The organism is Janthinobacterium sp. LPB2021202312-11-4, from assembly GCF_037049705.1.
GTDB lineage: Bacteria > Pseudomonadota > Gammaproteobacteria > Pseudomonadales > Pseudomonadaceae > Aquipseudomonas.
Genome location: NZ_JBAGKV010000010.1, coordinates 56,695 through 172,037, shown reverse-complemented (window position 1 = coordinate 172,037; position 115,343 = coordinate 56,695). Strand labels below are relative to the sequence as shown.

Here is a 115,343-nt window from a genome sequence, read left to right as displayed (position 1 = left end):
GTTATGGATCAGCTCCGACAGCTCTTTCATGCTCAGCCCCAGGCCTGCAACGCCCACGACTTTGCCGGCCTGCTCGACCTTGAGGTCGATAAACAGCGCCAATTCTCCGGTCGCGGTGTCGTTGTCGATATTGAGGGTGCGCGGCTGATTGCTGTCGAGGAAGGCGTAGAACCAGGCGTCTTTGGGGTTGGAACGGCTGAGGGTGCGGTCCAGGCCTTTTTCGGTGAAGTAGTGGCTGGAAGCGGTGCCGACGATCAACGCGGTAAAGGCTTTGTGCTCGGCGCGGATGCCTTCCAGGTACTTCACGAAGGTGTCGGTCTGGGCACTGCTTTCACCCGCGGCCAACCAGTCGCGCACCATGCTGTTGCTGGCGATGTCCTTGGCGGCGGTGAGGGGCTGGACGAGGATGCGCTCGATGTCGTTGCGCATCGCTTCGATGCTCGACGGCAGCGCTTGTTCGACCAGATAACGCTGGGCGAGGCGGTTGACCACCAGGGTATAAACGCCAACCACGATCAGAATACTGACCAGCAGGGCGGTGCCCATACTCAGGATCAACTGCCATTGAATACTGCGTCGCCAGAACTGCATGGAGCACCCCCAAAGAATAAGAGGCTGAAACACTGCAACAGCCGTGCCGATTGTATACAACGCAAACGACAATTTATTCTTTGGTTGTGCGCAAAGCCGATCAGGCCTGATTGATCGTCTTGGAGATCACTTCAACCGTGGCGCTGACTTGCTCTTGGTAACGGTCGAGTTCGAGCGTGTGCTGCTTTTTCATTTCGATCTGCTGGGAGCACAGATTCATCGCGGCCAGCACCAACAAGCGGTCGCCGATCAGCGTCGGGTACTTGCGTTTGGTGTCGGCCAGGGCCGCTTTCAACATTAATGCAGCGTCCAGCAGGGTTTGCTCTTCCCCGGCCGGCGCCTTGATCGAATAGTCCTCGCCCAGGATGGAGACGACTTTTACCCCTGCGGCGCCCTGATTCATGCGCTGACTGGGCCGGCGCTGACGCGCTCAACCAAGGCCTGGATGCGGGCGGCGGTGGCGCCTTGCTTCTCTTCCTGCTCCATCAGGCTCAGTTGCAGGCTTTCGTTTTCGTCCTTGGCCTGGGCCAGTTCGGCGCTCAGGGTCTGGTTGGTGCCGAGCAGGTTCTGGTTCTGTTGCACCAGGTCGCTGACCAGTTGTTCCAATTGGCTGAGGGATGCTTCCAACATTTTGATTTTCCAGGCATTTTCAAAGGGCGCGTACGATAAAGAAAAGTCACCACGGATGCCAGGGATATTGGGGCGCAAGGCCTTGATTTTCCTGGCGGGCGACCTTTCTCGCGAGCTTTAAAGACTGTGATTGGCGGATCTGGTTCCTGCACTTCGTCGCCGGGGCCTTGCTGCGACAAATTCGCGCAGCGCCTCAAGACTTTAGTCGTATGACCGATAAGTCATCCATACAGCAGTTTCAGCCCCGCACGGATGCGCTTTTCCCGGTAAACACCATGTCCCTTCGTAATATGAATATCGCGCCGCGCGCGTTCCTCGGTTTTGCCCTGATTGGCGGTTTGATGCTGGTTCTGGGGGTGTTTGCGCTGAATCAGATGAGCAAGATTCGCGCGGCCGCCGAAGACATCACCTCCAACAGCGTGCCAAGCATCAAGAGCCTGGATGAGTTCACTCAACTGACCCTGCGCCTGCGGGTGTTGTCGTATCGGCTGATGGTCAACCGCGAGCCAGATGTTCAGCAGAAAACCATGGAACTGCTGGAAAGCCGTAACCAGCAAATCCGCGCCGCTCAGGCGGTTTATGAAAAGCTGATCAGCAGCCCTCAAGAACGTGCGGCCTATGACCAATACGTACAGTTGCTGGGTCAGTATCGCCAGATTGAAGACCGGATGAAGTCGCTGTCGCGCAACAATCAGGTCGATGAATTGCGCACCCTGCTCAATACCGATTTGCTGACCAACTCCGAAGCGGTCAACACCGTGTTGAGCCGTTTGCTGGAGATCAACACACAGCAGAGCCTCGAAACGAACCAGCAAGCCGCCGACCAATACGCTTCGGCGTTCGACCTGGTCGTCACCTTGCTGGTGATCGCCACCGGCCTGACGTTCCTGTTCGCCTGGTTGCTGACCAACAGCATCACCAAGCCAATCGCCAACGCCTTGAGCGCGGCTGAAGCAATCGCTGAGGGCAACCTGACCCGCCCGATTACCGTCGATGGCGAGGATGAAGCCGGCCGTTTGCTGCTGGCCATGTCGAAGATGCAGGACAAACTGCGCGACACCCTGCAACGGATCTCCGGTTCGGCGACGCAACTGGCGTCCGCCGCCGAAGAGTTGAACAGCGTCACCGACGAAAGCGCCCGAGGCCTGACCCAGCAAAACAACGAAATCGAACAGGCCGCCACCGCTGTCAACGAGATGACCAGCGCCGTGGAAGAAGTCGCGCGCAATGCTGTAAGCACGTCCGAAGCCTCGAAAAACGCCACCACTTCTGCAGGTGATGGCCGTGATCTGGTGCAGGAAACCGTCAGCGCCATCGAACGCATGAGCGCCGACGTGCAGAGCACCGCGACCCTGATCGGTGATCTGGCCAACGAATCCCGGGACATCGGCAAAGTGCTGGACGTGATTCGCGGCCTCGCTGACCAGACCAACCTGCTGGCCCTGAACGCGGCGATCGAAGCGGCCCGCGCCGGTGAAGCCGGACGTGGTTTTGCGGTGGTGGCCGATGAGGTTCGTGCCCTGGCGCACCGGACCCAACAGTCCACCAGCGAAATCGAACGCATGATCGGCAGCATCCAGAGCGGCACCGAGCACGCGGTGGATTCGATGCGTAACAGCACCGAGCGCGCCGAGTCGACGCTGAACATCGCACGGGGTGCCGGCATGTCGCTGGACACGATCAACAGCGCCATCGTCGAAATCAACGAACGCAACCTGGTGATCGCCAGCGCGGCGGAAGAACAGGCCCAAGTGGCTCGCGAGGTTGATCGCAACCTGGTGAACATTCGTGATCTGTCGGTGCAATCGGCGACCGGAGCGAATCAGACCAGTGCGGCGAGCAATGAACTGTCGCGCCTGGCGCTGGACCTGAACAACATGGTTGGGCGGTTTAGCCTCTAAACGAAGATCGCGTCACTGCTGGAAAGATCGCAGCCTCGTTTCACTCGACAGCTCCTACGGGTTTGCACAGCTCCTTTGTAGGAGCTGTCGAGTGAAACGAGGCTGCGATCTTTCGATCTGCAAAAGCTTTTTGACAGCATCACATTTCAACAGGTTAGAATCGCTGGCACGCAGACTGCATGGTCAGTTTGTGCCCGCCTTTCAGCTTTCTGGAGTACTGCCTTTGAATGCGACGACCATCAACAGCCTGTTCTTGATCGGCGCGTTGCTGGTAGGTGCGAGCATTCTGGTGAGTTCCCTTTCGTCCCGCCTCGGTATCCCGATTCTGGTGATTATCCTGGCCGTGGGCATGGCCGCTGGCGTCGACGGCGGCGGCATTATTTTTGATAACTACCCCACGGCTTATCTGGTCGGCAACCTCGCCTTGGCGGTGATTTTGCTCGACGGCGGTTTACGCACACGGGTGGCGAGTTTCCGCGTGGCGTTGTGGCCGGCGCTGTCGCTGGCCACGGTCGGCGTATTGATCACCACCGGGCTGACCGGCATGGCCGCAGCGTGGTTGTTCAACCTGAACATCATTCAAGGCCTGCTGATCGGCGCCATCGTCGGCTCGACAGACGCCGCAGCGGTGTTCTCGCTGCTCGGCGGCAAAGGCCTGAACGAGCGGGTAACCGCCAGCCTCGAAATCGAATCCGGCAGCAACGACCCAATGGCGGTGTTCCTCACCGTCACCCTGATCGACATGCTCGCCAGCGGCCAGACCGGCCTGCACTGGAGCCTGCTCGGGCATTTGGTGCGCGAGTTCGGCATCGGCGGCGTGATCGGTCTGGGCGGCGGCTGGGTCATGCTGCAACTGGTCAACCGTATCAACCTCGCCAACGGCCTCTATCCGATCCTGGTGATTGCCGGCGGCCTGCTGGTGTTCGCCCTGACCAACGCCTTGCACGGCAGCGGCTTCCTCGCCGTTTACCTGTGCGGCCTGGTGATCGGCAACCGCCCGGTGCGCAGCCGTCACGGCATTCTGCACATGCTCGATGGCATGGCGTGGCTGGCGCAGATCGGCATGTTCCTGGTGCTGGGTTTACTGGTCACCCCTCACGATTTACTGCCGATCGCCCTGCCCGCCCTGGGCCTGGCGCTGTGGATGATTCTGTTTGCGCGACCGCTGTCGGTGCTGGTTGGCCTGCTGCCGTTCAAGGCGTTCCACGGTCGCGAGAAGGCGTTTATTTCCTGGGTCGGCTTGCGCGGCGCGGTGCCGATCATCCTGGCGGTGTTCCCGCTGATGGCCGGGCTGCCGCACGCGCAGCTGTATTTCAACCTCGCGTTCTTTATCGTGCTGGTGTCGCTGCTGGTGCAGGGCACGAGCCTGCCGTGGGTCGCCAAACTGTTGAAGGTCACGGTGCCGCCAGAACCTGCGCCGATCTCCCGCTCGGCGCTGGAAGTCCACGTCACCAGCGAGTGGGAGCTGTTCGTTTACCGCCTCGGCGCCGAAAAATGGTGCATCGGCTCGCCCCTTCGCGAACTGAAAATGCCCGAAGGCACGCGGATCGCCGCCCTGTTTCGTGGCCAGCAACTGCTCCATCCGTCGGGTAGTACGGTGCTCGAAGTCGATGATTTGCTCTGCGTGATCGGCCACGAACACAACCTCGCAGCCCTCGGCAAACTCTTCAGCCAGGCGCCGCAACGGGGCCTGGATTTGCGCTTCTTCGGCGACTTCGTACTCGAAGGAGACGCCCAACTGGCTGCGGTTGCTGCCCTGTACGGGTTGAAAGTCGAAGGCATCGATCCGGACATGTCCCTGGCCCGCTTCATTGCCCAGAAGGTCGGCGGCGCGCCGGTCGTGGGCGACCAGGTGGAGTGGAACAACACCATCTGGACGGTTGCGGTCATGGAAGGGAACAAGATCGGCAAAGTGGGCGTCAGATTCCCCGAAGGAAGTCGCCCGGGTCCGGGACTCTTCCTCTAAACTGCCATTCTTTTCACCTAGCTTGATCGGTCTCTATGCCAACCCTGCGCAACTTTTTAATCATGGCCCTGCTGGGCCTGAGCCTCTCCGTCGGCACCCTGCAAGCCGCCGAACCGCCGTCCAGCGAAGCCGTGCAAGCGAGCCTGGACAAGATCGCCGACCGCAAATTGCCGGAGGCCGATCAAAAAGCCCTGCAAACACTGCTACAGAACACGCTGACCCAGCTCAATAACAAGCGTGACTACGATCAGAAACTGATCGATCTGAAGCAGCAACTGGCCACCGCGCCCAAGCAGAACATCGAAAACCAGCGTGAACTGGCGAGGCTCAAGGCCACCAAAGTGGTGCCGATCGAGCAGCGCTACGCCAACCTGTCGATCCCGCAACTCGAACAGATGCTGACCGAGCGCTCGACCCAGCAAAGCGATCTGCAAAAAGCCCTGGCCGACGCCAACAGCCTGATCATCACCGCCCAGACCCGTCCCGAGCGCGCCCAGGCCGAGATCGCCGGCAGCCAGACGCGCATCCAGCAGATCAACAACATCCTCAAGGCCGGCAAAGACAACGGGAAGACGTTGAGCGGCGAGCAGCGTGACCTGCTCAATGCTGAACTCGCGGCACTGAACGCCTTGATCCCGCTGCGACGCCAGGAACTGGCCGGCAACAGCCAGTTGCAGGATCTGGGCAACAGCCAGCATGACGTGCTATCGGAAAAGACCACGCGCCTGGACCAGGAAATCCAGGAGCTGCAAACCCTGATCAACCAGAAACGCCTGGCCCAGTCCCAGGAAACGGTGACCCAACAATCCATCGAAGCGCAGAAGTCCGGCGGCAGCAGCTTGCTCGCCACCGAAAGCGCGGCGAACCTGAAGCTCTCGGACTACCTGCTCAAAAGCACCGACCGCCTCAACGAAGTCACCCAGCAGAACCTGCAAACCAAGCAACAACTGGACAGCGTGACCCAGAGCGATGCAGCCCTGGACGAGCAGATCAACGTGCTCAAGGGCAGCCTGCTGCTTTCGAAGATTCTCTACAAACAGAAACAGGCCCTGCCGCGCCTCAAGCTCGACCGCGATTTGGCGGACCAGATCGCCGACATTCGCCTGTATCAGTTTGAAGTCAGCCAGCAACGGGAACTGCTGAGCAACCCGGCCACGTACGTCGATAACTTGCTGGCGACCCAACCGCCGGAGCAAGTCACCCCGCAGTTGCGCAAAAACCTGCTGGAGCTGGCCAACACCCGTGCCGACCTGCTGGAGCGGCTCAACCGCGAACTGAGCGCGGTGCTTAATGAATCCATCACCCTGCAACTCAACCAGAAACAACTGCTCAGCACCGCGCAAAGCCTGCGGGCGACCCTCGACGAGCAGATGTTCTGGATTCCCAGCAACAAGCCGCTGGACCCGGAATGGATGCGCGGAGTGCCGGAGCGCCTGCAACGCCAGGTCACTACCTTGCCGTGGACTTCAAGCCTGAGCGAGCTGAGCGACGGCTTGATTCAGCGACCACTGCTGTTCCTGCCGTTGGTGCTGCTGATCGGCGCCCTGCTGTGGCGGCGCAAGAGTCTGTATGCCCGCCTGAACAAGGTTCACCAGGACATCGGCCACTTCAAACGTGACAGCCAGTGGCACACGCCTCAGGCGATCCTGATCAATATTCTGTTGGCGATGCCGGTGTCTCTGGGCCTGGCTTTGTGTGGCCTGGCGTTGCAGATCGACGCCCGTGGGCAGAACGCCAATATGGGTGCGGCGCTGATACAAATGGGCCAGGCCTGGCTGGTGTTCTACACCGCCTACCGGATTCTCGCGCCGGGTGGCGTGGCCGAACTGCATTTCCGTTGGGAAAAGCCTCAGGTCGAGTTCCTCCAGGGCTGGGTCCGACGCCTCGGGCTGGTGGTCATGGCGTTGGTCGCGGTAGTGGCGGTAGCAGAACTGCAACCGGCCGCACTGGCCGACGACGTGCTTGGCATGCCCGTGGTGCTGACCTGTTACGCGCTGATGGCCTGGCTCCTTAGCCGACTGCTGATCAGCAGCCCGACCCACGAAAGCGCCTCGCTGTTCCGCAAGGCCGTGGGGGTCATGTTCACCGCCCTGCCGATCGCCTTGTTCGTGGCGGTGTGCTTCGGCTACTACTACACCGCGCTGAAACTCAGCGACCGCTTGATCAACACCTTGTACCTGCTGATGTTCTGGCTGGTGATCGAAGCCACATTCGTCCGTGGCCTGAGCGTTGCCGCACGACGCCTGGCCTATCAACGTGCCCTGGCCAAACGCCAGGCCGCGAAAGAGGCCGGCGACGGCGAAGCGGTGATCGAAGAGCCGACCCTGGACATCGAGAAGGTCAACGAACAATCCCTGCGCCTGATCCGCCTGGCCCTGCTCGGCGGTTTCATCGCGGCGCTGTACTGGGTCTGGTCGGACGTGATTTCGGTGTTCTCGTACCTGGACAACATCACGCTCTACGAATACACCAGCGGCACCGGCGCCAACATGAGCATGGTGCCGATCAGCATCGGCGACATGCTGGGGGCGCTGATTATCATCGGCATCACCTTCGCCCTGGCGCGCAACTTGCCCGGTTTGCTGGAAGTGTTGGTGCTGTCCAAGCTCAATCTGGCCCAGGGCAGCGCCTACGCCACCACCACGTTGCTGTCCTACGTGATTGCCGGCGTCGGTTTCGTCTCGACCCTATCCACCCTCGGCGTGAGCTGGGACAAGTTGCAATGGCTGGTGGCGGCGCTGTCGGTAGGGCTCGGGTTCGGGATGCAGGAGATCTTCGCCAACTTCATCTCCGGCATCATGATCCTGTTCGAACGCCCGGTGCGGATCGGTGACACCATCACCATCGGCAATCTGTCGGGCACGGTGAGCAAGATTCGCATCCGCGCCACGACCATCACCGACTTCGACCGCAAGGACATCATTGTCCCGAACAAGACGTTCATCACCGGACAACTGATCAACTGGTCGCTGACCGACACCATCACCCGGGTGACCCTCAAACTCGGCGTCGATTACGGCTCGGACCTGGACCTGGTCAAAGCCCTGTTGCTGCAAGCCGCCCGGGAAAACCCGCGAGTGCTCAAAGAACCCGAGCCCCACGTGTACTTCCTGAACTTCGGCGAAAGCACCCTCGACCACGAATTGCGCATGCACGTGCGCGACCTCGGCGACCGCAACCCGGTGATCGATGAGGTCAACCGCTTCATCAATCGCGAGTTCAAGAAACAGCACATCAACATCTCGTTCCGGCAGATGGAGGTTTACCTGAAGAACCTGCATGGCCAGGAATACAAGTTGGTGCCGGTTGAGGAAGAGAACAAAACCATCATCAGCCGCGATGAGCCGACCCAAGAGCCGCCCATCCCGGAGCCGCCGATCAGCAAACTCGACTAACCGCCTTATCCCCAGCAGAATGCTCGGACATTCTGCTGGAGATGGCCGTTGAAAGCCCTCGACGAACTGACCTTCGATAATCGCTTCGCTCGCCTGGGCGATGCGTTCTCAACCCATGTGCTGCCGGAACCCATTGCGAATCCGCGACTGGTGGTCGCCAGCCCTGCGGCCATGGCGCTGCTGGACCTGAACCCGGCCGTGGCCGAGACGCCGGTGTTCGCCGAACTGTTCGGCGGCCACAAACTGTGGGCTGAAGCCGAACCACGGGCGATGATCTATTCCGGGCATCAGTTCGGTTCCTACAACCCACAACTCGGTGACGGTCGCGGCTTGTTGCTGGGCGAGGTCTATAACGCGGCCGGCGAGCATTGGGACTTGCACCTCAAGGGTGCCGGCCAGACGCCATACTCACGGATGGGCGATGGACGGGCGGTGCTGCGGTCATCGATTCGCGAGTTTCTGGCTTCCGAAGCGCTGAATGCGCTGAACATCCCGACCACTCGTGCCCTGTGCGTAATCGGCTCCGATACGCCGGTCTGGCGCGAGAAGCAGGAACGCGCGGCCATGGTCCTGCGTCTGTCGCCGAGCCATGTGCGTTTCGGGCATTTCGAATATTTCTACTACACCAAGCGCCCCGAACAGCAAAAAGCCCTCGGCGAACACGTGCTGGCCATGCACTTCCCCGAATGCCTGGAACAGCCGGAACCGTACCTGGCGATGTTCCGCGAAATCGTCGAGCGCAACGCCGAACTGATCGCCAAATGGCAGGCTTATGGCTTCTGCCACGGGGTGATGAACACCGACAACATGTCGATCCTCGGTATCACCTTCGACTTCGGCCCATTCGCCTTCCTCGACGACTTCGACGCCAATTTCATCTGCAATCACTCCGACGACCAGGGCCGCTACTCCTTTAGCAATCAAGTGCCGATTGGCCAATGGAACCTCAGCGCCCTGGCCCAGGCCCTGACACCGTTCATCAGCGTCGACGCCCTGCGCGAAACCCTCGGCTTGTATCTGCCGCTGTACCAGGCTCATTACCTGGACCTGATGCGCCGGCGCCTCGGCCTGACCACTGCTGAAGACGACGACCAGAAACTGCTGGAACGTCTGCTGCAACTGATGCAGAACAGTGGCGTGGATTACACGTTGTTCTTCCGCCGTTTGGGCGACGAATCTCCGGAACTGGCCGTTGCCCGGTTGCGCAATGACTTCGTCGATATCAAAGGTTTTGATGCATGGGGTGAGCTCTATGTCGCCCGGGTTGCGCGTGAAGGCTCGCTGGATCAACAGCAACACCAGGTTCGAATGCATGCGGTCAATCCGCTGTACATCCTGCGCAACTATTTGGCACAGAAAGCCATCGATGCGGCGGAGAGTGGCGACTATGCCGAGGTTCGACGCCTGCATGCAGTGCTGAGCAATCCATTCGAAGAGCAGCCGGGGATGGAGAGCTACGCCGAGCGGCCACCGGAGTGGGGCAAGCATTTGGAGATTAGTTGTTCGTCGTGAGACGACTCAATCCAGAGGGTCAATGGCACTGACGACGCGGGCAATGATGTCTGCCATCGTCACGTCATCAAGGCGTTCAATAAACTTGGCTGAACCCTCTCGAACACGCTGCTCAATGTCGAAACTGCGTACCTGGTTGCACACCGCGACACCGTTAGTTTCGTGACCCGTAACGACCACTGCCAATCCTGAGTTTCGGCTGAAACTCCCGCCGCTGGTCACGGGCACGGTCATGCTCACGCCCAGCGCATTGATTTCCCTCGGTGTAATCACAACAAAACGATGGCGGTTCATTATTTCTCTCCCTGCCACCGGGTTCGGGTCAATCCAAAACACATCGCCCCGCTGCGGGGCCTGCCGACGAACCATTAACCCAACTCCCGACCAACAGGATCGCCTTCACGAGCCCAGGCTGTCTGCTCGTTCAACTCAGCCAATTCTTCTGACCCCTGAAGCAATTCATCAAGGCTGTAACGCTTGCGGGATGCTTGCACAACCGGGCGAGCAATCAATTCGCCATCCACCACATTGAGCTCCAACTGAGAGCCGACCTCAAGATGCAGCAATTTCAACAGGGTAGGCGGGAGCGTAATCACGGCGGCGCCGCCCTGGCGGCGTATTTTGGAAGTCACGGACATGAGATCACTCCGACCCGAAAGATGTGGGATGTCGATGACACGACAAGTGCAACAAAAGTAGCACGCAGATGAAAGCAACGCGAATTCCTCAAATCAAGAACGACGAAGGTTAGAGTTGCTTCCAGCGTAGCCATGGATTGCCCGTCAATAATCAGGAAAATGTGAGCATTTGCGACACGCCGCGTTCCTGCCTCAGCTCTATAGCCTTGATAAATACGCACCGCAACTCCAAATCAACTGCATTGATTGCCCACTCTTTTGGAGCCCGCCATGACCGACCCACTGCTCATCCCCTGCCCCCACTGCAACGGCCTCAACCGCATCCCCGCCGAGCGTCTAAGCGATCATCCGAAATGCGGGCGCTGCAAAGCCGAAGTATTGTTGAACAAACCCTTCGAATTGAAACAAGGCGATTACGCCAGTCAGATCAAGGGCGATCTGCCGTTGCTGGTGGACGTGTGGGCGGACTGGTGCGGGCCGTGCAAGTCGTTTGCGCCGGTGTTCGAGCAGGCAGCGGCGCAGTTGGCGGGCAAGTGCCGGTTGGCCAAGCTCGACAGCGAGGCGAACCAGCAGTTGTCGGCGCAGTTGGGGATTCGTTCGATTCCGAGTTTGATTCTGTTCAAGAACGGCCGGGAAGTGGCGCGCCAGAGCGGGGCGTTTCCGTTGCCGCAATTGATGAGCTGGTTGCGCAGCCAGGGGATTTGATTACAGCTTTAAAAGATCGCAGCCTTCGGCAGCTCCTACAGAGGCATCGGTGTTTCACCGGTCCTGTAGGAGCTGCCGCAGGCTGCGATCTTTTGACCCTCAGGCGTTTTCCAGCAAGTTATGCAGGTCGACGAACTGCTGGGTCAGCTTGTGTCGCGGATCGAGGTGGATCAGCGGCGTATTGGCCTGGTGCGACTCACGCATGCGCACCGAACTGCCCAGGTACACCGGCAACACTGGCAAGCCTTCAGCGATCAGTTCATCGAGAATTTGCTGAGGCAGGCTCGCGCGAGCCTGGAACTGGTTGACCACGATGCCTTCGACCTCCAGCCCTTCGTTGTGGTCTTCCTTCAATTCTTCGATTTCCGCCAGCAGGCCATAGAGGGCCTGACGCGAGAAGCTGTCGCAATCGAAGGGGATAAGCACACGATCAGCAGCGATCAGCGCCGACACCGCATAGAAATTCAGCGCCGGCGGGGTATCGAGGTAGATCCGGTCGTAGTCTTCGCTCAGCTCATCGAGCAGTTTTCGCAGCTTATTGATCTTGTGTTTGGCCTCAAGCTTGGGCTGCAAATCGGCCAGCTCGGCGGTGGCGGTGATGACATGGAGGTTGTCGAACGGGGTTTCGTAGATATCGACCTGGTTTTTCTTCGAAAACGGCCCGGAAGACAGGGTTTGCTTGAAAAAATCGGCGATCCCCATGGGGATGTCATTACCGGTGAGGCCGGTCAGGTACTGAGTGGAGTTGGCCTGGGCATCGAGATCCACCAACAGGGTGCGATAACCCTCGCTGGCACTGACCGCTGCCAGATTGCAGGCAATGCTGGACTTGCCCACACCACCTTTTTGATTGAACACCACGCGCCGCATGTCAAAACCTCCGTGTATCAAAGAATGACCGAGTGTAGTAGTCCACGGCCTCGCTTAGCTACCTCGCGGTCACAGGGACTACAGAGTCAGGCGCAATCTCTTCAAGAAAACCGCGCAAACTCGCGCATTGATTGCAGACAGAGCCGACAGACCCGCTCGGCGCAATGTGGATAATGGCCATACGACAGCTTTTTCGCGGACCAACCGGTACATTTGATTGCGCAAAATGTAACCAGCATTTGCTACACGCCCACCGCACCGGGATAATGCGCACCACTCGGCGCCAAGCGCCACGTAAGGTCGGCCGCAGATTGTGCGACTGACTGCGTCAAGGAAAGCCCGCAGGGGCGGGATGAATCTTTGTGATCAACTTCAACATCGCCCAATGGCGCGCGTGGGCCCCTGGGCTCGAAAGCGTGGACGATTGGCAGGCCTGGAGCCGACAACCGGTCGTGCTCCAGAGCAGCGATGCCGCCCCCGATGTGTCGTTTCTGCCGGCCATGCAGCGCCGTCGACTCAGCCGCCTGGCGCGGATGGCGTTCAGTGTCGGCTGGCCGTTGGCCGATGGTCGGCAAGACCTACCGCTGGTCTTTATTTCCCGCCACGGCGAGACCCCGCGCACCTTTGAAATCCTCAGTGACCTGGCCGCCGATCAGCCGCTGTCGCCGACCCAATTCAGCCTGTCGGTGCACAACGCGGTCATCGGCCTGTGGTCGATCATGCGCGGTGAAACCAGCGAAATGACCGCGCTGGCCGCCGCTGGCGACGGCCTCGAACACGGCATGCTTGAGGCGGCGGCGCTGCTTTCGGAAGGGGCGCCCGCCGTGCTGCTGGTGGTCACCGAAGAGCAGCCGCCCGAGGCCTATTCGGCCTGGATCGACGATGTGCCGTTCCCGTATGCGGTCGCCCTGTTGATCACCCCCGGCACCGACTGGCAGTTGTCCCTGAACAGCCACCCGGATGAGCTGTCCAACGCTCACTGGCCCCATGCCCTGAATCTCTTGCGTACCCTGCTCGGCCAGCAGTCAACCTGCCAACATGCCTGGAAAAATCGTGTATGGACCTGGCAACGCAACCCGTAGCCGATAAAAACCGCGACGCCTACTACTGGCGCCTGCTGGCCACCGCCGCAAGCTTCACCCTGTTCGGGTTGGGCGGGCTGTGCCTGCGCCTGCTGGTTTTCCCGCTGCTCGCCTGCCTGCCCGGCGATGCCCAGGCTCATCGGGTGCGGGCGCGAAAAACCGTCAGTCGCTGCTTCTGGTTTTTTGTCCGGTTCATGGCCCGCACCGGTGTGCTGACCTACGACATCCAGGGCGCAGAAAAACTCGGCCGCCCCGGGCAGATGATCATCGCCAATCACCCGTCGCTGATCGACGTGGTGTTTTTGATTGGTCTGGTGCCGCACGCCAACTGCGTGGTCAAAAAGAGTCTCTGGGACAACCCCTTCACACGCGGGCCGTTGCGCCGCACCGAATACATCAGCAACGACGGCAGCATGGACATGCTCGACGCCGCTGCCGACGCGCTGAAAAGCGGCCAGACCCTGATCATTTTTCCCGAAGGCACCCGCACCCAGCCCGGCCAGCCGCCGGCCTTTCATCGGGGGGCTGCGGCCATTGCCTTGCGCGGTGCGAGAATCCTCACCCCGGTGACTATCAAGGTCAGCCCCACCACATTGACCAAGGCCGAACCCTGGTATCGGATACCGAAACGCCGTGTGCACTTCAGTTTCCGTGTGGGGGCCGATATAGACCCACAGACCTTCGCCGCGCAGGGGCCACCGCCACAGGCCTCGCGCAAGCTCAACGACTATTTGCACCACTACTTTATTAAGGAGCTCGCCGAAGATGAGCGATCTGCACCGTGAGATAAAACAACTGATCATCGACGCCCTCGGCCTCGAAGACATCAGCGCGCAAGACATCGGCGACGACCAGACCCTGTTCGGCGAAGGCCTGGGCCTGGACTCGGTCGACGCCCTGGAGCTGGGCCTGGCCATCCAGAAAAAGTACGGCATCAAGATCGACGCCGACGCCAAGGACACCCGTAATCACTTCAGCAACGTGGCGAGCCTTGCGGCGTTCGTCACTGCAAAACAGGCAGCTTGAGACCGGACCATGCAAACTCGTGATGACATTTTCAACACCCTGCGCGATGCCCTGGTCGAACTCTTCGAGCTGGACCCCGAGCGCGTCAGCCTGGAATCCAACCTGTATCAGGACCTGGAAATCGACAGCATCGACGCCGTCGACCTGATCGACCACATCAAACGCCAGACCGGCAAGAAAATCGCCGCCGAAGAATTCAAATCGGTGCGTACCGTCAGCGACGTGGTCGAGGCGGTCTACCGTCTGGTTCAACCGGCCGCATGAGCCGAGTGATCGGCCTTGGCCTGCTGCTGGCGGGCCTGCTGTACCCCTTTGCGGTGTATTTCGGCATGGAGCATTTCGCCCCGTGGCAGTTCGGCCTGCTGCTGGGCAGCCTGTGGCTGGCGCGGGCGCTGACCGGCACACGCCGGCCCGGCAACCGCTGGATGGCCAGCGTCGCCATCGTGTTTTGCCTGTTGCTGGCACTGTTCGACAGCCCGGCGCTGTTGCGTTGGTACCCGGTGCTGATCAGCGCTTTCATGTTGGCGCTGTTCGGGCTGAGCCTGAAATACGGCCCGCCGATGGCCGAACGCCTGGCCCGTCTGCGGGAACCGCACCTGCCGGCCAAGGCCATCGTTTACACCCGTCAGGTCACGGTGGCCTGGAGTGTGTTTTTTCTCTGCAACGGATTGTGCGCCGCCGCGCTGACCCTGTGGGCGCCGCTGAGTTGGTGGATGTTGTACACCGGCCTGATCTCCTACGGGTTGATCGGCCTGATGTTTGCCATTGAATGGCTTATACGACAACGGGTACGAGGCCACCCATGACTTGGATAACGCTTGAGCAATTGCTGCTCAAGGCTCAACCGGAACGTGCCGTGACGGCCGAACCGGCGCTGAATCACGCGCAAGTGTGCGAGCAGGCCCTGAGCCTCGCCGCCGGCCTGCAAGCCCAGGGTGTGCGGCGCATTGCCGTGCACCTGGAAGACGCCGCTGACCTGGCGATTGCCCTGCTCGGTGCCTGGCGGGCGGACGTCAGCGTGCTGCTGCCCGCCGATCTGCAACCTCAGACGCGCCAGCGCTGGTCGAGCGAAGTCGATCTGTGGCTGACCGATCAGCCCGACGACGCGCACCTGGCCGATTATCGTCAACCGCCATTGTCCGCCGCCGCGCTGGATCTGGACCTCTGCCAACTGAGCCTGTGCACCTCCGGCTCCAGCGGCGAACCCAAGCGCATCGACAAAACCCTGCGGCAACTGGCCAATGAAGTTCAAGCCCTGGAACAGCTCTGGGGCGCGGATCTGGGCCAGGCTTGCATCATCGGCAGCGTCGCCACCCAACACATTTACGGTTTGCTGTTCCGGGTGCTCTGGCCGCTGTGCGCCGGACGACCGTTCGTGCGCAAGCAACTGGCCTTCCCGGAAGACTTGCAGCGCGCCAGCCGCGAACACCCGGCGTTCGCCTGGGTCGCCAGCCCGGCGCTGCTCAAGCGCATGGGCGACAACCTTGACTGGCCAGCCCTGAGCGCCGTGCGCCGGGTGTTTTCCTCCGGTGGTGCCCTGCCTGCCGAAGCGGCGCAAAGTCTGTTCGAACGCCTGGAACAATGGCCGACGGAAATCCTCGGCAGCTCGGAAACCGGTGGCATCGCCTGGCGTCAGGGGCAAGACCTCTGGCAGCCGTTCGCGGATGTCGTGCTGAGCCAGGACACCGACGGCGCGCTGCTGATCGCCTCGCCGTACCTGCCGGCCGGGCACATTGAACACACGGCCGATGCCGCGCGAATCAGCGCCGACGGCCGCTTCGAATTGCTCGGACGGCTGGACCGCATCGTCAAACTGGAAGAAAAACGTATCTCGCTCCCGATGCTGGAACAGGCACTGATGGCCCACGACTGGGTCGCCGAAGCGCGTCTGGGTGTGGTCCAGGAAAACCGCGCCTCCCTGGGTGCGCTGCTGGTGCTCAGCGCCCAAGGCCTGCATGCCTTGCGCAATCAGGGTCGGCGCAGCCTCACCCAAGAACTGCGTCAGCACTTGAGCCAGCATTGCGAAGCCCTGGCCTTGCCTCGGCGCTGGCGCCTGTTGCGACAACTGCCGCTGAACGCCCAAGGCAAACTGCCCCAGGCTGACGTCGAAGCCCTGCTGCTGGCGCCGCGCCCGAAAGCGCCGCAGGTGCTGGAACAGCTCCAGACCGACGGCGAATGGAGCCTGCAACTGGCGATCCCGCCGGACCTGGCCTACTTCAGCGGCCACTTCCCGCAAACCCCGGTTTTACCCGGCGTGGTGCAGGTGGATTGGGCGTTGCTGCTGGGTCAGCAATTGATGGACTTGCCGGCTAAATTCGCCGGCATGGAAGTGCTGAAATTTCAGCAACTGGTGCGTCCTGGCGACGAAATCCAGTTGCACCTGCGGTTCGACCCGGTGCGCAGCAAGTTGTATTTCACCTTTCGCAACGACACCGCCACCTGCTCCAGCGGGCGGATCGTGCTGGAGGCGGCCGATGCTTAAGTTTGGTGAGTGTTGCTCGCGAAGCCGTCGGTTCGGTGCATCAGGTGTACGCAACCATGCATAACCCCTGCGCCATCATCCCGGTCTACAACCACGAAACTGCGATCACCACCGTGGTCGAAGCGCTGCTCGCCCAAGGTTTGCCCTGCATCCTGGTGGACGACGCCAGCACTCCGGCCTGCGCGAAAGTGCTCGATCAACTGGCCCATCGCGACAACACCTACCTGATCCGCCTCACCGTCAATCAGGGCAAGGGCGGCGCGGTCATGACCGGTTTTCGCGAAGCCTCGCGCCTGGGTTTCAGCCACGCGTTGCAAGTGGACGCCGACGGCCAGCACGACCTCGCCGACGTCGCGACGTTTATCGAGCAGTCCCGCGCCCACCCCGAGTCGGTGATCTGCGGCTATCCGCTCTACGACGCCAGCGTGCCCAAGGGCCGTTTGTATGCGCGTTACCTCACCCACGTCATGGTGTGGATCAACACCCTGTCGTTGCAGATCCGCGATTCGATGTGCGGCTTTCGCGTCTATCCATTGCCACCGACCCTGGCGCTGATCAGTTCGGCGAAGATCGGCAAACGCATGGATTTCGACTCCGACATCCTGGTGCGGCTGGCCTGGCGCAATCTGCCGATGCAATGGCTGCAAACCAAGGTTCATTACCCGCTGGACGGCGTCTCGCACTTTCGCCTGTTCCACGACAACGTGCTGATTTCGAGCATGCACACCCGGTTGTTCTTCGGCATGTTGCTGCGCGCTCCGGTGATCCTCTGGCAACGGTGGCGAGCATGAGCACTGAGACGGATAAAAAGCATTGGGCTGACCGCGAGGAACGCGGCAGTTTCTGGCTGATGAAATTCACCGCCCTCTGCGCCAAAGTCCTGGGTCGGCGGCTGTTGAGCCCGTTGCTGTACGGCATCGTTCTGTACTTTTTCCTGTTCGGCCGCAGCGCGCGCAAAAGCGCCTGGCAATACCAGCAACGCCTCGCCGACTGGAGCGGTCGCGTCGAATTGCGCCCGACCCATTGGCGCGTCTTCGGCCAGTTCATGGCCTTCGCCGATTCGATGCTCGACAAGCTCGACGTGTGGAACGGCAAATTGCGCATCGAGCAGATCGAAATCATCGACCCGGCGCTGTTGCGCACCCAACTGCGCGGCGCCCGTGGGCAACTGCTGGTGGGCGCGCACCTGGGCAATCTGGAAGTCTGCCGCGCCCTGGCGGAGATTGGCGAAAAGGTCACGATGAACGTGCTGGTGCACACCAAGCACGCCGAGCAGTTCAACCGTTTGCTCGGCGAGGCCGGGGCGACCAATCTGCGGCTGATCCAGGTCAGCGAACTGGACCCGGTGATCATGCTGCAACTGCACGAACGCCTGGAGCGCGGCGAGTGGCTGGCGATTGCCGGCGACCGCGTGCCGCTGCATGGCGGGCGCAGCGTGACCGTGGACTTCCTCGGCCACCCGGCGCCATTCCCCCAGGGCCCGTGGCTGCTGGCCGGTTTGCTCAAGTGCCCGGTCAATCTGTTGCTGTGTTTGAAGAAGCCAAGTGGCGACTATCGACTGACCCTCGAACCCTTCGCCGACGCCGTGGTGTGGAAGCGCAGCGACCGCGAACAGGTCATTCATCAGTGGGCTTCCCGCTACGCCGAACGCTTGGGTCACTATTGCCTTGAAACGCCTCAACAATGGTTCAACTTTTACCCTTTCTGGAAGACCGATGACGACGCCAACGCTTGAGCCGGTAACCTTCGGCGAACTCCCTTTGCGCATCGAAGACGTGCTGGCGCTGGCCAACCGTCAGGCGCCAACGCAGTTGCAGGGCGACCCTGACTACCGCGAGCGCATCGCCAAAGGCGCGCGATTCCTAGATTCGCTGCTGGACAAGGAAGGCGTGATCTACGGCGTGACCACCGGTTACGGCGATTCCTGCGTGGTCGCCGTGCCGCTGCATCACGTCGAAGCGCTGCCGCGTCATCTCTATACCTTTCACGGCTGCGGCTTGGGTAAATTGCTCGATGCCCAGGCCACCCGTGCGGTGCTGGCGGCGCGTTTGCAGTCGTTGTGCCATGGCGTTTCCGGGGTTCGTGTGGAGCTGCTGGAACGCCTGCAAGCGTTCCTTGAACACGACATCCTGCCGCTGATCCCGGAAGAGGGTTCGGTGGGCGCCAGCGGTGATTTGACGCCGCTGTCCTACGTCGCCGCGACCTTGTCCGGCGAGCGCGAAGTGCTGTTCCGTGGCGAACGCCGCCAAGCCGCCGATGTGCATCGCGAACTCGGTTGGCAGCCGCTGGTGCTGCGCCCCAAAGAAGCCCTGGCGCTGATGAACGGCACCGCCGTGATGACCGGCCTCGCCTGCCTCGCGTTTGCCCGCGCCGATTACCTGCTGCAACTGGCCACGCGCATCACCGCGTTGAACGTGGTGGCGCTGCAAGGCAATCCTGAGCATTTCGACGAACGCCTGTTCGCCGCCAAACCACACCCGGGGCAGATGCAAGTCGCTGCGTGGCTGCGCAAGGATCTGGCTATCGACGCGCCGACCGCGCCGCTGCATCGCCTGCAAGACCGTTACTCGCTGCGTTGCGCGCCGCACGTGCTCGGTGTGCTGGCCGACAGCCTGAACTGGCTGCGTTCGTTCATCGAGATCGAGCTCAACAGCGCCAACGACAACCCGATCATCGACGCCGAAGCCGAACGCGTGCTGCACGGCGGGCACTTCTACGGCGGCCACATCGCGTTCGCCATGGACAGCTTGAAAAACCTCGTCGCCAACGTCGCTGACTTGCTGGATCGGCAACTCGCGTTGCTGGTGGACGAGCGTTACAACCATGGCTTGCCGAGCAACCTGTCCGGCGCCAGCGCTGACCGGGCGATGCTCAATCATGGCTTCAAAGCCGTGCAGATCGGCACCAGTGCCTGGACCGCCGAAGCCCTGAAAAATACGATGCCGGCCAGCGTGTTCTCGCGCTCCACCGAGTGCCACAACCAGGACAAGGTGAGCATGGGCACCATCGCCGCCCGGGATGCGATCCGTGTGCTGGAACTGACCGAACAAGTCGCCGCCGCGACCCTGTTGGCCGCCAACCAAGGGGTCTGGCTGCGGAGTCGGGCCGAAGACGCCCGGCCATTGCCGCCGTCCCTGGCGGCGATGCACGAAGAGCTGGCCAAGGATTTCCCGCCGGTCATCGAGGACCGCGCCCTGGAAGGCGAACTGCGCCTGTGCCTCAAACGTATCGCCGAGCAACACTGGAGGCTGCATGCGTAGCAAGGGAGTGCTTCACGCCGATACGGAAATCCTCGTGCCGTTCTTTGACGTCGACACCATGCATGTGGTCTGGCACGGCCATTACGTCAAATACCTGGAAGTCGCCCGCTGTGCCCTGCTGGACAAGCTCGGCCACAACTACACCGCGATGGTCGAGTCGGGTTTCGCCTGGCCGGTGATCGACCTGCAACTGCGCTACGTGCGCGGCGCGGTGTTCGGTCAGAAGCTCAATGTGCGCGCCAGTCTGGTGGAGTGGGAAAACCGTTTGAAGATCAACTACCTGATCAGCGATTTGGCAACCGGTGAACGCCTGACCCGCGCCAGCTCGGTGCAAGTCGCGGTCGACATGAGCAGCCGCGAGATGCAACTGGCCTCGCCGAAAGTCTTCACCGACGCTGTTGAAAGGATGCTGCCATGAACACCGTTTTCAAATGCCTCGGCGCGCTGGCGCTGCTGGGCCTGGCCTCGATGGCCCATGCCTTCGACCTGCAACAACTCAGCGATCAACTGGCCAAGCCCGACGTGATCCACGGCCACTTCATCCAGGAAAAACACCTGCGCGCCCTGCCGCAACCGCTGACCAGCAAGGGCACCTTCGTCCTGGCGAAAAACCACGGCCTGCTCTGGCTGCTGAAAACCCCGCTGCAACAGGATTACCGAATCAACGCCAAAGGCATCGCCCGACGTGATGCCAACGGCTGGCAATTGCTGCCGGGCAAGAGCGCCGGGGCCGAGCAGAACCGTTTGTTCCTCGCCGTGCTGCAAGGCGACAGCAGCGGTTTGCAACGGGATTTCGAGCTGGCACTGAGCGGCGATGCGCAGAAATGGAAACTGACCCTGACCCCGCGTTCGATGTTGCTCAAGCAAGTGTTCAACCAGATCAACATCGATGGCGGTGAGTTGGTGAACAGCATCGAACTGCTGGAAACCCAAGGTGACAGCACCGTCATGCGCATGCAGGACACCACCAGCGCCCAACCGTTGAGCGACGCGGAGCAACATGACTTTGCCGAGTGAACGGATGCTGCCACGGCTGTTCCTGATCCTGCTGCTGGCGGTGCTCGCGCTCGCAGGTTGGCAATGGCGTGACGGCGCGCCGCTGTCGGCCAACCTGATGGAACTGGTGCCCGGCACGACGCCGGACGCGCTGGAACTGCGGGCCGAACAACGCATGCAGGAACCGCTGAACCGCGAAATGCTGGTGCTGGTCGGCCACACCGACCGCCAGCATGCCGTGGCCATGGCGCAGAAAATCGGCGAACAGTGGCAAGCCAGTGGTCTGTTCGAAAAAGTCCAGTGGAACTTGCAAGCCGACTTGCCCGCCCTGCGCGCCCAGTTACTGCAAGGTCGGCTGGCGATGCTCGCGGACGCGGATCGGCAACAACTGATCGAACATCCCGACGCATTTATCCAGCAACGGGTGCAAGCGCTGTTCGACCCGTTCACCGGTTTCAGCCTGGTGCCAAGCCAGGACGACTGGCTGGGCCTGACCGGGCGCATCCAGAACAGCCAGCCGCAACACGGCGCGGTGCAACTGGACATCGGCAGCGGCGCGTTGATCGCCGAGGCCGACGGCAAGAGTTGGGTGCTGCTGCGCGCGCGCACCACCGGCAATGCGTTCGATATGAACCTGCCGCTGCAAGTGGCCGAATTGCTCAAACACAGTCGCGAAGAAGCCGCCCGGAGCGATGTGCAATTGCTCGCCGCCAGTGGCTTGCTCTACGCGGCTAACGGTCAGCAGCAAGCGACCCGGGAAATGACCTGGGTCGGTGGCGGCGCCACGTTGGGCATCCTGTTGTTGCTGTTGCTGGCGTTCCGGCGCTTGCGCGTGTTGCTCGCGTTCGTCCCGGTGCTGGTGGGGATGTTGTTCGGCATGGTGGCTTGCGTGGCGTTGTTCGGCCATATGCATGTGATGACGCTGGTGCTCGGTTCCAGCCTGATTGGCGTCGCGGTCGATTACCCGCTGCATTACCTGTCCAAGAGCTGGAGCCTGAAACCCTGGCACAGTTGGCCCGCCCTGCGCCTGACCCTGCCGGGGCTGACCCTGAGCCTGATCACCAGTTGCATCGGCTACCTCGCGCTGGCCTGGACACCGTTCCCGGCGCTGACGCAAATCGCCGCGTTCTCCGCCGCCGGGCTGGTCGGTGCCTACCTGTCGGCGGTGTGCCTGCTGCCCGCGCTGCTCAAGGGCGCCGACCTGCGCCCGGCGCAATGGCCGCTGCGGGTCGCCGAGTTTTTGGTCAACCTGCGTGAAGCAATGCTCCAACGTGCCCGCACACCGGTGTTGCTGGCGCTGTTGATCGCCTTCTGTGTCGGCGGTCTGTTGCAACTCAGCACGAAGAACGACATCCGCCAGTGGGTCGGCATGCCCCAGCACCTGACCGACGAAGCCCAAGCCATTGCGCGCATCACCGGTTACCAACCGACCAGTCAGTTCTTCCTGATCCGCGCGGCCAATCAACAGGAGCTGCTCGAACGCCAGAGCGCCCTGAGCGATCGGCTGGAGCAACTGGTCAACCTCGATAAGCTCCAGGGTTTTCTGTCCCTCAATCAATTGGTCAGCCAACCGAGCGAGCAGAAACAGGTCCGCGAGGCGCTGAGCAAGCTTCCGCAATTCTGGCAGCCGTTGCTCGACGTCGGCGTGCCGGCCGAGGCGCTGCACGCCGAGTTGGCCAAGTTGCAGGCGCTGCCCATCGAAGACATCGACGCCGCACTGGTCGGGCCATTGGCCGAACCTTATCGCCCTCTGTGGCTGGGGCCGACCGCTGACGGCGGCGTGGCGGCGATGGTCAGCCTGCAAGGCTTGAACAACCCGTCGCTGTTGCGGGTCCAGGCCCTGGACTTGCCGGGTGTGGAACTGGTGGATCGGCTCGGTGAATTGAACACTGTCTTCGCCCAGACGCAAATCAGCGCCGCTGAACTGAAACTCGCTTCCTGCGCGCTGATCGTGCTGGTGCTGATCCTGCCGTTCGGCCTCAGCGGCGCCTTGCGCATCGTCGCCCTGCCGTTGCTGGCGGCGCTGTGCAGCCTGGCCAGCCTCGGTTGGCTCGGCCAGCCACTGACGCTGTTCAGCCTGTTCGGCCTGCTACTGATCACGGCGATCAGCGTCGATTACGCGATCCTCATGCGCGAACAGGTCGGCGGCGCCGCTGTGAGCCTGCTGGGCACCTTGCTGGCGGCGTTGACCACGTGGCTGTCGTTCGGTTTGCTGGCGGTGTCGAGTACGTCGGCGGTGAGTAACTTCGGCCTGTCGGTGAGCCTGGGTCTGGCGTTCAGCTTCATCCTCGCGCCATGGGCTGGGCGCCATGTTCACACCGTTCCGGTTGCGGAGCAGACGGCATGATGATCCTGCTGTTTTGGGCGATGACCCTGGGGATGTTCGCCGTCGCCACCCGCGTTGGTCGGCATTTCGGACTAATCCCGATTGTCAGCCAGTTGCTGCTGGCGATGCTGGCGGCGTTGACCACGTGGCTGTCGTTCGGTTTGTTGGCGGTGTCGAGTACGCCGGCGGTGAGCAACTTCGGCCTGTCGGTGAGCCTGGGTCTGGCGTTCAGCTTCATCCTCGCGCCGTGGGCTGGGCGCCATGTTCACACCGTTCCGGTTGCGGAGCAGACGGCATGATGATCCTGCTGTTTTGGGCGATGACCCTGGGGATGTTCGCCGTCGCCACCCGCGTTGGTCGGCATTTCGGACTAATCCCGATTGTCAGCCAGTTGCTGCTGGCGACTTTCGGTTTGCCGCTGTTGATGTACGTCTGGATCGAACCGGGCTGGCAGCTCAGCGGCGCCGAACTGATTTCCCCGGTGTGGCTGAAAAACCTCTACAGCCTGAGTTTCGCCCTACTGCTGGGGCACATTCTCAGCGACGTGATCGACCTGCGGCTAGATCGCCAGAGCCTGAAAATCGCCCTCCCAAGTTTCTGCCTGCCGTTCGCCTGTGGCCTGGCGACGGCGGTGTGGCTGTTGCCGACGCAAGCGTGGATCAGTTCGTTGGCGGTCGGTTTGGTGTTCGCGATTACCGCGATCCCGGTGTTGTATTTGTACCTGCGCCACATCAGCTATCCGCCCGCCGCCACCCGGCGTCTGGTGCAAACCGCGATCCTCATCGACCTCACGTGCTGGACGCTGTTCGGCTTCGCCCAGGGCAGCCTGCACCTGAGCAGTTTGTTGCTGCCGCTGGCGGGCGCTTGCCTGCCGTTGCTGTTGCGCTTGCTCGGCTTGCGCCAACCGCTGCTGCACAGTGGCTGCTTCTTCGCGCTGCTGGTGGTGGCCGAGCACTTCAAGCTCAATGCGCTGATTTTCGGCATCGGCTATTTGCTGTGCATGGCCGCGCTGAAAGTGCCGCTGGTGTTGCCGTTGCCGGCGCGGTGGATGAATCGTTTGCAGACCTGGATCGCCATCCCGCTGATCCTCACCTTCGGCATCGTACAAATCGATGTGCACAGCGCCATGGCCAGCCTCGGCTGGATGCAACTGGCGGCGCTGCTGTTGTTGCCGATCCTCAGCAAACTGCTGGGCAACTGGCTCGGCCTCGGCTGGGCCGGCGCGTCGTTTGACGGCGCCAGCCGCTGGCGCGAAAGCCTGCTGCTGAACATTCGCGGCTTGAGTGAAATCGTCTTTCTCAACCTGCTGCTGCAACAACAGCTCATCAGCCCGGCGCTGTACTTTGCGCTGATGTTGATGGGCCTGATCGCCACACTGCTGCCGGCACTGGCCGGCATGCATCAAACCCCGCTGAATATCGCCGCCCCGGCAAGGAGCTCCCGTGCCAACAATTGAAATGGAATGTCGTCAGGTGGTGGTCATCGGTGCTGGCCCTTCGGGCGCCATCGCCGCCGCGCTGCTCAAGCGCAAGGGTCACGATGTACTGGTGATCGAGCGTCAACACTTTCCAAGGTTTTCCATCGGCGAAAGCCTGCTGTCCCACTGCCTGGACTTCGTTGAAGAAGCCGGCATGCTCGACGCGGTGAACGCCGCTGGGTTTCAAATAAAAACCGGCGCCGCGTTCGCCTGGGGCGAGCATTACAGCGCGTTCGATTTTAGTGACACGTTCAGCGACGGCAAGCCGACCACGTTCCAGGTACAACGCGCCGATTTCGACAAACTGCTGGCTGATCAAGCGGCGTTGCAAGGCGTGGAATTGCGCTACGGCGAAGCCATCGTCAGCGCCGATTTCAACTTGCCGAAACCGCAGCTGAACGTGCTGCGCGAGGACGGTACTGAGTACTGCGTCGAAGCCGACTTTGTGCTCGACGCCAGCGGCTACGGCCGGGTGTTGCCTCGTTTGCTAGACCTGGAGGCGCCGTCGAATTTCCCGGTGCGCCAAGCGGTGTTCACCCACGTCGAAGACCACATTGATAACCCGGCCTTCGACCGCACCAAGATTCTCGTCACCACCCACCCGCTCCATCGCGATATCTGGTTCTGGAGCATTCCGTTCAGCAACGGTCGTTGCTCGGTGGGCGTGGTGGCGGCCGCCGAGCATTTCGAAGGGCGCACCGATGATCTCGACGAGTGCCTGCGCGGCTTTATCGCCGAAACCCCAAGCCTGTCCGGCGTCCTGAACAACGCGGTGTGGGACACCCCGGCGCGGACCATCGGTGGCTACTCGGCCAATGTTAAAACCCTGCACGGCCCGGGCTTCGCGCTGCTGGGCAACGCAGCGGAATTCCTCGACCCAGTGTTCTCCTCCGGCGTGACCATTGCCATGCGCTCGGCGAGCATGGCCGCCGCCGTGTTGCATCGCCAATTGCAGGGCGAAAGCGTGGACTGGCAAACCGAGTTCGCCGACCCGTTGAAACGCGGCGTGGACACCTTCCGCTGCTACGTCGAAGGCTGGTACGCCGGGACCTTCCAGGACGTGATTTTCCACGACGGCAGTTCCACGGACATCCGCCGCATGATCGCCTCGATCCTCGCCGGTTACGCCTGGGATGAACGCAACCCGTTCGTCAGCGAAGCGAAGCGCCGGTTGAAGGTGATTTCGGAGATCTGCGCAAGGGAAACGACATGAGTTACCTGAGCGACAACTACGTCGAAGAAACCAAGTTCGGTTTCTGGTTCCTGCGCAGCCACACCTGGCAGCACCACGTGCTGCGGGTGGCGATCAATGACCTGCGCGGTTTGTTCAGTGACGCGCTGCCTGGCAGCCCGGTGTTGCTGGATGCCGGTTGCGGTCAGGGCAAGTCGTTCCAGTACCTGCGCCAGACCTTCGCGCCCCAGCGCTTGATCGGCGTCGATGCCGACCCGCACAGCCTGAACCTCAGCGCTGAAGAAGCGGCGCGTCAGGGCATGACCGTGGAGCTGATCGGCAGCGATTGCGCGACGCTCAACGTGCCGGACGCCAGCGTCGATCTGCTGTTCTGCCACCAGACCTTTCATCACCTCGTCGAGCAGGATCTGGCCCTGGCCGAGTTCTACCGCGTGCTCAAGCCCGGCGGCTATCTGCTGTTCGCCGAGTCCACCGAGGCTTACATTGATACGTGGGTGATTCGCTGGTTGTTCCGCCATCCGATGCATGTGCAGAAGAGCGCAGCCGGGTATCTGGAAATGATTCGCCAGCAGGGTTTTGAATTCGGGCCGCAGAACGTGTCTTACCCGTACTTGTGGTGGAGCCGTGCCAAGGATTTCGGGTTGCTTGAACGGTGGGGTTTACGCAAGCCCAAGCCCTTTGGCCAACGGGAAGAAACCCTGGTCAACGTCGTGGCGCGCAAGCCGCTTGAAGGTGCTGTTTGATGTCTAGCGCAATTCAAAACTGTGGGAGCGGGCTTGCTCGCGAAAGCGGAGTGTCAGTCGACGAAAGTGTTGAATGTGCCGACGCATTCGCGAGCAAGCCCGCTCCCACAGGGTTTGTGGTGTTGTTGCGATTTGTACTGGTGGCCTGTGCTCTGCTGCTGAGCGCTTGCGCCAGCCGCGCCCCGCTGCCCGAGCACAGCCCGACCCTCGCGCTGCCACTGCAACTGCACATCCAGCGCCTGATGGCTGACCAGCGTCAGGACTGGGTATTGGTGATCCAGCAGGAAGGCCCGGCGCTGCGTTGGTCGATGATGGATTTGCTCGGCATTCCTCAGGCTCGGCAGAAGCTGATCGGCGATGATTGGCAGGCCGATGGTCTGTTGCCACCCAACCCGGAGGCCCGCGAGTTGTTCGCCGCGCTGCTATTTGCCCTGACCCCTGAAGCCGAGTTGCGCAGTAACTATCCCGACGCCTGGCAGCATGGCGGGCAACGTTCCCTGCCCGAGCGCTGGGAGGTTCGTTATTCACGCCCCATGAGCTTTGAATTGAACCTGCCCAAAGGCCCGAAATACCAAGTCACGCCGCTGAGCGGGGACACGCCATGACTGTCTGGTTGAACGCACTGGGGGTGATTTGCGCCCTGGGTCGCGACAAGCAGGAAGTCGCGCGCAACCTGTTTGCCGGCGACTGTTCAGGCATGCAAAGCGAGGCCGGTTGGGTGGCGGAGCGTGCGTTGCCGGTGGCCGCCGTGCGCGGTGAATTGGCGCCGATTCCACCGGAACTGGCCGAGCAACGCAGCCGCAACAATCAACTGCTGCTGGAAGCCGCGCTGCAAATTCGCCCCGAGATCGATCAAGCGATCCAGACCTACGGCCGCGAACGCATCGGCATCGTGCTCGGCACCAGCACCTCGGGCATCGACGAAGCCAGTCGCGGCTTGGCCCATTACATCCGCGAGCATGAATTCCCCGCCGACTACGACTATCAGCAGCAGGAGCTCGGCGCGCCGGCCAACTTTCTCGCCGACTGGCTGCAAGTGAGCGGCCCCGCCTACGTGATTTCCACCGCGTGCACCTCCAGCGCCCGGGCGTTGATGAGTGCCCAGCGCTTGCTCGATCTGGGCATGTGCGACGCGGTGCTGTGCGGCGGCGTCGACAGTTTGTGCAAGCTGACCCTCAACGGTTTTTCGGCCCTGGAAGCGGTGTCCGAGCAACGCTGCAATCCGTTTTCCGCCAACCGCAACGGCATCAACATCGGCGAAGCGGCCGTGCTGTTTCTGATGAGCAAAAGTGTCGGCGACGGCCCGGCGATTGCCCTGCTCGGCAGCGGCGCCAGCTCTGACGCACACCACATTTCCGCGCCGGAACCGACGGGCCGTGGCGCCCAACAAGCGATGCGCAAAGCCTTGAGCCGCGCCGCGTTGCAAGCCTCGCAAATCAGCTACCTGAACCTGCACGGCACCGCGACCCAACACAACGACGCCATGGAAAGCCTGGCCGTTTCGGCGGTGTTCCCGGACGGCGTGCCGTGCTCGTCGACCAAACCGATGACCGGTCACACCCTCGGCGCCGCCGGGGCCCTGGAAGCGGCGTTCTGCTGGTTGAGCCTGAGCGCCGACAATCCCCAGCACACCCTGCCGCCGCACATCTGGGACGGCCAGCCCGACCCGGACCTGCCGCCATTGAATTGGGTGACCCCGGCCCATCGCCTGGCGTCCATTGCACCCCGCTACCTGATGAGCAATTCGTTTGCCTTCGGTGGCAATAACGTCAGCCTGATTATCGGAGACGCCCCATGATTGACTGGCCGCTCGCCGAACTGCTGCCTCACGCTGGCGACATGATCCTCATCGAGCAGATCCTGTCGTTCGATGACGAGCAGATTCACACCCGCCTCACCGTCAAGCCCGGTGGCCTGTTCAACCGTGCCGACGGCAGTCTGCCGGCGTGGGTTGGCATCGAGTTGATGGCGCAAAGCGTCGCCGCTTACGCCGGTTGCCATGCCCGTGCGCGCGGCGATGCGGTGGAGTTGGGCTTTCTGCTCGGCACCCGCAAATTCGAATGCAACGTCGAACACTTTCCCGTCGGCACCGAACTGACCATCCACGGGGTGCGCTCCCTGGAAGACGACAGCGGCATGGGCGTGTTCGAATGCCACATCAACGCCCCCGGCATCCACGCCACCGCCCGGCTGAACGTGTATCGCCCGCCGCAAGCGGCGCACTATCTTCAAGAAACCCAAGGAGTCGAGTGATGACTGAATCCGTACTGGTCACCGGCTCCAGCCGTGGCATTGGCCGCGCCATCGCGTTGCGTCTGGCCCAGGCCGGGCACGACATCGTGCTGCATTGCCGCAGCGGTGTGGCCGAAGCCGAAGCCGTGAAGGCCGAAGTCGAAGCGCTGGGCCGCAACGCCCGCGTGCTGCAATTCGACGTGTCCGACCGCGCCAGTTGCAAAGCCATTCTCGAAGCAGACGTTGAAGCCCACGGCGCCTATTACGGCGTGGTGCTCAACGCCGGCCTGACCCGCGACGGTGCTTTTCCGGCGCTGAGCGAGGATGATTGGGACGTGGTGATGCGCACCAACCTCGACGGTTTCTACAACGTGTTGCACCCGGTGATGATGCCGATGATTCGTCGTCGCGCCGCCGGGCGGATTGTGTGCATCACGTCGGTTTCCGGGTTGATCGGCAATCGCGGGCAGGTCAACTACAGCGCCTCCAAGGCCGGGTTGATCGGCGCGGCGAAAGCGTTGGCGATCGAACTGGGCAAGCGCAAGATCACCGTCAACTGTGTCGCACCCGGCCTGATCGACACAGCCATGCTCGACGAAAACGTGCCGGTGGAAGAACTGATGAAAATGATCCCCGCACAACGCATGGGCACTCCTGAAGAGGTGGCCGGCGCGGTGAATTTCCTGATGTCGGCGGAAGCCTCGTACATCACCCGCCAGGTTCTGGCCGTCAACGGAGGCTTGTGCTGATGAAGCGCGTCGTCGTCACCGGCATGGCCGGCATCACCTCATTGGGCAGCGACTGGGAGACCATCGCCGCCAACTTCAAAGCCAACCGCAGCGGCATCCGGCGGATGGACGAGTGGGATCGGTTTACCGAGCTCAACACGCGCCTGGCCGGGCCAATCGATGACTTCAAAGTGCCGAGCCACTGGACCCGCAAACAACTGCGCAGCATGGGCCGCGTGTCGCGGCTCGCTGTGGGCGCGGCGGAACAAGCGCTGGCCGACGCCGGGCTGCTGGGCGACGCATCGATCAAGGACGGGCGCATGGGCGTCGCTTGCGGTTCATCCACTGGCAGCACCGACGAGATCAAAGCCTTCGGCAACATGCTGCTCAACTCGGTGGCCGAAGGCCTGAACGCCAACTCCTACGTGCGGATGATGCCGCACACCACGGCGGCGAATATCAGCATTTTCTTCGGCCTCACCGGCCGTTTGATCCCGACCTCCAGCGCCTGCACCAGCGGCAGCCAGGGCATCGGCTACGCCTACGAATCGATCAAGTTCGGACGTCTGCCGTTGATGCTGGCCGGCGGCGCCGAAGAACTGTGCCCGACCGAAGCCATGGTCTTCGATGCGCTCTACGCCACCAGCCTGAAAAACGATGCGCCGCAAACCTCCCCCCGCCCGTACGACAAGGGTCGCGACGGTTTGGTGATCGGTGAAGGCGGCGGCATGCTGGTGCTCGAAGAACTCGAACACGCCCTGGCCCGTGGCGCGCACATCCACGCCGAACTCGTCGGCTTCGGCAGCAACGCCGACGGCCAGCACACCACCCGCCCCGAACAGGCAACCATGCGCCGGGCCATGGAACTGGCCCTGGAAGACGCCGGTTTGCAGCCGTCGGACATCGGTTATGTGAACGGTCACGGCACCGCCACCGAACAGGGCGACATCGCCGAAACCCTGGCCACCAGTGCATTGTTCGGCGAACACATGCCGATCAGTTCACAAAAAAGTTTCCTCGGCCACACCCTCGGGGCCTGCGGTGCGCTGGAGTCCTGGTTCAGCATCGAGATGATGAACCGCGACCTGTACGTGCACACCTTCAACCTCGACGAGGTTGACCCGCACTGCGGCAAGCTCGATTACCTGCGCGGCGAGTTCCGGCAGATGAGCAACCAATACGTGATGAACAACAACTTCGCCTTCGGCGGCGTCAACACTTCGCTGATCTTCCGCCGCTGGTCGTAACCGTATTAATCAAGGTCAAGGAGACCCCATGCACTTCAAAAAACTCGCCGCTGCCGCCACCCTACTGATCTGCGCCGTCCCGGCCGTCAGCCAGGCCCGTGACACCCCGGTATACCTGCCGTTCGACAAAGCCGTCGCCGAAGCTGTCCGCACCGGCAAAATCGATGGCAGCGTGAAGTTCTACCTGGCCGGTAACAACCCGGCCGGCACCGTCACCGTCGTCAGCCCGGGCGCCGTGACCAACAAGAAAACCAACGCCTTCAACAAGACCGACGCCGTGGCCTGCGAATGGGTCGCACAATCGGCAATCATCAGCCTGTTCCAGGCAGCCAAGAGCGCGAATGCGAATGCGGTGACCAACATTGTCAGTTTCTACAAGAGCAATGAGCGCAAAGACGCCACGAACTACGAATGCCACGCCGGGGCAATCATGGCGGGCGTCGCGTTGAAAGGGGATCTGGCAAAGGTCCAGTAACAACCGCCTGCCGTACACCGGACGGAATGCGCAACGCATTCCCCCGTAGGAGCTGCCGAAGGCTGCGATCTTTTGATCCTGTTTTTCTAAAGGCAAGATCAAAAGATCGCAGCCTTCGGCAGCTCCTACAGGGCCGGGTGTAGGGGCGCCTTCCAGACACAAGATGAAATAGGAAATTTCAGCGCCTCATTTGGGAAACGTCCTAACGCCAACACCTGATCCTGCCGAGTAGGTTCGAGGCTCCTCAGCCTCAAACAGAACAGCATCAATGGCGCGCGACAAGGACATCCCCCAAGTCTGGGAAGTTGGAACTGCTGGCGGCGGTAGTGGAATCGGAATTCGCTACCTGCGAGACATGACCCCGACCGAACTGGCCGAACGTGACGCCAGACAAAAATCCTACGAAGCCATGCTCGCCCGACAACAGGCCTATGAAGAACGCCTGCTCGGGCAATCCGAAAAGCGCAAACAAGCCGCGACTAAAGGCTGCGTGTTCGCCAAAAGCTGCGACCTCCCCGACGGGGTCATCAACTACAACAATCCTGCCGGCTTCGTCCCCCTCGAAAGACTCGCCAACTACGGCTCATGGGCGGTACTGGGCACCGGTGCAGCGATCACCGCAGAAGGTCAGCCGCTCAAATGGGTGGCCGGCTCGGCAACAGGCAGCGCCGTCGCCCAACGCCTTGGCGGTTCTCTGGCACTCAGTCTGGTGAAGGGCTCCGCAGCGATTGCAACGGGCGGGGTGGTCGGGACCGTTGCACTGCTGATGCCCAATACCAGCCTCTCCCCCGACAGCGCCTTTTATAAACACGAGCAATACGCCGAACTGGAGATGGGGCGAACCCGCGTTCGCATCAACGCGAAAACACTGCCTGATGGTTCGGTCAACGCTTACGGTTTCTATACAGGCGGGAAAAAAGAGTGGGAATTTGTCCGGGTCATTGGAGCCGACAAGAAAGGCGAAAAATTTGTTGCCCACATCGGCAAAGGGATTGACCTGACCTGGACGCCTGCGGCCAACCCTGATGAGGTCCTGGGCATTCCCGCGCTGGAAGGCGCCCCTTCATTGCCGACGGTGTGGGTGTATCCGCCCACTGAGCAAGCCAACCAGATACTGGCGAACCCGGAACATCCACCCGAGTATCAGGATGCAATTATCTGGTTTCCGGGTACGCCGATTGAGCCGATTTATATTGCGCTCAGTGCTCGGCATGATGCCGGTGTCGTTACGGGGGTTGGTGAGGATGTGCTGGGGATTTGGCTTGCCGGGGCCAACGTCGGGCTCGGTGCACCCATCCCAAAACGAATAGCCGATGAACTGCGAGGGCGTGAATTTAAAAACTTCAAAACATTCCGAACCGCATTCTGGACAGCCGTAAAAAATGATCCTGAGCTCTTTAGCCAGTTCAATGAGGACGCTCAGGACCGTCTGATGTCAGGCAACGCCCCTGCTGTTCAAGAGCGAGAAGCAGTAGGCAACCGAACTACTTTCGAGATACACCACATCGAGCGAATTGCCGATGGTGGAGCGGTCTACGACATAGATAATCTTCGTGTGAACACCCCCAAAAACCATATCAATCAACATAAAAAAATGTAGGCACACAATGGCAGCCATTAGCGATTACACCGAAAAAGAGTTCATCAAGTTCATTCAACAGATACGTGCCATCAATAAAGGGGGATCTGACGAAGAACTCGGCGAGGTACTGGTTCAATTCAGGCAGCTAACCGGCCACCCGGGGGGTTCCGACCTGATTTTTTATCCAGAGCCTGGTGCAGATAATTCCGCCGAAGGCGTCACACGAACGGTAAAGGAATGGCGCGCTGCTCAGGGGTTACCGGGGTTCAAAGACAAGTAACCCCTCGGCAAAAATGGAAACACAGCAAAACCCGGAAGATTGTTTTATAAGGAGCAGGACGCATGTTGAAACCCCTCATTCCCTTGATATTGGCTACCGCCGTCTGTGACGCGAAGGCAGATGTTCAAGTCCTGGTAATGCCGATACCCGAGCAGTTGAAACCCTTGAAGCCCGTCGAGGTTGCGGAGAGCGACTTAGAGAAGCGAAAGCGGCTCGACCGAATAGACTCGGTAGTCCAGCGTTTCAAACTAAAGAAGGACGAGAAGTTCATTTACACGAGTGAAAAAAGCCCCAGCCTGTTCCTGAGGAATTTGAGTGTCGTCTACAAGGTTTATCCAGAAGAAGCGCAGTTGCAGGTGATTAAATTCAATATGCGAAACGGGGAAGCCTACCTTTTTTCTGTTAATCCCGAAGACATCCAACCCTATAGGCGTTTCACAACGAGCGCCCTTGACGCCCGAGTTGCCATTGATGTTCTGAGCCCAGGCGCATCAGCGGCCCGTTCCAAAGCCGAGTACAAAGACTGGTACAGCACTTATCAGTCGTCTCGGGTAAAACTCGCGCGAAAAATGGTGGCTAGCGATGCTTGTGAGACCGTTACGAATGTCGACTTCTACAGTCTCAACGGCGGGCAATTTACTGCGTTCTGTGGAAATGGCATGGAATTCAGTCAAACCCAAGTAGAGATTGAATCCGAGCAGCCAATAGATCCGGCTATAAAAAAATGGGTGGTTATGCGGCCCCAGTGATTTCAGGCCACCGTCAGTTCTTAAATGTTTTGGGGGACGTGTCGGTGAATGCCAGAATCGAAAAAGGGCGCCTTTCGGCACCCTTTTACAAACAGGTCGGCTTGTCATCGCCCTAAACCGGCCTGGCTCTGCGATGGCTGGTTGCCCAGGACCCTCAGAGTCTCACAAGCCCCTAATGGGAACATCCTGCGCAACTTGACTTGTATTGATCGTTGCAGGTTTCAAGGTGAGTCGAAGTTGTCCAATAACCGGTTCACGGCCATCTCTCCCAGCATGATCGACTGCTGAATCCCCAGCAGTGTGTTGCACTGCGATCCTTCCAGAAACCTCACGAAATCACTCGCCATGACATTTGCTGATGCCAGGGATTCACAGGCGTATTCGAGCAAGGCCCGGTCGTCGATGTCGGGGGCGATGAGAAAGATGTTGCTGGGTTTGCGTTTGTTGATAGGCGCGACGTTGTCGATGGACTCTTTTATGCCATGGGATGCCGGATCGGTATCCGGTGGGTTTGGCGTGTCTTTGAACATGATTCGGTCTCCAAAAAGGTGGAGCCGTCACCGAGTCGCTACTAAACAAAAGGGTGGCAGCTGAACGCAGGTTAGTAGACCGGGGAGACACGAAACCGGCGCGCTCAAGAGCGCCCTGCGCGCAGCTACCATCAAGCACAGACACGGAAATGCCTGACTGTCTGGAACGCAAATGCGCTTCGTGAAACCACGAGCTACTAAACCCGATCACCGTTGAGCAGTGACACGAATCAAGTTACCGACGGCCCCCAAGGCGCACAAGCCAGCGGATTCTGGGCCTGTCGTAGGCTCTGCCGCAAGGTGCTGTAGGCTCCCGGAATACAGCTTCGGAAATGTCCGACAAAAGACATCACGATTTCAGAGGCTCAACCTTGCGCGTCAACAACTCCACAAACGCCTTGGCCATCGGCGACTTCTGATCCTTGCGCTGCACCAGCCACACCGCCGACACCGCTTCCGGATCAAGCAGCGGCCGATAGACCACGCCATCAATCCGCATCCGCTGATACGACGCCGGCAGCACCGACACGCCCAGCCCCGCCGCGACCAATCCGATGATCGTCATCGCTTCGCCGGCCTCTTGGGCGAAGTGCGGGCTGAAGCCGGCGTCTCGGGCCAGGGTGAGTAATTGGGCGTACAGACCGCTGCCATAACTGCGTGGGAAAAAGACGAAAGGTTCGAGGGCAAGGGCTGACAGAAACAGGCCTTCTTCGCTGTCGGTGACCAGCGGATGCTTGGAGCTGAGCACGGCCACCAACGGCTCGCGCATCAGTTCCACGACGTTGAGGGAATCCGGCAAACCGAGCGGGCGCATGATGCCGACTTCAATCGATTCATCCACCAGCGCATCGGCCACTTGGGTGCTGCTCATTTCCCGCAGGTTCAGGTGCACTGCCGGGAAGCGTTGTCGAAACGAAAAAATGGCTTGGGGAATGGTCGAGTTGAACGGCGCAGACGAGGTGAAGCCGATTTTCAGTTCGCCTAGTTCACCGAGTTGCGCCCGGCGGGCGACGTCGGCCGCTTTGTCGACTTGGGCCAGCACCAGCCGCGCCTCCTCCAGGAACAACCGACCGGCCTCGCTGAGTTCGACCCGACGATTGGTCCGTTCGAAAAGCCGCGCCCCGACCTCGACTTCCAGTGCCTGAATCTGCTGGCTCAGCGGCGGCTGCGAGATGCCGAGCACCTGAGCGGCGCGGCCGAAATGCAGTTCTTCGGCGACGGCGATGAAGTAGCGCAGATGGCGCAATTCCATGAAAACTCCATTAGGTCGTGAAACGTCTTAAACAGGTCGAATAATATATTGGATTGAATCGTTAGGCAGCTATATGCTTTTTTCATTGCCTGACCGGCTGCGCCCCTCCGAGGTCCGACGTGAAAACTGCTGTTGCCCCGCTCGCCCATGAAGTTCCGCCCACTGTGCTGGACGATGTCGTCGCCGAGCTGAACGAGATCTACATCGAGAAAGGCACGCCGATGTTTATGCGCACGGTGCTGGCCTTGTTCTCTGGCGGCTTCGCGACCTTCGCCCTGTTGTATTGCGTGCAGCCGATGATGCCGCTGCTGTCCCACGAGTATTCGATCAACGCGGCGCAAAGCAGCCTGATCCTCTCGGTGGCCACCGGCATGCTCGCCATTGGCCTGCTGATCACCGGGCCGATTTCCGACCGTGTCGGGCGTAAACCGGTGATGGTGACCGCGTTGTTCGCCGCCGCGCTGTGCACCATGGCCAGCGCGATGATGCCGAGTTGGGAAGGCGTGTTGATCATGCGGGCGTTGATCGGCTTGTCGCTGAGCGGCTTGGCGGCGGTGGCCATGACTTACCTGAGCGAAGAGATTCATCCTCAGCACATCGGCCTGGCGATGGGGTTGTACATCGGTGGCAACGCGATTGGCGGGATGAGCGGGCGCTTGATCACCGGCGTACTGATCGACTTCGTCAGTTGGCACACCGCGATGCTGGTGATCGGTGGCCTGGCGCTGATTGCGGCGACGGTGTTCTGGAAAATCCTCCCGGAATCACGCAACTTCCGCTCCCGTTCGATGCATCCGCGCAGCTTGCTCGACGGCTTCACCATGCACTTTCGCGATGCCGGCCTGCCGCTGCTGTTTCTCGAAGCTTTTGTGCTGATGGGCGCGTTCGTCACGCTGTTCAACTACATCGGCTACCGCCTGCTGGCGGCGCCGTACAACATGGACCAGGCGTTTGTCGGGTTGCTGTCGGTGGTGTACCTGTCGGGGATTTACAGCTCGGCGAAGATTGGTTCGCTGGCGGACAAACTGGGGCGTCGCAAGGTGCTGTGGGCAACCATCGTGTTGATGCTCGCGGGTTTGGCGCTGACGATGTTCACGCCGCTGCCGGTGGTGATCATCGGCATGCTGATCTTCACGTTCGGCTTCTTCGGCGCGCATTCGGTGGCCAGTAGCTGGATCGGGCGGCGGGCGATCAAGGCCAAGGGGCAGGCGTCTTCGTTGTATCTGTTCAGCTACTACGCCGGGTCGAGCATTGCCGGTACGGCGGGCGGGGTGTTCTGGCACTTGGGCGGGTGGAACGGGATCGGGTTGTTTATTGGCGGGTTGTTGGTGATTGCGCTGTTGGTGGCGTTGAAGCTGGCGAAGTTGCCGCCGTTGGGTGGTGTGAACGCTTAAAAGCAAAAGATCGCAGCCTTCGGCAGCTCCTACGCCAGCGATGTGAATCGACGGATGGCCGGTTCACTCAACCCCGTAGGAGCTGCCGAAGGCTGCGATCTTTTGATCTTGCGCAAACAAAACGCCCGGCAAATGCCGGGCGTTTTGCTTATCGGGCGACGATCACTCGTGATACTGCGCCGACAACTCATGCACCGCGCGCAGGAACGCACCTGCATGCTCCGGATCAACTTCCGGGGTGATGCCATGACCGAGGTTGAACACGTGACCGCTGCCCTTGCCGTAGCTGGCGAGGATGCGGCCGACTTCGGTGCGGATGGCTTCTGGCTTGGCGTACAGCACGGTCGGGTCCATGTTGCCTTGCAGGGCGACTTTGTTGCCGACACGCTGGCGGGCTTCGCCGATGTCGCAGGTCCAGTCCAGGCCCAATGCATCAGCGCCAGCGTCGGCGATGCTTTCCAGCCACAGCCCCCCGCCCTTGGTGAACAGGATGACCGGCACCTTGCGGCCTTCGTGTTCGCGGATCAAGCCACTGACGATCTTGCGCATGTAGGCCAGGGAGAATTCCTGGTACGCCGCCGCCGAGAGGTTACCGCCCCAGCTATCGAAGATCTGCACCGCTTGCGCGCCAGCCATGATCTGGCCGTTGAGGTAGCTGGTGACCGACTGAGCCAGCTTGTCCAGCAACAAGTGCAAGGCTTGCGGGTTGTCGTAGAGCATGGTTTTGGTCTTGCGGTAGTCCTTCGACGAACCGCCTTCGACCATGTAAGTCGCCAGGGTCCACGGGCTGCCGGAGAAACCGATCAGCGGCACGCGGCCGTTCAGTTCGCGGCGGATGGTGCTGACCGCGTCCATGACGTAGCCGAGGTCTTTGTGCGGATCAGGGATCGGCAGGGCCTCGATGTCGGCCATCGTGCTGACGACTTTCTTGAAGCGCGGACCTTCACCGGTTTCGAAGTACAGGCCTTGGCCCATGGCGTCCGGGATGGTCAGGATGTCGGAGAAGAGGATCGCCGCGTCCAGTTGCGGATAACGGTCGAGCGGTTGCATCGTGACTTCGCAAGCGAACTCCGGGTTCATGCACAGGCTCATGAAGTCACCGGCCTTGGCGCGGCTGGCGCGGTATTCCGGCAGGTAGCGACCGGCCTGACGCATCATCCACACGGGGGTGACGTCTACGGGTTGCTTGAGCAGGGCGCGAAGGAAACGGTCGTTCTTCAGGGCAGTCATGTCGGCATCCGGAAAAAAAGTGCGGGCATTTTCTCAGAGCGCGACGCAAAAGGCACGGTTGCAGGTCAGCCTTTTGTCTATCGGGTCAATTTGTCGCGGTGAAAACCCCTCGCAAACCCGCCTTACCCCCGTAGGAGCAAAGCTTGCTCGCGACGCAGACACCTCGGTCGACCTGATGACTGGGGTGATGCTATCGCGAGCAAGCTTTGCTCCTACAGGAGAGAGGCTTGCTCGCGATTGGGTTAGACGCCCAGGTAATCCAGAATCCCTTCAGCCGCATTGCGGCCTTCGAAGATCGCGGTCACTACCAGGTCAGAACCGCGAACCATGTCGCCACCGGCGAAGATTTTCGGGTTGCTGGTCTGGTGCTTGTATTGACCTTGTTCCGGGGCCACGACGCGGCCCTGGCTGTCGGTCTGGATGTCGAACTGTTCGAACCACGACGCCGGGCTTGGACGGAAACCGAAGGCGATGACCACGGCGTCCGCCGGGATGATCTCTTCGGAGCCCGGGATCGGCTCGGGGCTTCGACGGCCGCGAGCATCCGGTTCGCCGAGACGGGTCTCGACCACTTTCACGCCTTCGACGCGGTCTTCACCGACAATGGCAATCGGCTGGCGGTTGTAGAGGAATTTCACGCCTTCTTCCTTGGCGTTCTTCACTTCTTTGCGCGAGCCCGGCATGTTCGCTTCATCGCGACGATAGGCGCAGGTCACCGACTTGGCGCCCTGGCGAATCGACGTACGGTTGCAGTCCATCGCCGTGTCGCCGCCGCCCAGCACCACAACCTTCTTGCCTTTCATGTCGACGAAATCTTCCGGCGACTTTTCAAAGCCCAGGTTGCGGTTGACGTTGGCGATCAGGAAGTCGAGCGCGTCATGCACGCCCGGCAGGTCCTCACCGGCAAAGCCGCCCTTCATGTAGGTGTAGGTGCCCATGCCCATGAACACGGCATCGTATTCTTCGAGCAGTTGCTCGATGGTCACGTCCTTGCCCACTTCGGTGTTCAGGCGGAACTCGATCCCCATGCCGGTGAAGACTTCGCGGCGATTGCTCAGCACGGTCTTTTCCAGCTTGAACTCGGGGATACCGAAGGTCAGCAGACCGCCGATTTCCGGGTTCTTGTCGAACACCACCGGGGCCACGCCGCCGCGTACCAGCACGTCGGCACAACCGAGGCCCGCCGGGCCGGCACCGATGATCGCCACACGCTTGCCGGTCGGCTTGACCTTGGACATGTCCGGGCGCCAGCCCATGGCGAACGCGGTGTCGGTGATGTACTTCTCGACCGAACCAATGGTCACAGCGCCGAAGCCGTCGTTAAGGGTGCACGCACCCTCGCACAGACGATCCTGCGGGCACACCCGGCCGCAGACTTCCGGCAGGGTGTTGGTCTGGTGCGACAGCTCGGCGGCCTGGAGGATGTTGCCCTCGGCCACCAGTTTCAGCCAGTTGGGAATGAAGTTGTGCACCGGGCACTTCCATTCGCAGTACGGGTTACCGCAACCCAGGCAGCGGTGGGCCTGATCGGCCGAATGCTGGGGTTTGAAGGGTTCGTAGATCTCCACGAACTCTTTCTTGCGTTGACGCAACAGTTTCTTCTTCGGATCTTTGCGCCCGACATCGATGAACTGGAAGTCGTTATTCAGACGTTCAGCCATTGTTAAAACCTCATCAAACTCTTCAGGCGCATATCACTGCGGATTGGCACGGGTGCTGGAAAGCAACGATTTCAGATTGGCGGCCTTAGGCTTGACCAACCAGAAACGACGCAGATAGTCATCGAGGTTCTCAGCGAGGTTACGACCCCATTCGCTGTCGGTTTCCGCGACGTATTCGTCCAGCACGCGTTGCAGGTGGCTGCGATAGGCTTCCATCGCTTCGCCGCTGATCCGCTGGATTTCCACCAGTTCGTGGTTGACCCGGTCAACGAAGGTGTTGTCCTGGTCGAGCACGTAGGCGAAACCGCCGGTCATGCCTGAGCCGAAGTTGTAACCGGTTTTGCCCAGGACGCAGACGAAACCACCGGTCATGTACTCGCAGCAGTGATCGCCCGTGCCTTCAACCACGGTGTGAGCACCGGAGTTACGCACAGCGAATCGCTCGCCTGCGGTGCCAGCGGCGAACAGCTTGCCGCCGGTGGCGCCGTACAGGCAGGTGTTGCCGATAATGGCGCTGTCCTGAGTCTTGTAGACGCTGCCCTTCGGCGGAACGATGACCAGTTTGCCGCCGGTCATGCCTTTGCCGACGTAGTCGTTGGCGTCGCCTTCCAGGTACATGTGCAGGCCGCCGGCGTTCCACACACCGAAGCTCTGACCGGCCGTCCCTTTGAAGCGGAAGGTGATCGGCGCGTTCGCCATGCCTTGGTTGCCGTGTTTACGAGCGATTTCACCGGAGATCCGCGCACCGATCGAACGGTCGCAGTTGCAGATATCCAGGGCGAAATCGGCGCCGCTCAGGTCGTTGATTGCCGAGGTGGCCATGTCGACCATTTTCTCGGCCAGCAGGCCTTTGTCGAACGGCGGGTTGCGGTCAACCTGGCAGAACTGAGGCTTGTCTGCCGGGATGTGATCGCTGCCCAGCAACGGCGTCAGGTCCAAGTGTTGCTGCTTGGCGGTCTGGCCTTCGAGGATTTCCAGCAGATCGGTACGGCCGATCAGTTCTTCGAGGGAACGCACGCCCAGCTTGGCCAGCCACTCACGGGTTTCTTCAGCCACGTAGGTGAAGAAGTTGATCACCATGTCGACGGTGCCGATGTAGTGGTCTTTACGCAGCTTCTCGTTCTGCGTCGCGACGCCGGTGGCGCAGTTGTTCAGGTGGCAGATGCGCAGGTATTTGCAGCCCAGGGCGATCATTGGTGCGGTGCCGAAGCCGAAGCTTTCAGCGCCGAGGATCGCAGCCTTGATCACGTCGAGGCCGGTTTTCAGGCCACCGTCGGTTTGCACCCGGACTTTGCCGCGCAGGTCGTTGCCGCGCAGGGTCTGGTGGGTTTCGGCCAGGCCGAGTTCCCACGGGGCGCCCGCGTATTTGATCGAGGTCAGCGGCGATGCGCCGGTGCCGCCGTCGTAGCCGGAGATGGTGATCAAGTCCGCGTAGGCCTTGGCCACACCGGCGGCGATGGTGCCGACGCCCGCCTCTGCAACGAGTTTCACCGAGACCAGGGCCTTCGGGTTGACTTGTTTCAGGTCGAAAATCAGCTGCGACAAGTCTTCAATCGAATAGATGTCGTGGTGCGGCGGCGGCGAAATCAGGGTCACGCCCGGCACTGCGTAACGCAGCTTGGCGATCAGACCGTTGACCTTGCCACCCGGCAACTGACCACCTTCGCCGGGCTTGGCGCCCTGGGCGACTTTGATCTGCAGCACTTCAGCGTTGACCAGGTATTCCGGGGTCACGCCGAAACGGCCAGTCGCCACTTGCTTGATTTTCGAGCTCTTGATGGTGCCGTAGCGCGCCGGGTCTTCGCCGCCTTCGCCGGAGTTGGAACGCGCACCGAGGCGGTTCATGGCTTCGGCCAGGGCTTCGTGAGCTTCCGGCGACAGTGCACCGAGGGAGATGCCGGCGGAGTCGAAGCGCTTGAGCACCGATTCCAGCGGTTCGATCTCACTGATGTCCAGCGGCGTGTCCAGGGTTTTGACCTTGAACATGTCGCGGATCATCGACACCGGACGGTTGTCCACCAGCGCCGTGTATTCCTTGAACTTGCTGTAGTCGCCCTGCTGCACAGCGGCTTGCAGGGTGCTGACCACGTCCGGGTTGTAAGCGTGATATTCGCCACCGTGGACGAACTTCAGCAAACCGCCCTGCTGGATCGGCTTGCGCGGGCTCCAGGCTTCGGCGGCGAGGGCTTTCTGCTCGGCTTCGATGTCGACGAAACGCGCACCCTTGATGCGGCTCGGCACGCCACGGAAGCTCAGTTCGCAGACTTCTTCGGACAGGCCGATGGCTTCGAACAGTTGCGCACCGCGGTACGAAGTGATGGTCGAAATGCCCATCTTCGACAGGATCTTCAGCAGACCTTTGGTGATGCCTTTGCGGTAGTTCTTGAATACCTCATAGAGGTCGCCCAGCACTTCACCGGTCCGGATCAGGTCGCCCAGTACTTCGTAGGCCAGGAACGGATAAACCGCCGAGGCACCGAAACCGATCAACACCGCGAAGTGATGCGGGTCGCGGGCAGTCGCGGTTTCCACGAGGATGTTGGAGTCGCAACGCAGGCCTTTTTCGGTCAGGCGGTGATGCACCGCGCCGGTAGCCAGCGAAGCGTGGATCGGCAACTTGCCCGGGGCAATGTGACGGTCGCTCAAAACCACTTGGGTACGACCGGAACGCACGGCTTCTTCAGCCTGATCGGCAACGTTGCGGATCGCCGCTTCGAGGCCGACGCTTTCGTCGTAGTTGAGATCGATGATCGCGCGCTCGAAGCCCGGGCGATCGAGGTTCATCAGCGAACGCCACTTGGCCGGGGAAATGACCGGCGAGCTGAGGATTACGCGCGAGGCGTGTTCCGGCGACTCCTGGAAGATGTTGCGCTCGGCACCGAGGCAGATCTCCAGCGACATGACGATGGCTTCACGCAGCGGGTCGATCGGCGGGTTGGTAACCTGCGCGAACTGCTGGCGGAAATAGTCGTACGGCGTGCGCACGCGCTGGGACAGCACGGCCATCGGCGTATCGTCGCCCATCGAGCCAACGGCTTCGTAGCCTTGTTCGCCGAGCGGACGCAGCACCTGGTCACGCTCTTCGAAAGTGACCTGGTACATCTTCATGTATTGCTTGAGCTGATCGACGTCGTAGAACGCCGAACCGTGGTCGTTGTCTTCCATGGTCGCCTGGATGCGCAGGGCATTCTTGCGCAGCCATTGCTTGTACGGATGACGAGACTTCAAGCGGTTGTCGATGGCGTCGGTGTCGAGGATCTGACCGGTTTCGGTGTCCACGGCAAAGATCTGGCCCGGACCCACGCGGCCCTTGGCGATCACGTCTTCAGGCTGGTAGTTCCAGACACCGATTTCCGAGGCCAGGGTGATGAAACCGTTTTTGGTGGTGACCCAACGCGCCGGACGCAGACCGTTACGGTCGAGCAGGCACACCGCGTAGCGACCGTCGGTCATGACCACGCCGGCCGGGCCGTCCCACGGTTCCATGTGCATCGAGTTGTATTCGTAGAACGCCCGCAGATCCGGGTCCATGGTTTCGACGTTCTGCCACGCAGGCGGAATGATCATCCGCACGCCACGGAACAGGTCGATGCCACCGGTGACCATCAACTCGAGCATGTTGTCCATGCTGGAGGAGTCGGAGCCGACACGGTTCACCAATGGGCCGAGTTCTTCCAGGTCCATCAAATCGTTGGTGAACTTGGTGCGACGGGCCACGGCCCAGTTACGGTTGCCAGTGATGGTGTTGATCTCGCCGTTGTGGGCGAGGAAGCGGAACGGCTGCGCCAACGGCCATTTCGGCAGGGTGTTGGTCGAGAAGCGCTGGTGGAACACGCAAATCGAGGTTTGCAGGCGCTGGTCGCTGAGGTCTGGATAGAAGGCGGTCAAATCCGCCGGCATCATCAGGCCTTTATAAATGATGGTCTTGTGCGAAAAGCTGCAGATGTAGTGATCGGCGTCGGCGGCGTTGGCCACGGACGAGCGACGACGGGAGGTGAACAGCTTGATCGCCATGTCCTGATCGCTCAGGCCTTCACCGCCGATGTAGACCTGCTCGATCTGTGGCAGGCGCTCAAGGGCCAGGCGGCCGAGGACGCTAGTGTCGATCGGCACTTTGCGCCAGCCAACGAGGGTCAGGCCGGCAGCGAGGATCTCGCGGTTCATGTTCTCGCGAGCGGCTTCGGCTTTGACCGGGTCCTGGTTGAAGAAGACCATGCCCACGGCGTATTGCTTGGGCAGCTCGACGCCGAAGGTTTCCTGGGCGATGGCTCGCAGGAATACGTCCGGCTTTTGAATCAGCAAGCCGCAACCGTCACCGGTCTTGCCGTCGGCGTTGATCCCACCGCGGTGGGTCATGCAGGTCAGGGCCTCAATGGCCGTTTGCAAAAGGGTATGACTGGGCTCGCCCTGCATATGGGCTATCAGGCCGAAACCGCAGTTATCCTTGAATTCATCTGGTTGGTACAGACCTGCTTTCATAGACACTTTCTCACCAGGCTGCCTCTTTTCGAGGCAAATTTCTTTTCAATTCAACCACTTGCCATCCACGCCGAACGTACGCCGGCTTTGCGGGGGCAAAAGGGAGGTCATTGTACACACCGACACAGGGGCTCACAAATTTGACGACGAACTGTCGCAAATCTATGTCGCATTTGTGAAAGGTTTAAAGCGATATGCTGTGCTAGTCAAAACTTTTTTAATTTTGACCGCAACGACTCAAAGACTACTGTGACGCAGACACCACAAGGCACGCGGCCTCTAGGGCAGCATGCTACTCGCGGAAAATTTTGAGGTGCCGAGAGAGGCGGCCTGGGTAAGGCCGCCGAATCTTCAGCGAGCTGTTGCCAGTTCCTGTTGGACGCTGGCGACGGAGCGAGGCCAAGGTTTACCAGCCTGAACCTTCGCTGGCAAGGCCTTGATGGCGCTAACGGCCGCATCGCGGTTGGCGAAGCTGCCGTAGGTGATGACGTAAAGCGGTTTACCGTTCAGGACTTTCTTGAAGTAACGGTACTCGCCGCCCTGCTCCTTGACGAAGGTTTGCGCAGTGGCTTCAGAGCTGGTGCCGAGGATCTGCACCACGTAGTTACCCGGTGCTTGCCCGGCGTACCAGCTACCTCCGGCAGCCTTGGCCACGGTCACCGGCTTCTCGGCTGGCTTGGCCGCCACCACAGGCTTGGCGGGCGCTGGAGCCGGTTTGGCCACTGGAGCAGGCGCTGGCTTGGCGGTAGCGACCTGAGTCGGCGCAGGCGTCGGCTTGGCGGCTGGCGTCGGTGCAGGACCTGGCTGAATGCCTGTAGGCGGCGCGATGGTGGTTACGGTCGGCGGTGTAGCGCTGGAGCCTTCGACCGGCACGCCGTCGTCGCCCTCGGTGATACCACCGGCCGCTTCGGCCAGCGGGCTGCGCATGACCGGTTGCGATTGGCCGACCAGCGGCAACGGCATCGGCTGCGTGTTACCGGCAAATTCCACGGCGGGCGCACCGCCGGCGGCGTTCGGTTTTGGCGTACCCAATGGCAACTGGGCCTGTTCGTTGGCCGGTGCGCCGGTGGTCGGTGTCTTGCTGCGGCCCGGCATCAACCAGGCGGCAGCTACCGCGACCACGACTACGGCAGAAATCGCCAATACGTGTTTCTTCGGCATGTTGAACCCCATACTTGGACGCTTCACCGCTGTGCGGCTGGCAATCATGGCTTCGATCATCGCATCGCGGGCGACCTGGTTGATGTTGCCAGGCCAACCGTCGGAGCTTTCGTGAATATCAGAGATCTGATCTGCGGTGAAAAGTTCGATACCCCGGCCGGCGCCTTCAAGACGTTGATCCAGGTATTCGCGGGTTTCTTCTTCGGTGTACGGCTGCAATTCGATGACGTGGAAGCGCTCTTCCTCGAGGCTCAGGGCCTCCAGTTGAGCGATCAGCGACGATTCACCGAACAGGAACACATGCGGGCGGCCTTCCGGTGCGCCGGCGGCCAACGCCATCAGGGCGTCCAGCGCGGACTCGTCGAGTTGCTCGGCGTCGTCCACCAGCAAGTAGACTTCCTGCCCGGTCAGGGCAAGCTGAACCACTTGCGCCAGAATCGCGCCGATCTCGGCCTGGGCCACGTTCAGCGCCTGGGCGACCTGGCGCAGTACGCCGGCAGAATCACCCGCGCCACGGGCGGAAACCACCACGCTTTGCACGGATTGTTTGTTGGTGCTGGCCACCAGCGCCTGACGCAACAGGGTCTTGCCGCTGCCTTGCGGGCCGGTGACCACCAGCAGCAACTGGCTGTAACGGGCCAGGTGATGCAGTTGTCCCAGCACCGGTTTGCGCTGGGCCGGGAAAAATTTGAAGCCAGGCACCCGTGGAGCAAAAGGGTCATGACTTAACTGGTAATGGCCGAGGAAAGCCTCGTCGGCATGCAAACTAGTCATCGGGATCTTATTAACCTTTAAGCTGAGCCAGGGCGCGGTAATCCGCTCCCAGCGTGGCCTGTAGAACCTCTTTCGGATAATCGTCGGTCACCACCGCTTCGCCCATGTGGCGCAGCAGCACCAGGCGCAAACGACCGTCGATCACTTTCTTGTCAATTGCCATGTGTTCGAGAAAATCGGCTTCTGTCATCTCTTCCGGCGGAATGACCGGCAGACCGGCCCGCTGGAACAGGCGAATACCGCGATCTCGCTCCTGCTCGCTGATCCAGCCCAGGCGCGCGGACATCTCCAACGCCATCACGGTGCCAGCAGCGACCGCTTCGCCGTGTAGCCACACACCATAGCCCATGTGGGTTTCGATGGCGTGGCCGAAGGTGTGCCCCAGGTTGAGCGTGGCGCGCACGCCGGTTTCTTTTTCGTCGGCGCCAACCACTTCAGCCTTGGCCTCGCAGGAGCGCTTGATAGCGTACGTCAGGGCGACCTGGTCCAGGGCGCGCAAGCGATCAACGTTTTCTTCGAGCCAAGTGAGGAACGGCTCGTCGCAGATCAGCCCGTACTTGATGACTTCCGCCAGGCCCGCAGACAGTTCGCGAGCCGGCAGCGTATTGAGGGTGGCGGTATCGATCAGCACCACATTGGGCTGATAGAAGGCGCCGACCATGTTTTTGCCCAGCGGATGGTTGATCCCGGTCTTGCCGCCTACCGACGAGTCGACTTGCGACAGCAACGTGGTGGGCACCTGGATGAAATCGACACCGCGCTGGTAGCACGCCGCCGCAAAACCGGCCATGTCACCAATCACGCCGCCACCGAGGGCGATGACAGTGGTACGGCGGTCGTGCCTGGCGGTCAGCAGGCCGTCGAAAATCAGTTGCAGGGTTTCCCAGGTCTTGAAGGCTTCGCCGTCGGGCAGCACCACCGAGACCACTGAAAACTGCGCGAGGCTTTTGGTCAGACGTTCGAGATAGAGCGGCGCCACGGTCTCGTTGGAGATGATTGCCACTTGCCGTCCGCGAACATGCGGGGCCAGCAACTCGGGCTGATCCAACAAACCTTCGCCAATATGAATCGGGTAGCTGCGCTCGCCTAGGTCGACCTTGAGTGTCTGCATGTGTCCCCACAGTGAAGATGGAATCAGGCGTCCTGCCTTGAGTTAACAAATGTGCGCGGCGCCTGCTGTGTGACGCCGTTTGATAGCCATCCGCCACAACCTTGAGCGGCCATGACAGGACGCCGAGGATAGCGCATTTCGCGCCACGCTTTAACGGGGAGGTAGCTGCTGCAAGCGTTCAAGGATGTCGAGCACGACCATTCGCGGCGGCCGCTCATCGGTTTCCACCACCAGATCGGCGATTTCCCGATAAAGCGGATCGCGGATCGCCAGCAAGTCCCGAAGGGTCTTGGCCGGATCAGCGGTGCGCAACAATGGACGATTGCGATCACGGGCGGTGCGGCCGACTTGCTGCTCGACGGAGGCGTGCAGATAAACCACGCGCCCCCCGGCATGCAGGGCCCGACGATTGGCTTCGCGCATCACTGCACCGCCACCGGTCGCCAGCACCACGCCGTCGCAGCCGCACAGCTCTTCGATCATCGCTTGCTCGCGATCACGGAAGCCGGGCTCGCCTTCCTTATCGAAGATCCACGGGATATTGGCGCCCGTGCGCAATTCAATTTCCTTGTCGGAATCTTTGAATGGCAGGCGCAGCTCTTTGGCCAGCAAACGGCCGATGGTGCTTTTGCCAGCACCCATCGGTCCTACAAGAATCAAATTTCGCACAGAATCAACGACTCACAGCAATCGCCTGGTTATTCATGATACGCGGAGTGAGAAATACCAGCAGCTCGGATTTTTTCTCCGAAACCACGTCACGCCGGAAAAGGCGGCCAAGATACGGCACATCGCCGAGAAATGGCACCTTATCTACAACCTTGCTCTGAGTATTTGAGAAAACCCCACCGATGACGATGGTCTCGCCGTCGTTGACCAGCACTTTGGCGTTGACCTCGTTTTTCTTGATCGGCGGTACGTCCTGCACTTTGTTGAGGTAATCCGGTTCGTCCTTGGTGACCTTGACCTCCATGATGATGCGGTTGTCCGGGGTGATTTGCGGTGTCACTTCCAGGGACAGCGAGGCCTCCTTGAACGACACGGACGTCGCGCCGCTGGAGCTCGCCTCCTGATAGGGAATCTCGGTGCCCTTGAGGATTTTTGCAGTTTCCTTGTCGGACGTGACCACTTTGGGTTGCGAGACGATTTCGCCGTTGCCGGTCTTCTCCATGGCCGTCAGCTCAAGGTCGAGCAACACGTTGTCGGTGATGAAGGCGATGCCGATCCCCGACGTGTTCCCCGCCGTGCCCATATCGACGAACGGCGAGTTGGTGCTGGTACTGCCCGGCGTACCAATGGTGGTGGAAGAACCGTTGCTGACGCCCGAGGTGTTCCAGTTGCCCTTGTTCTGCACCGAGCCGCCCCAGCGCACGCCCAGACTCTTGTCGTAATCGACGTTGGCTTCGACGATCCGCGCCTCGATCATCACCTGGCGCACCGGGATGTCCAGTTGCGCGACGATGCGCCGAAGCTCGTCGAGGCGGTCCTGGGTCTGGTAGGCAATGATGTTGTTGGTTCGCTCATCGACCGTGATCGAACCGCGCTCGTCGACTTTCGTCTCGGCGCTGGTCACCGAGGTGAACAGCTTGGCGATATCGGCCGCCTTGGCGTAGTTGACCTGCAACAACTCACGGCGCAGCGGTGCCAGTTCGGCGATCTGTTTTTGCGACTCCAGCTCCTGACGCTCACGGGCGGCGATTTCATCGGCTGGCGCGACCAGCAACACATTGCCGATCTTGCGCTTATCCAGGCCCTTGGTTTTCAACACCAGGTCCAGCGCCTGATCCCACGGTACGTTCTGCAGACGCAACGTGATGCCGCCCTGCACGGTGTCACTGGCGACCAGGTTGAGGTTGGTGAAGTCGGCGATTAGTTGCAGCACCGAGCGCACATCGATGTCCTGGAAATTCAGCGAGAGCTTTTCGCCGGTGTAGGCGAATCGTTCGGCGTTGCGCTTCTGCAAGTCGTCGGGGGTTACCGCGCGGATGCTGACGGTCAGCTTATTGTCCGTCTGGTAGGTCGAATACTCGTAGGCGCCAACAGGTTCGATGCTGATCGTAGCGCGGTCGCCGGTGGCGGCAGCGTTAACGAATTGCACCGGGGTGGCGAAATCCTTGACGTCCAGGCGCACGCGCAATGGCTCGGGCAATTGCGTCCTGGCGAAGCCGAGGATGATCTTGCCGTCGTGCTCCTGAATGTCCGGAGCGATGGTTGGGTCTGACAGATCAATCACCACATTACCTTCGCCCTGGGTACCACGCTGGAAGTCCACGCCCCGGATCGCCTTGCTCACGGGCGCATAGGTTTTCACCGGGGCCGGTTTGGCGGTCGCGACACGCGGCGCGCTGGCAACAGGTTTGGACGTCGCAGCCTTGGCGCCTTGCCCAACGACCACGAACAGGTTGTTACCTTCAACTCTTGAGCTGTAGGGCGTCAGTTGGGTCAGGTTGATGATCAGTCGCGTACGGTCCTTGGCCTCCACCACCGTGGCGCTGCGCGCGTTACCGCCGCCCAGGTCACGATTTTTGCTGGCCAGTTTGCTGACCACGCCCGGCAGATCCAGCGCAATTCGCGCCGGGGATTCGGTGGTGTAGCCGTGGGGCGCTGGCGGCGGGCCGTCGAAGGTCAACTTCAGCTCAATGCGATCACCCGGCAGCGTGGCGACATCCAGTGCATCAAGGGTGGCCGCTTGTACCATCGGCGACATCAGCGCTATCCATAGCGAAAGACCGAGGGTTGAGAAAATCCTGTTCATTATTCGAGTTCCACTATGAGTGCTCTTTCAAAGGGATGGTCCGTGGACGTTCCAGCCAGGCGCCCTCGCCGTCGGGAACGATTTCGACCACATCGACTTGCGAGCCGCTGATGGCGACGATCCGCCCATCGTTACGCCCCAGGTAATCGCCGACTTTCAACCGATGCACCCCGCCCGCCCCGCGCAGCAGCGCAAAGGAGCCGGTAGCGTTGGAGATCGTGCCGACCATTTCAAACTGCTCGATGTTGAAACCTTCGAGGTACTGCTTGACCCGATTGAGGTCGGGTTTGACGTTGCGCGAACCGTGCTTCTGTCCAGCGAGATCGACTCTGACCTGCCGGGAAAACGGGCTGCGCAGATTGGCGGCGCTGTAGGTGAATGTCGGGTAAGACCGGAAGGTCGGCGTTGGTTCAATCTTGCCCGATGGACGCAGGCGCACTTCGTTCATGTACGCGTCCAGATCACCGAAGCCATTGTCACCGCCGCATCCGGCCAGGGCGGCGAACAACACAACCATTGATAAGCAACGAAACGGGGTCATTTTTGCAGCCCCTTGTCGTTGTAGCGGTAGGTCTTGGCGAGGATGCTCATGCGCAGCTTCGTACCACCGTCGGGATTGGCCGGCGCAAGGTCGAAGTCATGCAAAGTGACGATTCGCGGCAACCCGGCGACGCCACTGACGAACGTGGCCAGGTCGTGATAGGCCCCGGTGACGGTGATCTGGATCGGCAACTCGATGTAGAACGGCTGGGTGACTTCCGGCAACAACTTGATCTCTTCGAATTCCAGGCCGCTGCCCAGGCCGGTGCGGGTGATGTCCTCCAGCAAGCCAGGCACTTCGGTGTCGCTGGGCAGTTGCCGCAGCAACACGCCGAAGGAGTTTTCCATCTCCTTCATCTGCTGGGTGTAGAGCTCCAGATTCGCCGCCATGCCGGCCTTGCTGGCAAATTGCTCCTTGAGCGTCGACTCTTCCGAGCGCTTGAGGTCGAGTTCGCTTTCGAGGTCACTGATGTAAAAGTTGTAGCCCAGCCCCAACACCACAAGCATCAGCAGGATGCCCGCCACAGCCTTGATTGCCGGTGGCCAGGAACCCAGGTTGCTGGTGTCCAGGTCGTTGATATCGATCTTGCGCAGCCCTTCAAACCATTCGGACGGTCTCACTTGGCGACCTCCATGGCGGCGGGCTGAGTCTGGCGGACGGTCAATTGGAAAACGTTCGCCTGATCCAGTTGACCGGCGGTCATCGCCTTGACTTCGGTCAGGCTGGGCGCATCGAACCAGTCGGAGGCGTCGAGGTTGCGCATCAGCTCCGAGACTTTGTTGTTCGACTCGGCCGCGCCGGTGATGGACAGGGTTTTGCCGACCATTTTCACTTCAGTGAAATACACGCCGTCCGGCAGGGTCCGCGCCAACTGATCGAAGATTCGTCCGCTGATCTGCCGGTTGCCTTGCAGGTCCTGGATGATGCGCATGCGCTCCACCAGTTGCTGGCGACGGGCCTTGAGGTCGCCGATCTGCTTGATCCGCTCATCGACCACGGCAATCTGCTTGCCCAGGTATTCATTGCGCGCCACTTGCCGATTGATGTCGCTGCTGATGATCTGATCGGCAATCAGAATCAAGCCCACCGAGCCCACCAGCACACCCACCAACGCCAACAGGAAACGCTTGCGGCGCTCTTCGCGCAGCTCTTCACGCCAGGGTAAAAGGTTGATCCGTGCCATCAGTCGAAACTCCTGAGGGCCAGACCGCAGGCGATCATCAAGGCTGGTGCGTCGCTGGCCAGGGCGCCGGCGTTGACCTTGCTGCTCAGCGCCATGTCGGCGAAGGGATTGGCGACCTGGGTCGGCACACCCAGCCGTTGTTCGATCAGCCGATCGAGCCCGGGTACCGAGGCGGTGCCGCCCGCCAGCAGGATGTGGTCGACCGCGTTGTACTGGCCGGACGCAAAGAAAAACTGCAATGAACGCGATACCTGTTGCACCAGGGCATCGCGAAACGGCTGCAACACCTCGCTGACGTAGTCGTCCGGCAAGCCGCCCTGTTTTTTCGCCAGCCCGGCCTGCTCGACGGTCAGGCCATAACGGCGCTGGATCTCTTCGGTGAGCTGACGGCCGCCGAACAGTTGCTCGCGGGTATAGATGATCCGCCCGTTGTGCAGCACGCTCAGGGTGGTCATGGTCGCGCCGATGTCCACCACCGCAACGGTCGGGCGTTCATGGCTGGACGCCAATTGAGTCACGAGCAAGCCAAAGGATCGCTCAAGGGCGTAGGCCTCGACGTCGACCACTTTTGCCGTCAGCCCCGCCAGGGCCAGCGCCGCCTCGCGCACCTCGACGTTTTCTTTTCGACAGGCGGCCAGCAACACATTGACCCGCTCGGGGTTGCGCACCGATGCGCCCTGGACTTCGAAATCGATGGCGACTTCGTCCAGTGGATAAGGAATGTATTGATCGGCCTCGATCTTGAGCTGGTTTTCCATCTCGTCGTCGGACAGCCCGGCGTCCATCTCGATGGTTTTGGTGATCACCGCCGACCCGGCCACGGCCACGGCCACGTTGCGGACATTGGTCCGGGCCTTGAGCAGCACGCGTGACAGTGCCTGACCCACGCCTTCGAGCTCGGCGATATTTTTCTCGACCACCGCGTTGGCGGGCAGCGGTTCAACCGCATAGGCCTCGACCCGATAGCGGTCGCCCTGACGGCTCAGCTCCAAAAGCTTCACTGACGTGGAGCTGATATCGATCCCCAGAACCGTTCTGGTCTTTTTATTGAAGAGTCCTAGCACTACCAATTCCCTATGACTATCCGTGAGTTACGGACTCTGTAATGTGCGTTGCGTTCAATCACCCCGTCTTGACAGAAGCGCAAATAACGCTCCCGGCGGAAAAATGCTTATAATGCCCAGCGTTTTTTTCCGCTTTTACTGCCAGCGCAGGTCGTTCTCTGTGTACCCGAGACCCTGACGCCAAATTCATTCTTTGCCCTGGATGTCCAAAAGCCTTGATTCGTCTGCTGAAATTTTTCGGTTGGTCCATCGTCGCCGTTTTCTGCGGACTGCTTTTAGGTCTCAGTGGCGCTTATCTTTACCTTAGTCCGGGATTGCCGTCCGTGGAGGCGCTGAGAAGCATTCAGTTGCAGATTCCTCTACGGGTATACAGCAGCGACAACAAGTTGATCGCAGAATTTGGCGAAATGCGCCGCACGCCAATCCGTTTCGCCGACATTCCCCCCAATTTCATCAATGCGTTACTAAGTGCTGAAGACGACAATTTCGCCAACCACTATGGCGTCGATCCCAGCAGCCTGATGCGTGCCGCGACCCAACTGGTCAAGAGCGGGCACATTCAGTCCGGCGGCAGCACGATCACCATGCAGGTGGCGAAGAACTTCTTCCTGACCAGCGAACGCAGCTTTTCGCGCAAAACCACCGAAATCCTCCTGGCCTTGCAGATCGAACGACAGCTGACCAAGGACGAGATCCTTGAGCTGTACGTCAACAAGATCTACCTGGGCAATCGCGCCTACGGCATCGAAGCCGCCGCGCAGGTCTACTACGGCAAATCGATTCGGGATGTGAGCCTGGCGCAAATGGCGATGATCGCCGGCCTGCCAAAAGCCCCGTCGCGCTTCAACCCGCTGGCCAACCCGGCCCGCAGCAAAGAGCGTCGTGACTGGATTCTGGGGCGGATGTACAAACTCGGAAAAATCACCGAAGCCGACTACACCACCGCGATCAACGAACCGTTGAACGCCAGCTATCACGTGCCGACCCCGGAAGTGAACGCGCCGTACATCGCTGAAATGGCCCGGGCCGAAATGGTCGGCCGTTATGGCAGTGACGCCTACACCGAAGGTTTCCGCGTCACGACCACCGTGCCAAGCAACTTGCAGGAAATGGCCAACACCGCCGTCCACGAAGGCTTGATGAGCTACGACCAGCGTCACGGCTATCGCGGTCCCGAGTCGCGCCTGCCAGGCAAGACCCGTGAAGCCTGGGCCACCGAACTGACCAAGCAGCGCACTATCAGCAGCCTTGAGCCGGCCATCGTTACGCAAGTCGACAAGAACGGCGTGCAAGTGATGACCCGCACCGGTGACGAACACGTCAACTGGGACAGCATGAAATGGGCGCGGCCATTCCTGAACACCAACAGCATGGGCGCCAACCCGAAACAGCCTTCGGATGTGGCGCAGGTCGGTGATCTGATTCGCGTACAACGCCAGCCGGACAACTCGCTCAAGTTCAGCCAGATTCCCCAGGCCCAGGGTGCGCTGGTGTCCCTTGATCCGCAGAACGGCGCAATTCGTTCGCTGGTCGGCGGCTTCGCGTTCGAGCAGAGCAACTACAACCGTGCCTTGCAGGCCAAGCGTCAGCCGGGTTCGAGCTTCAAGCCGTTCGTCTATAGCGCGGCACTGGATAACGGCTACACCGCCGCCACCCTGGTGAACGACGCGCCGATCGTGTTTGTCGACGAGTACCTGGACAAGGTCTGGCGTCCGAAGAACGACACCAACACCTTCCTCGGTCCGATCCGCTTGCGTGAAGGTTTGTACAAGTCGCGTAACCTGGTGTCGATCCGCTTGGTGCAGGCGCTGGGTGTTGACCGCACCATCGATTACATCAGCAAGTTCGGCTTCAACAAGCAGGACCTGCCGCGCAACCTGTCCCTGGCCCTCGGCACCGCAACCCTGACGCCAATGGAAATCGCCACTGGCTGGAGCACCTTCGCCAACGGCGGTTACAAGATCAGCCCGTACATCATCGACAAGATCGAAAGCCGCAACGGTGACACGCTGTTCGTCGCCAACCCGCCGAGCGTTCCTCAGGGCGACGCGGCAACCAGCGGCATTGCCGCGCCGGCGGCCCAGACGTTCACAGTCAACCCGACGCCGGGCGAGGCGCCAGCCGCACCTGGCACGTTGCCGCAAACCCCGGCCCTGGCCGAGCGGATTGTCGATGGCCGCACCACGTTCATCCTCAACAGCATGCTCGAAGACGTGATCAAACTCGGGACCGGCCGCCGCGCCCTGGCCTTGGGTCGTCCGGACATCGCGGGCAAGACCGGTACGACCAACGAATCCAAGGATGCCTGGTTCTCCGGCTACAACGCCGATTACGTGACCACGGTCTGGACCGGTTTCGATCAGCCAGAGAGTCTGGGTCGCAAGGAATTCGGTGGCACCGTCGCGCTGCCCATCTGGATGAACTACATGGGCGCCGCGCTTAAAGGCAAGCCGCCACACACCCAACCGGAGCCGGAAGGCATCCTCAGCCTGCGGGTTGACCCGGTCAGTGGCCGTGCAGCCACGCCAAGCACGCCTGGGGCGTACTTCGAGCTGTTCAAGGCCGAGGACACGCCACCGTCGGTGAACGAGCTGGGCAACGGCACTGCGCCGGGCAGCCCGCTGCCAGCGGACGAAGCGGCGCCGATCGATTTGTTCTGATCCGGTAGCGCAACGCAAAAGCCCCGCCTTCGAGAGAAGTGCGGGGCTTTTTGTTGCTGGCAAGATCAAAGGATCGCAGCCTTCGGCAGCTCCTGCAGAGGGAACGCATTCTCATGCAGGAGCTGCCGAAGGCTGCGATCCTTTGACTTTCTACGCCATAAAAAAAACCGGCCATTGGCCGGTTTTTTTATGAGCTGCGGCTTAGCCGTTGAACACGTCATCCACGCTTTTCAGCGGGTAGTTCTTCGGATACGGCAGGGTCGCTACGCCGGTCTCGATAGCGGCTTTGGCCACAGCATCGGAGATCACGGTGATCAGGCGGGCATCCATTGGTTTCGGGATGATGTACTCACGACCGAATTCCAGTTTGATGCCGCCGTAGGCGTCGCACACTTCCTGAGGAACCGGCAGCTTGGCCAGTTCACGCAGGGCGTTGGCCGCAGCCACTTTCATTTCTTCGTTGATGCGCTTGGCGCGAACGTCCAGGGCGCCACGGAAGATGAACGGGAAGCCCAGTACGTTGTTGACCTGGTTCGGGTAGTCCGAACGGCCGGTGGCCATGATTACGTCGTCACGGGTGGCGTGAGCCAGTTCCGGGGCGATTTCCGGGTCCGGGTTCGAGCACGCGAACACGATCGGGTTGGCCGCCATGGATTTCAGGCCTTCAGCGCTCAGCAGGTTCGGGCCGGACAGGCCGACGAACACGTCTGCACCGGTCAGGGCGTCAGCCAGGGTGCGCTTCTCGGTCGCGTGAGCGAACACAGCCTTGTACTGGTTCAGGTCGTCACGGCCGGAGTGGATCACGCCGGTACGGTCAACCATGAAGATGTTTTCGATGTTGGCGCCCATGCTCACCAGCAATTTCATGCAGGAGATGGCGGCCGCACCGGCGCCCAGGCAGACGATCTTGGCGTCGGCGAGGGTTTTGCCAGCGATTTCCAGGGCGTTGATCATGCCGGCGGCGGTAACGATCGCGGTGCCGTGCTGGTCATCGTGGAAGACCGGAATGTCGCACTGCTCGATCAGAGCACGTTCGATCTCAAAGCACTCAGGCGCCTTGATGTCTTCCAGGTTGATGCCACCGAAGGTGATGGAGATACGCTTGACGGTGTCGATGAAGGCTTGCGGGCTTTCGGAGTCGACTTCGATGTCGAAAACGTCGATGCCGGCGAAGCGCTTGAACAACACGCCTTTACCTTCCATCACTGGCTTGGAAGCCAATGGGCCGAGGTTACCCAGGCCGAGAATTGCGGTGCCATCGGAAATGACTGCAACCAGGTTGCCTTTGCCGGTGTATTTGTAGGCCAGTTCAGGATCGCGGGCGATTTCGCGTACTGGTTCGGCTACGCCGGGGCTGTAGGCCAGCGACAGGTCGCGGGCGGTAGCGGTGGCCTTGGTGAGCTCGACACTCAGCTTCCCTGGACGAGGATGGGCGTGATATTCGAGAGCGGCAGTTTTCAAATCAGACATGTGGGCATTCCGCTTTTTACTGTTGGACAGACGGACCGCCGAGGATACGCGTGTCGCAAAGTCCCCACAAGACTGACCAGTCACCCCTGTCAAGCGCCCTGCCCTACGACTTTGGGCCAAGAGCCACGGAACACAAGGGCTTGACTGTTCACAATCCAACTAAAAAATGTCTACAATTTTTTATCGCGACGAAGTCTGAAGCATCGAAGGATCGCTCAACGGGAGCAACCACCGCGCCTGGCCGTGATCGAGCCCGCCACGTCGCGTACGGTCCAGCACCCAGCCACGAGCCTCGATTGGCTTGCCCTTCAGCCGCTCAAGCGCGGCGACATCAAACCGCCCGAGCAGATTGGGTGCAACACGCAATACAACCGAATCCTGCAACTCGATCCAAACTCCGCCGCGATTGCGCTGGACCTTGCTCACACGACCACTGAGCACAGCGAAACCGGACGCGCGAATCTGATCCGCTTTCAGCACAGGCGACTGGCGCCACAGCCCAAGACCAGCCCGACGGGCCGTGCGCTCCGCCGTTTGCTGGCAGGCGACTAAATCGACATTGGGTGCCACCGCCACCTGAAAACCGAGGCCTTCGGCGAGCATCTGCGCTTCGAGGTTGGCGCCATCGGCACCGTAGACGTGGGCCAACGTGCGACCGTAACGATCCCTGGCCTCTTTACCCGGTAACAAACCCACCTGGCCATTGCTGGCCGCCACCAATGCTTCGAGGCGTTTACGCGCCGCCACGGCGAACGGTTCGTCGGTACGACCTTGCTTGCCCAGTTCCGGAGTGTTCAGGCCGATCATGCGCACACTGCGGCCATCGCTCAGGCGCAGGGTGTCGCCGTCCACTACCCTTTGCACGGCGACCGGAGTCAAACCGCTGGGCGCCGGGCAGAAGGCCTGCGCGCCGGAAAGCCAAATCACGGACACAAAAAAGGCGCCCGCAAGGGACGCCTTTTTCAACAGCAGGGAAAAGCCCATAGGGCTCTTCAGCCTTACTCTGCAGCAGCAGGAGCTTTCTTGCCGAAAGCACCGAAACGGTCTGCGAAGCGCTGTACACGGCCGCCAGTATCCAGAGTCTTCTGCTTACCGGTGTAGAACGGGTGGCACTCGTTGCATACGTCGATCGCCAGAGGCTTGGCCAGGTTCGAACGAGTTTCGAACTTGTTGCCACAGCTGCAGGTAACTGCGGTGACTTCGTATGTTGGATGGATATCGGCTTTCATGGTGTATTCCTCAGGCTAGCGTGCCGCCACTCAACACTATTGTTGAATACCGCACGTAATTAGGCCGCGGATTCTACCAGACAATCCTGATCGCGCAAGCTGTCCCTTCTACCGACCGTCTGCTAGGCTCCCGGCACTCAGCACGATCACTGTAGGAGCGGGCTTGCTCGCGAAAGCGTTGTGTCAGGCGACATAGATGCTGACTGACACGCCCTCTTCGCGAGCAAGCCCGCTCCCACAGGTATGCGCGCAGCCTTTCATTTATTGCCCGCCCAAAGAGAATCCCCCGCGTGCCCGACGCCATTTTGCGCCTCGCCTTGCCTTCGCCACTGCGCCGCCTGTTCGATTACCGTGCCCCGGCCGGGGTCCTGCGCGCCCAGTTGCAGCCGGGGATGCGCCTGCGGGTGCCGTTCGGCCGGCGGGAGATGATCGGGATTCTGGTGGAGGTCACCGACACCAGCGAAGTGCCGGTCGAGAAACTCAAACCGGCCCTGGCCCTGCTCGACGCCACGCCGCCGCTGCCGCCGGCGCTGTTCAAACTGTGCCTGTGGACGTCGCAGTATTACCAGCACAGCCTCGGCGACACCTTGAGCTGGGCGCTGCCGGTACTGCTGCGTCAGGGCGAACTGGCCGAACCGCGCCAGGAACGCTTCTGGTCCGCTGCCCCCGGCGCCAGCCTGGATGACCCGCGCATCGCCCGCGCCCCGCGCCAGCGTGAAGCCCTGGCGACGCTGGCCCAGCACCCCCACGGCGTAGCCCATCAATTGCTGAGCAAACTGATGCTGAGCAAGGACAGCCTCGACCTGCTGCTGGCCAAAGACCTGGTGCACGTGGAAATCCGCAAGCACGCCCCCGAAGCCCGCCACGAACATTGGCTGGCCCAACCGGAATTGCCGCTCAACCCGGAACAACGGGCCGCCTACGAGGCGATCCGCGCCGGGTTCGACAGTTATCACGCGTTCCTGCTGGCCGGCGTCACCGGCAGCGGCAAGACCGAAGTCTATTTGCAACTGATCCGCGAAACCCTGGAGGCCGGCAAGCAAGCCCTGGTACTGATCCCGGAGATCAACCTCGGCCCGCAAACCCTGGCGCGCTTCGAGCAGCGCTTCAATGCCCGGATCGCGTTGATCCACTCCGCAGTCAACGATCGTGAGCGCCTCGAAGCCTGGCTCGCCGCCCGGGATGGCGACGCCGACATCATTATCGGCACCCGTTCGGCGCTGTTCACACCGATGAAAAATCCCGGTCTGATCATCATCGACGAAGAGCACGACGGCTCCTATAAACAGCAGGAAGGCTTGCGCTACCACGCCCGGGACCTGGCCCTGGTCCGCGCCCGGCAGGAAAACATCCCGATCGTCCTCGGTTCCGCCACACCTTCGCTGGAAAGCCTGCACAACGCCTACACCGGCCGTTACGGTCTTCTACGCCTGAATGAGCGCGCCGGTGGCGCGAAGCAGCCACGTTTCCTGCGTCTGGATGTGAAAAGTCGTCCACTGGACAGCGGCATTTCCGGACCGATGCAGCAAGCCATCGGCCAGACCTTGGCCGCCGGCCAGCAAGTTCTGGTCTTCCTCAACCGCCGTGGCTTCGCGCCGACCTTGCTCTGTCACGATTGCGGCTGGATGTCCGAGTGCCAGCGCTGCGATGCGCGGATGACCGTGCACCAGCGCTCCGGCGAACTGCGTTGCCACCACTGCGGCTACGTCGAACGCGTGCCCCGGCATTGCCCGAAATGCGGCAAGGTGGATTTACGGCCCGTGGGTGCGGGCACCGAGCGCGCCGAAGAACGCCTGGCGATTCTGTTCCCGGACGTCCCGGTGCTGCGGGTCGATCGCGACAGTACGTCGCGTAAGGACGCGATGAATCAGTTGTTCGCGACCATTCAGAAGGGGCAGCCGTGCATTCTGGTTGGCACCCAGATGCTTGCCAAAGGGCATCACTTTCCACGGGTAACGCTGGTGTCGATTCTGGATGCCGACGGCGGGCTGTTTTCCGGCGACTTCCGCGCCAGCGAGCGCATGGCGCAGTTGATCGTCCAGGTCGCCGGCCGTGCGGGCCGGGCCGAAGAACCGGGTCGAGTGATCATCCAGACGCACCTGGCCGACCATCCGCTGCTGGTGCAACTGACCGAACAGGGCTATTTCGCCTTTGCCGAACAAGCCTTGAGCGAGCGCCGCGCCGCTGGTTTGCCGCCATTTGCGCACCTGGCGCTACTGCGGGCCGAAGCGCACAAACCGGGGCAAGCCGAAGGGTTTCTCGATGAGGCGTGCAGCGAGGCGGAACGCTTGCTGGCTGAGCAGAATCTGACCGGCATCGAGTTGCTCGGGCCGGTGCCGGCGCCGATGGAGCGGCGGGCCGGGCGCTATCGGGCGCAGTTGTTGTTGCAGGCCACGGCGCGGGCGCCATTGCATCGGTTGCTCAGCAGTTGGTTGCTGGCGCTGGAGCAGATGCCGAGTGGGCGGGCGGTGCGTTGGTCTTTGGATGTTGATCCGGTCGATTTGTATTAAAGATCAAAAGATCGCAGCCTTCGGCAGCTCCTACAGGGGAATGCAATTAATGTAGGAGCTGCCGCAGGCTGCGATCTTTGCCGCTTTTGTCACCACATATCCATAACCTGCCCGCTATAGTTGGCAAGCACGTCCGGGCCACGGATAATGCCCAGTTTTTCCACTAGCGCATCGAAGCGCCGCCGCGCTTGCGGTCGAAAGAGAACACCATGAAAGACACCATTCGCCAGCTGATCCAACAAGCCATCACCCAACTCGTCAACGAAGGTGTGTTGCCTGAAGGCCTGTCGCCGGCGATCCAGGTGGAAAACTCCCGCGACAAGAAAAACGGCGACTTCGCCAGCAACATCGCGATGATGCTGGCCAAACCGGCGGGCATGAAGCCCCGTGACCTCGCGGAAAAAATCATCGCCGCGCTGCCGGCTGACGAAAACGTCACCAAAACCGAAATCGCCGGCCCGGGCTTCCTGAATTTCTTCCAGAACACCCAGGCCCTGGCTGCACGCCTGGACGCGGCCCTGGCTGACCAGAACGTCGGCGTGCGCAAGGCCGGCCCGGTGCAACGCACGGTGGTAGACCTTTCCGCGCCGAACCTGGCCAAAGAGATGCACGTCGGCCACTTGCGCTCGACCATCATCGGCGACGGCGTGGCCCGGGTGCTGGAGTTCCTCGGCGACACCGTGATCCGTCAGAACCACGTCGGCGACTGGGGCACCCAGTTCGGCATGCTGATGGCGTACCTGCAAGAAAATCCGATCACCAGCGACGAACTGTCGGACCTGGAAAACTTCTACCGCGCCGCCAAGCAACGCTTCGACGAATCCGAAGAGTTCGCTGATCGCGCCCGTGGGCTGGTGGTGAAATTGCAGGCCGGCGATGCCGAGTGCCTGGCGCTGTGGTCGCATTTTCGCGACATCTCGCTGTCCCACTGCCAGGCGATCTACGAACAACTGAACGTCAAACTGACCATGGCCGACGTGATGGGCGAAAGTGCCTACAACGACGACCTGATCAACGTGGTCAACGACCTCAAGGCTGCCGGCCTGCTGGTCGAGAGCAACGGCGCCCAGTGCGTGTTCCTCGACGAATTCAAGAACGCCGATGGCGACCCGCTGCCAGTGATCATCGTCAAGGCTGACGGCGGCTACCTCTACGCCACCACCGACCTGGCGGCCGTGCGTTATCGCAGCGGCGTGCTGAAGGCCGATCGCGCGCTGTACTTCGTCGACCAACGCCAAGCCCTGCACTTCCAGCAAGTGTTCCAGGTCGCACGCCTGGCCGGCTTCGTGACGCACCCGATGGACATGGAACACATGGGCTTCGGCACCATGAACGGCGCCGATGGCCGTCCGTTCAAGACCCGTGATGGCGGCACCGTGAAACTGGTGGACCTGCTGACCGAAGCCAAGGACCGCGCCTACACCCTGGTGAAAGAGAAAAACCCGGAGCTGGCCGAAGACGATTTGCGCAATATCGCCAAGGTCGTGGGCATTGGCGCGGTGAAATACGCCGACCTGTCCAAGCACCGCACCAGCGACTACAGCTTCAACTTCGACCTGATGCTGAACTTCGAAGGCAACACCGCGCCGTACCTGCTGTACGCCTACACCCGCGTGGCCGGCGTGTTCCGCAAACTCGGCAAGGACTTCAGCGAAGTCGAAGGCCAGATCGTCCTCGAAGCCGCGCACGAACATGAACTGGCGGCCAAACTGGCGCAGTTCGGCGAAGTGCTGAACAACGTTTCCGACAAAGGGACGCCGCACATCCTGTGCACCTACCTGTACGATGTCGCCGGCCTGTTCTCCAGCTTCTACGAGAACTGCCCGATCCTCGGCGCCGACACCCCGGCGCAAATGCAAAGCCGTCTGCGCCTCGCCGCGCTGACCGGTCGCACACTCAAGCAAGGCCTGGAACTCTTGGGTCTGGAAACTCTGGAGCGTATGTAAGTTGGCTGCCAAGAAAAAACCTGCACCCAAGCGTGGCGCCAGTCGTTACACCGCTCCTGCAAAGAAACCGATCCCGGGCTGGTTGTGGATGGCCATCGGCCTGACGGTCGGCGCGTTTATCGTGTTCCTGATGAAACTGGAGCCGGGCAAGGGCAGCGACAGCGTCAAGCGCGAGAAGATCGAGCAGCAGAAAGCCACCAAGATCGCCGAGGCCAACAAGACCCCGCCGAGCCCGACGCAACCGGTGAAGCCCAAGTACGACTTCTACACCTTGCTGCCGGAATCGGAAGTGATCGTGCCGCCGGACGCAGTCCCGGAAAAAACCCTGCCGACGCCACAAGTGCCGGTGGTGCCGACCACGCCGGTGACGCCAGAGCAGGCGGCGAAGATCGACACCGCGCGGGCTCAGGCTGCATTGGCCGGGATTACCCCACCTCCGCCGCCACCCGTTTCCAAAGCGGCGCCAGTGACCAAGTTCTTCCTGCAGGCCGGTTCGTTCCGCAAAGAGGCTGACGCCGACAAGGTTCGCGCGCAGATCATTTTGCTCGGCCAGGCGGTGGCGGTTGAGTCCGGCACCGTGAAGGACGAAACCTGGTATCGGGTGCTGGTCGGACCGTTCAGCAACCGCGAACAGCTGACCACGGCACAGAAACAACTGGCGGGCAGCGGGTTTAGCAATCTGTTGTTACAACAACGCCAAAGCCGCTGACCTTCCGCAGCCGCAGCTCCCGCAGGAGACACAAATCCCTGTAGGAGCTGCCGCAGGCTGCGATCTTTTCTGGGATTGCAGGTTTTTTGCCTGGAAAAGATCAATAGCAAGATCAAAAGATCGCAGCCTTCGGCAGCTCCTACGCGCCTCGCACCGCTCGTCCCCTCTCCCGCCCTACAGTTGAAAAAATCTCCACCACCCCCATATGAGTTGGCATAAGGCATTTTCGCCCCGCTGCGTGGAGACTCTCCCTTGACCACCATCGTTTCAGTTCGCCGCCACGGCAAAGTCGTCATGGGCGGCGACGGCCAGGTTTCTCTCGGCAATACCGTGATGAAAGGCAATGCGAAGAAAGTTCGCCGCCTGTACCACGGTCAGGTCATTGCCGGTTTTGCCGGGGCCACCGCTGACGCCTTCACCCTGTTCGAGCGTTTTGAAGGCCAGCTCGAGAAACATCAGGGTCACCTGGTTCGCGCCGCCGTCGAACTCGCCAAAGAATGGCGCACCGACCGTTCCCTCAGCCGCCTCGAAGCCATGCTCGCGGTCGCCAACAAAGACGCCTCGCTGATCATCACCGGCAACGGTGACGTCGTTGAACCCGAAGAAGGCCTGATCGCCATGGGTTCCGGTGGTGGCTACGCGCAAGCGGCAGCCAGCGCCCTGCTGAAGAAAACCGATCTGTCAGCCCGGGAAATCGTTGAAACCGCGCTCGGCATCGCCGGCGACATCTGTGTATTCACCAACCACACCTTCACCATTGAGGAGCAGGACCTCGCCGAGTAAGCCTGTTTCGGCCACGCGCCACGGCTCACTTTTGCCAGAGGACCGCCAATTACTATGTCCATGACTCCCCGTGAAATCGTCCACGAACTCAATCGCCATATCATCGGCCAGGACGATGCCAAACGCGCCGTCGCCATCGCGCTGCGTAACCGCTGGCGCCGGATGCAGCTGCCGGAAGAGCTGCGCGTTGAAGTCACGCCAAAGAACATCCTGATGATCGGCCCGACCGGTGTCGGTAAAACCGAGATCGCCCGTCGCCTGGCCAAACTGGCCAACGCGCCATTCATCAAGGTCGAAGCGACCAAGTTCACCGAAGTCGGCTATGTCGGCCGTGACGTTGAATCGATCATTCGCGACCTCGCCGACGCCGCCATCAAGTTGCTGCGCGAACAGGAAATGACCAAGGTTCGCCACCGCGCCGAAGACGCCGCCGAAGATCGCATCCTCGACGCGCTGCTGCCGCCGGCCCGCATGGGTTTCAGCAACGAAGAATCGACGGCGTCCGCCGATTCCAACACCCGTCAGCTATTCCGCAAGCGCCTGCGCGAAGGTCAGTTGGATGACAAGGAAATCGAAATCGAAGTCGCCGAAGTGGCTGGCGTCGATATCTCCGCGCCACCGGGCATGGAAGAGATGACCAACCAGTTGCAGAGCCTGTTCGCCAACATGGGCAAGGGCAAGCGCAAGAGCCGCAAGCTCAAGGTCAAGGAAGCGCTGAAACTGGTGCGCGACGAAGAAGCCAGTCGTCTGGTCAACGATGAAGAGTTGAAGGCCAAGGCCCTGGAAGCGGTCGAGCAGCACGGCATCGTGTTCATCGACGAAATCGACAAGGTCGCCAAGCGCGGCAATTCCGGCGGCGTCGACGTGTCCCGCGAAGGCGTGCAGCGCGACTTGCTGCCGCTGATCGAAGGCTGCACCGTCAACACCAAACTGGGCATGGTCAAGACCGACCACATCCTGTTCATCGCGTCCGGCGCGTTCCACCTGAGCAAGCCGAGCGACCTGGTACCTGAGCTGCAAGGTCGTTTGCCGATTCGTGTCGAGCTGAAGGCGCTGACGCCGGAAGACTTCGAACGCATTATCAGCGAACCCCATGCATCGCTCACCGAGCAGTATTGCGCATTGCTGAAAACCGAAGGCCTGACCATCGAGTTCCAGGCGGACGGGATCAAGCGCATCGCTGAGATTGCCTGGCAGGTCAACGAGAAAACCGAGAACATCGGCGCCCGTCGTCTGCACACGCTGCTTGAGCGCTTGCTGGAAGAGGTGTCGTTCAGCGCCGGCGATCTGGCCAGCGCCCATGACGGCAAGGTGATCCTGATCGACGCCGACTACGTCAACAGCCACCTCGGCGAATTGGCGCAGAACGAAGACCTGTCCCGTTATATCCTGTAGGTCACCTGTTCCCCTGCAGGAGCTGCCGCAGGCTGCGATCTTTTGATCTTGCCCTTAGAAAATCAAGATCAAAAGATCGCAGCCTGCGGCAGCTCCTACAGGGTGCTCCACCAACACGGACGACCTGCCATGACCCAGTTGCCCACCGACATCAAACTGCACAAAGCCTCGAAAACCCTGTCGCTGAAATACGCGTCCGGCGAGGAGTTTCACCTGCCCGCCGAGTTCTTGCGCGTGCACTCTCCCTCCGCCGAGGTCCAGGGCCACGGCAAACCTATCCTGCAATTTGGCAAGATCGCCGTAGGCCTGAGCAAGGTAGAACCGGCCGGTCAGTACGCACTGAAATTGACCTTCGATGACGGCCACGACAGCGGCCTGTTCACTTGGGAATATCTCTACCAGTTGGGCGTGCGCCAAGAGGACCTCTGGAACGATTATCTTGCCGAGCTCAAAGCGGCCGGCAAAACCCGCGATCCGAGCCAGTCCATCGTCAAGCTGATGCTCTAGGTCAGGCCTCTTGCTCTTTAGAGGGCATTTTCTAATTTCATCTGTTTGAATGCTCCGCTGTGTGGCCGAGGATCGGCCCGCTTGCGAAAAAAATTAAACTCGGGTAACCAATGGAACTGGCAAGTTCCCTGCAGTGCTCGTTGTGTTGAAAAAGCAGCGATGCAGAATTAACGGTCACCCGAGCAGCAGTACCTGGTATTGGTTGTGTGACTACACGGCTGGGCCCGGGTACTCGTCTCAGGACAATGGAGCGTCGTAGATGAGTAACAAGAACAACGATGACCTGAAGTATCAAGCCTCGGAAAACACCCTGGGGCTTAATCCTGTTGTTGGGCTGCGTGGAAAGGATCTACTGGCTTCTGCTCGAATGGTGCTCAGGCAGGCCATTAAACAACCGATTCACAGTGTCAAACATGTCGCTCATTTCAGCCTCGAACTCAAGAACGTGTTGTTCGGCAAATCCGAGCTGCAACCGCCGGGCGATGACCGTCGCTTTGCCGATCCGGCCTGGAGCCAGAACCCGCTCTACAAACGCTATTTGCAAACCTACCTGGCGTGGCGCAAGGAACTCCATGCCTGGATCGACGACAGCAGCCTGTCGCCCAAAGACGTCGCTCGCGGGCACTTCGTGATCAACCTCATGACCGAAGCCATGGCCCCGACCAACAGCGCGGCCAACCCCGCAGCGGTCAAACGCTTCTTCGAAACCGGCGGCAAAAGCCTGCTCGACGGCCTCTCCCATTTGGCCAAAGACATCGTGCACAACGGCGGCATGCCGAGCCAGGTCAACATGGGCGCCTTCGAAGTCGGCAAGAGCCTGGGCGTGACCGAAGGCGCGGTGGTTTTTCGCAACGACGTGCTGGAGCTGATCCAGTACCGGCCCATCACCGAGCAGGTGCACGAGCGCCCGTTGCTGGTGGTGCCGCCGCAGATCAACAAGTTCTACGTCTTTGACTTGAGTCCGGACAAGAGCCTGGCGCGCTTCTGCCTGCGCAACAATGTGCAGACCTTTATCGTCAGTTGGCGCAACCCGACCAAGGAACAGCGCGAGTGGGGCCTGTCCACTTACATTGAAGCGCTCAAGGAAGCGGTCGATGTGGTCACGGCGATCACCGGCAGCAAAGACGTGAACATGCTCGGCGCCTGCTCCGGCGGTATCACCTGCACCGCGTTGCTGGGCCACTACGCGGCGATCGGCGAGAAGAAGGTCAACGCCCTGACCTTGCTGGTGAGCGTGCTGGACACCACCCTGGACAGCGACGTGGCCCTGTTCGTCGACGAGCAAACCCTCGAGGCCGCCAAGCGCCACTCCTATCAGGCCGGCGTGCTGGAAGGCCGCGACATGGCGAAAGTCTTCGCCTGGATGCGCCCCAACGACCTGATCTGGAATTACTGGGTCAACAACTACCTGCTGGGCAACGAACCGCCGGTGTTCGACATCCTGTTCTGGAACAACGACACCACCCGGTTGCCGGCCGCGTTCCACGGCGACCTGATCGAGATGTTCAAGAGCAATCCGCTGATCCGCCCCAACGCCCTGGAGGTGTGTGGCACGCCAATCGACCTGAAGCAGGTCACTGCCGACATCTTTTCCCTGGCCGGCACCAACGACCACATCACCCCGTGGAAGTCCTGCTACAAGTCGGCGCAGCTGTTTGGCGGCAACGTTGAATTCGTGCTGTCCAGCAGCGGGCATATCCAGAGCATCCTCAACCCGCCGGGTAACCCGAAGTCGCGCTACATGACCAGCGCCGACATGCCGCTGAAGGCCGAGGACTGGCAGGAGAACTCCACCAAGCACACCGATTCCTGGTGGCTGCACTGGCAGGCGTGGCAGGCCGAGCGTTCGGGCAAGCTGAAGAAATCCCCGACCGCACTGGGCAACAAAACCTACACCGCCGGCGAAGCTGCGCCGGGCACTTACGTACATGAGCGGTAACTGACACACCTCGCCCCGTAGGAGCTGCCGAAGGCTGCGATCTTTTGATCTTGATTTTTGAAACCAGAATTAAAAGATCGCAGCCTTCGGCAGCTCCTACGGGGGATCGAGGATGAATTTGAGAGAGTGACCCACAGGGCCCGAAGCATGCCGCAACCGTTCATTTTTCGTACCGTCGACCTGGATGGCCAGACCCTCCGCACGGCGGTACGCCCCGGCAAGCCTCACTTGACGCCCTTGCTGATTTTCAACGGCATTGGCGCCAACCTGGAGCTGGTGTTTCCGTTCGTCGCCGCGCTGGACCCGGACCTGGAAGTCATCGCGTTCGACGTTCCCGGGGTCGGCGGCTCGTCGACGCCGAATCGGCCGTATCGCTTTCCGGGACTGGCCAAACTCACGGCACGGATGCTCGATTATCTCGACTACGGACAAGTCAACGTAATCGGCGTGTCCTGGGGCGGCGCGCTGGCGCAACAGTTCGCCTACGACTACCCCGAGCGCTGCAAGAAACTGGTGCTGGCAGCCACGGCGGCGGGCGCGGTGATGGTGCCGGGCAAGCCGAAAGTGCTGTGGATGATGGCCAGCCCCCGCCGTTACATCCAGCCGTCCCACGTGATTCGCATTGCGCCGATGATCTATGGCGGCTCGTTCCGTCGCGATCCTACGCTGGCCGCCAGTCACGCAGCGAAAGTGCGTTCGGCGGGCAAGCTCGGTTACTACTGGCAATTGTTCGCCGGCCTCGGCTGGACCAGCATTCACTGGCTGCACAAGATTCATCAGCCGACGCTGGTACTGGCCGGCGATGACGATCCGCTGATCCCGCTGATCAATATGCGCATGCTGGCCTGGCGGATTCCCAACGCCCAGTTGCACATCATCGATGACGGGCATCTGTTCCTGATTACCCGAGCCGAAGCCGTGGCGCCGATCATCATGAAATTCCTCGAGGAAGAACGTCAGCGGGCGGTGATGCATCCGCACCCGACACCATTGGGCGGCTAATCCGCACAATGTGGCACGGCAGGACGCCGTGCCGCGCAACAACCCGTAACAGCGTCTATGGTGTTCTGGTTCGGTGTGTTTGTTTTTGGCCTGAAGACGAAGGAGTGTTGACTCATGCGCGAAAAACCAGCGACGGGCTCTTTGCCCACTCCCGCCGCCTTCATCAACGCACAAAGTGCGATTACCGGTCTGCGCGGCCGGGATCTGTTATCGACCTTGCGCAGCGTGGCGGCTCACGGTTTGCGCAACCCGGTGCACAGTGCCCGGCATGTCCTCAAATTCGGTGGCCAGTTGGGTCGCGTGCTGCTGGGGGAAACCCTGCACCCGACCAATCCGCAGGACAGTCGTTTTGCCGACCCGGCGTGGAGCCTCAACCCGTTTTACCGGCGTAGCTTGCAGGCTTACCTGAGCTGGCAGAAAGAGGTCAAAAACTGGATCGACGAGGGCAACATGAGCCCGGACGATCGAGCCCGTGCCCACTTCGCTTTTGCCCTGCTCAACGACGCGGTGTCGCCGTCCAACACCCTGCTCAATCCGTTGGCGATCAAGGAGATTTTCAACTCCGGCGGCAACAGCCTGGTGCGTGGCGTCGGTCACCTGATCGACGACTTCCTGCACAACGACGGCTTGCCCCGGCAGGTCACCAAGCAAGCCTTCGAAGTCGGCAAAACCGTCGCCACCACCACTGGCTCCGTGGTGTTTCGCAATGAATTGCTGGAGCTGATCCAGTACAAGCCGATGAGCGAAAAACAGTATTCCAAACCGCTGCTGGTGGTGCCGCCGCAGATCAACAAGTACTACATTTTCGATCTGAGCCCGCAGAACAGCTTCGTTCAGTTCGCCCTGAAAAACGGCCTGCAAACTTTCGTGATCAGCTGGCGCAACCCGGATGTGCGTCATCGCGAATGGGGGCTGTCGACTTATGTTGAAGCGGCGGAAGAAGCGATGAACGTCTGCCGGGCGATCACTGGCGCCCGGGAAGTCAACCTGATGGGCGCGTGCGCCGGCGGGCTGACGATTGCCGCATTGCAGGGGCATTTGCAGGCCAAGCGGCAATTGCGGCGCGTGTCGAGCGCGACTTACCTGGTGAGCCTGCTCGACAGCCAGATGGACAGCCCGGCCACGCTGTTCGCCGACGAGCAAACCCTGGAGGCGGCCAAGCGCCGCTCCTATCAGAAAGGCGTGCTGGACGGTCGTGACATGGCCAAGGTCTTCGCCTGGATGCGCCCCAACGATTTGATCTGGAGCTATTTCGTCAACAACTACCTGCTGGGCAAGGAGCCGCCGGCGTTCGACATCCTCTACTGGAACAACGACAACACGCGCCTGCCCGCCGCGTTCCACGGCGATTTGCTGGACTTCTTCAAGCACAACCCGTTGAGCCATCCGGGTGGTCTTGAGGTGTGCGGCACGCCGATCGATTTGCAGAAAGTCACGGTCGACAGTTTCAGCGTCGCCGGCATCAACGACCACATCACGCCGTGGGATGCCGTGTATCGCTCGACCCTGTTGCTGGGTGGCGAGCGGCGTTTTGTGCTGTCCAACAGCGGCCATGTGCAGAGCATTCTCAACCCGCCCTCCAACCCGAAAGCCAACTTTGTCGAAAGCCCGAAACTCAGCAGCGACCCACGGGCCTGGTATTACGACGCCAAGCAAGTCGACGGCAGTTGGTGGACGCAATGGCTGAGCTGGGTTCAGGAACGTTCCGGGGCTCAGAAAGAAACCCACATGGCCCTCGGCAACCCGAACTATCCACCGATGGAGGCTGCACCCGGCACTTACGTGCGCGTGCGCTGATGCTCACCGAACCACGGCCGACGCAGGCCGTGGCCTGACTCGACCATTAAGAAGACTGGATGAAAACCCGCGACCGGATACTCGAATGTGCCTTGCAGTTGTTCAACCTCAAGGGCGAACCGAACGTCTCCACCATGGAAGTTGCCAACGAAATGGGGATCAGCCCCGGTAACCTCTACTACCACTTCCACGGCAAGGAACCGCTGATTCTGGGCTTGTTCGAGCGCTTCCAGAATGAGCTGGCACCGCTGCTCGATCCGCCGTCCGATGTGGAACTGGCGCCGGAAGATTACTGGCTGTTCCTGCACCTGATCGTCGAACGCCTGGCGCACTACCGGTTTCTGTTTCAGGACCTGTCGAACCTGGCCGGGCGTCTGCCGAAACTGGCGAAGGGCATCCGTAATTTGCTCAATGCGCTGAAACGCACACTGGCGTCATTGCTGGCGCGGTTGAAGGCTCAGGGGCAGTTGGTCAGCGACACCCAGGCACTGGGGCAACTGGTGGAGCAGATCACCATGACGCTGCTGTTTTCGCTGGACTACCAGCGGATTCTGGATCGCGAGGGGGAAGTGCGATTGGTGGTGTACCAGATCATGATGCTGGTGGCGCCGCACTTGCTGCCGCCGATCAAGGCTGCGACTGAACAGATGGCGTTGCAGTATCTCGAAGAGCATTAAGATCAAAAGATCGCAGCCTTCGCCAGCTCCTGCAGGTGCATGCGATTCCCCGTAGGAACTGCCGAAGGCTGCGATCTTTTCATTGCATAAAAAAACGCCCGACCTTGGCAGGCCGGGCGTTTTCTTGAGCCCTGAAAATCAGGACTGACTGGTTGGCGTCGCGGGTGCTGGCGCGGCAGTCGGGGTAGCAGCAGCGGTTGGCGCGGCAACGGAGTTCGTTGTGCTGGCCGCAGCTGCCGGTTTGGCGGCAGCCACTGCTGGTTTCGGCGCGGCGGCTTTTGGTGCTGCCGGTTTTTTCACTGCAGGTTTTTTAGCGGCGGCAGGTTTTGCCGCTGGCTTGGCTGCAGGTTTCGCTGCTGCGGTTTTCGCAGCAGGCTTGGCCGCTGCAGGTTTGGCAGCAGGTTTAGCGGCGGCTTTTGCTGCAACCGGTTTGGCGGCTGGCTTGGCGGCTGCAGGTTTCGCTGCGGCCGTTTTGGCAGCAGGCTTGGCCGCGGTTTTTGCGGCGGGTTTGGCGGCAGCCTTGACCAGCGGTTTGGCCGCAGGTTTGGCCGCTGCGGTTTTCGCCGCAACAGGCGCCACTTTGGCACCGGTGAGTTTTTCGATTTGCTTGGTCAGGGTATCGACCTTGCTGTGCAGCGCTTTGACTTCATTGCGGCTCGGAACACCGAGGCGCGAAATGGCGCTGTTCAAGCGCTTGTCGAAAGCCCCTTCCAGCTCATCCCACTTGCCCAGTGCGCGATCTTTCACGTCACTGATGCGCGACTTGGCCGAGGAAGCGGTGTCCTTGGCGGCGTCGACTTTTTTGCCAACAGCGCTTTTGGTGAGCTTCTCGGCTTTCTCGCCGTCTTTAACCAATGTATCGAAGAGTTTGCTGCCGTCAGTGTCGATCTTCGAATACACGCCTAAACCAGCCAGCCAGATTTTGCGGGAGTAGTCTTCGACCTTCCCGATCCACGAGCTGCCTTCTTTTTCAGTATTCTTTTTACCAGCCATCCCGTTCTCCTTAAGATTTACGCGCGACACGTTCGAGCAATGCCGTCAGCTCATCGAGCTTAGCAGAGAGTGTCTCAACGTCATGTTTAGACGGAATGCCGATACGATTCAAGGCACTTGCGACACGCGAGTCAAAAGCCTTCTCGACCTTGTCGAGTTGAACTTCGACCTTGCCTTTGAAAGTACTCACTTCACTCTTGGCTTCATCGATCTCGGCATTGGCCGCTTCGAGTTTTTCAGCAACGACCTTTTTGCCTTTCTTTTCAACAGTTTGACCAGCCTTGATCAACTCTTGAAAGTACTCGCTGCCTTCCTGACCAACCTTGGTATAGGCACCCAGGCCTGCCAGCCAGATCTTGCGGGCATACGACCTGACGTCTTGCAGAGCGTTAGTCGATGCGTCGATTTTTTTCTTCAAAATAACTTTGGCCATGGTGCACCTCACGCGCAGAAGGGTTGAGGAACTGCCCGCGAAAGTGTCGGGCTCATGCACAAAGTAGGGAGAAAAATTAGAAACGGCACCCTAACAACTGACATAAACAGATGGGGCCCGATGGAAGAGATCGCAGCCTCGTTTCACTCGACAGCTCCTACAAAGGACGGCGGTGTACACCTGTAGGAGCTGTCGAGTGAAACGAGGCTGCGATCTTTCCGGGATCAAGCCAACGCGTTATCAAGCGCCTTTTCGATTTCCGATTTGATCATTCCACTCATGGCCGACATCATCAGGCCCAGCTCCACATCAACCTTGATCGAATCCTCACCGACCTGCACCGCGCCTTTCACACCGGAACGCTTGAGGTTCAGGGTATCCCCGGACCACTGCGGCTCCAGGCCATATTGCTCGGACAGTTTCTGCGCCAACAAGTCGGCTTTCTCGCGGGCCGCTTCCTTGCCCAGGCCGTGGGCACGCTCAACACTAATTCGGGCCATCGAATGACTCCTGTTTTATGGATACTTTCCTGAAGCATCTTGACCGCTGCTGCGGCAAAACGTCCCGGCGGTTCTACATCTTACCTTCAGCCTTGCCAAGACAAAGCAGGCCACCGGGATTAGAATGTCCCGCATTCTCTTCTGGTGACAGCGATATGACTGATCAGCGCAAAGGCAGCGATGCCGAACCCACCACTCACTTCGGTTTCAAAAACGTTCCGGAAAGCCAAAAAGCGGAAAAAGTCGCTGAAGTTTTCCACTCGGTAGCCGCCAAGTACGACTTGATGAACGACCTCCTGTCGGGCGGCATGCACCGTCTGTGGAAGCGTTTTGCGATCGAATTGTCGGGCGTTCGCACCGGTAACCGCGTGCTGGACATCGCTGGCGGCACCGGCGATTTGACCAAGAAGTTCTCGCACCTCGTCGGCCCGACCGGCCAGGTGGTGTTGGCCGACATCAACGAATCCATGCTCAAGGTCGGCCGTGACCGCCTGCTGGACCTCGGTGTGGCCGGCAACGTCGAATTCGTCCAGGCCGACGCGGAAAAACTGCCGTTCCCGGACAACCACTTCGACTGCGTGACCATCGCGTTCGGCCTGCGCAACGTGACCCACAAAGAAGACGCCCTGCGCTCGATGCTGCGCGTGCTGAAACCGGGCGGTCGCTTGCTGGTGCTGGAATTCTCCAAACCGACCAACGCGCTGATGTCCAAAGCCTACGACGCCTACTCGTTCGCCTTCATGCCGTTGATGGGCAAGCTGATCACCAATGACTCGGAAAGCTATCGCTACCTGGCCGAATCGATCCGCATGCACCCGAATCAGGAAACCCTGAAGTCGATGATGGTCGAGGCCGGTTTCGACCGCGTGACCTACCACAACATGACCGCAGGCATCGTCGCCCTGCACCGTGGCATCAAGCCCTGATGTTGCTGGCCGGCCTGCTCGCCAGCGTCGAACTCGGTCTGAACCGGGTGCTGCGCCTCGACAGCACTGCGCTGCCGCGCCTGGCGCATTTGACCGGTAAAGTGATTGCCGTCGATTGCCGCAGCCCGGCGCTGCAACTGTTCATCCTGCCCAGCGATGAAGGGCTGATGCTCGCCTCCCAGTGGGAAACCGGCGCCGACTGCACCTTGCGTGCACCGGCCTCCAGCCTGTTGAAACTGGCGACGAGCAAGGACAAGACCTCGATCCTGCACAGCCCGCAAGTCGAACTCGACGGCGACAGCAGCGTACTGCTGGAACTGGCCGCCGTCCTGCAAGACCTTGAGCTGGACTGGGAGTACGAACTCTCGCGCTGGCTCGGCCCGGTCGCCACGCAACTGGTCGGTGGTCACCTGCGCAGCCGCGCACGTTTTTATCAGCAAGGGTTCGCCAGCCTGAACCAGAACCTTGGCGAATACCTGGCCGAAGAATCGCGCACCCTCGTCGGGCAGCGCGAAGCCGAAGCCCGTTTCAGTGAACTGGACCAGATCAAACTCGATCTGGAACGTCTCGAGGCGCGTTTCGAGCGCCTTTCCCGATCCCTCGACCCAAGCGATAACGCATGAAGCTGCTTGCCGTCCGCCGTTTGTTGCGCATCCAGCGCGTCGTGATCCGCTACCGCCTCGATGACCTGCTGTTCGCCCTGCCGCTGCCCTGGTTCCTGCTGGCGCTGCGCTATGCCTTGCCGTGGCGCTGGTTCCCGCGCAAGACCCTGGACCTGACCCGTGGCGCGCGCTTGCGCCTGGCGTTGCAGGACCTGGGGCCGATCTTCATCAAGTTCGGGCAGATTCTGTCCACCCGCCGCGACCTGCTGCCGGAAGACATCGCCGACGAGCTGATGAAGTTGCAGGACCGGGTGCCGCCGTTCGATTCGCAAGTCTCGATCAGGTTGATCGAAGAACAGCTCGGCAAAAAGATCAGCGAAGTCTTCAGCCGTTTCGATGTCGAACCGCTGGCCTCGGCCTCGGTGGCGCAGGTGCATGCCGCACAACTGAAAACCGGCGAAGAAGTGGTGGTCAAAGTGATCCGCCCGGGCCTGAAACCGATCATCGCCCAGGACCTGGCGTGGCTGTTCATCCTCGCCCGCGCCGCCGAAAAACTCTCGGCCGATGCGCGCCTGCTGCACCCGGTGGACGTGGTCCAGGACTACGAAAAAACCATCTACGACGAGCTCGACCTGCTGCGCGAAGCGGCCAACGCCAGCCAGTTGAAGCGTAATTTCGAAGGCTCGCCGCTGCTGTACGTGCCGCAAGTCTATTGGGACTGGTGCCGGCCGAAAGTGCTGGTGATGGAGCGCATCTACGGGATTCAGGTGACTGATCTGGCGACCCTGGCCGACCAGCGCACCGACATGAAAATGCTCGCCGAACGCGGCGTGGAGATTTTCTTCACCCAAGTGTTCCGCGACAGTTTCTTCCACGCCGACATGCACCCGGGCAACATCTTCGTCAGCACCGTAACCCCGTGGAGCCCGCAGTACATTGCAATCGACTGCGGCATCGTCGGCAGCCTGACCCCGGAAGACCAGGATTACCTGGCGCGCAACCTGTTCGCCTTTTTCAAGCGTGATTACCGGCGTGTGGCGCAACTGCACATCGATTCGGGCTGGGTGCCGGCGGAAACCAAACTCAACGAATTCGAAGCGGCGATCCGGACCGTTTGCGAACCGATCTTCGAAAAACCGTTAAAAGATATTTCCTTCGGCCAGGTGCTGATGCGCCTGTTCCAGACCGCTCGGCGCTTCAACATGGAAGTGCAGCCGCAACTGGTCTTGCTGCAAAAAACCCTGTTGAACATCGAAGGCCTGGGCCGTCAGTTGTACCCGGACCTGGATCTGTGGAACACCGCCCAGCCGTTCCTCGAGCGCTGGATGCGCGAGCGGGTCAGCCCGAAAACCTTGATCGGCAACGTGCAGAGCCAGTTCGAACAACTGCCGCACCTGGCCAACATGGCCCGCGACCTGCTCGAACGCATGTCCCAACCCCACGCCTACGACCCGCCACCACCGTGGCATCGACGCAAGGATGACTGGTTGCTGCGCCTGCTCGGTTGCGCGCATCTGGCCGGCGGCACGATACTCGCCGCCGGTGGCCCGCTGAACGAACTGGGGCATTGGCCGGCCGGGATCATGGTGGCTGTCGGCTTGTATCTGGTCGTTCGCCGATAGCCAGAGCTCCCGCGCGCTGGCACACTGTTTCAACGCCTGCCCGACTAATGAAGTGTCGGGCCCGCTGTCGGAGTCGAAGATGAAAAACTGGCTGGACGAGATCAAGTGGGACGCTGACGGATTGGTGCCAGCGATTGCCCAGGATCACAAGACCGGGCGCGTCCTGATGATGGCCTGGATGAACCGCGAAGCGCTGGAACTGAGCGCTGCCGAGAACCGTGCCATCTACTGGTCGCGTTCCCGTGGCAAGTTGTGGCGCAAGGGTGAAGAGTCCGGCCACGTGCAGACCCTGCATGAGATGCGCCTGGACTGCGACGCCGACGTGATCATCCTGATGGTCGAGCAAATCGGCGACATCGCTTGCCATACCGGCCGCCAGAGCTGCTTCTACCGCGTCTTCGAGAACGGCGACTGGAAAATCGTCGACCCGGTCCTGAAAGACCCGCACGCCATCTATTCCGCAGGACACACCCATGAGTGACACTCTGACCCGTCTGGCCGAGGTGCTGGAAGCGCGCAAAGGCGCCGCTGCCGACAGCTCCTACGTCGCCAGCCTGTACCACAAGGGCTTGAACAAGATTCTGGAAAAAGTCGGCGAAGAGTCGGTCGAAACCATCATTGCCGCCAAGGACGCCGCCATCAGCGGTGACTGCAGCGACGTGATCTATGAGACCGCCGATTTGTGGTTCCACAGCATGGTGATGCTCGCCCAACTGGGGCAGCATCCACAGGCTGTGCTCGATGAACTGGACCGTCGCTTCGGTCTGTCCGGACACGTCGAGAAAGCCTCGCGTCCGTCCGCCTGAACAACTATTAGAGAGGAGCAGCAACATGGGCATTTTTGACTGGAAACACTGGATCGTCATCCTGGTTGTCGTGGTGCTGGTGTTCGGCACCAAGAAACTGAAAAACCTCGGCACTGACGTCGGCGAGTCGATCAAGGGCTTTCGCAAAGCCATGAACGATGAAGAGAAACCGGCCGACCCGAGCGTAACCCCGGCCCAACCGGTGCCACCTGCTCAACCAACGACCTCGCCTCTGAACCAGCCGCACACCATCGACGTGCAGGCACAGAAAGTCGAAGAGCCGATCCGCAAAGACGTGTGAGCACTGACTAATGTTTGGTATCAGCTTCTCTGAACTGCTGCTCGTCGGCCTCGTTGCCCTGCTGGTGCTGGGCCCCGAGCGTTTGCCGGGCGCTGCGCGCACCGCCGGTCTGTGGATCGGACGGTTGAAGCGCAGCTTCAACGCGATCAAACAGGAAGTTGAACGTGAAATCGGCGCCGACGAGATTCGTCGGCAACTGCACAACGAGCACATTCTGTCGCTGGAGCAAGAGGCGCGGAAGATTTTCACGCCGACCCAGCAGGAAGCCACGCCGGTGCAACCGGTTGAACCGATGCTGGAGCAGACGATTCACGCGCCGGGCACCGAATCAGTGCCAACCATGGGCGCTGTCGAGCCGACGCCTGTGGTTGTCGCACCAACACCTGTCGAACCTGTTGCGCCTGCCGCCGTGCCGACCACGCCGGCTCCTCACGACCCAACATTGCCGCCGCGAGCCCCATGAGCGAACTTCCTGAAAACGACCAGCACATGCCGCTGGTTTCGCACCTCACCGAGTTGCGTACCCGCCTGCTGCGCTGTGTAGCGGCGATTTTCATCATCTTCGCCGGGTTGTTCGCGTTCACCCAGCAGATCTACACCTTTGTCTCGACGCCCCTGCGAGCGTACCTGCCCGCCGGCGCAACGATGATCGCCACCGACGTGTCGTCGCCGTTCCTGACGCCGTTGAAGCTGACCATGATGGTCTCGCTGTTCCTGGCGATCCCGGTGATCCTGCATCAGATCTGGGGCTTCATCGCACCAGGCCTGTACAAGCACGAAAAACGCATTGCCGTGCCATTGCTGGTCTCCAGCATCCTGTTGTTCTACACCGGCATGGCGTTCGCCTATTACCTGGTGTTCCCGCTGATCTTCAAGTTCTTCGCCGCCGCCACCCCGGCGGGCGTGGAAATGATGACCGACATCACCAGCTACCTCGATTTCGTCATGACGCTGTTCTTCGCCTTCGGCGTGGCGTTCGAAATTCCGGTGGCCGTGGTGCTGCTGGTGTGGATCGGCGTGGTCGACGTCAAATACCTGAAGAAAATCCGCCCGTACGTGGTCATCGGCTGCTTCGTGGTCGGCATGATTCTGACCCCGCCGGACATCTTCTCGCAGACGCTGTTGGCCGTACCGATGTGGTTGCTGTTCGAAATCGGCATCCTCTTCGGCAGTCTGGTCAGCAAACGTGGCGAGCATCCGGACGATCAACCGGCTGACGATCACAACGACCAGCCGCCAGCGACCCAGCCGTGAACCTGCTGCTCCTCGAAGAGGCCGATTTTATTGCGGCTGACCGGGTGATCCTGCGTGATCGGCGGTTGAAGCACATGCAGGAAGTTCACCGCTGCGAAGTCGGTGACAGCATGCGCGTCGGCCGGATCGGCGGGCTGATGGGGTCGGCCGAGGTGCTGCGCCTGGACGCCGATGAAGCTGAGTTGCGCGTCGTGCTCGATCAACAGCCTCCGACCAAGCTGCCGCTGACCCTGGTATTGGCCCTGCCACGCCCGAAAATGCTGCGCAGGGTGTTTCAGACCGTGGCGGCCATGGGTGTGCCACGCGTGGTGCTGGTGAACAGCTACCGCGTCGAGAAGAGTTTCTGGCAAACCCCGTTTCTGGAGCCCGAGGCGATTCGCGAGCAGTTGATCCTCGGTCTGGAACAGGCCCGGGACAGCGTGCTGCCGGAGGTCGTCATCGAGAAGCGCTTCAAGCCGTTTGTCGAAGATCGCCTGCCCCCGATCACCGAAGGCACCCTTGGCCTGGTCGGCCATCCCGGCCACTACCCGCCCTGCCCCCGTGGTCTGGACGAACCGGTCACCCTGGCCATCGGCCCCGAGGGCGGATGGATTCCTTACGAAATCGAGTTGCTGGGCAAGTCCGGCCTGCAACCGGTGCAACTGGGCGATCGCATCCTGCGGGTCGAAACCGCCGTCACCGCGCTGCTCGCCCGCCTCTTCTAACCCAAACACGCCCCCCCGTAGGAGCTGCCGAAGGCTGCGATCTTTTGATCTTGGCAATCGTGAAGTCGATGAAGATCAAGATCAAAAGATCGCAGCCTTCGGCAGCTCCTACATAAAGCAGCGTTCCGTCAGGTAAACCGCATCGCGAACACGCTTGGCGCCTACAGAATTCGACCAGCCAGCCGATACAGTCCTCATAAAACCAACTTGTGGTCCGAGGGGATTAGCAGCATGTACCGTTGGCTAGCCGAGAAACTGGGAAACGTAAGCGTTAATCGCAAACTGGGTGTCGGCTTCGGTCTCGTCCTGCTCCTGACTCTACTGATCACCTTCACCGGCTGGACCGGATTGACCGGTGTCATAAACCGTGGCGACAAGCTGGGGTTCATTGCCAGTCTCAATGAGCTGACCAAAGACCTGCGCCTGGCGCGCCTGGACTACGAAATGCGCCGTGGCGAACAAGGCCCTGGCGTGGTCAACGACTTGCTGGGCCAGCTCGACGCCGGCCTGCAAACCGCGCGCAAGTTGATCGAACAACCCGACGACGTGGCGATGATCGACCAACAACTGGCGGCCGTCAGCCAATACAAACAAGCCTTCATCGCCATGACCCAGGCCGGCGTCAATCGCGAAGACGCCCGCAGCAAACTCGGCGCCACCGCCGACAACGCCGTGGCCAAAGTCGCTGAAGTCGAGAAATCCCTGCTGCAAGGCGACAGCGTCGCCCAGTTCAACAGCGTGATCGACCTGAGCAAACTGATCCAGCAAGCGCGCTTCCAGGTGCGCGGCTATACCTACAGCGCCAAGACCGAGGCGGAACAGCCTGCGCTGGACGCCATCGACAACGCCCTGAAAAACCTCGAGACCCTGCCGGCCAAACTGCCGGAACAGCATGCTGCCAACCTGCAAACGGCCACTGACTCGCTCAAGGCCTATCGCGCCGCCGTCAGCCAGTTCCGTGACTCCCAAGTGGCCAGCGCCGCCGCGCTCAAACGCATGGCCGAGCAAGGCGACATTCTGTTCGACATCAGCAAAAAACTGACCCGTTCGCAAACCCTCGTCCGTGATACCGATGCCGCCCAGGCCAAGAACCTGCTGCTGATGGCCACCGTTCTCGCCCTGGCCTTCGGCTTGCTCGCGGCGTGGGCCATCACTCGCCAGATCGTCATCCCCCTGAGCCAGACCCTCAAAGTGGCTGAGCGCGTCGCGGCGGGCGACCTGACCCACAACCTCACGTCCCAACGTCAGGACGAACTGGGCCAGCTCCAGCGCGCCATGCAGAGCATGACCCTGGGCCTGCGCGAGTTGATCGGCGGCATCAGCGAAGGTGTCACGCAAATTGCCAGCGCTGCCGAAGAACTGTCCGCCGTCACCGAGCAAACCAGCGCCGGGGTCAACAGTCAGAAGGTCGAGACCGATCAGGTCGCCACCGCCATGCACGAAATGACCGCCACGGTGCAGGAAGTCGCGCGTAACGCCGAGGAAGCGTCCGAAGCCGCTGTCGCTGCCGATCAACAGGCTCGCGAAGGCGACAAGGTGGTTGGCGAAGCCATCGCCCAGATCGAACGCTTGGCCATCGAAGTCGGCAACTCCACCGTCGCCATGAGCGATCTGAAGCGCGAAAGCGACAAGATCGGCAGCGTGCTCGACGTGATCAAGTCCGTGGCGCAACAGACCAACCTGCTGGCGCTCAACGCCGCCATCGAAGCCGCCCGTGCCGGTGAAGCGGGACGTGGTTTTGCGGTGGTCGCCGACGAGGTCCGCAGCCTGGCCCAGCGCACCCAGAAATCCACGGAAGAAATCGAGGAGCTGATCGTCGGCCTGCAAACCGGCACCCAGCAAGTGGCGACCATCATGGACAACAGCCGCACCCTGACCGACAGCAGCGTCGAACTGACACGCCGGGCGGGTGGCTCGCTGGAAAGCATCACCCGCACGGTGTCGGCGATTCAGTCGATGAACCAGCAGATCGCCGCAGCCGCCGAGCAACAGAGCGCCGTGGCCGAAGAGATCAACCGCAGCGTGCTGAACGTGCGTGATGTGTCCGAGCAGACCTCGGCGGCGAGTGAAGAGACAGCGGCGTCCAGCGTTGAGCTGGCGCGGCTGGGTACGCATTTGCAGATGCTGGTGGGGCGGTTCAAGGTTTAACGCGATTGCGTGACCTCGGTTCGCTTTGGACCGAGGTGATGCCATTCGCGAGCAAGCCCGCTCCCACAGTGGATTTTCGGTCGAGCACAAAATATGTGTTCACCGAAAATCCACTGTGGGAGCGGGCTTGCTCGCGAAAGCGATCTGACAGACCCGTGATTAAAGAACCTGGCGCAAAAACGCCTGCGCCCGTGGGTCTTTCGGCGCATCGAAGAATTCGGCCGGCGAGGCGTCTTCCAGCAATTTGCCGTGATCGAAGAACAGCACCCGATCCGCCACTTCCCGGGCAAAGCCCATTTCATGGGTCACGCAAACCATGGTCATGCCTTCCACGGCCAGGGTTTTCATCACGTCCAACACTTCACCGACCATTTCCGGGTCCAGCGCCGAAGTCGGCTCATCAAATAACATCACCTTCGGCTCCATCGCCAGCGCCCGGGCAATCGCCACGCGCTGTTGCTGGCCGCCGGACAAACGTGACGGGAACTCGTTGGCCTTCTGCGCAATCCCGACCTTCTCCAGCAACGCCAGGGCTTTGGCCTCGCGCTCTTTCTTGCCGCGCTTGCGCACGACCTTCTGGGCCAGGCAGAGGTTTTCCAGCACGGTCATGTGCGGAAACAGGTTGAAATGCTGGAACACCATGCCGACTTCCCGGCGATAGGCGTTCACATCGGTTTTCGGGTCGGCCAGTTGCAGACCGTCGATACTCACCGAGCCCGAATCGAATTCCTCCAGGCCATTGAGGCAACGCAGGAACGTCGATTTGCCGGAACCGGACGGGCCGATCACCACCAGCACTTCGCCCCTGGCCACGTGGGTGGACACGTTATCCACCGCACGCACCACCTGGCCACGGGTGTCGAAGACTTTTACCAGATCGCGGACTTCAATCACTTTGCGCGAGCCTCCGCTCAAGCCGACTGGCGATTTTCGACAGCGGCAGGTTGATCAACAGGTACAACCCGGCCACGCAGAACAGGATTTCGAACGGCGAGAACGAGGTGGTGATGACTTCCCGGCCGCTTTTCAGCAGTTCGGTAATGGCGATTACCGACACCAGCGAGGTGTCTTTCACCAGACTGATGAATTGACCGGCCAGCGGTGGCAGCACGCGTTTCAAGGCTTGCGGCAGCACCACATGACGCATCGACTGGCCGGCGCTCAAACCGAGAGAACGCGCCGCTTCGTTCTGGCCACGGGCAATCGACTGCACGCCGGAACGGATGATCTCGGCCACGTAGGCACCGGTGAACAGCGACAGCGCGGCGATCCCGGCGAACTCCCGGGACAGGTTCATCACCGTGCCGATGAAGAAGTAGAAAATGAAGATCTGCACCAGCAGCGGCGTACCGCGCACCAGTTCGACGTAGATAGTCGAGAGATCACGCAGGGTCGGGTTGTTCGACAGCCGGCACAGGCCCGTCGCCAGGCCGATCAACAGCCCGAGCACGCCCGACACCACGGATAGCCACAACGTGGTCCACAGGCCCCACAACAGCGGGCCGGCGGCCCAATGGCGGGTGACACCGATGACGTCGCCTTCCGCCACGTCATCGCCCTGGGCGACTTGCAGGCTGTTGTCGTCGACAGTCAGGTGTTGCTCGTCGCCGGCGTCGTTGCGCAGGGTGACTTCAGCCTTGTCGCCCTTGCGCACTAATTCGCTGACCGTGGAAATATCGGCGGCGCGCTGGGACTCTTCGGCGTGGTAGGCGAAGTATTGCGGTACGCGATTCCAGCGCCATTCGTAGGCCATCAGCGAGGTGGCGTAATACAACGCGCCGGCCAGGCCGATCAGCACTAGCGCAGTGAGCAGGTGCCAGGGCAGTTGGGATTTTTTCTGTTTCATTTGCGTTGAATGTTCCGAATTCTGTGTCGCCTGGGAGGCCGTCTTCGCGGGCAAGCCTCGCTCCTACAGGGGAACGCATTCCAATGTAGGAGCGAGGCTTGCCCGCGAACAGGGGCGACGCGGTCTAGCTGACCGAGCCTTATTCCATGTCCTTGAGCCAGGCGGTGTCTTTGAACCACTTGTCATGGATGCGATCGTAGGTGCCGTCTTCGTGGATCTGGTGCAGGAAGTTGTTGATGAAGTTGAGGCTGTCGTAGTCGCCCTTCTTCAGGCCGAAGGCCAGCGGCTCGTAGGTGAACGGCTTGTCGAGGAACACCAGTTTGCCGGCACCGACCTTGTTCACCGCGACCACGTTGTACGGCGCGTCATAGATGAACGCGTCGGCCTTGCCGTTGACCACGTCGAGCACGGCTTCCTGCTCGTTGTCGTAGCCGTGGTACTTGGCTTTGGCAATCAGCTTCTTGGCGACCATCTCACCGGTGGTGCCGAGCTTCGACGTGATGCGGTACTCATCGGTGTTCAGGTCTTTATAGGACTTGATGGTGCCTTCCAGCTCCTTGCGGATCAGCAGGGTCTGGCCGACCACGATGAACGGTTCGCTGAAGTTCAGGCGCAGGTTGCGTTCCTGGGTCAGGGTCATGCCGCTGCCGATCATGTCGAACTTGTCGGTCATCAGGGCCGGGATGATGCCGTCGTAGCCGGTGGACACCAGCTCCAGCTTGACGCCCATGGCCTTGCTCATGGCTTTGAGAATGTCGACTTCGAAACCGATGATCTCGCCGCGCTTGTTGGTCATTTCGAATGGCATGTAGGTCGGGTCCATGCCGACTTTGAGCGTGCCGCGCTTGACCGCGTCATCGATGGCACCGGCCTGCGCCGCGTTGACTGCAACCCATGCCGTGACGCCGACCAGCAGCATCGACAGATACTTCTTCATCATCAAGTCCCCAAAACCATTGCGGTGTGAGGCGCGCAATCGACGGTTTTCCTTGGAAAACCGATAGATACGAACAGAAAGCTGTCCGGGCGCACCAATTCGGGGACGGATGCTAACGCACTCGCTCGTTTGCACAAGTGTTAGCGCAGCAATTGTTGGTTTGTTGCGGGGCGCAAAAGCAAAAGATCGCAGCCTTCGGCAGCTCCTACGCGGTGTACATCCGTAGGAGCTGCCGAAGGCTGCGATCTTTTAAAGCGTCCCCCCGCGTCACAAGGAAGCGGGGGCTTTCATCATGCCAACTGAGGCTGAGCACTCAATGGTTTAAGCGGCAGCAGTGGCGCATGGGGATCGGCTTTCACCGATTTGCGCCAGGCGTCCAGCCACTCGGCGTGGCCTTCGCTCCAGACCTGCTCATGCAGGCGAGCCAGGGCGACCGGGTCACTCAGCAGTTGCAGGCGCTCATGGTTGTTCAGCCCGGCAGGCCCGACCTTCAACGCATGGCGAACGCGCTCGACGCGCAGCCACTCGATCGGCTCGGCCTGACCGTGACGGGACGTCGCCAGCGAGCACGCCAAAGCGTTCTGCTGTGGATCGACCACGGCCCGGATGAAGCCGTCTTTCAACTGGTGATACCGGTTTTCGTGGGTGTACTGGTCGGTCGCCAGCAACGCCTGTGGCGGATTGTATTCCTCAGGGATCAGGAACAGGCTCTCGTCACGGGACTTGAGGCCCAAGCCAACACGGCTGGAGATCACCGACACCGGGATCGACAGCATCAGCGAACCGACGATCGGCACCAGCCACCAAAGGAAGCTTGGGTTCAGCCAGATCACCAGCAAGGCCCAGAAGAAGCCCAGCACGGTTTGCGGACCGTGACGCTTGACCGCTTCGCTCCATGGCGTGGAGTCGTCGTCACGTTGCGGCGAGTTCCAGGTCGCAGCCCAGCCGAGGAACGCGGCGAGTACGAAACGGGTGTGGAAAATCATCCGCACCGGCGCCAGCAGCATGGAGAACAGCATCTCCAGCAGCATCGAGAAGGTCACCTTGAACTTGCCACCGAACTCTTTCGCGCCCTTGGCCCAGATCAGGATGATGCTCAACAGCTTCGGCAGGAACAGCAGCACGATGGTCGTCGAGAACAACGCCACGGCTTTGTCCGGATGCCATTGCGGCCACAGCGGATAAAGCTGTCGCGGCTCCATGAAGTACTGCGGCTCCATCAGCGTGTTCACCGCCAGCAGCGCCGTGGACAACACCAGGAAGAAGAACCACAACGGCGCCGACAGGTACGACATCACGCCGGTCAGGAACACCGCACGGTGCACCGGGTGCATGCCCTTGACCAGGAACAGGCGGAAGTTCATCAGGTTACCGTGGCACCAGCGACGGTCACGCTTGAGTTCGTCCAACAGGTTCGGCGGCAGTTCTTCGTAGCTGCCCGGCAAATCGTAGGCAATCCACACGCCCCAACCGGCACGGCGCATCAGCGCGGCTTCGACGAAGTCGTGGGACAGAATCGCACCCGCAAACGCACCTTTACCCGGCAACGGCGCCAGGGCGCAGTGCTCGATAAACGGCTTCATGCGGATGATCGCGTTGTGGCCCCAGTAGTGGGATTCACCCAACTGCCAGAAGTGCAGGCCGGCGGTGAACAGCGGACCGTAAACACGGGTCGCAAACTGCTGCATGCGCGCATAAAGGGTGTCCATGCCCGACGCCCGTGGCGCGGTCTGGATGATCCCGGCGTCCGGCGTGGCTTCCATCAAGCGCACCAGACTGGTCAGGCATTCGCCGCTCATCACGGAGTCCGCGTCGAGCACGACCATGTACTTGTAGTCACCGCCCCAGCGACGGCAGAAGTCGTCGAGGTTGCCGCTTTTACGTTTGACGCGGCGGCGGCGGCGGCGATAGAAGATCTTGCCGAAGCCCTTGGCTTCACGGCAGACGTCCAGCCAGGCCTGTTGCTCGGCCACGCAGATATCGGTTTCGTTACTGTCGCTTAGGACGAAGAAGTCGAAACGGTCCAGGTCACCCGTGGCCGCGACCGACTCGAAGGTCGCCCGCAGACCGGCGAATACACGCGGCACGTCTTCGTTGCAGATCGGCATCACCAGTGCGGTGCGTGCGTCCTTGGCAATCGGCTCGTTACCGGCGCTTTTACCGGAGATACGGTATTTATCGTGGCCGGTGAGCAACTCGAGGAAGCCCATCAGCGCGGTCCAGAAACCAGCCGAGACCCAGCAGAACAGAATCCCGAACAGAATCAGGATGCTGGTTTGCAGCGCATACGGCAGCACTTGGGTGGCGGTTTGCAGTAGCGATTGGTGCAGCACTTCGTTGAGGTCGACGAACGACCAGCCCTGGTACGGCATGATGCCTTTCATGTACCAACCGGCCACGATGGTCTGGCCGAGCATCAACACCAACAGGATGTAGCGACGGATCGAACCCACGGTGCGCCAGCGAGCCGCCGGCAACACGCGTTCATCCTTCGGCGGGGCCGGCGGATTGGTGCGACCGGTCATCCGGCGCCAGCCGCGCACCAGAATGTTGGTGCGCCATGGCTCCGGCACGACTTTGGTCCGGCGAATCGGCGGGGTCGCCTTGAGGACGACACGCCCACTGGCGTCAACCGCCAGCATCTCCGCTTCTTCGAGCTCTTCGGCACTGTTCAGCAGCAGGCGCTTGCCCACCGAAGCCTGGGCGGCCTCGGTCGGCGCGTCGAACGTCGAGGACGACAGACGCTGGTGCAGTTCACTGAAGGACTGGCAGCCCGCGAGTTCCGCGCGCTGCTCGTCGGTCATCGGTAGATGCGCCAGATACTCCGACAGAGTCTCTGGCCGTACTTGAGAATTACTCATCGGCAGGCAACTGGTAGCTCCAGGTCTCGGTCAGGACTTCTTCAGTCGCCGCCGAATCCGGTGTGGCTGGGGCCGCGTCCGCAGCAGCAGGCTGCTTGGCGTCTTTGTTGTCCTTGTTCTTGGCATCGGCAGCGGGCTTGGCGTCGGCTTGTTTGCCTTCGGCTTGCTTGGCGTCCTTGGCTTCCTTGTCGGTTTTCTCTTGTTGCTTGGCGGCGACCTTGTCGGCCTTGGCAACAGAAGAATTGGAGGCTGGAATCGAAGACTTGGCCAGGTCCTCAGGCACGATGTTCTCGACCAGAGCCGCGCGCATCTCGGTGGATTTGCCCGCGTCTTTGATCTTCATGCGCAGGGTCAGGCGCCAGCCCTTGGTTTCAGGGTTGTAACGCACGCTGTTTTCGACCAGTTCGGCATTGTCGCCAACGCTGACCTGGCTGCGCACATCGGCGGTTTCCGGCAATGCAGCCAGGGACGGGCCTTCGAAGTCCACCAGATAGGCAACGCTGCCATCGGGCTGACGGATCAGGTTCGACTGCTTGACGTCGCCGGTAGAACGCAGGGTTTGTTTAACCCAGGCACTGTCCGGGGCGTGGATCGCGGCTTCGTCGATGGTCCAGTGCATGCGATAGGCAACATCGAGCGGCTGGCCTGGCTCCGGCAGTTTTTCCGGGCTCCAGAAAGCAACGATGTTGTCGTTGGTTTCGTCAGCGGTCGGAATTTCCACCAGGTCTACAGAACCCTTGCCCCAATCGCCTTTTGGCTCGATCCAGGCACTTGGGCGTTTGTCGTAGCGGTCGTCGAGGTCTTCGTAGTGGCTGAAGTCACGGCCACGTTGCAACAAGCCGAAGCCGCGCGGGTTCTCGATGGAGAAGTTGCTCACCGCCAGGTGTTTCGGGTTGTTCAGCGGACGCCAGATCCACTCGCCGTTGCCGGCATGGATCGACAGACCGCTGGAGTCGTGCAGTTCGCGACGATAGTTGAGCACTTTCGACGGCTGGTTGGCGCCGAACAGGAACATGCTGGTCAGCGGCGCAACGCCAAGCTTGGTGACTTTGTCACGCAGGAACATCTTGGCCTTGACGTCGACCACGGTGTCGCTGCCCGGACGCAGGGTCAGGCGATAGGCACCGGTGGCACGCGGCGAATCCAGCAGCGCGAAGATCACCAGGTGCTTGTCACCCGGTTTTGGCTGTTGAATCCAGAACTCGGTGAAACGCGGGAATTCTTCGCCGGACGGCAATGCGGTATCGATGGCCATGCCGCGAGCGGACAAGCCATAGGTGTGACCTTTGCCGACAACGCGGAAGTAACTCGCGCCGAGCATGGTCATGATCTCGTCTTGCTTGTCGGCCTTGTTGATCGGGTACAGCACACGGAAACCGGCATATCCCAGTTGTTCGGTGGCTTTAGGATCAAATTTCACGTCGCCGAAATCGAAACGACTTGGGTCGTACTTGATCTCTTCGACGGTATTGGCCGTGATTTCGTTGATTTTCACCGGGGTGTCGAAGTGCATGCCCTGGTGATAGAACGAAAGCTTGAACGGGGTTTTCTGATCGGCCCACTCGGCTTTTTCGGTGCGGAAACGAATTTTTTGATAGTCCGCGAATTTCATCTCGCGGAATTCGTTCGGCAGGTTACTGCGCGGAGCTTCGTATTTCTGCGCGGCCAGCTCTTTCGCCTTGACCGACACATCATCCAGATTGAATGCCCAAAGCTGGCCGGCGCTGAGCAGGCAGAGCAGTGCAGAGCCCGCTACCAGAGCGCTTCGGAACCGTTTGGCAGACAAATTTGGTGCATTACAGGGACTAACAATCACGAGCAACCCTCGCCGAAAACAGATCAAAAAACCAACGGCCAGCTATCTATATGCCAGGTTGGCGAGCATTGTTCCGACTCCTATGGGGCTAAATGATTCCCCAACAGGCTCCGGGCAAGTCTCTACCTAAGTCAAAATGGACCAACGAACGCTGATCCCCGTAGCGCGCGATTATCTAGTAGGCCGCGTTACAACGCATCAGGGGTAACAAAGTATTTATCGCGAAAAACCCCTGTTTTCAGTCGAAATGCCCTTAAAAAGGTGTTTCAAGCGACGTCAGGTCTGTAACAGGAAGGTTACCGGGCCATCATTGACCAAGTGCACCTGCATGTCCGCGCCGAATCTACCTGATGCCACAGTGCCATGCACCTGTTTCGCTTTGCCTAATAGATAGTCGAAAAGTTCTTCGCCAAGGGCCGGCGGCGCCGCCGTCGAAAAACTCGGACGCAACCCGCTCTTGGTGTCGGCGGCCAGGGTGAACTGCGAGACCAACAGCAACCCACCGCCAACATCCGCCAGGGACAAATTCATCTTGCCCTCGGCGTCGCTGAATACACGATAGTTAAGCAGCTTATGCAGAAGTTTGTCGGCGCTGGCCCGAGTGTCCTCGGGCTCGACCGCCACCAGTACCAGCAAACCCTGGTCTACCGCGCCAACCACCTGCCCCGCCACCTCGACTCGCGCGCCACGCACGCGTTGCAGCAGGCCCTTCATGCTTCTTCAGGCGGCAGATCAAGCAAGCGCCGAGCCATCTGACCAGCGGCACGTACCAGGGCATCGGTGATGCCCGGTTCGGACGCGGCGTGACCGGCATCGCGGATCACTTGCAGCTCGCTGTTCGGCCAGTTCTGGTGCAGTTCCCAGGCATTGTCCAGCGGGCAGATGACATCGTAACGACCGTGAACGATCACACCCGGCAAATGGGCGATCTTGCCCATGTCGCGAATCAGCTGGTTCGGCTCAAGGAAGGCGTTGTTGGTGAAGTAATGGCACTCGATGCGGGCAATCGACAGCGCCCGTTGCGGCTCGGAGAAGCGATCGACCACCAGCGGGTTCGGCCGCAGGGTCGCGGTCCGGCCTTCCCAGGTGGACCAGGCTTTGGCCGCGTGCATCTGGGCGATCTGGTCGTTACCGGTCAGGCGCTTGTGGAACGCGGTGAGCAAGTCGCCGCGCTCGTCCAGCGGGATCGGCGCGATGTAGTCCTGCCAGTAGTCGGGGAACAAACGGCTGGCGCCAGCCTGGTAGAACCACTCGATTTCCTGCGGACGGCAGAGAAAGATCCCACGCAGGATCAGACCGTGGACGCGCTCCGGATGGGTTTGCGCGTAGGCCAGCGCCAGGGTCGAACCCCAGGAGCCGCCGAACAACACCCATTTTTCGATGTTCAGGTGTTTGCGAATCCGCTCAAGGTCGGCGACCAGATCCCAGGTGGTGTTGTTTTCAAGGTTGGCGTGGGGCGTGGAGCGACCGCAACCGCGCTGGTCGAAGGTAACAATGCGATACAGATTGGGATCGAAATAGCGACGGCTCTGCGCATCACACCCGGCGCCGGGGCCGCCGTGGATGAACACCACCGGCAAACCTTCCGGTGAACCGCTTTCGTCGACGTACAGCGTGTGGGTTTTATCGACGGCCAGATCGTGCCGGGCGTAGGGTTTGATCTGCGGGTACAAAGTCTGCATTGCACGCTCCGTAAGGGGTCGAGGTCATCCCTGTGGGGACTTCAATTATTCTGCCGTCCGGCATCATAAACCCGAATTACGTCAATGAGCATGCCCTTGCAGCGTCAGAGCCTGTCAGCCAGAAACCCGAACAGGTTTTCATAGAGTCGGTCGACCTCGGCGACCTGCCCGCGCGCCCGCAAACAACCGTGAACCAGCCCTTCCCCGTCGTACAGCGTCGCGCTCACACCGGCGGCGTTGAGTCGCTCGGCATAACGCACACCGTCATCGCGCAACGGGTCGAATTGCGCCACGGCGACCCACGCCGGTGGCAAACCGCTGAAATCCTCGGCGAGCAAAGGCATGGCATAGGCGGTCGGTTGTCCGGCGCCACTCAAATAGAGCGCGTGATAACAATCCACATCGCTGCTGCTGAGTAATGGCGCATCCGCGCATTCGCTGCGTGACGGCAACTGATGATCGCCGCCCAGCCCCGGATAAATCAGCACCTGGGCGGTCGGCAGCGGCTCGCCCGCATCGCGCAAGGCCAAACATAACGCGGCGGCCAGGTTGCCGCCGGCGCTGTCCCCGGCCACGAGCATGTGCGCGGGATCAAACCAGAACGGCCCCGAACGCAGCGCTCGCCAGACCTTCAGGCAATCATCGAACCCGGCCGGGAACGGATGCTCCGGCGCCAACCGATAATCCACGGCCACCACCATCGCCCCCAACGTCGCGGCGAGTTCAGCGCAGATGAAGTCATGGGAATCGAGATCCCCCACCACCCAGCCACCGCCGTGCAAATACAAAATGCATGGCCAGCCGCTGGCCGCTGGTGTCACGGGCGGACGATAGGAACGCACCGCCACGCCCGATAGCGTGAAGTCAGTGACCTCCAGCCCGGCGGGACGTGGCGGGGTAAACGCCCGGCACATCTCGCTGTAGGCCTGGCGCAAGCCGCTAAGGCTGCTATCGGCGCTACTGAAACCGAGGGTTTTCGCGACGAAGGCTGACATTTCATCTGTGAGGAGATAAGGCGCCATGGGTCTGCCGATCAAAAATGATGGATGTAAATGAGCCCCCCCTGTGGGAGCGGGCTTGCTCGCGAAGGCGTCGTGTCAGGCACATTAATGTCAACTGACACACCGCTTTCGCGAGCAAGCCCGCTCCCACCGGATGTGTGTCTGAGGTCAGTTTTTCAGGCTGGCCTGAACGGTGGCCACGCCATCCTTGCCATCCACACTGCTGACCCCGGCCAGCCAGCGCTGAAGGTCTTCGGGATGATCACGCAGCCAAGCCTTGGCCACGTCCTGAGGGGTTTTGCGCTCCATGATCGGCACCATCAACTGGCTTTCCTGGGACGCGGTGAACGTCAGGTTCTGCAGCAGACGAGTTACGTTCGGGCAGCGTTCGGCGTAGTCCGGGGCGGTAACGGTGGAGACGGTCGCTGCACCTTCGTTCGGGCCGTAGACGTCCTCGCTGCCGGTCAGGTAGGCGATCTTCATGTTGATGTTCATCGGGTGCGGGGTCCAGCCGACGAACACCACGAACTCCTTGCGGTTCACCGCCCGTTGTACGGCGGCGAGCATGCCGGCCTCACCGGACTCGATCAGTTTGAAATCCTTCAGGCCGAAGTGGTTGGTTTCGATCATGGTCTTGATCGTGGTGTTGGCGCCGCTGCCCGGCTCGATGCCGTAGATCTTGCCGCCGAGCTTGTCTTTGAACTTGGCAATATCGGCAAAGGTTTTCAGGCCGGCGTCGGCCACATAGTCCGGCACGGCGAGGGTGGCCTGGGCGTCGGCCAGGCTTGGTTTTTCCATGACCTTGACTTGGTTGGCGGCAACGAACGGGGCGATGTTCTTGTCCATCGCCGGTTTCCAGTAACCGAGGAAGATGTCGAGGCGCTTGTCGCGGATGCCGGCGAAGATGATCTGCTGCACGGCGCTGGTTTGCTTGCTTTCGTAACCCAGACCATTGAGCAACACATCGGCCATGCCGCTGGTGGCGATCACGTCGGTCCAGTTGACCACCCCCATGCGCACGGCTTTGCAGGACGCATCTTCACTGGCCAGGGCCGTGGTGCTCAACAGAGCGGTGCCGCAGAGGATTGAGAGACAGCGGGTGAACAGTCTTTTCATCGGAGGGATCTCGTGCGGCAGCGGATTATTGTGGGGGTCGGTGTCTTTATGCACCGTGCCCAGAACATTACGCAGCGTCGAGCGGGTAAAAGCGAACTGTGGCGACCGAGATTTGCACGGTGGCGACAGCGCCAAAAAAGATCGCAGCCTTCGGCAGCTCCTACAGGGTGTACGCATCCCATGTAGGAGCTGCCGAAGGCTGCGATCTTTTGATCTTAAGCCCCGTAGTGCTTCTGACCCCAAGCCAACAACCCTTGCAGCAACTCCTTGAGCACCACTTGCGTCGGCCCAGCCAAATCCGGTCGATAACGGAACGGCTCAAACTCTTCCATGTACGTGCACTGCCCCAGCTCCAGTTGCACCGCGTGGATATTCTCCGCCGGGTTACCGTAATGCCGGGTGATGTGGCCGCCCTTGAAGCGGCCGTTCAGCACATGGCTGTAATCGGTGTGCCGGGCGCAGATCGCTTCCAGTTGCGTGGCCAATTGTGGATCGCAACTGGCGCCGTTGAAGGTGCCGAGGTTGAAGTCCGGCAGTTTGCCGTCGAACAGGTGCGGGATGATCGAACGGATCGAATGCGCGTCGAACAACAACGCGTAGCCGAATTCGGCTTTGAGTCGCGCCAGTTCGTTCTGCAAGGTGCTGTGATACGGCGTCCAGACCTGTTCCAGATAGGTCGCGCGCTCGGCCGCCGACGGTTCCAGACCTTCCTGGAACAGTGGAATACCGTCGAACAACGTCGCCGGGTACAGGCCCGTGGTGGCGCCGACATACAGCGGTTTGTCGTCGGACGGTCGGTTCAGGTCGATGACAAACCGCGAATACTCGGCGGCCAGGGTGCTGGCGCCCAGTTCAACCGCGAATTCGTACAGCTGCGGAATGTGCCAGTCGGTGTCCGGCAGGCTGCGTGCGTCGGGGATCAACCCGGCCTCGACCGCCGGGGTCAGGCGCAAACCGGCGTGGGGCATGCTGATCAGCAGCGGCACGCGGCCTTGTTTGAAGTTCAGAACCTTATCCACAACTGCTCTCCTAAACGCTTGTTTCGACGCCGTGACGCACGACGCGTTTCTCCAGGTCACCGCCCAGCCAGTACGACAGGTCGGCGGGACGATCGATTTGCCACGCCACGAAATCCGCGACCTTGCCGACTTCCAGCGACCCATGAGTTTCAGCCATGCCCAGCGCCGTGGCGGCGTGAATCGTGGCGCCGGCCAGGGCTTCTTCCGGGGTCATGCGGAAACAGGTGCAGGCCATGTTCAGCATCAAGCGCAACGACAGTGCCGGCGAAGTGCCGGGGTTGAGGTCACTGGCGATGGCGATTTTCACCCCGTGTTTGCGCAGGGCCTCCATCGGTGGCAACTGGGTTTCCCGCAGGAAGTAGAACGCACCCGGCAGCAGCACCGCGACGGTGCCGGACGCGGCCATGGCGATGGCGTCGGCTTCGTCCATGAATTCCAGGTGATCGGCGGACAGTGCGTGATAACGCGCCGCCAGGCTCGAACCGTGCAGCGACGACAATTGCTCAGCGTGCAGTTTCACCGGCAAACCAAGTTGCTGCGCGGTGATAAACACCCGCTCGACTTGCGCTGGCGAGAACGCCAGGTATTCGCAGAACGCGTCTACCGCATCCACCAAGCCTTCGGCGGCCAGGGCCGGCAGCATCTCGGCGCAGATGTGCTCGATGTAGTCGTCGGCGCGATCTTTGTACTCCGGCGGCAAGGCGTGGGCCGCCAGACACGTGCTACGCACGCTGACCGGCAGCTCGGCGCCGAGGCGACGGATGACCCGCAGGATTTTGCGCTCGCTGGCCAGGTCCAGTCCGTAACCGGATTTCATCTCGACCGTGGTCACGCCATCGCGCAGCAGGCTTTTCAGACGCTTGGCGGCGCTGGCGAACAGCTCGTCTTCAGTGGCGGCGCGGGTCGCGCGCACGGTGCTGGCGATGCCACCACCGGCAGCGGCGATTTCGGAATAGCTGACGCCTTGCAGGCGCTGTTCGAATTCACCGCTGCGGTTACCGCCGAACACCGTGTGGGTGTGGCAGTCGATCAGGCCCGGGGTGACCCAGGCCCCTTTCAAATCGTTGACGGCCGGGTAGTCGCCGGACGGCAGTTCGCTGCGCGGGCCGATCCACTCAATCAACGCACCGGACGTCACGATGGCCGCATCCTCGATGATCGAGTAGACGCCTTGCGCCATGGTTGCGACGTGGCAGTGTTGCCAGAGGGTTTTCATCCCTTAGTCTCCACAATGTTCAAAATCGATTCGCGAGCAAGCCCGCTCCCACAGGGTTTACGCAATCCAATGGGGGAGCGGGCTTGCTCGCGAAGAGGCCATTAAAGGCTCGGCAGCAACTTCGCCGACACCAGCTCATTCAGGCAACGGGTCGCCAACAGCTCGGTCGCGGCATTGATGTCCGGCGCGAAGAACCGGTCCTTCTCATAGAACGGCACTTCTGCGCGCAGAATGCCCCGCGCCTTTTCCAGTTTCGTCGAGGTTTTCAGGCCCTCACGCAGGTCCAGGCCCTGGCACGCCGCCAGCCATTCCACCGCCAGCACGCCACGGGTGTTTTCGGCCATTTCCCACAGACGCTTGCCCGCCGCCGGAGCCATGGACACATGGTCTTCCTGGTTGGCGGAAGTCGGCAAACTGTCCACCGAATGCGGATGGGACAACGCCTTGTTCTCGCTGGCCAGTGCGGCCGCAGTCACCTGGGCGATCATGAAGCCCGAGTTCACGCCGCCATTGGCCACCAGGAACGGCGGCAGTTGCGACATGTGTTTGTCCATCATCAGCGAGATACGGCGTTCGCTCAGGGAACCGATTTCGGCGATGGCCAACGCCATGTTGTCAGCGGCCATGGCCACTGGCTCGGCGTGGAAGTTACCGCCGGAGATCACGTCGCCTTCAGCGGCGAAGACCAATGGGTTGTCGGAGACGGCGTTGGCTTCGACGGCCAACACTTCAGCGGCTTGACGGAACTGGGTCAGGCAGGCGCCCATGACTTGCGGCTGGCAGCGCAGGGAGTACGGGTCCTGAACCTTTTCGCAGTTTTCGTGGGAGTCGGACACTTCACTGCGCTCGCCGAGCAAATCGCGGTAAGCGGCGGCAGCGTCGATCTGGCCTTTCTGGCCACGGGCAGCGTGGATGCGTGCATCGAACGGCGAGCGCGAGCCCAACACCGCTTCAACCGTCAGGCCACCGATGGCCAGGGCGCCGGCGAACAGGTCTTCGCCTTCAAACAAACCGCGCAGTGCGTAAGCGGTGGAAACCTGGGTGCCGTTGAGCAACGCCAGGCCTTCTTTCGCCGCGAGGGTCAGCGGGGTCAGACCGGCGACTTTCAGCGCTTCGGTCGCTTCCATCCACTCGCCTTTGTAGCGCGCCTTGCCTTCGCCCAGCAGCACCAGGGACATGTGGGCCAAAGGCGCGAGGTCACCGGAGGCGCCGACCGAACCTTTCAATGGAATGTGCGGGTACACCTCGGCGTTGATCAGGGCGATCAGCGCGTCGATCACTACGCGACGGATGCCGGAGAAACCACGGCTCAGGCTGTTGACCTTGAGCACCATGACCAGCCGTACCAACGCGTCGCTGATCGGCTCGCCGACACCGGCGGCGTGGGACAGCACCAAGGAGCGCTGGAGGTTTTCCAGGTCTTCGCTGGCGATGCGGGTCGAGGCCAGCAGGCCGAAACCGGTGTTGATGCCGTAAGCGGTGCGGTTCTCGGCGAGGATCTGCTCCACGCAGGCAACGCTGGCCTCAATCTGCGCCGAAGCGCTGTTGTCGAGGGTGATTTTGACCGGGTGCTGATAGATATCACGCAGTTGGGCAAGGCTCAGTTGGCCGGGAACAAGGTTAAGCGCAGTCATTTTGTGCTCCTTTGGAGAGTTGTTATGAACTCACCAGTCGCTCCGGAGATATCCGTTGTCCGTCGCGTCTCGCTTTTGGAGAGACGCGCCTTGGCACGCTGGTTTTTGTGTAGAAATCAGTTGAGGCTGGGTAAAGCCTTGTGCAGCAAAATCGGGTCTTTCAACACGCTGGCAGCAGCGGCGATGTCCGGCGCCAACCAACGGTCCTGGTCGTAAGCCGGGACGCGTTCGCGCAGCAGACGCCACGCCGCATCGGTGCCCGCGCCAAAACGCTGCTCTTTCAAAAATTCAAACGCCTGGGCGGCCAACAGATACTCGATGGCGAGGATTTGCGTGCAGTTTTCCAATGCGCGATGCAGCTTCAGCGCGGCGTTGGTGCCCAGGCTCAAATGGTCTTCCTGCAGGCCCGAAGTGACATAGTTGTCGAGCACCGCCGGTTGCGCCAATTGGCGGTTTTCCGCACACAACGACGCGGCGACATACTGGACGATCATCATCCCGGAGTTAACCCCCGGATTGGCCACCAGAAATGCCGGCAAACCGCTGACGTGGGGGTTGATCAAACGGTCCAGGCGCCGCTCGGCGATGGAGCCGATTTCGGCCATGGCGATTGCCAGCAAATCCGCCGCCATGGCCACGGATTGTCCGTGGGGGTTGGCCTGGGACATCACGCGATAGTTGTCCGGCGTGCCCAGCAGCATCGGGTTGTCGGTGACCGAGTTGAGTTCGGTTTCGATCTGCTTCCGGGCGTGCTCCAGTTGATCGCGAGCGGCGCCGTGAACCTGCGGGATCGAACGGATGCTCAGGGCATCCTGAGTACGAATGCCTTTGCTCGAGGCAATCACTTCACTGCCATCGAGCAACGCCCGCAAATTGATGCCGACTTGCTGCATGCCCGGGTGCGGTTTGAGCGCGATGATTTCGGCATCGAACGCGGCGATCTGACCACGCTGGGCTTCGAAACTCATGGCGCCGATCACATCGGCCCATTGCACCAGGCGCGTCGCGTCGGCCAGGGCCAGGCAACTGAGGCCGGTCATGCACGGCGTACCGTTGACCAGGCACAACCCGTCCTTGGCGCCGAGCTGAACCGGCTCCAGGCCTTCCTCGGCCAGGGCTTGTTGCGCCGGAACAATCTGCCCGCGATAGCTGACATTGCCGACGCCCAACAACGCGATGCTGACGTGGGCCATGTGGGTCAGGTAACCCACCGACCCCTGGGACGGCACTTGCGGGGTGATGCCGCGATTAAGCAGCGCCAGCAGGCCTTCGACGACGCGGCGATGAATGCCGGAGTTGCCGTGGCTGTAGTTGCGAATGGCGGCGCAAATGATCGCGCGGGTCTGTTCGTCGGCCAATGGCGCGCCGACGCCACAGGCATGGCTGAGCAAGGTGTTGCGCGACAACTGGCTGAGTTGTTCGTCTTTGAGCGAGACGTTGCACAAGGCGCCGAGGCCGGTGTTGACGCCATAGGCCCGTTCGCCGCTGGCGACGATGCGCTGGACGATGGCCTGGGCGTTGTCGATGCGCGCCCAGGTCTGAGGCGACAGCTCAAGCTGCGCACCATGACGGGCGACCGCGACCACATCCTGCCAACGCAGCGGCGCGTCGGCGATAACGATTTTTTCAGCCTGGGACATCATTGACCTCGTGCGTACCACTTGAATATTGATGCAGCTTTACCGGCCTCTTCGCGGGCAAGCCTCGCTCCTACGGGATTGGGGAGTGCCAAGGACTGGGCCACAACACACAACCTGTAGGAGCGAGGCTTGCCCGCGAAGGGGCCCTCACGGACACCGCAAATCTCTTTAAACCACCGCCGCCCGCCGCTGCACGAACCGGTCGACATACTCATCTGCCGGCGAATGCAGGATCTCTCTTGGCGTGCCGACCTGAATCAGCCGCCCATCCTTGAGGATCGCAATGCGGTTGCCGATGCGCACGGCCTCGTCGAGGTCGTGGGTGATGAAGACGATGGTCTTGTGCAGGGTCTTTTGCAGTTCCAGCAACTGGTCCTGCATTTCGGCGCGGATCAGCGGATCGAGGGCGCTGAACGCTTCGTCCATCAGGATGATGTCGGTGTCCGCCGCCAAAGCACGGGCCAGGCCCACCCGTTGACGCATGCCGCCCGAGAGTTGGTGCGGGTATTTGTTTTCGTAGCCCTTCAGGCCCACGGTATTGATCCAGTGCAGCGCGCGCTCGGAGCACATTTGCTTGCTCTCGCCACGCACTTTCAAGCCGTAGGCAACGTTGTCCACCACGGTCTTGTGCGGCAGCAGGCCGAAGCTCTGGAACACCATGCTGATACGGTGCCGGCGAAATTCGCGCAGGGCTTCCATGTCGTATTGCAGGATGTCCACGCCGTCCACCAGGATCGCGCCGCTCGTCGGGTCGATCAGGCGATTGAAGTGACGCACCAGGGTCGATTTGCCGGAACCCGACAGGCCCATGATCACGAAGATCTCGCCGGTGCCGATGCTCAGGGACAAGTCGTTCACGCCGACCACGCAGCCGGTTTCGGCCAGCACCTGGTCCTTGGTCTTGCCCTGGCCAATCATGCCCAGCGCGTCCTTGGAACGGTTGCCGAAAATCTTGAAGACGTTTTTGACTTCGATTTTGCTCACGGTTGCGTCGTTCATTTGCTCACCTCATGCCGTGGCCGACCATACGCTTGAGTAATGCGGTCGATCACCACTGCCAGAATCACGATCGCCAGACCGGCCTCGAGGCCACGTCCGACGTTGAGGGTCTGAATTCCCACCAACACGTCTTCGCCCAAGCCACGGGCACCGATCATCGAGGCGATCACCACCATCGACAGGGCCATCATGGTGGTCTGGTTGATCCCGGCCATGATGCTCGGCAGGGCCAGCGGCAGTTGCACGCCGAACAGTTGCTGCCAACGGTTGGCACCGAAGGCGTTGATCGCTTCCATCACTTCACCGTCAACCTGGCGGATGCCCAGGTCGGTCAGGCGAATCAGCGGAGGCGCGGCGTAGATCACCGTGGCGAAAATCGCCGGGACTTTGCCCAGGCCGAATAGCATCAGCACCGGGATCAGGTACACGAAGCTCGGCATGGTTTGCATGATGTCGAGCATCGGCATCAGCACCGAACGCAGGCGATTGCTGCGGGCCGAGAGAATGCCCAACGGGATGCCGATCAGCACCGAAATGACCGTCGCCACCATCATCAGCGCGAGGGTCTGCATCAGCTTGTCCCAGAGGCCGACCGCGCCGACCAGGAACAGCAGACCGACGATCACCGCCGTGGTCACGACTTTACGGGTCGCGTGCCAGGCCACGCCCGCCACGATGGCCAGCATCAGCCACCAGGGCGCCGCACGCAGCAAGCCTTCAAGATTGACGATGGCCCACAACAGGGTGTCGGAGATGTGCCGGAACACGTCGCCGTAGTTGGTGACCAGCGAATCGACCCAACTGTTGACCCAGTCGGCGATGGAAAAGGTAAAGCTTTCGGGAAACATAAGAGACTCTCAATCAAGGGGTTGCGATCAAGCGTCCGACTGCCGTTGCCGACAGTCGGAGAAGCTCAACCTACAAGGCCGCGTCGATTTTCTTGGCTGCGTCGTCGCTCACCCATGCGTGCCAGACTTCAGGATGTTCCTTCAAGAAGATCTTGGCCAGTTTTGGCGATTCGATCCGCTCTTTGGTCATGCGCCCCAGGTTCTGGTTGAGGATGTCGATCGGCAGGTTGACCTTTTCCAGCACAGCCACCAGTTCCGGGGCTTGCTCGTGGAAAGCCTTGGACAAGCCGACCTTGATGGTCACGCTCTTATCCACGCCTGGCTTCTCTTCGAGTTTGACCAGATCAACCTGGCCCATCAGCGGCGTTGGCGACCAGTAGTAGAACAGGATCGGCTCGCCACGCTTGTAGCTCGACAGCACCGCCGCATCCAGTGCCGGGCCGGTGCCTGGGCGGAAGTTGGTGTAGGTGCTTTCCAGACCGTAGCTTTTCAGCATTTCGCTGTTGTCCAGTTCACAGGTCCAACCGGCCGGGCAGTTGTAGAAACGGCCCTTGGAGGGTTCTTCCTGATCCTTGAACACGGCGGAGTACTTGGCCAGGTCGGCGATGTTTTTCAGGTCTGGCGCCTTGGGTTCCAGCTTGCGCTTGGCATCGCCTTCGATCACGTAGCGCGGCACGTACCAGCCTTCGATGGCACCGACCACCGGCGCGCCGACACCAACGACTTTTCCGGCCTTCTCGGCCTTGTTCCAGACCTCGCTGCGGCCGACCCACTCTTCGGCAAACACCTGGATGTCATTGCTGCTCAGGGCGTTTTCCATGGTGATGGAGTTGCCTGGCAAGCTGTCGGTCTTGCAGTCGTAGCCCTTCTCCAACACGACTTGCAACACGTCGGTCAGCAGCATGGCGCTTTCCCAGTTCAGGCCGGCGAACTTCACCGGTTTACCCGACTCGCACCAACCGGCGGCCTGAGTGGCGCCGGCACTGGCGAGCAGGCCCATGGAAAGCAAAGTGGTCAGCAGGGTCTTGTTCGATTTCATTGTTGTGACGCTCCTAATCATGAGTTGGCTTACGGCAGTCAAGAGGCATCCAGCCCTGTCCACATCCAGTCAGGCCTGCGCCGCTGCGCGACCGGCCCCGCTTTTTTTAGGTTGTACAACGCTGTCCTGCTCGACCGGCAGAATCAGTTGATCGGGCACGGTGCCGTGCCATTTTTTGGCACACACGTAATACAGGGCGGCGGGAACCACCAGGCCGATGATCCAGGAAATATCCACATCGCCCAGCGCGGCCACCAGCGGACCGGTATAGAACTTGGTGGAAATGAACGGCAACTGCACCAGCACACCGAACACATAGATGCTGATACCGAGCATGTTCCAGCGGCCGTAGCGACCGTTTGGATCGGCCAGTGCCGGCACGTCATAGCGCTCGCGGGTGATGCAGTAGTAGTCCACCAGGTTGATCGCGCTCCATGGCGTGAAGAATGCGAGCAGGAAGAGGATGAAGGACTTGAACGCACCAAGGAACGAGTGCTGACCAAGCAGCGCCATCAGGGTCGCAGCACCCACAATCACCAGCACGAAGACCAGGCGCTGCAAGCGCGATACTTTCAGGTCACCACGGAAACCGCTGATGATGGTCGCAATGCACATGAAGCTGCCGTAGGAGTTCAGCGTGGAGATGGTGACCTTGCCGAACGCGATACTGAAATACAGCAGCGCAGCGGTGGCACCGGTACCGCCCAGCCCCACGATGTAGGCGACTTCATGGCCTGCGAATTGGCCGTTGGCCGATGCGGCAGCGAACACGCCGAGAACCATCGCGACCTGCGCACCAATGACCGAGCCTGCGCCTGCGGCAAAAAAAGTTTTCACCGAGGAAATATTGCTCGGCAGGTAGCGAGAGTAGTCAGCCACGTAAGGGCCGAAGGCGATCTGCCAGGACGCCGCGAGCGATACCGCGAGCAGGAAACTGCTCCAGCTGAAGTGGCGGATTTGCAACAGTGCGCCAACATCAACCTGGCTCATCAGACGGCTGAACAGATAAACAAAGGCAATCACGCCAATGACACTGGCAACACGGCCGATCCAATGGATCACCCGATAACCGAGCACCGTGACCAGCACGATGACACTGGCGAAAATCAGGATGCCGAAGCTGTCGCTGACACCAAACAACTGGCCCAGCGCCTGACCGGATAACACCGTTCCCGTTGCGGTGAAGCCGAGGTACATCAAGCAGACCAGCACGATCGGGATGGCCGCGCCATACACGCCGAACTGTACCCGGCTGGAAATCATCTGCGGCAGGCCAAGCTTGGGCCCTTGCGCCGCATGCAACGCCATGACGCCGCCGCCGAGCAGTTGACCGATCAACAAACCGATCAACGACCAGAAAACGTCACCGCCCAGCACCACGGCCAGGGCCCCGGTGACAATCGCGGTGATTTGCAGGTTGGCCCCCATCCACAGGGTGAACTGGCTAAATAGACGACCGTGTCTTTCCGCTTCCGGGATATAGTCGATCGAACGCTTCTCGATCAACGGTTTACTGCCTGCACGATCGCTGTTAACAGCCATGATTCAACCTCTGTGGATTGTTGGTCGGTATTAGTTAGAGCTTCGTCAGAACTGCGTCAGAACTGCGTAGGAGCTGTCGAGTGAAACGAGGCTGCGATCTTTTAAAGATCAAGATCAAAAGATCGCAGCCTTCGGCAGCTCCTACAGGTATTGCGTTAAGCCAGCCCGTTTTATTTACCGGTAATCATCGGCAGGTTCAGGCCCTGCTCCTTGGCGCAATCGATGGCGATCTGGTAACCCGCATCGGCGTGACGCATAACGCCGGTCGCCGGGTCGTTGTGCAGCACGCGAGCGATACGCTCGGCCGCTTCGTCCGTACCGTCGCAGACAATCACCATGCCCGAGTGCTGGGAGAAGCCCATGCCGACGCCGCCGCCGTGGTGCAGGGAAACCCAGGTCGCGCCGCTCGCGGTGTTCAGCAGAGCGTTGAGCAATGGCCAGTCGGACACAGCGTCAGAACCGTCCTGCATCGACTCGGTTTCGCGGTTCGGGCTGGCGACCGAACCGGAGTCCAGGTGGTCGCGACCGATCACGATGGGCGCGGACAACTCGCCGCTACGCACCATTTCGTTGAACGCCAGGCCAAGCTTGGCGCGCAGGCCCAGGCCCACCCAGCAGATACGGGCCGGCAGACCCTGGAAGCTGATGCGCTCGCGGGCCATGTCCAGCCAGTTGTGCAGGTGGGCGTCGTCCGGGATCAGCTCTTTGACTTTGGCGTCGGTTTTGTAGATGTCTTCAGCGTTGCCCGACAGCGCAGCCCAACGGAACGGGCCGATGCCACGGCAGAACAGCGGACGAATGTAAGCCGGTACGAAGCCAGGGAAGTCGAATGCGTTTTCCACGCCTTCTTCCTGGGCCATCTGACGGATGTTGTTGCCGTAGTCGAAAGTCGGAATGCCCATTTTCTGGAATTCGAGCATCGCTTTAACGTGCACGGCCATGGATTGCTTGGCGGCTTTCACGACAGCAGCAGGCTCGGTCTTGGCGCGAGCGCGGTACTCTTCCCAAGTCCAGCCGGCCGGCAGGTAACCGTTGAGCGGGTCGTGGGCGCTGGTCTGGTCGGTGACCATGTCCGGGCGCACGCCGCGCTTGACCAGTTCCGGCAGGATTTCCGCCGCGTTGCCCAACAGCGCGATGGAAATCGCCTTGCCTTCTTTGGTGTATTTGGCGATGCGGGCCAGGGCGTCGTCGAGGTCGGTGGCTTGCTCGTCGACGTAACGGCTGTTCAGACGGAAATCGATGCTGACCTGCTGGCATTCGATGTTCAGCGAGCACGCGCCGGCCAGGGTTGCAGCCAGTGGCTGAGCGCCGCCCATGCCGCCGAGGCCGGCGGTCAGGACCCAACGACCTTTCAGGTCATCGTTGTAGTGTTGGCGACCGGCTTCGACGAAGGTTTCGTAAGTGCCCTGGACGATGCCCTGGCTGCCGATGTAGATCCAGCTGCCGGCGGTCATCTGGCCGTACATGGCCAGGCCTTTGGCGTCGAGTTCGTTGAAGTGTTCCCAGCTCGCCCAGTGTGGCACCAGGTTGGAGTTGGCGATCAGTACGCGCGGGGCATTGGTGTGGGTCTTGAACACGCCGACCGGCTTGCCGGATTGCACCAGCAGGGTCTCGTCGTCATTCAGATTGGTCAGGCTTTCGACGATCTTGTCGTAGCATTCCCAGTTACGCGCTGCACGACCGATACCACCGTAAACCACCAGTTCTTTAGGGTTTTCGGCAACTTCCGGGTCGAGGTTGTTCATCAACATGCGCAGCGGCGCTTCGGTCAGCCAGCTCTTGGCGGTCAGCTTGTTACCGCGTGCGGCGCGGATTTCTACGTCACGGTGCTTTGTAAAAGAGGCGGTAGTAGGTTTCTGGGTATTGTCAGTCACGAAAAAGACTCCTCAGCGATCAATTCAAACCAACCCTGGCAGTGGGCAAGCCAGCCTGTGCGCATCGTTGCGCCACAAGCGAATCAGTGGACGCTGCGAGGAGTCTCGGTCGACTCATACGCATACGTCTTTACTTGTACATACAAGCATATGCAATCAAGCGGCCAACTTGCTGGATGGGCATTCAAGAAAAGTTTTTGAGGGGCCGGAAAGCCTGTAGATCAAGGGTTTTGACGCGGATGAAATTTTTCGGGGGGATTTTGCGCGAGGGCAGCGGCTGTTACTTGAGCGGGGTTTTGCGCCACGCTGGGGCGTTCGGTAACAAAGTGGTGCGCATTGGGGAACGTTGAAAAGCAAAAAGATCGCAGCCTTCGGCAGCTCCTACGGGTTCAGTGTCATTTGCGGTGAACACGATCAATGTAGGAGCTGCCGAAGGCTGCGATCTTTCAGGGATTTTGAATCAGCGTGCAATCAGCTCGATCACACAGCACGGTCCGGTACTGGAGACTTCCAGCAGGCCAGCATTACCATCAAGTTGCAGGCAATCATGGCGACCCAGTTGCGCGTCGTTGTTACCCACCTTCACGTCCAACACCTCGGTGACACTGAACACCAGCACAGTCCCGGCCGAACTGAAGAACCGCTGCGTGCCGTCCAGCCACTGCAACCGTGCGCTATAACGCTGCGGCGCATAGATCAGGTTGAAATCGCGAATCGGCCCGCCGAGCAACGTGCACGAAACCTGGCTCTCACCACTGAACGCAAACGGCTCCAGCGGTAACAATGGCCGCGTGTCCTGGCCATCGACACGCAAGGTCATGCCATCACCTTGCAGCACGGTGATCACCCGCTCGTAGCCGGCAAACGTCGAGAACCCGCCCGACTCACCAATATCGGCAATCGACAGACGCCAGCCGAAACCATCGAGGCCTGTGCCGGCATCCCGGGTGATTTCTTCAGTGCTGCCGCCGCCGTTCTTCCACGGCATGCGTGGGTAATCTTTGGCGCGTAGAACCTGTGTTTTCATTTATGGCTCTCTATTTGTGAAACCGGCCTTCCAGACGATGACGGGAACCGGGGTGGATCAAACGGGCGGCGGTCACTGGCTGGCGGCCGGACCAGGTGCGGCGACGGATCAGCAGGCACGGCTCGCCCTTTTCAATCTGCAGCAATTTGCATTCGCTGGCCTCGGCCAGGATCGCCTCGACCACGTGCTCGCCTTCGGTCAGCGGCGCGACCTGGTTCAGGTAGGCGTAAGGGGTTTGCAGGGTGAAATCCTGCTTGAGGTATTCCGGGGCCACCAGCGCGTTGACGAAACGGTCTTCGATTTGCACCGGAATATCGTTTTCGAAGTGCACGATCAGCGAGTGAAAGACCTTCTGCCCTTCGCGCATGTCCAGCGCCAGTGCACGCTCGGAACCGGCGGCCTCTTCTTCGAGGGTGATGACCTTGCAAGTGTGGCGATGACCACGGGAGGCGATTTCGTCGGCGATGTTGTGCACTTCAAACAGCGCGGACTGGCTTTTCGGCTCGGCGACGAACGTGCCGACACCCTGCATGCGCACCAACAGACCGTCGGCGGTCATCTCGCGCAACGCGCGGTTGATGGTCATGCGGCTGAAACCCAGTTGATTGACCAGCTCGCTTTCCGACGGAACGCGGTAGTGCGGCGGCCAGTTTCCACTGTCGATTTGCTGGGTGATCATCTGTTTGACGCGGGCGTACAAGGGCGCCGGACTGTCGCCCAGATTGGCGCTCAGATTGGCATTCGGCGGCAATGTGGCGGACGGAGTGGTCACGGTTAATCCTTGTTCATTGTTGAGGGCTACTAGCTTGCCGGAGTTTACCGAGCAGGCAAACGTCTGTATATGTATATACAAATAACACACGATGGGGTGCTGAACCATGTCCGCCTTCTTTGCCGAACGCGCGCTGCTGCCTAGTGGATGGGCCAACAATGTACGTCTTGAGGTCAGCGCCGATGGCGTTTTGACCCATCTCCAGGCCGATTCCCACGCAGATGGCGCCGAACGGCTAAGCGGTCCGCTGCTGCCGGGCATGCCGAATCTGCACTCCCACGCGTTCCAGCGAGCCATGGCCGGGCTGGCGGAAGTGGCGGGCAATCCGAACGACAGTTTCTGGACCTGGCGCGATTTGATGTATCGCCTCGTCGGAAAAATCAGCCCGGATCAACTCGGCGTGATCGCCCGTCAGCTATACATCGAAATGCTCAAGGCCGGTTACACCTCGGTCGCGGAATTTCATTACGTGCACCACGACACCGACGGCCAGCCTTACGCCGACCCGGCTGAACTGGCGCTGCGTATCAGCCAGGCTGCCAGCTCCGCCGGTATTGGCCTGACGCTGCTGCCGGTGCTCTACAGCCATTCCGGTTTCGGCGGCCAGACGCCAAACGACGGCCAGCGGCGCTTTATCAACAGCACTGAAAATTACCTCAAGCTTCAGTCGCGCTTGCAGCCGATCCTGGCGCAGCAACCGGCTCAGTCCCTGGGGTTGTGTTTCCACTCGTTGCGCGCGGTGACGCCGCAGCAGATCAGCGAAGTGCTGGCCGCCAGCGACCAGCACTGCCCGGTGCACATTCACATCGCCGAACAGCAGAAGGAAGTCGATGACTGCCTGAGCTGGAGCGGTCGTCGTCCGCTGCAATGGCTGTACGAAAACACCGACGTCGATCAGCGCTGGTGCCTGGTCCACGCGACCCACGCCAACCCGGAAGAAGTCACGCTGATGGCCAAGAGTCGCGCCATCGCCGGCCTGTGCCTGACCACCGAAGCCAACCTTGGCGACGGGATTTTCCCGGCGGTGGATTTCCTCGCCCAGGGCGGGCGCATGGGCATCGGTTCCGACAGCCATGTGTCATTGAGCGTGGTGGAAGAGTTGCGTTGGCTCGAATACGGCCAGCGCCTGCGGGATCAGCGGCGTAATCGCTTGTATGGCGCGCAGCAGCCGATGGTCGGCCGCACGCTGTACGACGCGGCGCTGGACGGCGGTGCTCAGGCGTTGGGGCAGCCGATTGGCGCTTTGGAAGTCGGCAAACGTGCGGATTGGCTGGTGCTCGATGGCAACGATCCGTACCTGGCGACCGCCAGTGGCGACGGGATTTTGAATCGCTGGTTATTTGCCGGTGGTGATCGTCAGGTGCGGGATGTGCTGGTCAACGGCCAGTGGGTCGTGCGTGACGGGCGGCATGCCGGGGAAGAAGAAAGCAACCGGGCGTTTACCCAAGTCCTGCGCGACTTGCTCGGTTAAAAGCAAAAGATCGCAGCCTTCGGCAGCTCCTACGGGGGCCAGGTTGATCCGCATTATTGCGATCAACCGGATCAATGTAGGAGCTGCCGCAGGCTGCGATCTTTTTTTCAACCGCGCCGCTAATTCGAAGTCTTGGCCATCTGCGTATCCGTCGCACGCCAGATCAGCCGCGTGGTGTCATAGCCTTGCTGGCGTGCTTTGCTCAGTAGTTCTTCACGCACCACACCGTTGACGGTCGGGGTCCGTGACAGCAGCCACAGGTACTTGCGACTCGGGTCGCCGACGATGGCGGTCTTGTAGTCGTCGCTCACGTACAGCACCCAGTACTGCCCCTTCGCCACACCCGGAATCAAACGCGAAAACCAGGTATCAAACTCGACCCACAATTTGTCGGTCTTGCCCGGTACTTGTGGATAAGCCGTGCCCTTGGCTTCCTCCCACTGCCACTGCGGCGTCAGACAGCGGTTGAGCACCGCCACATTGCCGTCAGGCTTGAGGGTGTAATGGGCTTCGGATTGCGCGCAGTTGCGCTGGAAGTACATCGGCAACCGGGCCAATTCGTACCAGGTGCCCTGATAACGCTTGAGGTTGACGTTGTTGACGGTCTTGGGCGCCAACGGATCTACGCCAGAAGAGGCGCAGCCGGCCAATACCAGGCCAGCGAAAAGAACTATCAATAACCGCTTCATTGTTTTTCTCCCGTGGGCGCATAGCCCCGGTTTATTTCAGGCCTTGGCCGGAAAACATCAGCACTTTGTCACCGGCGTACTGCACGCTGATAAAGCTGTTTTTGTCGCCCCAGGTGCAACTGGACATGCCCAGTGCGCCCGAACAATCGGCAGGTTTACCCAGCAAGGTTTCAACCTCGGCCTTGGGCATGCCGGCCGACAGCTTGGAGTAATTCTCCTGGTTGACCTTGCTGCACGCAGCCAACAACACGCAGAACGAGAGCAAGGCGATAGATCGCAGCGACATGGTGTAGCTCCTGGAGCGAAGGGGAATGGCATGGCTGCCAAGCTGAAGCTTAGAAGAGAAAACCCCCATCTGGTTCCCCGACCGCCCGGCTATTTATCAGGCCGCTCGTCTGGCTTGTGCCAATAAATCAGCGACTTTGTCGCGCTGTTGGGTAATTCGTCGGTTTTCGCAAAATAACGCCTAATCTTTGGCGCCGCGCAGTCGAAATAGAGGCAGCGCAAAGCCCGCTACTGTGGCAAATTGCCGCTCCCTCGTTGACCAGCCCTTTTGCGGTAGTTCACCTAATGACCAGAAACATGAAGTTCAGCCACAAGATTCTGTTGGCTGCCGCCCTCGTAGTGGCCGTTGCATTTGCCTGTTTCATCCTCTTCAACGACTACCGCCAGCGCCAGACGTTGCGCAGCAGTACCGAATCCTCGATGCAGGAACTCGGCAGCCTGACCACCAGTAACATTCAGACCTGGCTGGAAAGCCGCATCCAGTTGCTGCAGTCGCTGTCCCAGCAGATCGCCGTGGACGGCAGCGCCCCGGCCAGCCTGAAACGCGCCATCGACCTGCCGGCCTACACCGGCAACTTCCAGCTGAGCTACTTCGGCAGCACTGAAGGCGTGATGACCTCGATCCCGGCCGGCAACCGCGCCGCCGACTACGACCCACGCGCCCGTGGCTGGTACAAGGCCGCCGACAGCGCCCGGCAAACCATCGTCACCGAGCCCTACATCGCCGCGTCGTCCGGCAAACTGGTGATCACCGTCGCCACGCCCGTACAGCACGAGAACAAGATGATCGGCGTCGCCGGTGCGGACATTGACCTGTCCAGCGTCAGCGCGATCATCAACTCGCTGAACTTCGGCGGTCACGGCCATGCGTTTATCGTCAGCGCCGACGGCAAGATCCTGATTCACCCGGACAGCAAACTGGTGCTCAAGACCCTCGCCGACGCCTACCCGAACGGCGCGCCGAAAGTCAGCCCGGGCCTGAAAGAAGTCGAGCTGGACGGCAAGTCGCAGTTCATCTCCTTCACCCACGTCAACGGTGTGCCGTCGGCAGACTGGTACGTGGCGCTGGTGCTGGACCAGGACACCGCGTTCGCGATGCTCAGCGAATTCCGCACCTCGGCGATCATCGCCATGGTCATCGCCGTGGTGATCATCATCGCGCTGCTGGGCATGTTGATCAGCTTCCTGATGCAGCCGTTGCTGACCATGGGCCGCGCCATGCATGACATCGCCGAAGGTGAAGGCGATTTGACCAAGCGCCTGACCATCCACGGCCACGATGAATTCGGCGCACTGGGCACCTCGTTCAACCGCTTTGTGGAACGGATTCACACCTCGATCCGCGAAGTGGCCTCGGCCACCGGCCAGGTTAACGAAGTCGCTTTGCGCGTTGTTGCCGCGTCGAACTCGTCGATGTACAACTCCGACCAGCAATCTTCGCGCACCAGCAGCGTCGCCGCCGCGATCAACGAACTGGGCGCCGCCGCCCAGGAAATCGCCCAGAACGCCGCCCTCGCCTCCCAGCATTCGAGCGATGCCCGGGCGTTGGCCGAAGACGGTCAGCAAGTGGTGGATAAAACCATCGCGGCGATGCAGCAGCTATCGGCCAAGATCAGCGATTCGTGCGGCAACATCGAGACGCTCAACAGCAACACCGTGAACATCGGGCAGATTCTGGAAGTGATCACCAGCATCTCCCAGCAGACCAATCTGTTGGCGCTCAACGCCGCGATTGAAGCGGCCCGTGCCGGTGAAGCCGGGCGCGGTTTTGCCGTGGTGGCGGACGAAGTGCGCAACCTCGCCCACCGCACCCAGGATTCGGCGCAGCAAGTGCAAAAGATGATCGAAGAGCTGCAAGTCGGCGCCCGTGAGGCGGTTAGCACCATGACCGACAGCCAGCGCCAGAGCGAAAGCAGCGTCGGCATCGCCAACCAGGCCGGCGAACGCCTGGGCAGCGTGACGCAGCGCATCGGTGAGATCGACGGGATGAACCAATCGGTGGCCACTGCGACCGAAGAACAGACCGCCGTGGTGGAGTCGATCAACGTCGACATTACCGAGATCAACACGCTGAATCAGGAAGGTGTGGAAAACCTGCAAGCCACCTTGCGCGCGTGCTCAGACCTTGAGCAGCAAGCGGCACGGCTTAAGCAGTTGGTGGGTAGTTTCAGGATCTGATGCGTTCTTGAGGGCCTCTTCGCGGGCAAGCCTCGCTCCTACAGGTGATGCGCAGTCTCAAATGCTGCGCTGATCCTGTAGGAGCGAGGCTTGCCCGCGAAGACGGCATCAGCAACACCGAAAAATCAAAACCGGGAACCCGGCCCCGAAAGAAACTCAACTTCCTCAGCCGTCGATTCCCTTCCCAACACCGCATTGCGATGGGGAAACCGTCCAAACCGCGCAATCACCTTCTGATGCCGCTCGGCGAAATCCAGGTTATCGGCGAACACTGTCCGATCCGCTTTCGGCTGCTCGGCAACCAAATCGATAAACCGCGAAACCGCCTCGTTCTGCACCGCCAGATTCTCGCAATGCTCAAACACCAGGTAGATGAAGACCCGCTGGATCGGCCGCAACTGCCGATCGAAATCCGCCGCGATACCTTGCGCCACCAGGGCTTGAGCCCGGAGATCACCGGAAAAGGATTTTGGAGTGTCGCGAAAGATCATTCGCGGAAGTTGGTCGAGTAGCAGCACCAAGGCCAGCCAACCTTCGGGGCGTTGCGCCCAATCGGTCAAACCGCCGGCCAGTGCCTGCTCGACCCAGTCCCCGAAACGCTCCCGCGCTTCGAGGTCCTGGCTGTCGCGCTTGCCGAACCATAACTTGCCCTTGTCCGCCGCTACGTCGTCGGGGGGTTCGGCTGATCCGAACCACCATTCGAGCAACGGCTGCCAGGGCGCGGTCATGGGTTTACTCCTTGTGGTACGCCGTGATGCGTGCAACTTCTTCTTTCGAACCGAGGAACACCGCTACGCGCTGGTGCAGGCCTTCAGGCTGAATGTCGAGGATGCGCCGGTGACCGTCGGTGGACGCGCCGCCAGCCTGCTCCACCAGGAACGACATCGGGTTGGCTTCGTACATCAGGCGCAGTTTGCCTGGCTTCGATGGCTCGCGGCTGTCACGCGGGTACATGAACAAGCCACCACGGGTCAGGATGCGGTGCACATCAGCGACCATCGCGGCCACCCAGCGCATGTTGTAGTTCTTTTTCAGCGGGCCTTCGTCGCCGGCCAGCAATTCGCCGACGTAGCGTTGTACCGGTGCTTCCCAGTGACGCTGGTTGGACGCGTTGATCGCGAATTCCTGAGTGGCTTCCGGGATCTGGATGTCTTCGTGGGTCAGCACGAAGCTGCCCATTTCACGGTCCAGGGTGAAACCTTTCACGCCGTCACCCAGGGTCAGCACCAGCATGGTCTGCGGGCCGTAGATGGCGTAACCGGCAGCAACCTGCTCGGTACCTGGCTGCAGGAAGGCCTTTTCGTTCAAGGCTTCGTTCTGGCTCAGGTATTCGTTCGGGCAACGCAGTACCGAGAAGATCGTGCCGACCGGGGCATTGATGTCGATGTTCGACGAGCCGTCCAGTGGGTCGAATACCAGCAGGTACGCGCCTTTCGGGTATTTGCCCGGGATCTGGTAGGCGTTGTCCATTTCTTCGGACGCCATGCCGGCCAGGTGACCGCCCCATTCGTTGGCTTCGAGCAGGATCTCGTTGGAGATTACGTCGAGCTTCTTCTGCACTTCGCCTTGGACGTTTTCAGTGCCCATGCTGCCCAGAACGCCGCCCAGGGCGCCCTTGGAGACGGCGTGGCTGATTTCTTTACAGGCGCGCGCCACCACTTCGATCAGGAAACGCAGATCGGCAGGGGTGTTGTTGCTACGGGTCTGCTCAATCAAATAGCGACTCAAGGTAACGCGGGACATGGAAGGCTCCGGTGGAATGGGGGGCTAAAAACCCGCGCAGTTTAACGCGAGTCGAGGCGCATTTCCTCCTATCAGACGTGATACGCCCAATAGAGTTCATGCGCGGGGTTTAGCGTAGTTCGAATCGGACATCTTTACCGGCCGATCAACCGCCTTCGCGGGCAAGCCTCGCTCCTACAGAAGAGCGCGGTCCCCGTGGGAGCAAGGCTTGCCCGCGATCTGGCGCGCAGCGCCAGCCATTCTCAGGATTTGGCCGGCGGCTTGCGCAACAGACTGGCCGCCATCACCGCCAAAAACAGCACACTGAGCAACAACACCGCCCACAACCCGAACTTCTTCCAGTTGATGTCCGCCGTCGCCGCGGCAACCGCTGGAGGCGTCGCAGCCACCACCGCCCCGCCATCGACCGAGGCCTTGCCCAGCGACGCGAACTTCGCCGGGCTGTAATCGGGAATCAACGTCGACAACGGCAGGTTCGCCGTTTTCACCGTCGCACTGCCCAGCGCCAGGGTGTACGGCCCGGCGCCACGGGCCAGGAACACCACTTGCGTGGAGCGCACGGCGAACTTCACGGTCGGCGCTTCAACGCCCAGGCCGCCACCGCGCTCATCCACCGTCAGTTTCAACTGCTGCACGGTTTGCCCCGACAGCTGCATTTCGTTCTGCACCACGTCCTGGCCATTCTGGGTCAGGCGATAGAGCAAACCGCTGTTCAGCGGCTGCCACGGCAAACTGCTCTCGCGCCGGCCGGACAAGATCACCGGCGCCAGGCTGTTGGGCTGGCTCAACTCAACCTGCACCCGCTCGACATTCAGCCCCATCGGCAATTGCCAGGTGTATTCACCGTCCTTCACCCGGGTGCCGGCCAGCGGTTGCGACCAGACCAACGGCAGCGGCAGGCTGTGGGTGCTGGCGCTTTCCAGTTGCGCCGAGGTCAGGGTCGGCGCCGATTGCGGGGTGTTCCAAAGCAAGCGCAGATAGCGCGCCGACTGCCCCGGCAAACCGACTTCATGCTGTTCGACCCGCTCATCGGCAAACGACAACCGCGCCACCTGCCCTTCGCCCCACGACTGCCAATGCTGCAAATCGTCGCTGGCCTCGATGCTGAAACGCTGGAAACCTTCGCGCTCACTGGTCCAGTCGAGGATCAACTGCTGCAACGGCGCCTTGATCCCGCTGGCGTCGAGCAACCAGCCACGCAGGACTTCCTCCCCCGCTTCCAACTGACTGGACGGCTGCACTTCCACCAACGTGCCGTTGGCGCTCGATTGCACGCGCACACTTGGCGCACGTTCGGTGGCGTCGGCCGAGTTGTAGAGCGGGAACCACTTCACGTCGGTCAGCGTGCGGTTTTCGGCGGACTGCGCGGTTTCCCGGGCCAGGGCGTAGGCCTGCGGCTCGCCGGCCGCGTTGAATACGCGCACGTCACTGAGATCGGTCTGCCGCGCATTCAATTGCACGCTCAGGGGCAATTCGAGGCGATACCACGGGCCTTCGCCGCTCACGGACAACGGCACCTGGGTGCTGAAGTCCGCCGGTTTTTCCTGGGCATGGGCCGACAGCGCCACGCCCAGCGCAACAGCGCCCAACCAACCCAGGTTCAGCTTCTGACTCAAGACGACACTCCTTCGGTTTCCGGGGCCGGTTTATCAGCCTGCGGCACAGCCTCGGCACGCTTAGGCGGCAGCGGGGCGAAATAACCCACCACCAGCAGCAACACGCCAACGCCAATAAACGAGACGATCCGGGCCAGTCCGCCACGGTTACTCAATTCGATAAAGAACAACTTGGCCACCACCACGCCGATCAACGCAGCACCGATCAGCCAGACTTCCCGACGATGGCGCAGATGACCGCCGATCATCAGCCCCAGCGCCATCAGGGTCCAGACGATCGAGAGACCAGCCTGCACCTGCATCGACGGCAGCAACAGATCCAGCTCAAACGGCACGCCACCCCAATGGTGAGCCGTGCG

At 60.8% G+C, this 115,343-nt stretch carries 105 protein-coding genes (2 of these 105 only partly in view); 54 read left to right on the top strand and 51 right to left on the bottom strand.

What is annotated here, in order from left to right; translation table 11 throughout:
- From V5E99_RS13580 to V5E99_RS13570, 3 genes are all read right to left on the bottom strand, one after another.
- A protein-coding gene (locus tag V5E99_RS13580; protein ID WP_499802882.1) for a methyl-accepting chemotaxis protein crosses the window boundary here: on the bottom strand, positions 1-591 show its 5' end (the start). The gene continues 1,347 nt to the left of window position 1, outside the view; 591 of the gene's 1,938 nt are visible here — the first part of the coding sequence; its start codon is at positions 589-591; the stop codon falls past the left edge of the window.
- Between the two features lie 100 nt (positions 592-691).
- Positions 692-994: a cell division protein ZapA gene (locus tag V5E99_RS13575; RefSeq protein WP_499802881.1), complete on the bottom strand. Its 303-nt coding sequence runs from the start codon at positions 992-994 to the stop codon at positions 692-694.
- Positions 991-1,221, bottom strand: coding sequence for a hypothetical protein (locus tag V5E99_RS13570; RefSeq protein WP_017336178.1), 231 nt, complete (start codon positions 1,219-1,221; stop codon positions 991-993). The genes V5E99_RS13575 and V5E99_RS13570 overlap by 4 nt, the downstream gene beginning before the upstream one ends.
- A 275-nt stretch (positions 1,222-1,496) precedes the next feature.
- On the opposite strand from V5E99_RS13570, the gene V5E99_RS13565 reads away from it, so the two are divergent.
- The 4 genes from V5E99_RS13565 to selO all read left to right on the top strand — a co-directional run bounded on the left by V5E99_RS13565 (position 1,497) and on the right by selO (position 9,995).
- Entirely contained in the window at positions 1,497-3,122 is a 1,626-nt protein-coding gene (locus V5E99_RS13565) for a methyl-accepting chemotaxis protein (RefSeq protein ID WP_499802880.1), read from the top strand.
- A gap of 223 nt (positions 3,123-3,345) precedes the next feature.
- Complete coding sequence (locus V5E99_RS13560) at positions 3,346-5,088, top strand: potassium/proton antiporter (RefSeq protein ID WP_499802879.1); 1,743 nt, start codon at positions 3,346-3,348, stop codon at positions 5,086-5,088.
- A 35-nt stretch (positions 5,089-5,123) separates the two neighbouring features.
- On the top strand, positions 5,124-8,483 hold the full coding sequence (mscK, locus tag V5E99_RS13555) for a mechanosensitive channel MscK (RefSeq protein WP_499802878.1): 3,360 nt from the start codon (positions 5,124-5,126) through the stop codon (positions 8,481-8,483).
- A gap of 48 nt (positions 8,484-8,531) precedes the next feature.
- A complete protein-coding gene (gene selO / locus V5E99_RS13550) occupies positions 8,532-9,995 on the top strand; it encodes a protein adenylyltransferase SelO (protein ID WP_499802877.1) in 1,464 nt (487 codons plus the stop codon).
- A gap of 6 nt (positions 9,996-10,001) precedes the next feature.
- Here the strand turns inward: selO and mazF are convergent, their stop codons facing one another.
- The gene (gene mazF / locus V5E99_RS13545) at positions 10,002-10,364 is read right to left on the bottom strand and encodes a type II toxin-antitoxin system toxin MazF (RefSeq protein ID WP_499802876.1); all 363 of its coding nucleotides are present in this window, start codon (positions 10,362-10,364) and stop codon (positions 10,002-10,004) included.
- Entirely contained in the window at positions 10,364-10,633 is a 270-nt protein-coding gene (gene mazE, locus V5E99_RS13540) for a type II toxin-antitoxin system antitoxin MazE (protein WP_499802875.1), read from the bottom strand. Before mazE ends, mazF begins: the two co-directional genes overlap by 1 nt.
- 270 nt (positions 10,634-10,903) lie before the next feature.
- On the opposite strand from mazE, the gene trxC reads away from it, so the two are divergent.
- Positions 10,904-11,338 carry a thioredoxin TrxC gene (gene trxC / locus V5E99_RS13535; RefSeq protein ID WP_499802874.1) on the top strand — a complete coding sequence of 145 codons (435 nt, stop codon included), beginning with the start codon at positions 10,904-10,906 and terminating at the stop codon, positions 11,336-11,338.
- A gap of 99 nt (positions 11,339-11,437) precedes the next feature.
- Here the strand turns inward: trxC and V5E99_RS13530 are convergent, their stop codons facing one another.
- A complete protein-coding gene (locus V5E99_RS13530) occupies positions 11,438-12,208 on the bottom strand; it encodes a ParA family protein (protein WP_499802873.1) in 771 nt (256 codons plus the stop codon).
- Between the two features lie 362 nt (positions 12,209-12,570).
- On the opposite strand from V5E99_RS13530, the gene V5E99_RS13525 reads away from it, so the two are divergent.
- The 25 genes from V5E99_RS13525 to V5E99_RS13405 all read left to right on the top strand — a co-directional run bounded on the left by V5E99_RS13525 (position 12,571) and on the right by V5E99_RS13405 (position 34,085).
- Positions 12,571-13,290, top strand: coding sequence for a beta-ketoacyl synthase chain length factor (locus V5E99_RS13525; RefSeq protein ID WP_499802872.1), 720 nt, complete (start codon positions 12,571-12,573; stop codon positions 13,288-13,290).
- Positions 13,266-14,075 carry a lysophospholipid acyltransferase family protein gene (locus V5E99_RS13520; RefSeq protein ID WP_499802871.1) on the top strand — a complete coding sequence of 270 codons (810 nt, stop codon included), beginning with the start codon at positions 13,266-13,268 and terminating at the stop codon, positions 14,073-14,075. Before V5E99_RS13525 ends, V5E99_RS13520 begins: the two co-directional genes overlap by 25 nt.
- On the top strand, positions 14,056-14,316 hold the full coding sequence (locus V5E99_RS13515) for a phosphopantetheine-binding protein (RefSeq protein WP_122841506.1): 261 nt from the start codon (positions 14,056-14,058) through the stop codon (positions 14,314-14,316). Before V5E99_RS13520 ends, V5E99_RS13515 begins: the two co-directional genes overlap by 20 nt.
- A gap of 9 nt (positions 14,317-14,325) precedes the next feature.
- Entirely contained in the window at positions 14,326-14,580 is a 255-nt protein-coding gene (locus tag V5E99_RS13510; RefSeq protein ID WP_007992314.1) for an acyl carrier protein, read from the top strand.
- A complete protein-coding gene (locus V5E99_RS13505) occupies positions 14,577-15,122 on the top strand; it encodes a COG4648 family protein (protein ID WP_499802870.1) in 546 nt (181 codons plus the stop codon). The genes V5E99_RS13510 and V5E99_RS13505 overlap by 4 nt, the downstream gene beginning before the upstream one ends.
- Complete coding sequence (locus V5E99_RS13500; protein ID WP_499802869.1) at positions 15,119-16,798, top strand: ApeI family dehydratase; 1,680 nt, start codon at positions 15,119-15,121, stop codon at positions 16,796-16,798. Before V5E99_RS13505 ends, V5E99_RS13500 begins: the two co-directional genes overlap by 4 nt.
- A gap of 56 nt (positions 16,799-16,854) precedes the next feature.
- Positions 16,855-17,589: a glycosyltransferase family 2 protein gene (locus V5E99_RS13495; protein WP_499802868.1), complete on the top strand. Its 735-nt coding sequence runs from the start codon at positions 16,855-16,857 to the stop codon at positions 17,587-17,589.
- Positions 17,586-18,533 carry a lysophospholipid acyltransferase family protein gene (locus V5E99_RS13490; RefSeq protein WP_499802867.1) on the top strand — a complete coding sequence of 316 codons (948 nt, stop codon included), beginning with the start codon at positions 17,586-17,588 and terminating at the stop codon, positions 18,531-18,533. The genes V5E99_RS13495 and V5E99_RS13490 overlap by 4 nt, the downstream gene beginning before the upstream one ends.
- Positions 18,514-20,058: an HAL/PAL/TAL family ammonia-lyase gene (locus V5E99_RS13485; RefSeq protein WP_499802866.1), complete on the top strand. Its 1,545-nt coding sequence runs from the start codon at positions 18,514-18,516 to the stop codon at positions 20,056-20,058. The genes V5E99_RS13490 and V5E99_RS13485 overlap by 20 nt, the downstream gene beginning before the upstream one ends.
- Complete coding sequence (locus tag V5E99_RS13480; protein WP_499802865.1) at positions 20,051-20,476, top strand: acyl-CoA thioesterase; 426 nt, start codon at positions 20,051-20,053, stop codon at positions 20,474-20,476. The genes V5E99_RS13485 and V5E99_RS13480 overlap by 8 nt, the downstream gene beginning before the upstream one ends.
- Positions 20,473-21,075, top strand: a complete 603-nt coding sequence (locus tag V5E99_RS13475; protein WP_499802864.1) for an outer membrane lipoprotein carrier protein LolA — start codon at positions 20,473-20,475, stop codon at positions 21,073-21,075. The genes V5E99_RS13480 and V5E99_RS13475 overlap by 4 nt, the downstream gene beginning before the upstream one ends.
- Entirely contained in the window at positions 21,059-23,401 is a 2,343-nt protein-coding gene (locus tag V5E99_RS13470) for an MMPL family transporter (protein ID WP_499802863.1), read from the top strand. Before V5E99_RS13475 ends, V5E99_RS13470 begins: the two co-directional genes overlap by 17 nt.
- Entirely contained in the window at positions 23,398-23,679 is a 282-nt protein-coding gene (locus tag V5E99_RS13465; RefSeq protein ID WP_499802862.1) for a hypothetical protein, read from the top strand. The genes V5E99_RS13470 and V5E99_RS13465 overlap by 4 nt, the downstream gene beginning before the upstream one ends.
- Positions 23,676-24,836 carry a hypothetical protein gene (locus V5E99_RS13460; protein ID WP_499802861.1) on the top strand — a complete coding sequence of 387 codons (1,161 nt, stop codon included), beginning with the start codon at positions 23,676-23,678 and terminating at the stop codon, positions 24,834-24,836. Before V5E99_RS13465 ends, V5E99_RS13460 begins: the two co-directional genes overlap by 4 nt.
- A gap of 1 nt (position 24,837) precedes the next feature.
- A complete protein-coding gene (locus tag V5E99_RS13455; protein WP_499802895.1) occupies positions 24,838-26,070 on the top strand; it encodes an NAD(P)/FAD-dependent oxidoreductase in 1,233 nt (410 codons plus the stop codon).
- On the top strand, positions 26,067-26,792 hold the full coding sequence (locus V5E99_RS13450) for a class I SAM-dependent methyltransferase (protein ID WP_499802860.1): 726 nt from the start codon (positions 26,067-26,069) through the stop codon (positions 26,790-26,792). The genes V5E99_RS13455 and V5E99_RS13450 overlap by 4 nt, the downstream gene beginning before the upstream one ends.
- A gap of 119 nt (positions 26,793-26,911) precedes the next feature.
- Entirely contained in the window at positions 26,912-27,397 is a 486-nt protein-coding gene (locus V5E99_RS13445; protein WP_499802859.1) for a DUF3261 domain-containing protein, read from the top strand.
- On the top strand, positions 27,394-28,590 hold the full coding sequence (locus V5E99_RS13440) for a beta-ketoacyl-[acyl-carrier-protein] synthase family protein (protein WP_499802858.1): 1,197 nt from the start codon (positions 27,394-27,396) through the stop codon (positions 28,588-28,590). Before V5E99_RS13445 ends, V5E99_RS13440 begins: the two co-directional genes overlap by 4 nt.
- The gene (locus V5E99_RS13435) at positions 28,587-29,045 is read left to right on the top strand and encodes a hotdog family protein (RefSeq protein ID WP_499802857.1); all 459 of its coding nucleotides are present in this window, start codon (positions 28,587-28,589) and stop codon (positions 29,043-29,045) included. The genes V5E99_RS13440 and V5E99_RS13435 overlap by 4 nt, the downstream gene beginning before the upstream one ends.
- Positions 29,045-29,773 (top strand): 3-oxoacyl-ACP reductase FabG, encoded by a 729-nt coding sequence (gene fabG, locus V5E99_RS13430; RefSeq protein ID WP_499802856.1) that lies wholly within the window; start codon positions 29,045-29,047, stop codon positions 29,771-29,773. Before V5E99_RS13435 ends, fabG begins: the two co-directional genes overlap by 1 nt.
- Entirely contained in the window at positions 29,773-30,999 is a 1,227-nt protein-coding gene (locus V5E99_RS13425; protein WP_499802855.1) for a beta-ketoacyl-ACP synthase, read from the top strand. The genes fabG and V5E99_RS13425 overlap by 1 nt, the downstream gene beginning before the upstream one ends.
- Positions 31,000-31,027: 28 nt before the next feature.
- Positions 31,028-31,474 carry an excinuclease gene (locus V5E99_RS13420; protein ID WP_499802854.1) on the top strand — a complete coding sequence of 149 codons (447 nt, stop codon included), beginning with the start codon at positions 31,028-31,030 and terminating at the stop codon, positions 31,472-31,474.
- Between the two features lie 268 nt (positions 31,475-31,742).
- Positions 31,743-33,074: a pyocin-S2/colicin E7-DNase domain-containing protein gene (locus V5E99_RS13415; protein WP_499802853.1), complete on the top strand. Its 1,332-nt coding sequence runs from the start codon at positions 31,743-31,745 to the stop codon at positions 33,072-33,074.
- Positions 33,075-33,081: 7 nt separating this feature from the next.
- Positions 33,082-33,336: a bacteriocin immunity protein gene (locus tag V5E99_RS13410; RefSeq protein ID WP_499802852.1), complete on the top strand. Its 255-nt coding sequence runs from the start codon at positions 33,082-33,084 to the stop codon at positions 33,334-33,336.
- Positions 33,337-33,398: 62 nt separating this feature from the next.
- Positions 33,399-34,085, top strand: coding sequence for a hypothetical protein (locus V5E99_RS13405; protein WP_499802851.1), 687 nt, complete (start codon positions 33,399-33,401; stop codon positions 34,083-34,085).
- A 221-nt stretch (positions 34,086-34,306) separates the two neighbouring features.
- On the opposite strand, the gene V5E99_RS13400 is transcribed toward V5E99_RS13405, so the two are convergent.
- Positions 34,307-34,615: a DUF6124 family protein gene (locus V5E99_RS13400; protein ID WP_499802850.1), complete on the bottom strand. Its 309-nt coding sequence runs from the start codon at positions 34,613-34,615 to the stop codon at positions 34,307-34,309.
- A gap of 349 nt (positions 34,616-34,964) precedes the next feature.
- Entirely contained in the window at positions 34,965-35,867 is a 903-nt protein-coding gene (locus tag V5E99_RS13395; protein WP_499802849.1) for a LysR family transcriptional regulator, read from the bottom strand.
- Between the two features lie 119 nt (positions 35,868-35,986).
- On the opposite strand from V5E99_RS13395, the gene V5E99_RS13390 reads away from it, so the two are divergent.
- Positions 35,987-37,261, top strand: coding sequence for an MFS transporter (locus tag V5E99_RS13390; protein ID WP_499802848.1), 1,275 nt, complete (start codon positions 35,987-35,989; stop codon positions 37,259-37,261).
- A 162-nt stretch (positions 37,262-37,423) separates the two neighbouring features.
- Here the strand turns inward: V5E99_RS13390 and hemE are convergent, their stop codons facing one another.
- The 11 genes from hemE to V5E99_RS13335 form a co-directional block, all read right to left on the bottom strand.
- The gene (gene hemE / locus V5E99_RS13385) at positions 37,424-38,491 is read right to left on the bottom strand and encodes a uroporphyrinogen decarboxylase (RefSeq protein WP_499802847.1); all 1,068 of its coding nucleotides are present in this window, start codon (positions 38,489-38,491) and stop codon (positions 37,424-37,426) included.
- A 242-nt stretch (positions 38,492-38,733) separates the two neighbouring features.
- The gene (locus V5E99_RS13380; protein WP_499802846.1) at positions 38,734-40,152 is read right to left on the bottom strand and encodes an FAD-dependent oxidoreductase; all 1,419 of its coding nucleotides are present in this window, start codon (positions 40,150-40,152) and stop codon (positions 38,734-38,736) included.
- A 33-nt stretch (positions 40,153-40,185) separates the two neighbouring features.
- Complete coding sequence (gene gltB / locus V5E99_RS13375; RefSeq protein WP_499802845.1) at positions 40,186-44,631, bottom strand: glutamate synthase large subunit; 4,446 nt, start codon at positions 44,629-44,631, stop codon at positions 40,186-40,188.
- 351 nt (positions 44,632-44,982) lie between these two features.
- Positions 44,983-46,566, bottom strand: coding sequence for an SPOR domain-containing protein (locus V5E99_RS13370; protein WP_499802844.1), 1,584 nt, complete (start codon positions 46,564-46,566; stop codon positions 44,983-44,985).
- Between the two features lie 10 nt (positions 46,567-46,576).
- Complete coding sequence (gene aroB / locus V5E99_RS13365) at positions 46,577-47,677, bottom strand: 3-dehydroquinate synthase (protein ID WP_169371987.1); 1,101 nt, start codon at positions 47,675-47,677, stop codon at positions 46,577-46,579.
- Positions 47,678-47,827: 150 nt separating this feature from the next.
- Positions 47,828-48,346: a shikimate kinase AroK gene (aroK, locus tag V5E99_RS13360; RefSeq protein ID WP_499802843.1), complete on the bottom strand. Its 519-nt coding sequence runs from the start codon at positions 48,344-48,346 to the stop codon at positions 47,828-47,830.
- Positions 48,347-48,350: 4 nt separating this feature from the next.
- Complete coding sequence (locus V5E99_RS13355) at positions 48,351-50,384, bottom strand: type IV pilus secretin PilQ (RefSeq protein ID WP_499802842.1); 2,034 nt, start codon at positions 50,382-50,384, stop codon at positions 48,351-48,353.
- A 61-nt stretch (positions 50,385-50,445) separates the two neighbouring features.
- The gene (locus V5E99_RS13350; RefSeq protein ID WP_499802841.1) at positions 50,446-50,973 is read right to left on the bottom strand and encodes a pilus assembly protein PilP; all 528 of its coding nucleotides are present in this window, start codon (positions 50,971-50,973) and stop codon (positions 50,446-50,448) included.
- Positions 50,970-51,593 carry a type 4a pilus biogenesis protein PilO gene (gene pilO, locus V5E99_RS13345; protein ID WP_499802840.1) on the bottom strand — a complete coding sequence of 208 codons (624 nt, stop codon included), beginning with the start codon at positions 51,591-51,593 and terminating at the stop codon, positions 50,970-50,972. Before pilO ends, V5E99_RS13350 begins: the two co-directional genes overlap by 4 nt.
- On the bottom strand, positions 51,590-52,156 hold the full coding sequence (locus V5E99_RS13340; protein ID WP_499802839.1) for a PilN domain-containing protein: 567 nt from the start codon (positions 52,154-52,156) through the stop codon (positions 51,590-51,592). Before V5E99_RS13340 ends, pilO begins: the two co-directional genes overlap by 4 nt.
- Complete coding sequence (locus V5E99_RS13335) at positions 52,156-53,220, bottom strand: pilus assembly protein PilM (RefSeq protein ID WP_499802838.1); 1,065 nt, start codon at positions 53,218-53,220, stop codon at positions 52,156-52,158. Before V5E99_RS13335 ends, V5E99_RS13340 begins: the two co-directional genes overlap by 1 nt.
- 323 nt (positions 53,221-53,543) lie before the next feature.
- On the opposite strand from V5E99_RS13335, the gene V5E99_RS13330 reads away from it, so the two are divergent.
- The gene (locus V5E99_RS13330) at positions 53,544-55,880 is read left to right on the top strand and encodes a penicillin-binding protein 1A (protein ID WP_499802837.1); all 2,337 of its coding nucleotides are present in this window, start codon (positions 53,544-53,546) and stop codon (positions 55,878-55,880) included.
- A gap of 201 nt (positions 55,881-56,081) precedes the next feature.
- Here V5E99_RS13330 and V5E99_RS13325 read toward each other — a convergent pair whose 3' ends face one another.
- The 3 genes from V5E99_RS13325 to rpmE form a co-directional block, all read right to left on the bottom strand.
- The gene (locus tag V5E99_RS13325) at positions 56,082-57,350 is read right to left on the bottom strand and encodes a malic enzyme-like NAD(P)-binding protein (RefSeq protein WP_054054610.1); all 1,269 of its coding nucleotides are present in this window, start codon (positions 57,348-57,350) and stop codon (positions 56,082-56,084) included.
- A 180-nt stretch (positions 57,351-57,530) separates the two neighbouring features.
- Positions 57,531-58,283, bottom strand: a complete 753-nt coding sequence (locus tag V5E99_RS13320) for a thermonuclease family protein (RefSeq protein ID WP_499802836.1) — start codon at positions 58,281-58,283, stop codon at positions 57,531-57,533.
- Between the two features lie 65 nt (positions 58,284-58,348).
- Positions 58,349-58,579, bottom strand: a complete 231-nt coding sequence (rpmE, locus tag V5E99_RS13315) for a 50S ribosomal protein L31 (protein WP_059181778.1) — start codon at positions 58,577-58,579, stop codon at positions 58,349-58,351.
- Between the two features lie 290 nt (positions 58,580-58,869).
- On the opposite strand from rpmE, the gene V5E99_RS13310 reads away from it, so the two are divergent.
- The 10 genes from V5E99_RS13310 to V5E99_RS13265 all read left to right on the top strand — a co-directional run bounded on the left by V5E99_RS13310 (position 58,870) and on the right by V5E99_RS13265 (position 71,844).
- Positions 58,870-61,089 (top strand): primosomal protein N', encoded by a 2,220-nt coding sequence (locus V5E99_RS13310; RefSeq protein ID WP_499802835.1) that lies wholly within the window; start codon positions 58,870-58,872, stop codon positions 61,087-61,089.
- A 209-nt stretch (positions 61,090-61,298) separates the two neighbouring features.
- On the top strand, positions 61,299-63,035 hold the full coding sequence (gene argS / locus V5E99_RS13305; protein ID WP_499802834.1) for an arginine--tRNA ligase: 1,737 nt from the start codon (positions 61,299-61,301) through the stop codon (positions 63,033-63,035).
- A 1-nt stretch (position 63,036) separates the two neighbouring features.
- Positions 63,037-63,744, top strand: a complete 708-nt coding sequence (locus V5E99_RS13300) for an SPOR domain-containing protein (protein ID WP_499802833.1) — start codon at positions 63,037-63,039, stop codon at positions 63,742-63,744.
- A 252-nt stretch (positions 63,745-63,996) separates the two neighbouring features.
- Positions 63,997-64,527: an ATP-dependent protease subunit HslV gene (gene hslV / locus V5E99_RS13295; protein WP_007899242.1), complete on the top strand. Its 531-nt coding sequence runs from the start codon at positions 63,997-63,999 to the stop codon at positions 64,525-64,527.
- A 54-nt stretch (positions 64,528-64,581) separates the two neighbouring features.
- Positions 64,582-65,922: an ATP-dependent protease ATPase subunit HslU gene (gene hslU / locus V5E99_RS13290; RefSeq protein WP_499802832.1), complete on the top strand. Its 1,341-nt coding sequence runs from the start codon at positions 64,582-64,584 to the stop codon at positions 65,920-65,922.
- A 129-nt stretch (positions 65,923-66,051) separates the two neighbouring features.
- The gene (locus V5E99_RS13285; protein ID WP_499802831.1) at positions 66,052-66,429 is read left to right on the top strand and encodes a gamma-butyrobetaine hydroxylase family protein; all 378 of its coding nucleotides are present in this window, start codon (positions 66,052-66,054) and stop codon (positions 66,427-66,429) included.
- Between the two features lie 259 nt (positions 66,430-66,688).
- Positions 66,689-68,368: a class II poly(R)-hydroxyalkanoic acid synthase gene (gene phaC / locus V5E99_RS13280; protein WP_499802830.1), complete on the top strand. Its 1,680-nt coding sequence runs from the start codon at positions 66,689-66,691 to the stop codon at positions 68,366-68,368.
- A gap of 147 nt (positions 68,369-68,515) precedes the next feature.
- Complete coding sequence (gene phaZ / locus V5E99_RS13275) at positions 68,516-69,370, top strand: poly(3-hydroxyalkanoate) depolymerase (RefSeq protein ID WP_123511108.1); 855 nt, start codon at positions 68,516-68,518, stop codon at positions 69,368-69,370.
- Positions 69,371-69,484: 114 nt separating this feature from the next.
- The gene (gene phaC / locus V5E99_RS13270; protein ID WP_499802829.1) at positions 69,485-71,167 is read left to right on the top strand and encodes a class II poly(R)-hydroxyalkanoic acid synthase; all 1,683 of its coding nucleotides are present in this window, start codon (positions 69,485-69,487) and stop codon (positions 71,165-71,167) included.
- A gap of 59 nt (positions 71,168-71,226) precedes the next feature.
- Complete coding sequence (locus tag V5E99_RS13265) at positions 71,227-71,844, top strand: TetR/AcrR family transcriptional regulator (protein ID WP_499802828.1); 618 nt, start codon at positions 71,227-71,229, stop codon at positions 71,842-71,844.
- 138 nt (positions 71,845-71,982) lie between these two features.
- On the opposite strand, the gene V5E99_RS13260 is transcribed toward V5E99_RS13265, so the two are convergent.
- The 3 genes from V5E99_RS13260 to V5E99_RS13250 all read right to left on the bottom strand — a co-directional run bounded on the left by V5E99_RS13260 (position 71,983) and on the right by V5E99_RS13250 (position 73,770).
- Positions 71,983-72,837, bottom strand: coding sequence for a phasin family protein (locus tag V5E99_RS13260; protein ID WP_499802827.1), 855 nt, complete (start codon positions 72,835-72,837; stop codon positions 71,983-71,985).
- A gap of 10 nt (positions 72,838-72,847) precedes the next feature.
- Complete coding sequence (locus V5E99_RS13255) at positions 72,848-73,270, bottom strand: phasin family protein (RefSeq protein WP_499802826.1); 423 nt, start codon at positions 73,268-73,270, stop codon at positions 72,848-72,850.
- 224 nt (positions 73,271-73,494) lie between these two features.
- Positions 73,495-73,770 (bottom strand): polyhydroxyalkanoic acid system family protein, encoded by a 276-nt coding sequence (locus tag V5E99_RS13250; RefSeq protein ID WP_499802825.1) that lies wholly within the window; start codon positions 73,768-73,770, stop codon positions 73,495-73,497.
- Positions 73,771-73,925: 155 nt separating this feature from the next.
- Here V5E99_RS13250 and ubiE point away from each other — a divergent pair, with 155 nt between their 5' ends.
- From ubiE to V5E99_RS13200, 10 genes are all read left to right on the top strand, one after another.
- On the top strand, positions 73,926-74,696 hold the full coding sequence (gene ubiE / locus V5E99_RS13245; RefSeq protein ID WP_007948968.1) for a bifunctional demethylmenaquinone methyltransferase/2-methoxy-6-polyprenyl-1,4-benzoquinol methylase UbiE: 771 nt from the start codon (positions 73,926-73,928) through the stop codon (positions 74,694-74,696).
- The gene (locus V5E99_RS13240; RefSeq protein ID WP_499802824.1) at positions 74,696-75,319 is read left to right on the top strand and encodes a ubiquinone biosynthesis accessory factor UbiJ; all 624 of its coding nucleotides are present in this window, start codon (positions 74,696-74,698) and stop codon (positions 75,317-75,319) included. The genes ubiE and V5E99_RS13240 overlap by 1 nt, the downstream gene beginning before the upstream one ends.
- Entirely contained in the window at positions 75,316-76,920 is a 1,605-nt protein-coding gene (ubiB, locus tag V5E99_RS13235) for a ubiquinone biosynthesis regulatory protein kinase UbiB (protein WP_499802823.1), read from the top strand. Before V5E99_RS13240 ends, ubiB begins: the two co-directional genes overlap by 4 nt.
- Before the next feature lie 79 nt (positions 76,921-76,999).
- Positions 77,000-77,401: a phosphoribosyl-AMP cyclohydrolase gene (gene hisI / locus V5E99_RS13230; protein WP_213940145.1), complete on the top strand. Its 402-nt coding sequence runs from the start codon at positions 77,000-77,002 to the stop codon at positions 77,399-77,401.
- Entirely contained in the window at positions 77,394-77,726 is a 333-nt protein-coding gene (locus tag V5E99_RS13225) for a phosphoribosyl-ATP diphosphatase (RefSeq protein WP_150634811.1), read from the top strand. The genes hisI and V5E99_RS13225 overlap by 8 nt, the downstream gene beginning before the upstream one ends.
- A 25-nt stretch (positions 77,727-77,751) precedes the next feature.
- Positions 77,752-78,027, top strand: coding sequence for a twin-arginine translocase TatA/TatE family subunit (locus V5E99_RS13220; RefSeq protein ID WP_499802822.1), 276 nt, complete (start codon positions 77,752-77,754; stop codon positions 78,025-78,027).
- A 10-nt stretch (positions 78,028-78,037) separates the two neighbouring features.
- Positions 78,038-78,490: a Sec-independent protein translocase protein TatB gene (gene tatB, locus V5E99_RS13215; protein ID WP_499802821.1), complete on the top strand. Its 453-nt coding sequence runs from the start codon at positions 78,038-78,040 to the stop codon at positions 78,488-78,490.
- Positions 78,487-79,281 (top strand): twin-arginine translocase subunit TatC, encoded by a 795-nt coding sequence (gene tatC, locus V5E99_RS13210; RefSeq protein WP_499802820.1) that lies wholly within the window; start codon positions 78,487-78,489, stop codon positions 79,279-79,281. Before tatB ends, tatC begins: the two co-directional genes overlap by 4 nt.
- The gene (locus V5E99_RS13205) at positions 79,278-79,985 is read left to right on the top strand and encodes a 16S rRNA (uracil(1498)-N(3))-methyltransferase (protein WP_499802819.1); all 708 of its coding nucleotides are present in this window, start codon (positions 79,278-79,280) and stop codon (positions 79,983-79,985) included. The genes tatC and V5E99_RS13205 overlap by 4 nt, the downstream gene beginning before the upstream one ends.
- 231 nt (positions 79,986-80,216) lie before the next feature.
- Positions 80,217-82,133, top strand: coding sequence for a methyl-accepting chemotaxis protein (locus V5E99_RS13200; protein ID WP_499802818.1), 1,917 nt, complete (start codon positions 80,217-80,219; stop codon positions 82,131-82,133).
- A 159-nt stretch (positions 82,134-82,292) separates the two neighbouring features.
- Here V5E99_RS13200 and V5E99_RS13195 read toward each other — a convergent pair whose 3' ends face one another.
- From V5E99_RS13195 to hutC, 20 genes are all read right to left on the bottom strand, one after another.
- Complete coding sequence (locus V5E99_RS13195) at positions 82,293-83,027, bottom strand: amino acid ABC transporter ATP-binding protein (protein ID WP_499802817.1); 735 nt, start codon at positions 83,025-83,027, stop codon at positions 82,293-82,295.
- Entirely contained in the window at positions 83,020-83,979 is a 960-nt protein-coding gene (locus tag V5E99_RS13190) for an amino acid ABC transporter permease (RefSeq protein WP_499802816.1), read from the bottom strand. The genes V5E99_RS13195 and V5E99_RS13190 overlap by 8 nt, the downstream gene beginning before the upstream one ends.
- Before the next feature lie 139 nt (positions 83,980-84,118).
- On the bottom strand, positions 84,119-84,916 hold the full coding sequence (locus tag V5E99_RS13185) for a transporter substrate-binding domain-containing protein (protein WP_499802815.1): 798 nt from the start codon (positions 84,914-84,916) through the stop codon (positions 84,119-84,121).
- A 290-nt stretch (positions 84,917-85,206) separates the two neighbouring features.
- Positions 85,207-87,777: a glucans biosynthesis glucosyltransferase MdoH gene (mdoH, locus tag V5E99_RS13180; protein ID WP_499802814.1), complete on the bottom strand. Its 2,571-nt coding sequence runs from the start codon at positions 87,775-87,777 to the stop codon at positions 85,207-85,209.
- Positions 87,770-89,563: a glucan biosynthesis protein G gene (locus V5E99_RS13175; RefSeq protein ID WP_499802813.1), complete on the bottom strand. Its 1,794-nt coding sequence runs from the start codon at positions 89,561-89,563 to the stop codon at positions 87,770-87,772. The genes mdoH and V5E99_RS13175 overlap by 8 nt, the downstream gene beginning before the upstream one ends.
- A 306-nt stretch (positions 89,564-89,869) precedes the next feature.
- Positions 89,870-90,307: a D-aminoacyl-tRNA deacylase gene (gene dtd / locus V5E99_RS13170; RefSeq protein WP_499802812.1), complete on the bottom strand. Its 438-nt coding sequence runs from the start codon at positions 90,305-90,307 to the stop codon at positions 89,870-89,872.
- The gene (pip, locus tag V5E99_RS13165) at positions 90,304-91,266 is read right to left on the bottom strand and encodes a prolyl aminopeptidase (protein ID WP_499802894.1); all 963 of its coding nucleotides are present in this window, start codon (positions 91,264-91,266) and stop codon (positions 90,304-90,306) included. The genes dtd and pip overlap by 4 nt, the downstream gene beginning before the upstream one ends.
- 113 nt (positions 91,267-91,379) lie before the next feature.
- Complete coding sequence (locus tag V5E99_RS13160) at positions 91,380-92,297, bottom strand: alpha/beta hydrolase (RefSeq protein WP_499802811.1); 918 nt, start codon at positions 92,295-92,297, stop codon at positions 91,380-91,382.
- Positions 92,298-92,444: 147 nt separating this feature from the next.
- Positions 92,445-93,392, bottom strand: a complete 948-nt coding sequence (locus V5E99_RS13155) for a choline ABC transporter substrate-binding protein (RefSeq protein WP_499802810.1) — start codon at positions 93,390-93,392, stop codon at positions 92,445-92,447.
- 215 nt (positions 93,393-93,607) lie between these two features.
- On the bottom strand, positions 93,608-94,411 hold the full coding sequence (hutG, locus tag V5E99_RS13150; RefSeq protein ID WP_499802809.1) for an N-formylglutamate deformylase: 804 nt from the start codon (positions 94,409-94,411) through the stop codon (positions 93,608-93,610).
- Between the two features lie 10 nt (positions 94,412-94,421).
- Positions 94,422-95,627: an imidazolonepropionase gene (gene hutI / locus V5E99_RS13145; RefSeq protein ID WP_499802808.1), complete on the bottom strand. Its 1,206-nt coding sequence runs from the start codon at positions 95,625-95,627 to the stop codon at positions 94,422-94,424.
- A 101-nt stretch (positions 95,628-95,728) separates the two neighbouring features.
- Positions 95,729-97,261 carry a histidine ammonia-lyase gene (gene hutH / locus V5E99_RS13140; RefSeq protein ID WP_499802807.1) on the bottom strand — a complete coding sequence of 511 codons (1,533 nt, stop codon included), beginning with the start codon at positions 97,259-97,261 and terminating at the stop codon, positions 95,729-95,731.
- Positions 97,262-97,377: 116 nt separating this feature from the next.
- Positions 97,378-98,901, bottom strand: a complete 1,524-nt coding sequence (gene hutH / locus V5E99_RS13135; RefSeq protein WP_499802806.1) for a histidine ammonia-lyase — start codon at positions 98,899-98,901, stop codon at positions 97,378-97,380.
- A 168-nt stretch (positions 98,902-99,069) separates the two neighbouring features.
- Complete coding sequence (locus tag V5E99_RS13130; protein ID WP_499802805.1) at positions 99,070-99,900, bottom strand: quaternary amine ABC transporter ATP-binding protein; 831 nt, start codon at positions 99,898-99,900, stop codon at positions 99,070-99,072.
- The gene (locus V5E99_RS13125; RefSeq protein WP_201115315.1) at positions 99,897-100,748 is read right to left on the bottom strand and encodes an ABC transporter permease; all 852 of its coding nucleotides are present in this window, start codon (positions 100,746-100,748) and stop codon (positions 99,897-99,899) included. The genes V5E99_RS13130 and V5E99_RS13125 overlap by 4 nt, the downstream gene beginning before the upstream one ends.
- Before the next feature lie 70 nt (positions 100,749-100,818).
- Positions 100,819-101,787, bottom strand: coding sequence for an ABC transporter substrate-binding protein (locus tag V5E99_RS13120; protein ID WP_499802804.1), 969 nt, complete (start codon positions 101,785-101,787; stop codon positions 100,819-100,821).
- Between the two features lie 69 nt (positions 101,788-101,856).
- Positions 101,857-103,329 (bottom strand): purine-cytosine permease family protein, encoded by a 1,473-nt coding sequence (locus V5E99_RS13115; protein WP_499802803.1) that lies wholly within the window; start codon positions 103,327-103,329, stop codon positions 101,857-101,859.
- A 170-nt stretch (positions 103,330-103,499) separates the two neighbouring features.
- Complete coding sequence (hutU, locus tag V5E99_RS13110) at positions 103,500-105,203, bottom strand: urocanate hydratase (RefSeq protein WP_499802802.1); 1,704 nt, start codon at positions 105,201-105,203, stop codon at positions 103,500-103,502.
- A 460-nt stretch (positions 105,204-105,663) separates the two neighbouring features.
- Complete coding sequence (locus V5E99_RS13105; protein WP_499802801.1) at positions 105,664-106,230, bottom strand: HutD/Ves family protein; 567 nt, start codon at positions 106,228-106,230, stop codon at positions 105,664-105,666.
- A gap of 10 nt (positions 106,231-106,240) precedes the next feature.
- Positions 106,241-106,981 (bottom strand): histidine utilization transcriptional repressor HutC, encoded by a 741-nt coding sequence (gene hutC / locus V5E99_RS13100; RefSeq protein ID WP_499802893.1) that lies wholly within the window; start codon positions 106,979-106,981, stop codon positions 106,241-106,243.
- Positions 106,982-107,108: 127 nt separating this feature from the next.
- Here hutC and V5E99_RS13095 point away from each other — a divergent pair, with 127 nt between their 5' ends.
- On the top strand, positions 107,109-108,473 hold the full coding sequence (locus tag V5E99_RS13095) for a formimidoylglutamate deiminase (protein WP_499802800.1): 1,365 nt from the start codon (positions 107,109-107,111) through the stop codon (positions 108,471-108,473).
- A gap of 119 nt (positions 108,474-108,592) precedes the next feature.
- Here V5E99_RS13095 and V5E99_RS13090 read toward each other — a convergent pair whose 3' ends face one another.
- Positions 108,593-109,162, bottom strand: coding sequence for a lipocalin family protein (locus V5E99_RS13090; protein ID WP_499802799.1), 570 nt, complete (start codon positions 109,160-109,162; stop codon positions 108,593-108,595).
- A 31-nt stretch (positions 109,163-109,193) separates the two neighbouring features.
- The gene (locus V5E99_RS13085; RefSeq protein ID WP_128872236.1) at positions 109,194-109,448 is read right to left on the bottom strand and encodes a hypothetical protein; all 255 of its coding nucleotides are present in this window, start codon (positions 109,446-109,448) and stop codon (positions 109,194-109,196) included.
- A 296-nt stretch (positions 109,449-109,744) separates the two neighbouring features.
- Between V5E99_RS13085 and V5E99_RS13080 the strand changes: the two genes are divergently transcribed.
- Positions 109,745-111,625 carry a methyl-accepting chemotaxis protein gene (locus V5E99_RS13080; RefSeq protein WP_499802798.1) on the top strand — a complete coding sequence of 627 codons (1,881 nt, stop codon included), beginning with the start codon at positions 109,745-109,747 and terminating at the stop codon, positions 111,623-111,625.
- 125 nt (positions 111,626-111,750) lie between these two features.
- Here V5E99_RS13080 and V5E99_RS13075 read toward each other — a convergent pair whose 3' ends face one another.
- The 4 genes from V5E99_RS13075 to V5E99_RS13060 all read right to left on the bottom strand — a co-directional run.
- Complete coding sequence (locus tag V5E99_RS13075; protein ID WP_499802797.1) at positions 111,751-112,353, bottom strand: DUF924 family protein; 603 nt, start codon at positions 112,351-112,353, stop codon at positions 111,751-111,753.
- A 4-nt stretch (positions 112,354-112,357) separates the two neighbouring features.
- Complete coding sequence (locus V5E99_RS13070; protein WP_499802796.1) at positions 112,358-113,368, bottom strand: class 1 fructose-bisphosphatase; 1,011 nt, start codon at positions 113,366-113,368, stop codon at positions 112,358-112,360.
- A 242-nt stretch (positions 113,369-113,610) separates the two neighbouring features.
- On the bottom strand, positions 113,611-114,984 hold the full coding sequence (locus V5E99_RS13065) for a DUF3999 domain-containing protein (protein ID WP_499802795.1): 1,374 nt from the start codon (positions 114,982-114,984) through the stop codon (positions 113,611-113,613).
- Positions 114,981-115,343 carry the 3' end of a DUF2339 domain-containing protein gene (locus V5E99_RS13060; protein ID WP_499802794.1) on the bottom strand. Its footprint extends 3,228 nt past the window's final position, so only the last 363 of its 3,591 coding nucleotides appear in the window; the start codon falls outside the window, past its right edge — the gene reads right to left on this strand; it ends in the stop codon at positions 114,981-114,983. Before V5E99_RS13060 ends, V5E99_RS13065 begins: the two co-directional genes overlap by 4 nt.

Coding starts and splice junctions, on each gene's coding strand:
- V5E99_RS13200 (WP_499802818.1), top strand. CDS start 80,217: ATGTACCGTTGGCTAGCCGAGAAACTGGGAAACGTAAGCGTTAATCGC.
- V5E99_RS13570 (WP_017336178.1), bottom strand. CDS start 1,221: ATGTTGGAAGCATCCCTCAGCCAATTGGAACAACTGGTCAGCGACCTG.
- mdoH (WP_499802814.1), bottom strand. CDS start 87,777: ATGAGTAATTCTCAAGTACGGCCAGAGACTCTGTCGGAGTATCTGGCG.
- V5E99_RS13340 (WP_499802839.1), bottom strand. CDS start 52,156: ATGGCACGGATCAACCTTTTACCCTGGCGTGAAGAGCTGCGCGAAGAG.
- V5E99_RS13125 (WP_201115315.1), bottom strand. CDS start 100,748: ATGTTTCCCGAAAGCTTTACCTTTTCCATCGCCGACTGGGTCAACAGT.
- argS (WP_499802834.1), top strand. CDS start 61,299: ATGAAAGACACCATTCGCCAGCTGATCCAACAAGCCATCACCCAACTC.
- V5E99_RS13085 (WP_128872236.1), bottom strand. CDS start 109,448: ATGTCGCTGCGATCTATCGCCTTGCTCTCGTTCTGCGTGTTGTTGGCT.
- V5E99_RS13095 (WP_499802800.1), top strand. CDS start 107,109: ATGTCCGCCTTCTTTGCCGAACGCGCGCTGCTGCCTAGTGGATGGGCC.
- V5E99_RS13415 (WP_499802853.1), top strand. CDS start 31,743: ATGGCGCGCGACAAGGACATCCCCCAAGTCTGGGAAGTTGGAACTGCT.
- mscK (WP_499802878.1), top strand. CDS start 5,124: ATGCCAACCCTGCGCAACTTTTTAATCATGGCCCTGCTGGGCCTGAGC.
- V5E99_RS13255 (WP_499802826.1), bottom strand. CDS start 73,270: ATGGCCAAAGTTATTTTGAAGAAAAAAATCGACGCATCGACTAACGCT.
- V5E99_RS13240 (WP_499802824.1), top strand. CDS start 74,696: ATGTTGCTGGCCGGCCTGCTCGCCAGCGTCGAACTCGGTCTGAACCGG.
- V5E99_RS13410 (WP_499802852.1), top strand. CDS start 33,082: ATGGCAGCCATTAGCGATTACACCGAAAAAGAGTTCATCAAGTTCATT.
- V5E99_RS13425 (WP_499802855.1), top strand. CDS start 29,773: ATGAAGCGCGTCGTCGTCACCGGCATGGCCGGCATCACCTCATTGGGC.
- fabG (WP_499802856.1), top strand. CDS start 29,045: ATGACTGAATCCGTACTGGTCACCGGCTCCAGCCGTGGCATTGGCCGC.
- V5E99_RS13455 (WP_499802895.1), top strand. CDS start 24,838: ATGGAATGTCGTCAGGTGGTGGTCATCGGTGCTGGCCCTTCGGGCGCC.
- V5E99_RS13530 (WP_499802873.1), bottom strand. CDS start 12,208: ATGCGGCGCGTGGTGTTCAATCAAAAAGGTGGTGTGGGCAAGTCCAGC.
- ubiE (WP_007948968.1), top strand. CDS start 73,926: ATGACTGATCAGCGCAAAGGCAGCGATGCCGAACCCACCACTCACTTC.
- V5E99_RS13485 (WP_499802866.1), top strand. CDS start 18,514: ATGACGACGCCAACGCTTGAGCCGGTAACCTTCGGCGAACTCCCTTTG.
- V5E99_RS13265 (WP_499802828.1), top strand. CDS start 71,227: ATGAAAACCCGCGACCGGATACTCGAATGTGCCTTGCAGTTGTTCAAC.
- V5E99_RS13475 (WP_499802864.1), top strand. CDS start 20,473: ATGAACACCGTTTTCAAATGCCTCGGCGCGCTGGCGCTGCTGGGCCTG.
- V5E99_RS13080 (WP_499802798.1), top strand. CDS start 109,745: ATGAAGTTCAGCCACAAGATTCTGTTGGCTGCCGCCCTCGTAGTGGCC.
- V5E99_RS13155 (WP_499802810.1), bottom strand. CDS start 93,392: ATGAAAAGACTGTTCACCCGCTGTCTCTCAATCCTCTGCGGCACCGCT.
- phaC (WP_499802829.1), top strand. CDS start 69,485: ATGCGCGAAAAACCAGCGACGGGCTCTTTGCCCACTCCCGCCGCCTTC.
- V5E99_RS13480 (WP_499802865.1), top strand. CDS start 20,051: ATGCGTAGCAAGGGAGTGCTTCACGCCGATACGGAAATCCTCGTGCCG.
- V5E99_RS13490 (WP_499802867.1), top strand. CDS start 17,586: ATGAGCACTGAGACGGATAAAAAGCATTGGGCTGACCGCGAGGAACGC.
- hutH (WP_499802807.1), bottom strand. CDS start 97,261: ATGACTGCGCTTAACCTTGTTCCCGGCCAACTGAGCCTTGCCCAACTG.
- hutH (WP_499802806.1), bottom strand. CDS start 98,901: ATGTCCCAGGCTGAAAAAATCGTTATCGCCGACGCGCCGCTGCGTTGG.
- hemE (WP_499802847.1), bottom strand. CDS start 38,491: ATGACTGCCCTGAAGAACGACCGTTTCCTTCGCGCCCTGCTCAAGCAA.
- V5E99_RS13075 (WP_499802797.1), bottom strand. CDS start 112,353: ATGACCGCGCCCTGGCAGCCGTTGCTCGAATGGTGGTTCGGATCAGCC.
- V5E99_RS13450 (WP_499802860.1), top strand. CDS start 26,067: ATGAGTTACCTGAGCGACAACTACGTCGAAGAAACCAAGTTCGGTTTC.
- rpmE (WP_059181778.1), bottom strand. CDS start 58,579: ATGAAAGCCGATATCCATCCAACATACGAAGTCACCGCAGTTACCTGC.
- V5E99_RS13370 (WP_499802844.1), bottom strand. CDS start 46,566: ATGACTAGTTTGCATGCCGACGAGGCTTTCCTCGGCCATTACCAGTTA.
- V5E99_RS13400 (WP_499802850.1), bottom strand. CDS start 34,615: ATGTTCAAAGACACGCCAAACCCACCGGATACCGATCCGGCATCCCAT.
- hisI (WP_213940145.1), top strand. CDS start 77,000: ATGAAAAACTGGCTGGACGAGATCAAGTGGGACGCTGACGGATTGGTG.
- dtd (WP_499802812.1), bottom strand. CDS start 90,307: ATGAAGGGCCTGCTGCAACGCGTGCGTGGCGCGCGAGTCGAGGTGGCG.
- V5E99_RS13070 (WP_499802796.1), bottom strand. CDS start 113,368: ATGTCCCGCGTTACCTTGAGTCGCTATTTGATTGAGCAGACCCGTAGC.
- mazF (WP_499802876.1), bottom strand. CDS start 10,364: ATGGTTCGTCGGCAGGCCCCGCAGCGGGGCGATGTGTTTTGGATTGAC.
- V5E99_RS13505 (WP_499802870.1), top strand. CDS start 14,577: ATGAGCCGAGTGATCGGCCTTGGCCTGCTGCTGGCGGGCCTGCTGTAC.
- V5E99_RS13565 (WP_499802880.1), top strand. CDS start 1,497: ATGTCCCTTCGTAATATGAATATCGCGCCGCGCGCGTTCCTCGGTTTT.
- hslU (WP_499802832.1), top strand. CDS start 64,582: ATGTCCATGACTCCCCGTGAAATCGTCCACGAACTCAATCGCCATATC.
- V5E99_RS13470 (WP_499802863.1), top strand. CDS start 21,059: ATGACTTTGCCGAGTGAACGGATGCTGCCACGGCTGTTCCTGATCCTG.
- phaC (WP_499802830.1), top strand. CDS start 66,689: ATGAGTAACAAGAACAACGATGACCTGAAGTATCAAGCCTCGGAAAAC.
- V5E99_RS13515 (WP_122841506.1), top strand. CDS start 14,056: ATGAGCGATCTGCACCGTGAGATAAAACAACTGATCATCGACGCCCTC.
- V5E99_RS13380 (WP_499802846.1), bottom strand. CDS start 40,152: ATGGCTGAACGTCTGAATAACGACTTCCAGTTCATCGATGTCGGGCGC.
- V5E99_RS13465 (WP_499802862.1), top strand. CDS start 23,398: ATGATGATCCTGCTGTTTTGGGCGATGACCCTGGGGATGTTCGCCGTC.
- V5E99_RS13260 (WP_499802827.1), bottom strand. CDS start 72,837: ATGGCTGGTAAAAAGAATACTGAAAAAGAAGGCAGCTCGTGGATCGGG.
- V5E99_RS13440 (WP_499802858.1), top strand. CDS start 27,394: ATGACTGTCTGGTTGAACGCACTGGGGGTGATTTGCGCCCTGGGTCGC.
- V5E99_RS13250 (WP_499802825.1), bottom strand. CDS start 73,770: ATGGCCCGAATTAGTGTTGAGCGTGCCCACGGCCTGGGCAAGGAAGCG.
- V5E99_RS13105 (WP_499802801.1), bottom strand. CDS start 106,230: ATGAAAACACAGGTTCTACGCGCCAAAGATTACCCACGCATGCCGTGG.
- V5E99_RS13460 (WP_499802861.1), top strand. CDS start 23,676: ATGATGATCCTGCTGTTTTGGGCGATGACCCTGGGGATGTTCGCCGTC.
- V5E99_RS13495 (WP_499802868.1), top strand. CDS start 16,855: ATGCATAACCCCTGCGCCATCATCCCGGTCTACAACCACGAAACTGCG.
- V5E99_RS13185 (WP_499802815.1), bottom strand. CDS start 84,916: ATGAAGAAGTATCTGTCGATGCTGCTGGTCGGCGTCACGGCATGGGTT.
- V5E99_RS13405 (WP_499802851.1), top strand. CDS start 33,399: ATGTTGAAACCCCTCATTCCCTTGATATTGGCTACCGCCGTCTGTGAC.
- tatB (WP_499802821.1), top strand. CDS start 78,038: ATGTTTGGTATCAGCTTCTCTGAACTGCTGCTCGTCGGCCTCGTTGCC.
- aroB (WP_169371987.1), bottom strand. CDS start 47,677: ATGCAGACACTCAAGGTCGACCTAGGCGAGCGCAGCTACCCGATTCAT.
- V5E99_RS13130 (WP_499802805.1), bottom strand. CDS start 99,900: ATGAACGACGCAACCGTGAGCAAAATCGAAGTCAAAAACGTCTTCAAG.
- V5E99_RS13350 (WP_499802841.1), bottom strand. CDS start 50,973: ATGACCCCGTTTCGTTGCTTATCAATGGTTGTGTTGTTCGCCGCCCTG.
- V5E99_RS13420 (WP_499802854.1), top strand. CDS start 31,028: ATGCACTTCAAAAAACTCGCCGCTGCCGCCACCCTACTGATCTGCGCC.
- V5E99_RS13435 (WP_499802857.1), top strand. CDS start 28,587: ATGATTGACTGGCCGCTCGCCGAACTGCTGCCTCACGCTGGCGACATG.
- V5E99_RS13575 (WP_499802881.1), bottom strand. CDS start 994: ATGAATCAGGGCGCCGCAGGGGTAAAAGTCGTCTCCATCCTGGGCGAG.
- V5E99_RS13355 (WP_499802842.1), bottom strand. CDS start 50,384: ATGTCGCCGATGGTACAAGCGGCCACCCTTGATGCACTGGATGTCGCC.
- gltB (WP_499802845.1), bottom strand. CDS start 44,631: ATGAAAGCAGGTCTGTACCAACCAGATGAATTCAAGGATAACTGCGGT.
- V5E99_RS13120 (WP_499802804.1), bottom strand. CDS start 101,787: ATGAAATCGAACAAGACCCTGCTGACCACTTTGCTTTCCATGGGCCTG.
- V5E99_RS13325 (WP_054054610.1), bottom strand. CDS start 57,350: ATGTCTGATTTGAAAACTGCCGCTCTCGAATATCACGCCCATCCTCGT.
- V5E99_RS13500 (WP_499802869.1), top strand. CDS start 15,119: ATGACTTGGATAACGCTTGAGCAATTGCTGCTCAAGGCTCAACCGGAA.
- hutI (WP_499802808.1), bottom strand. CDS start 95,627: ATGAAAACCCTCTGGCAACACTGCCACGTCGCAACCATGGCGCAAGGC.
- V5E99_RS13090 (WP_499802799.1), bottom strand. CDS start 109,162: ATGAAGCGGTTATTGATAGTTCTTTTCGCTGGCCTGGTATTGGCCGGC.
- V5E99_RS13225 (WP_150634811.1), top strand. CDS start 77,394: ATGAGTGACACTCTGACCCGTCTGGCCGAGGTGCTGGAAGCGCGCAAA.
- V5E99_RS13520 (WP_499802871.1), top strand. CDS start 13,266: ATGGACCTGGCAACGCAACCCGTAGCCGATAAAAACCGCGACGCCTAC.
- V5E99_RS13510 (WP_007992314.1), top strand. CDS start 14,326: ATGCAAACTCGTGATGACATTTTCAACACCCTGCGCGATGCCCTGGTC.
- V5E99_RS13190 (WP_499802816.1), bottom strand. CDS start 83,979: ATGAAACAGAAAAAATCCCAACTGCCCTGGCACCTGCTCACTGCGCTA.
- ubiB (WP_499802823.1), top strand. CDS start 75,316: ATGAAGCTGCTTGCCGTCCGCCGTTTGTTGCGCATCCAGCGCGTCGTG.
- phaZ (WP_123511108.1), top strand. CDS start 68,516: ATGCCGCAACCGTTCATTTTTCGTACCGTCGACCTGGATGGCCAGACC.
- V5E99_RS13220 (WP_499802822.1), top strand. CDS start 77,752: ATGGGCATTTTTGACTGGAAACACTGGATCGTCATCCTGGTTGTCGTG.
- V5E99_RS13160 (WP_499802811.1), bottom strand. CDS start 92,297: ATGGCGCCTTATCTCCTCACAGATGAAATGTCAGCCTTCGTCGCGAAA.
- V5E99_RS13395 (WP_499802849.1), bottom strand. CDS start 35,867: ATGGAATTGCGCCATCTGCGCTACTTCATCGCCGTCGCCGAAGAACTG.
- trxC (WP_499802874.1), top strand. CDS start 10,904: ATGACCGACCCACTGCTCATCCCCTGCCCCCACTGCAACGGCCTCAAC.
- tatC (WP_499802820.1), top strand. CDS start 78,487: ATGAGCGAACTTCCTGAAAACGACCAGCACATGCCGCTGGTTTCGCAC.
- V5E99_RS13115 (WP_499802803.1), bottom strand. CDS start 103,329: ATGGCTGTTAACAGCGATCGTGCAGGCAGTAAACCGTTGATCGAGAAG.
- mazE (WP_499802875.1), bottom strand. CDS start 10,633: ATGTCCGTGACTTCCAAAATACGCCGCCAGGGCGGCGCCGCCGTGATT.
- V5E99_RS13285 (WP_499802831.1), top strand. CDS start 66,052: ATGACCCAGTTGCCCACCGACATCAAACTGCACAAAGCCTCGAAAACC.